The sequence below is a fragment of the Mesorhizobium sp. WSM4841 genome (genome assembly GCF_055811515.1).
In genome coordinates, this window is sequence record NZ_JBVVQC010000002.1 from 288515 (window position 1) to 400146 (window position 111632).

Sequence of the window (111632 nt, forward strand, 5' to 3'; positions counted from 1 at the left end):
ACCCGACGCTGGCGAACCGGCGGAAGTTCGGGCCGAGCGGCTGGATATCGGATGCGCATTACGGACTGGACCAGGGCATTGTCGTGCTGATGATCGAAAATCACCGCTCGCGCCTAATCTGGGACCTGATGCGGTCGAGCCCGCATATCCGTCGCGGCCTGTGCAAGGCTGGATTCAGCGGCGGCTGGCTGTCGCAGCCGGCGAGCCTCCTCCCAAGGACCCGTGCTGAATGACGGCTACTGCCCAGCTGTCGCTGTCGTGTCGGGCACGAAGATGTTCGCCCTTCCCAGCAACTCGCGCTTGCTAGGAGGGGCGTCATCGGCCGGCTCGCATGTTCGTCTGGCTGGCAAGTCACCGATTTGATTAGCCGGCGAACGTATAAGCGGTCTTCACCGTGGTGTAGAATTCCGCCGCGTAGCGGCCTTGCTCGCGCGGGCCGTAGCTCGATCCCTTGCGTCCGCCGAAAGGCACATGGAAGTCGACGCCCGCCGTCGGCAGATTGACCATCACCATGCCGGCCTCCGAGTTGCGCTTGAAATGCGTGGCGTACTTGAGGCTCGACGTGCAGATGCCCGACGTCAGCCCGAACGGCGTGTCGTTGGCCACCGCCAGCGCCTCGTCATAGTCCTTGACGCGGATCACGTTGGCGACCGGGCCGAAGATCTCCTCGCGTGAGATGTGCATGGCGTTGGTGGCTTGCGTAAACAGCGCCGGCTGCAGGTAGAAGCCGCGGGTTTCGCGATCGAGCCGCTCGCCGCCGAAAGCGAGATCGGCGCCCTCCTGGCGGCCGATGGCGATATAGTCTTCGTCCTGCTTCAGCTGGCTCTGGTCGACCACGGGTCCGATCTGGGTTTTGGTATCGAGCGCGTCGCCGACGACCAGCTTGCCCAGGCGATCTTTCATCGCATCGACGAAGCGGTCATGGATGCCGTCCGTCACCACCAGGCGGGACGATGCCGTGCAGCGCTGGCCGGTCGAGAAGTATGCGCCGTTGATCGCGCAGTCGACGGCGACGGCAAGATCTGCATCGTCGAGCACAACTAGCGGGTTCTTGCCACCCATTTCGAGCTGGAACTTGCGCATGTGCTCGACGCTGGCAGCAGCGACGCGCTTGCCGGTGCCGACCGAGCCGGTGAAGGTGATGGCATTGAGGTCAGGGCTGTCGAGCATGGCCTGGCCGACCACCGAACCCTTGCCCATCACGAGATTGAGCACACCCTTCGGCAGGCCAGCGCGGTGCAATATGTCGACAATGGTCCAGGCGCTCTCCGGAACCAGCTCGGCCGGCTTGAAGACAATGGTGTTGCCATAGGCCAGGGCAGGAGCGATTTTCCACGCCGGGATGGCGATCGGGAAATTCCACGGCGTTATGATGCCGACGACGCCGACCGCCTCCCGCGTGATCTCGACACCGACGCCGGGCCGCACACTCGGAACCAGCTCGCCAGACAGGCGCAGCGTCTCACCAGCGAAGAAATCGAAGATCTGGGCGGCCCGCACGGTCTCGCCGATGCCCTCGACCAGCGTCTTGCCTTCCTCGCGCGCCAACGCCCGGCCGATTTCATCTTTCCGCGCTGTGATCTCGTCCGACGCCTTCCTCAGCACCGCATGGCGTGCCAGCAGGCCCGATCGGGACCATGACGGAAATGCCGCTTTCGCCGCCGCGATGGCCTGCCGGGCCTGCTCGGCGCCCCCCGACGCATATTCGCCGACCACGTCGTCGAGATTGGACGGGTTGATGTTGCGGGAGCCGGCATCGCCCACCCACTCGCCATCGATGAGGTTCTTTCGAAACGGGATCATGTCGCTGTCTTCCTTGTCGTCCTTCGATTGGCGTCTATCTGGACCACCGGCCGCCATACCGCAAGGCCGCCGGCGGCAAAGTTCTCCTCCTCGACAGGCATGTGCTAAGCAGGTTTCGAAAAAGTGTCCTACGGTTTTCCGATAGAAACCTGCGACAAAACAAAAAAACCTATGCAGGCGAAGCCCGGCAAGCCTGCTTAGGTGTCGAGGTGGTAAACCATGATTCTAGTATGGTGCGACGCGGATCGCACCAGGAGGAAACTGCCATGTCCGACAGCGCGTTGCCGCTGGTGATCAGCGCGCCCGAGCCACGCACGCTCGACCTGATTTTCACGCCCGAGGCACTGGCGAGATTCCGCGCCAGATACCGTATCGTCGAGACGTCGCCCGAAGGCGTCGCGGCTCTGCCGGCCGATTTGCTCGCCGAGGCGCGCTACATTGTCGGCCAGCCGCCGATCGCGCCGGAGACGCTCGACAAGATGCAAACGCTGCGCTGCGTCTTCAACGTCGAGAGCAACCTCATCAACAACATGCCGTATGAGACGCTGTTTACGCGCGGCATCCATGTCGTCACCACAGGCCTGGTCTTCGCCGAGCCGGTGGCCGAACTCGGCCTTGCCATGGCGCTCAACCTCGCCCGCGACATCGTCGACGCCGATCTCGCGTTTCGTCAAGGCAAGGAGCTGTGGGGCCGCGACGGCAACCAGACGGCACGGCTTCTCTCCGGTGCGGACGTCGGCATCATCGGCTTCGGCGATCTCGGCCGCGCGCTCAACCGGCTGCTGTCAGGCTTTCGCACGCGGACAAAGGTTTTCGATCCGTGGCTGCCGCCGTCGATCCTTATCGAGAACGGCGTCGAGCCCGCTTCGCTCGACACGGTTTTGTCGGCCAGCGATTTCGTCTTCGTCGTCGCTTCGGTGACCAGCGAAAACCAGGGTTTTCTCGGCACTGAGGCCTTTGCCAGGATGCGCAAAGGAGCCGCGTTCATCCTGCTCAGCCGCGCAGGAGTCGTCGATTTTCCGGCGCTGATGGACGCCGTTCGCAGCGGTCACATCGTCGCCGCCAGCGACGTGTTTCCGGAAGAGCCGCTGGCGCAGGATCATCCCGTGCGCTCGCTGACTGGCTTCCTGCGCTCCGCCCACCGGGCCGGCGCGCTCGACATCGCCTTCAGGCGCATGGGCGACATGGTGCTGGAGGACATGGACCTCATCGATCGCGGCCTGCCGCCTATGCGTTCGAAGCGGGCCGAACGCGAAACCGTTTCGCGCATGCGTTCGAAGCCTGTCGACAAGAATTAAGCCGTCAAAGCCAGCGCCTGCGCGGGTTCTCAGATGGTGAACGACCACAACAGGCAGGCCAGAGTCGCAGCGGCGAAGACGACAAAGAACAGGCTTCTCAGCAGGATATTGCGGCGCAACTCGTTCATGAAGAGATGGCATCCGACTACGGCGGCGACAAACAGGAAGCGCCAATTCAGCAGTGCCGGCAAGATATTGCTTCGATCGAAAGCCCATCTGGCGGCGAGGCCGCCAATGATAGCCGCGAACAACACGATGACTGTCCAGAAGATCGCATCTGCGGCATGTGTCAGGACGACGCCGGCGACCCTTATCGGTAGGATCATCATCAGCAGCGCGCTGAAGAAATACACTGAAGCAAGCGGGATGAACGTCCCGGCATCGGCGACGTCGTCCAGGCGTTTTGCGCCGATCGCACCATAGGGATAGCCATGCCTGGCCACTGCCAGGCTGAGAGCCATCAGCAGAGCCGTCAAAATGGCGACCAATGCGAATGAAGTGAGGGCCTTGCTCATGCTGTTCCTTGTCCCACCGTTCAACGTGCTTGGCGAATCGAACAAGGACGTTGGTAGACCACGGTTGTAAATGGCTGGTAAGCGGCAAAGCAGCGCGGTGACAGCTTTGTGGGATGGCCTTTACGGCAGAACCGTTCCGGCCACAGGAAATTCAACAGCAGTCGAGCACATTCACTCTGCCGCTTGAAGATTTCGCGCGTCGATGATGGTCCTGATCTCGGCGCGGCAGGAGCCGCAATTGGTGCCGGCATGCAAGGTGGCGCCGATCGCTTCGACGCTGGTGCAGCCGCCGCGCACCGCTTCCGCGATCTGATTGGCGCCAACCCCGAAACAGGAGCATACGATGGCACCACGGTCGACGCGATTGCCGCCGGGCCGCCCGGCCACGATCGCCAGCCGCCCGCGCCGATCGGCGTGGTCCGCGCTCAACTGCTCCACCGCCCAGCTGCGCGACACCGCGACCGGTTTGGGCGCAAGATAGAGCGCGCCAGCCAGCCGGCTGCCGGCGAAGCGGGCGAAGCGATAGTGCCCGCCGGCGACATCATGATAGGCGAGCGTCTCACCTTGCACGTCCGCCCCGAGAAGCGAAGTCGCGAAAACCGGCCAGTCCCGGCCTGCCTTCAACGCAAACTCGAGGCGCCAGCCGGCGGCGCAGCGGGCGAGACTCCAATAGTCGGCGTCGATCGCGGCCGGCCGTTCGGCAAGCACCGCGAAGCCAAAGGCGACAGCAGCGAAGCGTTCTACGCGGGCGGCAACGTTCTTCGAGGCCGGCTGGCCTGAAATCGCATCGGTTATGGGCGCCACCAGCGCGTCGACGCGGGCGCGCGCGGAGAACTGGTCCGTCCAGTGCATCGGCACGAAGACCGAGCCCGGGCGCTGCCGCGCTGTCACCAGCGCGCGAAGCAGCACCTCGCCATGCGCGGTCGAGACGCGCACGATGTCGGCGTCGCCGATGTCGAAGTGCTGCGCATCCGCCGGGTGGATTTCGGCGAACGGCTCGGCCAGGTGCTGCGACAGCCGCGGGCTCTTGCCGGTCCGCGTCATCGTGTGCCAGTGGTCGCGAACCCGCCCGGTGTTGAGGATCAGCGGGAATTTTTCGTTCGTGCGGGTTTGCGGAACTGGACGGATCGGGATGAAGCGCGCTTTGCCATCGGGTGTGTAGAAGCTGCCGTTGGCGAAAAAGCGGGTGCTGGGTGAGGCACGTCTTGCCTGAACGCCCAAGTCTTTCTCACTTTCAGCCTGAGCACCCCCCTCTGGCCTGCCGGCCATCTCCCCCGCAAGGGGGGAGATTAGCAGCTTGGGCGCCGGCTCTCCCCTTGCAGTATTGGAGATTGGCGAAGGCCGTGGTGATAGCCGATCTCCCCCCTTGCGGGGGAGATGGCCGGCAGGCCAGAGGGGGGTGCCTGGGCTCGGCGCTGGCCATTGGAAAGGCGCCAAATCCTCATAGTCCTCAGCATCAATGTCGCCAAACGCGCCTATATCAAAATCCCGCGCGCCGTCATTCTCGAATTCCGACAGCGCGGCATGTTCAGCAAAAATCTCCGACGGCGACGGATGCGAAAACGATTCGCCAAAACCCATCCGCTTGGCCACTTCGGCGATGATCCACCAGTCGGCTCTTGCCTCACCGGGCGTGGCCAAAAAGGCGCGCTGGCGCGAGATGAGGCGTTCCGAATTGGTGACGGTGCCGTCCTTCTCGCCCCATGCGGCAGCCGGCAGCCGGACATGGGCGTGGCGGATCGTGTCGGTCTTGGCCAGCACGTCCGATACCACGACAAACGGGCAGGCCTTGATCGCCGCCTCGACGGCATCTGCATCCGGCATCGAATCGACTGGATTGGTCGCCATGATCCACAGCGCCTTGATTCGCCCGTCGGCCACGGCTTGAAACATTTCGACCGCCTTCAGGCCGGGTTTTTCGGCGACAGCCGGTGCGTTCCAGAACCGCTGCACGCGGTCGCGGTGCTCGGGGTTTTCGATCTCCATATGGGCGGCCAGCATGTTGGCAAGGCCGCCGACCTCGCGGCCGCCCATGGCGTTGGGCTGGCCGGTCACCGAAAACGGCCCGGCGCCGGGCTTGCCGATGCGGCCGGTCGCAAGATGACAGTTGATGATGGCGTTGACCTTGTCGGTGCCCGAGGATGACTGGTTCACCCCCTGGCTGTAGACGGTCACCGTCTTCGCCGTCGCGGCGAACAGGCTATAGAAGCTGAGAAGCTCGTCCTCGCCGAGGCCCGTGGCTGCGGCAACGCCGGCAAGGTCGAGCGCGGAGGCGGCGAAAAGCGCTTGCCCGAAGCCGGTCGTGTGCGCCGTGATATAAGTGCGGTCCAGCGCGTTATGCTGGCCGAGATAGGCGAGCAGTCCTGTGAACAAAGCAACGTCGCCATCCGGCGCGATCGCCAGATGCATGTCGGCGATATCTGCAGTCATGGTGCGGCGTGGGTCGACCAGCACCACCTTCATCTCGGGCCGTTTTTCCCGGGCGGCGGCAATGCGCTGGTAGAGCACCGGGTGGCACCAGGCGAGATTGGAGCCGACCAGCACGATCAGGTCGGCGAGTTCCAGATCATCGTAGCAGCCCGGCACCGTGTCGGAGCCGAAGGCGCGGCGGTGGCCGGCAACCGACGAGGCCATGCACAGGCGCGAATTGGTGTCGATATTGGCCGAGCCGATGAAGCCTTTCATCAGCTTGTTGGCGACGTAGTAATCCTCGGTCAGCAACTGGCCGGAGACGTAGAAGGCGACCGCGTCGGGACCGTGCTCGGCGATGGTCCGCGAGAAGGTCGAGGCGACGAGGTCGAGCGCTTCGTCCCAGTCGGTGCGGCGACCGTGGATCTCCGGATGGAGCAGCCGTCCGTCGAGGTCGATCGTCTCGGCCAGCGCTGAGCCCTTGGAACAGAGCCGGCCGAAATTCGCCGGATGGTCAGGGTCGCCGCGAACGGTTACCTCACCGTTCGCGGCGACCTTCGCCAGCACGCCGCAACCGACCCCGCAATAAGGGCAGGTGGTCCTCACCTCGCGCGCTTCGTCGATCTTCATGCTCACGCCGCGCGACTGGCCAGCGCTTCCAGCGCAATGAATAGACGCTCGCCCTCGATCCGCACCGGAATAGTGCGCACCGCACCTTCGTCGGCGCCAAGCGCCTTGCCGGTCTCCAGCGAGATCACCCAATTGTGCAGGGGACAGGTCACCGCCGCGCCATGGACGATCCCCTGCGAGAGCGGTCCGCCCTTGTGCGGGCAATGGTCCTCGATGGCAAAGACCTGATCGTCAGCGGTGCGGAAGACAGCAATCTTGCCTTGAGGCGTGGCTACGCAGCGCGCGCCGCGGCGCGGAATGTCTGAGAGCGTGCCGACAGCAATCCAATTCATCATCATCACTCCGCCGCCTGCGCGAAGCCGACCGAAGCCATCGGCCGGAATTCGTGTTTGTCCTTGCCGGAAACGCGCTCCGACCACGGGTCGACCTGCGCGAATTTCTGCGAAAAGACGAAGCGGTCGAAATAGGCCTTGCGCTTCTCGCCATCGTCCATGATCTGGCGGTTGATCTCGGCGATGCCGATGCGCTTGGCCCATTTGTAGATGCGCTCGAGATAGCGGCCCTGCTCGCGATACATCTGCGTCAGCGCCACGATGTGCTCCAACGCCTCGTCCTCGGTCTTGACCAGGCCGAGCACCTCGGTGCCCTTGATGTCGAGGCCGGCTGCCCCGGCGAAATGGATCTCGTAGCCTGAATCGACGCAGATCACGCCGACATCCTTGCAGGTCGCCTCGGCGCAGTTCCTCGGGCAGCCCGACACCGCCATCTTGACCTTGGCCGGCGTCCACGAGCCCCACATAAATTTCTCGATACGGACACCGAATCCCGTCGAATCCTGCGTGCCGAAGCGGCACCAGTCCGAACCGACGCAGGTCTTTACCGTGCGCAGTCCCTTGGCATAGGCGTGACCGGAGACGAAGCCGGCCTGGCCGAGATCGGCCCACACCGCCGGCAGGTCCTCCTTGCGAATGCCGAGCATGTCGATGCGCTGGCCGCCGGTGACCTTGACCATCGGGATCTCGAACTTGTCGACGACATCGGCGATGGCGCGCAGTTCGGCGGCATTGGTGACGCCGCCCCACATGCGCGGCACCACCGAATAGGTACCGTCCTTCTGAATGTTGGCGTGGACGCGCTCGTTGATGAAACGCGACTGGTAGTCGTCGGCATACTCGTCCGGCCAGTCGCAGACGAGATAGTAGTTGAGCGCCGGCCGGCATTTGGCACAGCCGCAGGAGGTGGTCCATTCCAGTTCCTGCATGACGGCGGGAATGGTTTTCAGGCCCTTGGCCTTGATCAGCCGGCGAACCTCGTCATGGCCGAGCGTGGTGCAGCCGCACATCGGTTGCACTGCCGCCGGATTGTATTTGTCGCCGATGGTCAGCACCATCAGCTTTTCGACCAGGCCGGTGCAGGAGCCGCAGGAAGCGGACGCCTTGGTGTGGGCACGCACGTCGTCGAGCGAGGTCAGGCCCTTGGCTGTGATTGCGCCTGATATCTTTCCCTTGCAAACGCCGTTGCAGCCGCAGATTTCCGCATCATCCGGCAAGGCTGCAACGGCCGCCATAGGGTCCAGGGAGGCGCCTCCCTGGTAGGACTGGCCGAAGATAAGCGTGTCGCGCATTTCCGATATGTCGGTCTGCTTCTTCTTGAGGTCGTTGAACCAGGCGCCGTCCGCCGTCTCGCCGTAGAGCACGGTGCCGATGATGCGGTCATCCCTGAGCACCAGCCGTTTGTAGACGCCGGCGGCGGCATCGCGCAGCACGATCTCCTGGCGGTCCTCGCCCTCGGCGAAGTCGCCGAGCGAGAACAGCTCGATACCGGTGACCTTGAGCTTGGTCGGCGTGTCCATATGGACGAAAGCCGCCGCCTCATTGCCGGCAAGCTGGCTGGCGGCGACGCGCGCCATCTCGTAGAGCGGCGCGACCAGCCCGTAGACCTGGCCATTGACCTCGGCGCATTCGCCGAGCGCGTAGATGTCGGGATCATTGCTGCGCATGCCGGCGTCGACGACGATGCCACGATTGACGGCGATGCCGGCCTCTTTCGCCAGTGTCGCGTTCGGCCTGATGCCCACCGCCATGACGACGAGCGTCGCCGGGATGATGGTTCCGTCGGCGAGTTCCACCTGCTCGACCTTGCCCTTGCCGGTGATCGCCTGGGTGTTGGCCTTGGTGATGACCTTGATGCCGCGCTGCTCGACGGCGCGCTGCAAGAGATAGCCGGCGGCCGGATCGAGCTGACGCTCCATCAGCGTCGGCATGACATGCAGCACGGTGACGTCCATGCCTTGCGAGTTCAAGCCCGCTGCCGCTTCCAGCCCGAGCAGACCGCCGCCGATGACCACGGCCCTGGCCCGCGACTGGGCGGCAAGCAGCATAGCCTGAACGTCGTCAAGATCGCGATAGGTGAGCACGCCCGGCAGATCGTGGCCGGGCACCGGAATGATGAACGGCACCGAGCCGGTGGCGATGACGAGCTTGTCATAGGGCTCAATGACGCCGTGGTCGGAAGTAACGGTCTTTGCCGTCCGGTCGATGGCGACGATCTTGTGGCCCTTGTAGAGCGTGATGCCGTTGGCGATGTACCAGCCGTCGCCATGGATGATGATTTCCTCAAAGGCCTTCTCGCCGGACAGAACCGGCGACAGCATGATGCGGTCGTAATTGACCCGCGGCTCGGCGTTGAAGATGGTGACCTGGTAGCGACCGGGCGCCTGTTCGAATAGGTGCTCCAGCATCCGCCCGGGCGCCATGCCGTTGCCGATGATGACGAGTTTTTCGGTCATTGAGCTACTCCGCGGCTTCGACGAAGCGGTGGCGTTCGTAGAGGAACTTCAGCACCGCCTCGCGGCAGCGCAGGAAGGTCCGGTCGGAGGAAAGCTCGATGCGCCGGCGTGGTCGGGCCAGCGGCACGGGAAGCACCTCGCCGATGGTCGCCGCTGGACCGTTGGTCATCATGACGATGCGATCGGACAACAGCACCGCCTCGTCGACATCGTGGGTAATCATGATCGTCGTCGAGCCAAGCCTCGAATGGATATCCATCACCGCATCCTGCAGATGGGCGCGCGTCAGAGCGTCGAGCGCACCGAACGGTTCGTCGAGCAGCAGGATCTTCGGCTCCATTGCCAGCGCGCGGGCGATGCCGACGCGCTGCTTCATGCCGCCTGATATCTCAGCGGGCCGCTTGTCCCTGGCATGTGCCATCTGCACGAGGTCGAGATTGCGCATGATCCAGTCGTGCCGTTCGGCCCGGCTCCTGGTGCGGCCGAAGACCTTAGACACCGCGAGGTTGATGTTTTCGTAGACGGTGAGCCATGGCAGCAGGCTGTGGTTCTGGAACACCACGGCGCGTTCAGGACCAGGGCTGTCGACCTCCTTGTCTTCGAGCAGGACCGCGCCGGCGGTCACTTTCGTCAGCCCGGCGATCAGGTTGAGCAAGGTCGACTTGCCGCAGCCGGAATGGCCGATGATCGAGACGAATTCGCCCTTGTCGATCGTCAGCCGGATGTCCTTCAGCACCTCGCTGACCTGGCCGCCGCGGGCGAACGACTTGTCGATATGGTCGAGCTTCAGATAGGCCGTCATTGCCCTCTCCTCACTTTGCCGTTGTGCCGCGGGTAACGAAGGCGCCGACCGCCGCGACCAGGCGATCGAGGCAAAAGCCGGTGACGCCGATATAGGCGAGCGCAACGATGATGTCGGGCAGCCGCGACGAGTTCCAGGCATCCCAGATGAAGAAGCCGATGCCGACGCCGCCTGTCAGCATTTCGGCGGCGACGATGGCAAGCCAGGACAGGCCGATGCCGATGCGCAGGCCGGTGAAGATGTAAGGTGCCGCGGCCGGCACCATGATCTTTACGAAGAACTCGAGCTGGTTGAGCCTGAGGATGCGGGAGACGTTGCGATAGTCCTCTGGAATGTTGCGGACACCGACGGCGGTGTTGATGATCACCGGCCAGATCGAGGTGATGAAGATGACGAAGATCGCCGATGGGCTGGAATCGCGGAACGCGGCCAGCGACAGCGGCAGCCAGGCGAGCGGCGGCACGGTGCGCAGAATCTGGAACACAGGGTCGAGGCCGCGCATCGCCCAGATCGACTGGCCGACCAGAGCGCCGAGCGCGACGCCGACGATGGCAGCCAGGCCGAAGCCGATGGCGACGCGCTGCAGCGAGATCAGCACCCGCCACGCCAGTCCGATGTCCTGCGGACCATAATCGAAGAACGGATGGGCGATCAGATCGTAGGCCTCGTTCCATACCTGGCTGGGTGGCGGCAAGCTGGCGTTGGGCGACGAGCAGGCGATCTGCCAGATGACGAGCATGACGACGATGACGACTGCCGGCGGCACCAAAGTGCTCGCCAGCTTGCCGGCGATCGCGGCGGGATCGAAGCGGCGCCTCACTTTGGCGGTGAAAGCTATGACCTCTGCAGGCTTGGCAGGCGTGGGGAACGCCTTCACCTTGGTGTCCTCGATGGCTTGGATAGACATTTCGCAAAAAGCTCCTTGAGCATTGGCGTGACAGGCGGCGCCAGTGGCGCCGCTTGCCGGCGACGTCAGGCCGATGCCTTGATCTGCAGGCTGTCGAGATAGGCGGTCGGATTGGCCGGATCGAAGATCTTGCCGTCGAAGAAGGTCTCGACGCCGCGCGATGAAGACGCCGGGATGTCGGCCCCCGCGACGCCGAGATCCTTCGCCGCCTCGCGCCACAGATCCTCGCGGTTGACCTGATCGACCAGCGCCTTGATGTCAGTCGTCGCCGCGAATTTGCCCCAGCGGATGTTTTCGGCGAGGAACCAGCTGTCGTGGCTCTTGAACGGATAGGACACGCCGCCCTTCCAGAACTTCATGTAGAGGTCGGTGCCGGTGGCGACGCGGTCATTGCCGTAATTGATGTCGCCCTTAAGGCGACCGATGATGTCGGCGGTCGGCACGTTCATCCATTGCCGCTTGCCGATGATGGCCGCCATCTCGTCCTTGTTTTCCATGGCTTCGCACCATTGCTGGGCTTCCATGACGGCCATCAGGATCGCCTTGGTGGCGTTCGGGTTCTTGTCGATGAAGGCGGCGCGCAGGCCGAGCGCCTTTTCCGGATGGCCCTTCCACAACTCGCCCGTCGTGGCGGCGGTGAAGCCGACGCCCTGATGGACGAGCTGCTCGTTCCATGGCTCGCCGACGCAGAACACGTCCATGTTGCCGACCTTCATGTTGGCGACCATCTGCGGCGGCGGCACAACGATGGTCGAGACATCCTTGTCGGGATCGATGCCGCCGGCAGCCAGCCAGTAGCGCAACCAGAGATCATGGGTGCCGCCCGGGAAGGTCATGGCGGCTTTCACCTCCTTGCCTTCGGCCTTCTTGGCCGCAAAGGCGTCCTTCAGCTTGGAGGCATCGAGGCCGACGCCGGTGCCGGCATATTCCTGCGCGACGGAAATCGCCTGGCAGTCGTAGTTGAGCCGCGCCACGATCGCCATCGGCATCGGCTGATTGTTCTGCGTCACCTTGCCGGTGTGCATCAGGTAAGGCATCGGCGTCAGGATATGGGCGCCGTCGATGCCGTTGGCTTCGCCGCCGAGCATCAGATTGTCGCGTGTCGCGCCCCAGGAGGCCTGCTTGAGCACCTCGACATCGGGCATGCCGAATTTTTCGAACAGGCCCTTCTCCTTGGCGATCATCAGCGGCGCCGCATCGGTCAGCGCGATGAAGCCGAGCTTGGCGCCAGTGACTTCCGGCGCCGCCGTTGCCGCATAGGCGCCGGACGGCAACAGCGCGCGTGCCGCCGCCAGCGTTGCCGCGGTGGCCGCGCTCATCATCAGGAAATCGCGGCGCGTTACGCCCGTGAGGGCGGATTGGGTTTTGATGCGTTTCGTCATCGTCATCTCCATTGGGCGCGGCTTGGGATCTGCGCCGTCGATTGCGTGTTCGACCAAAACAAAAAAGCCGCCGGCCAGGCCGCCGCATCCGTTGATCCGGATCGCGTGTTGACCTGAGCGGCAGCTTTGCCTGTGGCGCCCGCCATTGGACGCCGTATTCAATGGCCCTGAAGGCCCATGGATTATGATGCAGGAACCGTGCCAGTTTGAAGAAACGGTAGATTCAGCAATGAAAACAACCGAGAGAGCGGGCGTAAAGGCTGGAGCGCCGGATTGTCGATGCTCATGCGACAGTCACGTTCATTGTGCAGCGGCACAAAAATTGTGCAGTGCATGATAGTGCGCAAGGAATGCTCAACCCGTCGGCATTGCCCAGTCGCGGATGGCGAGATAGTCGTCGATCCTGTCCGGATCGAAGATGCGGCCGTCGAAGAAACCATCCGGACCAAGGACGAGGCTGGCGCCCGCCGAGCCGACCGGCGTGGCAGCGGTCAGGGCCCCCTCGACCTTGGCATTGGCTCCCGGCAGAGCGACGCCGAGCGGCTTCAGCGCTGCGCGATAGAGGTCGGGCCGGTAGGTGTCGCGCGCGAGCGCCATGTGGGCAGCGCTGTGCTTGACCTGCCCCCAACGGACCATCTGCGTGTAGAACCACAGCGCATGGCTCTTCCACGGAAAATTCGCCGCCTTGCCGAAAGGAAGAAAGAAGTCCTCGACGCTCAATTCCGCGACCCCGCCCAGCGCAAGATGTCCGGTCAGGATCGGCATCAGCAGCGCCGGCGAAACGCCGAGGAAGGAAGGCTGCGCCATCAGGGCGGCCAGTTCACCGCGGTTTGCCGGATCCTGGCACCAGCGCGCAGCATGATGCAGCGCGCGCAGCAGGGCCGAAAGGGCCTCCGGGTGTTTTTCGGCCCAGGCCTTGCGCACGCCGACGACTTTCTCGGGGCTGGTCTTCCAGATAGCGGCCTTGACCGTGGCGATATGGCCGGTGCCGGCGACTACCGAGGCGCTGTTCCAGGGTTCGCCGACGCAGTAGCCGTCGATCCTGCCGGCGGCGAGTGCGTCGGCCATGAAGGGCGGCGGCACGATGACGATTTCTATTTCGCGCGACGGATCGATGCCGCAGGCCGCGAGCCAGTAGCGCAGTTCGTAATTATGCCCCGAGTGCGGATGCACAACCGCAAAGCGCATCGGCTCGCGACCGGCATTTGCCCGTTCACGGATCAGCGCTCCCAGGGCCTTGCCAGCTCGCGCCGGATCGAGGTCGGGCAACGCGCCGTGCGCGGCCATGCCCGTCCAGAGCGTGTTCGAAACCGTTACGCAGTTGCCGCCCAGCCCAAGCGAGAACGGCACGATCGTATCGGAGGCGAGTGGGGTGAGCCCCAGATTGCAGGCGATCGGCATCGGTCCCAGCATATGCGCCAGGTCGAAATGTCCGATCGCAATACGATCGCGGATGTTGGCCCAGGACGTTTCGCGACTGAGCGTCAGGTCGACGCCTTCGCGCGCGGCAAAGCCGATCTCCCTCGCTGCGACAAGAACCGCGCTGTCGAAGAGCGGTATGAAACCGGCATTGATCTGGTGTTCGGCCGCCATGCTCAACTCTCTCCGGGATCCAGAAGGCCTGCCGCCGTCACCAGGCTCTGCGCGATTTCGCTGATCTTGCGGTTCTGGTTCATGGCGGTCTTGCGCAGAAGGGTATAAGCGGCGTCCTCCGACAGGCCACGCGACCTCATAAGGATGCCCTTGGCGCGGTCGATGACCTTGCGGTCCTCCAATTCACTGCGGGCCTCTTCCAGTTCGCGCGCCATCCGCGAAAAGGCGTTGAAGCGGCTGATCGCCATGTCGAGGATCGGCTTGACGCGCTCCTGGCGCAGCCCGTCGACGACGTAGGCGGAGACCCCCGCTTCCACCGCAGCCTCGATCGAAGCCTGGTCGGACCGGTCCACGAACATGGCGATCGGCCGCTTCACCACGCGCGAAAGCTGGAACATGTTTTCAAGCATGTCGCGGTTGGGATTTTCGAGGTCGATGACGATCACGTCCGGTTCGATCTCGGCGATCCGCCGCGCTATTCCGGCAACATCGTGAACGACCGTGACCTGCTCATGCCCGGCCTCCCGCAATCCCGCCTCAATGATGGAGGCGCGGATGTGGTTTTCGTCGATCACCAGGACGGTGAGGGATTTCCGGATCATGCCGCATTTTGCGCACGCCGCGCGATTGTGCAATGCGGCATGGTGAGAATTGACGCAGTTATCGCTTCGGGGGCTGCCACATGTTTGCGGAGCCGACCCGTCAAGCTTCTTTAAATACCATTCATAGGGTCTACTTTGCTTTTGTATCGACCGCGCTATCTTTTGAGTTTGCGAACCTTGTCTCGCTGGCTAGAAGATTGGAGGTTTCCAAGGATCGGCGATCATTTTGACAGGAATGTTTGGCATTGCTGGGGCAGCAGCCCTTGCGAGCGCAGTTCGGCCAATTAACGCCGTCGCCGGCGTACCGGGCGCCAGAAGCGGCATTCTCGATGAACTCGACGCGCCGGATACGGAAGCCTTCGAGGATGAAGATACTCAAGCGGAGCCGGTCCGCCATCGGCGCTGGCACCGCAGGCGGCGGCACCGGCGGCGCGCTTGAAGAAGGATCTGTCGTCGTGTCTGGCGAAATGGCCGTCTGCGCAGACGGTGCTTTCGCAGGCGTGTTTTGGTCTGGGCTTGGTACTATTAGCAGCTAGTGTGCTGAAAATCCCGGTGGTTGCCGGGGTTTTCAGCTTCAGACTAGCCGAAATACAGCGAAATTATTTCAGGGGGCCCGCCCGCTTTTGTCGGGCCTGCCAGTGATAGGCAGGTCTAAAGAGACTGATTTTCCCGAGAGAAAACTGGTGGAGCCAATCGGAATCGAACCGACGACCTCTTGAATGCCATTCAAGCGCTCTCCCAACTGAGCTATGGCCCCACTCCGGCAGTCTACCGGCGCCGTTGCCGGCGAAGAGATCCGGCGCGGGTTGAGACCGCGCCGTTAGTGCAGCGGCTTCTAACCCCGCCTTACGTCAATATCAAGCCTTCAAGAGCCGCTTTTTATTAAGACGCCGCGAAAGTCGGCAGGCGCTTGCGCCAGAGGCCGGATCAGACTTCGTCGTCGTCGTCCCCGACGCCGATCATGTCGGCGACATCGTCGTCTTCTTCCTCTTCGTCGGCGAGGAAAGTATCGTCGTCGTCATCGCCGAGGTCCACATCGTCCTCGTCATCGCCGAGATCGGGAAGATCGTCGGGTTTCGCATCCTCATCCGCCTCTTCGAGCGAGACGACTTCGACGCCCTCTTCCTCCTCGGCGTCCACTTCCTTCTCGGCAACTTCCTCTTCCTCCTCGAGGGCGGTGATCTTGCCTTCCTCGAAATAGGAACGTGGATAGCTCTTGCCGGTATAGGGCGAGACGATCGGATCCTTGTTCAGGTCGTAGAATTTTTGACCCGTTTCGGGGTCGATGCGTTTGGTGCCAAGTTCGGGTTTTGCCACTGCAAGCCTCGTCGATGAAAGTTTGGTCCCCATAACCACAGTTTGCGGCGCTGTCAAAGCCTAAAGCCAGCCTCATGAATCCCCGTGTTGAGCGACCTCTTGCGAGGGGATGACCATTTCCGTCCGCCGTGATACGAGACCGCCCAAACCAGAAGAAAAAGGCCGGCCACCGGCGTTTTCAGCCAGGGAAAAGCCATGTCGCATACTGCCGCCCCGAAACCGGCCACCGCCCGCAAATCGTCAGCGCTTTCAGGCGCGGCGCGGGTGCCCGGCGACAAGTCGATCTCGCACCGCTCGTTCATGTTCGGCGGCCTCGCCTCCGGCGAGACCCGCATCACCGGCCTGCTGGAAGGCGAGGACGTGATGCGCACCGGCGCCGCGATGAAGGCAATGGGCGCGCATATCGAGAAGCGCGGCGCCGAGTGGGTGATCCGCGGCACCGGCAACGGCGCGCTGCTGCAGCCGGAAGGCCCGCTCGATTTCGGCAATGCCGGCACCGGCTCGCGCCTCACCATGGGCCTGGTCGGCACCTACGACATGGAGACGACCTTCATCGGCGACGCTTCGCTATCCGGCCGGCCGATGGGCCGCGTGCTCGAACCTTTGCGCCAGATGGGCGTGCAGGTGCTGAAGGCGACGCCCGGCGACCGCATGCCGATCACGCTGCACGGGCCCAAGCACGCAGCACCCATCACCTACCGCGTGCCGATGGCCTCGGCGCAGGTGAAGTCGGCGGTGTTGCTCGCCGGGCTGAACACGCCCGGCGTCACCACCGTCATCGAGCCGGTGATGACGCGCGACCACACCGAAAAGATGCTGAAGGGATTCGGCGCCAATCTGTCGGTCGAGACCGACGAGCGCGGCGTGCGCCACATCTTCATCGAGGGCCAGGGCAAGCTCACCGGCCAGACCATCGCTGTGCCGGGCGACCCATCCTCGGCCGGCTTCCCGCTGGTGGCCGCACTCATCGTGCCGGGCTCGGACATTACAATCGAAAACGTGCTGATGAACCCGACCCGCACCGGGCTTTTGTTGACGCTGCAGGAAATGGGCGCCCGGATCGATGTTCTCGACCCGCGCAATGAAGGCGGCGAGGATGTCGCCGATCTGCGCGTACGCTATTCCGAGCTGAAGGGCGTCGCCGTGCCGCCCGAGCGGGCGCCGACGATGATCGACGAATATCCGGTCCTTGCCGTCGCCGCCAGCTTTGCCGACGGCGAAACGCTGATGCAGGGATTGGAAGAGCTGCGGGTGAAGGAATCCGACCGGCTGTCGGCAGTCGCGAACGGGCTGACGGTCAACGGCGTCGACTGCACCGAAGGCGAGGCCTCGCTGGCGGTGCGCGGAAGACCCGGCGGCAAGGGGCTCGGCCAACACCCCAATGGACAGAGCACCATCGTCCAGACTCATCTCGACCACCGCATTGCCATGAGCTTTCTGGTCATGGGACTGGCAACGGAAAAGCCTGTCACCATCGACGACCAGGCGATGATCGCGACCAGCTTCCCGGAGTTCATGGGGCTGATGAAGGGGCTGGGGGCGGAGATCGAGTAGCGGTACTGCGAGCAGGACTAGCGCGCCAGCGGTCTTGTGAGCGACTTTCGATTTCTTTGTAAGCAACCGCGCAGGGGGGTGAGTGGATGGCAAGTCCTGATTTTCAGAGGCCGGGGGCCAGGGGCTCTCATTGGCAAAGGCAAGCAGACGGTACTTTTCTGTTCCGCTTGGACAGGTCCGCCAAAACCCGGATCGTCAATGCCAATGAACTTACCAGCCTCATCGAGATCCAGAATCGCGAATGGGCGTTTGTTTTGTTCACTCTCATTCCCATGCTCGTGTTCATCGTGCTTTGGCTTTCCGACCGGATGGATAGTATCTGGGTTCTCCTTGCTGCAGCGATATGGATTGCCTTGAACCATCACATGCATCGCAAGTTGAGAGCACAGACTGGAGCTATTCTTTCTACTACCCAACTGTCTTCCGATGAGTTCGTTTTTCCAAAAGCCTCGATCGATGGGATAGCTATTGAGATCGCAAAGAAGGTTTCTGCTCGCTCCGGTAATTTTTGTCTTGTGATGTCGATATTGTTTACCGGAGCTGGCGCGGTAGCCTTGGTAGACGGCATATTTCATCTGGGTCTTGGCGGGCAGGAGATAAGTCCGCTGGCCAGCGGCTATGCATTCGCCCTCTTTGGCCTCCTATCCTACCTATTTTATCGTGTCCGAAAGCTACGCCCTTGACCTTCACCATCGCAATCGACGGACCCGCCGGCGCCGGCAAAGGCACGCTGGCGCGGCGGCTGGCTGACCATTACCGCCTGAACCTGCTCGACACCGGCCTCACCTATCGCGCGGTCGCCCATGCGCTGCTTCGGCTCGGCCTGCCGCTCGACAATGTCTCGGCGGCGGAAACCGCGGCGCGGCAGGTCGACCTGGCGAAGCTCGACCGGTCGGTGCTGTCGGCGCATGCGGTCGGCGAAGCGGCTTCGAAAGTGGCTGTCATCCCGTCGGTGCGGCGCATACTGGTCGATAAGCAGCGCGAATTCGCCAAGGCGCCGCCGGGCGCGGTGCTCGACGGCCGCGACATCGGCACCGTCGTCTGTCCCGACGCCGACATTAAGCTCTATGTGACGGCGAGCGCCGAGGTGCGGGCAGAGCGGCGGTTGGCCGAGATCGAGAGCATCGGCGGCACCGCCGATTTCGACGAAATCCTGGCCGATATCCTGCGCCGCGATGAGCGCGACATGGGTCGCGCCGACTCGCCGCTGAAGCCTGCCGCCGACGCGCACTTGCTCGACACGTCGGAAATGGCTATAGAAGCCGCGTTCCTGGCGGCCAAGGCGATCATCGACGACGTTCTGGCCAAGAGAAACAAAGCCTGAGCCGGGTTTTCCTCCGTTGCCGATTGCCGGCGGCGAAAAGATACCCATATCGGGCACGAACCAGCCTGCCAGCATTTTTCATGCGCCGGAATTGCCGCTTAGGCGGCCAAGGGCTTTTTTGAAGCCCGGAACGCCGGCAGGCCAACGCAACGCTAACCCACGGCGCCCGCCCCGCTTGAGATGCGGGGCATTCCAGGAGAAACTATGTCAGTTGCAAATCCCACTCGCGATGATTTCGCGAGCCTGCTCGAAGAATCTTTTTCCGCCGGCCATTCCGGCGAAGGCCAAGTCGTCAAGGGCACGATCACCGCGATCGAAAAGGACATGGCAATCATCGACGTCGGCCTCAAGGTCGAAGGCCGCGTGCCGCTGAAGGAATTCGGCGTCAAGGGTAAGGAGTCGACGCTCAAGGTCGGCGACACGGTCGAAGTCTATGTCGAGCGCATCGAGAACGCGCTTGGCGAAGCGATGCTTTCCCGTGAGAAGGCCCGCCGCGAAGAGAGCTGGGTCCGTCTCGAAGAGAAGTTCACCAAGGGCGAGCGCGTCGAAGGCGTCATCTTCAACCAGGTCAAGGGCGGCTTCACCGTCGATCTCGACGGCGCCGTGGCCTTCCTGCCGCGCAGCCAGGTCGACATTCGCCCGATTCGCGACGTCTCCCCGCTGATGCACAATCCGCAGCCTTTCGAGATCCTCAAGATGGATCGCCGCCGCGGCAACATCGTGGTGTCGCGCCGCACCGTTCTCGAGGAAAGCCGTGCCGAACAGCGTTCGGAAATCGTGCAGAACCTCGAAGAAGGCCAAGTGGTCGAAGGCGTCGTCAAGAACATCACCGACTATGGTGCGTTCGTCGACCTCGGCGGCATCGACGGCCTGCTGCATGTCACCGACATGGCATGGCGCCGCGTCAACCATCCGACCGAGATCCTCAACATCGGCCAGACGGTCAAGGTGCAGATCATCCGCATCAACCAGGAAACCCACCGCATCTCGCTCGGCATGAAGCAGCTCGAGAGCGATCCGTGGTCCGAGATCGGAACGAAATTCCCGATCGGCAAGAAGATCAAGGGCACCGTCACCAACATCACCGACTACGGCGCGTTCGTCGAGTTGGAGCCGGGCATCGAGGGCCTCATCCACGTTTCGGAAATGTCGTGGACGAAGAAGAACGTGCATCCCGGCAAGATCCTGTCGACGACGCAGGAAGTCGACGTGGTGGTGCTCGAGGTCGATCCGGCCAAGCGCCGCATTTCGCTCGGCCTCAAGCAGACGCTCGAGAACCCGTGGCAGGCTTTCGCCAGCAGCCATCCGGTCGGCAGCCAGGTCGAGGGCGAGGTCAAGAACAAGACCGAGTTCGGCCTGTTCATCGGCCTCGAAGGCGATGTCGACGGCATGGTCCATCTTTCCGACCTCGACTGGACCCGTCCGGGCGAGCAGGTGATCGAGGAGTACAATCGCGGCGACATGGTCAAGGCGCAGGTGCTCGACGTCGACATCGACAAGGAGCGCATCTCGCTCGGCATCAAGCAGCTGGCCAAGGATACGGCCGGCGAGGCAGCGACTTCAGGCGAACTGCGCAAGAACGCGGTCGTCACCTGCGAGGTTACCGGCGTCAAGGATGGCGGTCTGGAAGTGCGGCTGGTCGACAGCGGCATCGAGACCTTCATCAAGCGCTCCGACCTCAGCCGTGACCGCGACGAGCAGCGCCCCGAGCGCTTCACGGTCGGCCAGAAGGTCGACGCCCGCGTCATCGCCTTCGACAAAAAGACCCGCAAGCTGCAGGTCTCGATCAAGGCGCTGGAAATCGCCGAAGAGAAGGAAGCGGTCGCCCAGTACGGCTCGACCGACTCCGGCGCTTCGCTGGGCGACATCCTGGGTGCCGCGCTGAAGAAGCAGGGCAGCTAAGTCCACTAACGCCGCACCTCGCGCCGCCTGTTAAAAAACCCCGCCGGAGCGATCCGGCGGGGTTTTTGTTTGACTATGGTCAGAGCATCGTAACCCAAACGTGGCAAACCGATTTTGGGAAATCGCGCTCAAACAAAGAGAGAGATCAGGCCCTGCCGTAAAGCGGCACCAGCGTGCCGCTCATCGCCAGGTTGGCCGGCGAAGCGAGATAGGCAATGGCCTCAGCGGCCGCTTCGAGGCTGACCCATTTGCCGAAATCGGCGGCCGGCATGTCAGCCCGGTTGGCCGGCGTGTCGAGGGTCGAAGGCGCGACCGCGTTGACCAGAATGCCCTTGCCCTTGAGTTCTTCCGCCATCGCCACCGTCATTGCCGCGACTGCCGCCTTGCTGGCGGCATAGGCGACCATGCCGGAACCGCGCCGCAGGTCGAGCCCGGCGCGCGCCGTGACATTGACGATGCGGCCCGACACGGAAGATTCCAGCATCGAGCGTATCGCCGCGCGGCAGCACAGGAAGGTGGTGCGGGCGTTGGTGTCCATCATTTCGGCAAAGGACGCGGGCTCGATCTTCTCGACCGGCGCGGCGGTGAAGCCGCCGGCCAGGTGGATGGATGCCCACAAATCCGTAACACTGGCGTAGAACGCATCGACCTTGGCGGGGTCGGCGAGATCGACATTGTGCGCCAGCCTGACGCGCTCATGTGCCGGGAAGGGAAAATGCGCGGGCGCGACGGCATGGGCATTGGGCACATGGCAGATCGCGCCCTGCTCCAGCAGTTTGCCGACAACCGCACCACCGAGCGCCCCGGTGCCGCCGGTCACCACAACCTGCCTGCCGTCCAGTGTATCCGTCATCTTCGACCGCTCCAGTCACTCTCTTATGCCGCGCCGCCGCCGAAGGGTCGCGCCTTTCGCGCGATCACTCAACCGAAATCTCGATAACGCAGCGTCGTTTGCGCGCCTCAAGCCGGCGGCCATCCGACGAGGATCGCATCCCCAGGCAGACGCTGCCACAGCACTCAATCGACAGTGATTTCGATGACATACGGCAGTCCGGTCGCACGCGCACGCTTGAGTGCGTCCGCCAGATCGTCGATACCAACAATCCGCTCCGCGGCAATGCCATAGGCCTCGGCCAGCTTGCAGAAATCAGGCGGCGCCGGCGAGACGCCGACCGGCTCGACGCCAACATCGAGCATCGAGGTTTCGATTTCGCGATAGCCGCGATTGTTCCAAACGACGAAGATCACCGGCGCCGCAGCGTCGAGCGCGGCGCCCAGTTCGGGCAGCGTAAATTGGAAGCCACCGTCGCCGGTGAGACAAACGACCGACGCATCAGGCACGGCAAGGGCCGCACCGATCGCCGCCGGCGGACCATAGCCCAGCGCGCCGAAGCCGGTGGCGGCGTTGAACCAGCCGCCCGGTCGATCGTGATCGTAATAGAGGTTGGCGGCATAGACCGGCTGGGTCGAATCGCCGACGATAATCGAGCCCGGCAACGCATCGCGGATCGCATCGACGGCTTGTGTTTGCGCCTGGAGGGCCGGGCTGATTTCGGCGAAGGCCGCTTGCCTTGTTGCAGCGGCGCGAGCCGGGCCGTCGCCCGATGGCGGTTGGCCTTGGCCGATTTCGGCAAGCAGCGCCTCGAGTGCTGCGCCGCAATCGGCGTGGATCGAAATCCGGGCCGGCCAGCGGGCAAGCTGGTCGGCGCCGATGTCGATGCGGATCAGATTGGGCGGCAGGACAAAGCCACCGTCGCTATACCCATCATAGTCGGTTGGGCCGAATTCGGTGCCGGCGGCAATGACCAGATCGGCGTCGGCCATCAATGCACGCACCGCCTTCAGACTGGGGCTCGCCGGCACGGCAAGCGGATGGCGATGCAGCAGGCCGCGGGCATTGGCCGTCTGGACAACCGGCGCTCCCAGCCTTTCGGCAAGGCGCTGTAACGGTGCTTCGGCTCTCTTGGCGCCGCCGCCGGCAAGGATCAGCGGGCGGCGGGCAGCCGCGCAAAGTTTTGCCGCCTCTGCTATCGCCGCCGCATCCGGCTCGGGCGGCGCGACATTGGCCAGCAAAGCCGCGATGCCGTCGGCCGGCTTGACCATGATATCGGTCGGGATCTCGATATGGACCGGGCCGGGGCGCGATGACGAAAACAGGGCGAAGGCGCGGGCAAGAACGCCCGGTAGTTCGTTGGCGTCGGCGACGCGGTGCGAGAACAGCGCGACCTTTTCCATCATGCCGTGCTGGTCGGGCAGTTCGTGCAGGTGGCCAAGACCCTTGCCCAGCGTCGGCGTGGCGTTGACGCCCGAGATCACCAGCATCGGGACCGAATCGGCACGGGCCTGGCCCATGGCGGTGATGGTGTTGGTCAGTCCCGGTCCGGTGATGACGAAGGCGACGCCAGGCTTGCCGCTGGCGCGCGCATAACCGTCGGCCATGAAGCCGGCGCCCTGCTCGTGACGCGGGGTGACGTGGCGGATCTTCGAGCGCGCCAGCCCGCGATAGAGTTCGACCGTATGCACACCCGGAATGCCGAAGACCGTGTTGACATCATGGGCTTCGAGCAAAGTGATGAGCGCTTCGCCGACTGTCGTCATTGTCTGAGCACCGGACGTGTGAGGCAAGTCGGTCCGCCCTCGCAGGCGATGCACAGCGCGTCCGCCTCGAAGGTCGAAACCCTGCAGCCGGCGGCCGCCATGGCCGCCGCCGTCTTCGGGAAACCGGCAACGGCGATCACCTCGCGCGGCGCGGTCGGCAGCACATTGAGGCTGAGGCCGTTGGAGGCGAAGAACTCCTCAGCGTCGCCTTCGACCAGGCGAATGCCTCGCGCCCGCAGCATCTGGTAGAAGGCAGCCGGTAAAAGCGGTGCATAGACCAGCGCCAGATCGTCGGCGAGCGGACTGATCACCGACATCAGATGCAGGCAGGCCTCCTCGCCATGCCAGAGCGGCAGGTCGTAGCCATAGACCTGGATACCCTTGGGGGTGAGCAGGTTGGCGAGTTGCTGAATGCCGTCCTGGTTGGTGCGCACGCCGCGGCCGACGGCCAGCGTCCGTGAATCCACCCAGACGCAATCGCCGCCCTCGACCTGTCCGGGATGCTCGATGCGGCCGAGGATAGGGACGCCCATGCGCCTGTAGGCCGCCTCGTGCAGGCCGGGCTCGGCCCGGCGCAGCGCCTTGCCCATGGCAAGGATGATGGCGCCGTGGTCGGTCATCAACGAAGGATCGTGAGTGAAGACGGAATCGGCAAGCCCGTCATCGGCGTCGGTCAGCCATTCGATCTCAGCGCCGGATGCCAAAACCAGCATCGTCAGCGCCTCATACTGGGCAGCGGCCTTTTGCGGTTCGAAGCCGGGGCCATAGCGCCATTCCGATGCTCTGGCGCGGGGCATGGCGCTTGCGGCGGACCGCATCAGCACGCGCTGCAGGGGCCCTGCCATGGACTGCGACCCGTATGCTTTACCCACCAAGTGCTCCTGAAATATCCCATCCAGCCAATAGCCACTCAGCATGCCGTGATCAATGGTCCAAAAAGCATGGTTGACGGAGGCAAGCGGAACGGTCCATCTTGAGAATGAGAAGTCTGTCCAGTGATGGTAATGGGTAATAAATTCCAGCAGCGACGGGTCCAGCCGCTTCGTGAGGCACCCCAAAGGTGATAGCCCAAGGCACGGCTCCCGCCCTGAAGTATACGGCGCAGAACGACGCCGCCGAAGCCATCCATGTCGAGAACCTGCATAAAAGATTCGGCGAACTGCATGTGCTGAAAGGCGTTTCGCTGTCGGCGCGCGACGGTGAGGTCATCGCCATCATCGGCGGCAGCGGCTCGGGCAAGTCGACACTGCTGCGCTGCATCAATTGCCTGGAGAACCCGACCAGCGGAATCGTCCGCGTCAATGGCGAGGAGATCCGGATGAAGGCCGACAGTCACGGCCACACCGTTCCCGCCGACCGCAAGCAGATCGAGCGCATCCGTTCCAAGCTCGGCATGGTGTTCCAGAATTTCAATTTGTGGAGCCACATGACGCTGATCGAGAACGTCATCGAGGTTCCGGTGCACGTTCTGGGCGTCAAGCGCGACGTGGCCATCGTGGAGGCCGAAAAGCTGCTCGTCCGCGTCGGCCTGGCCGAAAAGCGCGATGTCTATCCGGCCTATCTGTCGGGCGGCCAGCAGCAGCGCGCGGCTATCGCCCGGGCGCTGGCCATCAATCCGCGCGTCATGCTGTTCGACGAGCCGACCTCGGCGCTCGACCCGGAACTGATCGGCGAGGTGCTGAAGGTGATCGGCGATCTGGCGCGCGAGGGCCGCACCATGGTGCTGGTGACCCACGAGATGAAGTTCGCCCGCGAAGTCGCGACGCATGTGGTCTACCTCTACAACGGGCTGGTCGAGGAAGAAGGGCCGCCGGAGCAGATCTTCGGCGCGCCCAAATCCGAAAGGCTCAAGCAATTCATCCGCAACATCGGTTAAGCCGAGGCGGATGGAAAACGGGAACAACAACAAACTGGGAGTTATTGAAATGAACACCGTCCTTAAGACATTGGCCGCAGCGCTATTGCTCGGTGTCGCTGCGATGGGCATCGCCAAGGCCGAGCCGGTCAAGATCGGTGTCGCTGCCGAACCCTATCCGCCGTTCACCTCGCCGGATGCTTCCGGCAAATGGGTCGGCTGGGAAATCGAATTCATCGACGCGGTCTGCGCCGAGCAGAAGCTCGATTGCGTTATCACCCCGGTTGCCTGGGACGGCATCATCCCAGCGCTGACGACCAAGAAGATCGATGTGATCGCCAGCTCCATGTCGATCACCGACGAGCGCAAGAAGACGATCGACTTCTCCGACAAATATTACAACACCCCGACCGCCATTATCGGGCCGAAGGACCAGAAGTTCGGCGCCACCCCGGAAGATCTCAAGGGCAAGATCATCGGCGTGCAAGTCTCGACCGTGCATGCCGACTACGTCAAGAAGCACTTCACCGAAGCGGCGGAGATCAAGGAATACCAGACCCAGGACGAAGCCAATCAGGATCTTGCCGCCGGCCGTCTCGATGCGGTGCAGGCCGATTCCATCGCGCTCGATGCCTTCCTGAAATCGGATCAGGGCAAGCAATGCTGCGATATGAAGGGCACGGTCGCGCCGGATCTGGCAATCCTCGGGCCCGGCGTCGGCGCCGGTGTCCGCAAGGAAGACACCGAGCTGAAGGAGAAGATCAACGCCGGCATCAAGGCGATCCGTGCCAACGGCAAATATGACGAGATTTCGAAGAAATACTTCGATTTCGACATCTATGGCGACGACACACAGTCGAACTGACGGCGTGCATCCCTGAGCGAATAACCACGCGGCGCAGACAGCGCGCCGTGTGGCTTCGTCGAACTCTACCCATGCGAGCTTTCCGCTGACGGCATCGCCGGCGGTATTGGCGCCAGCAATTCGGGGGCGACGCTGATCGACGCATTTCTTCCGGCCTCTGTGGCCCGCATCATCGAACTGCTTTCGCCGACGCCGCCTGGCTGGGGCGGAACGCTTCTGGTCGGACTGCTCCACTCGGTCGAGATCGCTGCCGGTGCTTTCGGTCTCGGCCTCGTGATCGGCATTTGCGGTGCGTATGGCAAGCTCTATGGCGGGCCCGTGGTGCGCGATCTGCTGGCGGTCTATACGACGATCGTCCGCGCCGTGCCGGAGCTGGTGCTGATCCTGCTGCTCTATTATGCCGGCACCGATTTGATCAACCAGTTGCTGACGGCAATGGGATATCGGCGCATCGATATCAGCGGGCTGGTGGCCGGCATTGCCGTGCTCGGATTCGTCCAGGGCGCCTATTCGACCGAGGTGATGCGTGGCGCGATCCTTGCCATTCCGCAGGGCCAGATCGAAGCCGCGCGCGCCTATGGCATGTCTCCCGGCCTCCTTCTGCGACGCATCACGCTGCCGGCGATGCTGCCCTTCGCCATACCTGGCCTTGCCAATCTCTGGCTGATCGCCACCAAGGACACCGCCCTGCTGGCGGTCGTCGGCTTCTTCGAGCTGACATTGGCCACGCGGCAAGCGGCGGGCGTAACCAAAGCCTATCTTACGTTCTTCCTCGCCGCAGGCGTGATCTATCTTCTGTTGACGCTGGTCTCCAATTTGATCATCGGCCGCATCGAACTCCGGGCTCGGCGCGGCATGCCCTCCCTCAAGGAGGCGCGTTGATGGCTGGCGAAGCGATCATCATCAACGTTGCCCGCGCGTCGCTGTGGCTGCAGCCGCATCGCATCGTGCTGATCCTGACCGCGCTGGCGCTGGTTCTCGCGGCCGCCTTCTTCATGCGCTGGGACTGGCTGCCGCAATATTACGAGATGGCGCTTGTCGGCATCTGGCGCACGCTCTGGATCCTCGCCGTCACCTGCACACTCGGCTTCCTGCTCGCCGTGCCGCTCGGATTGGCGCAGGCTGCCGGCCCCTTCTGGCTCGCGGCGCCTGCAAAGGCCTTCTGCACCGTCATCAGGGGAACGCCACTGCTGCTGCAGCTCTGGCTGCTCTACTATGGGCTCGGCTCGCTGTTTCCGCAGTACCCATGGGTACGCGAGTCCTGGATGTGGCCGTATCTGAGGCAAGCGTGGCCCTATGGCGTCCTGGCGCTGACCTTGTCCTTCGCCGGCTACGAGGGGGAAGTCATGCGGGGTGCCTTCGCCGGGGTGCCGAAAGGACAGTTGGAAGCGGCGCGTGCCTTCGGCATGAGCCGCTGGAAGATCCTGCGGCGGATCTGGCTGCCGCAAGCCTTCTACCGGGCGCTGCCGACGCTGACCGGCGAAACCGTGCTGCAGCTGAAATCGACGCCGCTGGTGGCGACCATCAGCGTGATCGACATATTCGCCGTCTCTTCCAAGGTGAGGCAGGGCACTTTCCTCACCTATGAACCCTTGCTGCTCCTGGCGTTGATCTATATGGCGATCACCGGCATCCTGGTCTTCGCCCTCGGCAAGATCGAGGCGCGGATCCCGAACAAGATTGGTTGATAGGGGAGCAGGGGAGCAGGGCCAGCCACTATTCACATACACATTTCCATCCTATTCGCATTCACTGCTCACTATTCCCCTATTCCCTTACTCCCTTACTCCCCTAGGATCGCTACAATGCAACTCAGTCTCGACCAGGCGACAGGGCTGTGCCGGATGGCGGCGCTCGGCGCCGGCGCCAATGAAGAAGCGGCGCAGTCGCTCGCAGCCTCCATCGTAGCGGCCGAGGCGGAAGGTCTGTCGACGGTCGGACTGTCGCATTTCATCGACTATCTCGAAGCGCTGGAGGCCGGCCGCATCGACGGCAAGGCCGAGCCGGTCATCACCAGGCCGGCTTTGGCAATCTATCTCTCCGATGCGCGCGGCGGTCTGGCGCATACCGGTTTCGACCGCACGATCGACGATCTCGCCAAGGCGGCGCGCCTGTTCGGCGTTGCCATCTTTTCGCAGAGGAACGCCTATACATGCGGCGCGCTCGGCTATTTCACCGGGCGGCTGGCCGCGCAGGGACTGGTGTCCTTTGCCGCGACCAATGGACCGGCCGTGCTTGCCGGCTCGGGCTCGGTCAAGCCGGTCTACTGTACCAACCCGATGTCCTTCGCCGCGCCCGCCGCCGACGGAGCGCCGCTGGTGATCGACCAGTCGTCGAGCGCCACTGCCTTCGTCAACATCCGCAAGGCGGCCGAGGACGGCAAGAAAATTCCCGAAGGCTGGGCACTGGACGTCAGCGGCAACCCGACCACCGATCCCGCCGCTGCCATGAAAGGCGCGATGCTTGCCTTCGGCGGCCAGCGCGGTGCCAACATCGCACTGATGGTCGAAGTGCTGGCGGCGGGCCTGTCGGGCGCCAACTGGTCGCTCGATGCGCCATGGTTTAGCGGCGGACCGGACAGTCCCGGAACCGGCCTCTTCGTTCTGGCCGTCGAGCCCAAGCTGCTCGATCCTGATTTCGAGAAACGCATGAAAGACCAGCTCGACCGGTTGCGCCGCCGCTACGGCGTGCATGTGCCCGGCCGTGCCCGAGCCGAAGCGGCGGAGAAAGCGGCGGCACGGGGCATAACGGCGCCCAAGGCCGTGGTCCAACGCATCTCAGAATTCGCGGCCCGGTATTCTTCCTAAAAAGTTTGTCTGCGATTTTTTTCGCCGCCGTTGAACCTTTTTGCGCGGTGCCGCGACCAATGCCTGTCCGGGGTGGTGGGGTTGCCCGGGCGGTGACATCCGGTCGAATGTCCAGGACTGGGGCGGGCGTCTCCTGCCGTCCTGATACCGTCTCAGGTCAGGCCGCCTCGTCGGACCCCTGACTCCGACCATGGAAGTCACCCGGAAAACCCCGCTTCGGCGGGGTTTTCTGCGTTCTCTCGCATCTGGTCAGTTAACATGCCTGTTTTGGTCAACTTTTGTTCATTTGACTCTGACCGAGGTGGTCGGGTGTTTGCGCGGAGCAGCAGAGGAGCCCCAATGTCCGCAAGCACCGACAATTCCAGCAGAAGCCTTTTCGTCCCGGCCCTTGGCGGCCTCTATGCGGCGTTGAACACCGCCTCCGAAACCATCCTGCGTGCCGTGGCCGGCATCTTCCTCACCGTCCATGGCTCGCATAAGATCACCGATCCGTTTGGTGCCGCCGAGATGGTCGAAGGCCTCGGCTTCTATCCGGGCGCATTTTGGTCCCTGCTCTTGGCATGCACCGAGTTCTTCGGCGGCATTTTCATCGTCATCGGCCTCTTGACCCGCCCGGCCGCCTTCGCCGGAATGTTCGTGCTTCTGGTCACGGTCTGGTTCCACTGGGTCACCATGGGCGAGGGCTTTTCGGGCGCCGAAAAATCGCTGCTGTGGGCGGCGGTCCTGTTCTTCTTCGTCATTCGCGGCGGCAACCGCCAATCGGTCGACGCACGCATCGGCAGGGCCTTCTGACGCGGTCAAACAAGGGCGTTGGCGACTTATCGTCGCCCTTTGCCTTTGGTGCGAAACCGACTATGAAACTGCTTCAGCCAAGCACCAGTAAATCTGGAAACTGCGCCGGAGCCAGCAATGACCGAAATCCTGCAGACCCCAAAGCTCGTCGTCGTGTTCGGCGGCTCCGGCTTTGTCGGCCGCCACGTTGTGCGGGCGCTGGCCAGGCGCGGCTATCGCATCAGGGTCGCCTGCCGCCGGCCCGATCTCGCCGGCCATCTGCAGCCGCTGGGCAATGTCGGCCAGATTCAGCCGGTGCAGGCCAATGTTCGCGTGCGTTGGTCGGTCGACCGCGCCGTGCAGGGCGCCGACCATGTCGTCAACCTGGTGGCCATCCTGCATGAGAGCGGTCGGCAGAAATTCACCTCCGTCCACGAGTTCGGCGCACGCGCGGTCGCCGAAGCGGCGCGCGCCGTCGGCGCCGGCCTCACCCATATCTCGGCGCTGGGCGCCGATCTGAACGCGCAATCGGACTATGCACGCACCAAGGCGCTCGGTGAAAAAGCGGTCCTGGAAACGATTAGCGATACCGTCATCTTGCGGCCATCGATCAATTTCGGGCCGGAGGACAGCTTCTTCAACCGCTTCGCCAGCATGGCGCGCTATTCGCCGGTCCTGCCGCTGATCGGCGGCGGGCAGACCAAATTCCAGCCGGTCTACGTCGGCGACGTCGCCGAGGCGGTGGCGCGCTCGGTCGACGGCAAAGTCCAGGGCGGTCGGATCTACGAGCTTGGCGGACCGCAGGTGCTGACCTTCAAGGAATGCATGCAGGAAATGCTTGCCATGATCGACCGCGAGCGGCTTCTGGTGTCGGTACCGTGGTGGGTGGCCAACATGCAGGCATCGATTCTCGGGCTTTTGCCCAATCCGCTGCTGACCAAGGATCAGGTCCTGCAGCTGCGCGAGCACAACATCGTATCGGAAGCGGCCATCAGGGAAAATAGGACGCTCGCCGGCCTCGGCATCCAACCGCAGTCGATCGGCAGCATCCTGCCGAGCTATCTCTGGCGCTACCGCGCCGCGGGCCAGTTCCAGCGAAAGACGGCGGCCTAGCCAATCAGACGCTCACTGAAGGCGTCGCGTAACCTGCATCGGCAGGCCGCCCCGCGGTTGCGTCGTCAGTTTCTGCACCGGCCACGGTTTGGTCTCGGCGGTGGTGTCGAAGCGGAAACGTGACAGCATGATGGCCAGCGCGATGATCGCCTCCTGCATGGCAAAGCTGGCGCCGATGCAGACGCGAGGGCCGGCGCCGAACGGCAAATACTGGAAGCGGTCGATTTTTTCGCGATTTCCCGGATGAAAGCGTTCCGGCATGAAGGCGTCAGGCCGGTCCCACAGCTTGCGGTGGCGATGGACAACCCAGGGCATGACCAGCACCGCGGCGCGCCTCGGTATATAGAGGCCGTTCCAGGTTTCGGGCTCGATCGGCTCGCGGTTGATCGACGGCGCCGGCGGGTAGAGCCTAAGCGCCTCGTCGAAGGCGGCGCGGGTGAACGGCATGGCGTCGAGCCACTTTGTCGGGTCGGGTTCTCGCGCCAGCACGGCGTCGATCTCGCGCTCGATCTTTTCGCGCTCCCAAGGCGCTTCGGCCAGGCAGTAGAGCGTCCAGCCAAGTGCCCGCGCCGTGGTCTCGTGACCGGCGCCGATGAAGGTGATGATGTTGTCCTCGACCTCGGCGCGTGTCAGCCCGTCCGGTCCCTCCGCCTTGAGCAAAAGCGTGAGAAAATCCTGCGGCACCTTGTCCGGATCGCGCTTGAGCCGCTCTTCGCGCATCTTGACTGTGTCGGTTACGATCTTGCGGAAATAAGCCATGGTCTTGCGGCCGCGGATGCGGGTCAGGCGCGGCAGCCAGTCGGGCGCCCGCAACAGGTCGAGCGGATCAACCCGGCCCATGGTCTCGAACAGTCGGTCGATCTCCTTGGCGAAGCTGCCCGGCTCGCCTGATATCTCGCCGGAAAACAGCGTCTCGGCCAAGATATCAAAAGTAAGCAGCGTCATGTCGTGGGCGATGTCCGACGTGCCGCCGCCCTCATAGCGCGTGACGAACTCCCGCGTGCGCCTCAGCATCGGCTCGGCAAAACCGAATATGTGGCGCGGCGTGAACACCGGCGCCATCGCCTTGCGCGAGCGCCTCCAGACCTCACCCTCGGCGGTCAGCAGGCCGTCGCGCAGGATCGGCCGCAGGATCATCTGGCGCACCGTCGCCATCTTGTAATTTTTGGCATTGTCGACCAGCACGTGGCGAATGAGGCCGGGGTCGTTGGCGATGACCAGCGGCCCGCCGATGCCGGTCACCGATATCCAGGGCTGGTTGTAGGTCGGCTCGCCCCACAGTTCGAGCGGGTTGCGATAGACGATGCGGATCATCTCGAGCGTCGACGGCGGCGACGTACGCGGCTTCGGCGCCGGCGGGACGAAGGGGGCGGGCTGACTGTCCATGGCGTGCTCCGCTGGTCACCTCAATGTAGTGGCTGGCAAGGGCAAGCGTCCATGTCGCCGGCTCTCCGGAATGTGACCGGGCACTGGAAAGTGCCTGATCGTCGGAACAGGTCGGCCCTCTGTTGTTGCCGCCGCTCTGTTCCAAGTCCGGCTCCACTTTTTGGGTCCGATGCCCTGGCCGGTCAGGCGCGCTCTTCTTCCATTCGGAAATGCTTGCAAATCTTGGAAAAACCGCCTTTTGCACCTATATCTTGGACATCAAGGACGCGCGATTCGGAGCCGGTTTTTTGCGCTGGATGTGCGGCATCAATCAGACAGGTTTTCATGAGCGATCAGATCGACAACGCCAACGGCGCTGAGGCCGAGTACGGCGCCGATTCCATCAAAGTTTTGAAGGGGTTGGACGCCGTCCGCAAGCGGCCTGGCATGTATATCGGCGATACCGACGACGGCTCGGGCCTGCATCACATGGTCTACGAGGTCGTCGACAACGCCATCGACGAGGCGCTGGCCGGCCATGCCGACCTCGTCACCGTGACGCTCAACCCCGACGGTTCGGTGACGGTCATCGACAATGGCCGCGGCATTCCGACCGATATCCACACCGGCGAAGGCATCTCGGCGGCCGAAGTGATCATGACGCAGCTGCATGCCGGCGGCAAGTTCGACCAGAATTCCTACAAGGTGTCTGGCGGCCTGCACGGCGTCGGCGTCTCGGTGGTCAATGCGCTTTCGGCCTGGCTGAAGCTGAAGATCCGCCGTAACGGCCAGATCTACGAGATGAGCTTCACGCACGGCAATTCCGACGCGCCGCTAAGGGTCACCGGCACCTACGAACAGCGCAAGGTTGCCGGCACCTATGACGGACGCAGCGGCAGCGAGATCACGTTCTTTCCGTCGGCCGAAACGTTCACAATGGTCGAATTCGACTTCGGCACGCTGGAGCACCGGCTGCGCGAACTCGCCTTCCTGAATTCCGGAGTGCGCATCATTCTGACCGATGCCCGCCATGCCGACGTCGTGCGTCATGAGTTGCACTATGATGGCGGACTGGAGGAGTTCGTCAAATATCTCGATCGCGTCAAGAAACCGCTGATCGACAAGCCGATTGCGATCAAAGCCGAGCGCGACGGCATCACCGTCGAAGTCGCCATGTGGTGGAACGACAGCTACCACGAGAACGTGCTGGCCTTCACCAACAACATTCCGCAGCGCGACGGCGGCACGCATCTTGCCGGTTTCCGCGGCGCGCTGACGCGCCAGATAACCGGCTATGGCGAATCCTCGGGCCTCACCAAGAAGGAGAAGGTGGCGCTGATCGGCGACGATTGCCGCGAGGGGCTGACGGCGGTGTTGTCGGTCAAGGTTCCCGATCCGAAATTCTCGTCGCAGACCAAGGACAAGCTGGTCTCGTCCGAAGTTCGCCCGGTGGTGGAAGGGCTCGTCAACGAAGCGCTCGGCACCTGGCTCGAAGAGCACCCGACCGAGGGCAAGGTGGTCATCGACAAGGTCATCCAGGCGGCAGCGGCGCGCGAAGCCGCGCGCAAGGCGCGCGACATCACCCGCAAGAGCTCGCTCGGCGTCACCTCGCTGCCCGGCAAGCTGGCCGACTGTCAGGAACGCGATCCGGCGAAGTCCGAAATCTTCATCGTCGAGGGCGACAGCGCCGGCGGCTCGGCCAAGGGCGGCCGTTCGCGCCAGAACCAGGCCATACTTCCGCTGCGCGGCAAGATCCTCAATGTCGAGCGGGCCCGCTTCGATCGCATGCTCGGCTCCGACATGATAGGTACGCTGATCACCGCGCTCGGCACCTCGATCGGCAAGGACGAGTTCAACGCCGACAAATTGCGCTATCACAAGATCATCCTGATGACCGACGCCGACGTCGATGGCGCCCACATCCGCACCTTGCTGCTCACCTTCTTCTTCCGGCAGATGCCGGAACTGATCGAGCGCGGCCATCTCTATATCGCCCAGCCGCCGCTCTACAAGGTGACGCGCGGCAAGAGTTCGCAATACCTCAAGGACGAAAGCGCCTTCGAGGAATTCCTGATCGGCTCGGGGCTGGAGGAGGCGTCGCTTGCGCTCAGCACCGGCGAGGTGCGGGCCGGACAGGACCTGCGCAGCGCCATCGACGATGCGCTGGCGGTGCGCCAGCTCATCAACGGGCTGCACACGCGCTATAACCGGGGCGTGGTCGAGCAGGCGGCGATCGCCGGCGCACTCAACCCTGAGTTGTTCTCCGATCTCGGCCGGGCCAACGCCATGGCTGAGCGTGTCGCCCGGCGCCTCGACATCATTGCCGAGGACACCGAACGCGGCTGGACCGGCCGCATGTCGACCTCGAACGAAGGCATCGGCGGCTATGTGTTCGAGCGCACAGTGCGCAGCGTCAAGGAGTTCGCGCATCTCGATCTCGCGCTGATCAATTCGGCCGACGCCCGCCAGCTCGACCGCTATGCGCCGCGCCTCGCGGAAGTCTATGGCGAGCCGCCGCTGCTGCGCCGCAAGGATGTGTCGGAAACCATCTCGGGACCGCTGGCGCTGCTCAACGCCGTGTTTGCCACCGGTCGCAAGGGCCTGACCATGCAGCGCTACAAGGGCCTCGGCGAGATGAACGCCGAACAGCTCTGGGAAACCACGCTCGACCCGAATGTGCGCTCGCTGCTGCAGGTCAAGGTCACCGATGCCACCGATGCGGACAGTCTATTCTCACGGCTGATGGGCGACGAAGTTGAGCCTAGACGCGAGTTCATCCAGGACAATGCGCTGTCGGTCGCCAATCTGGATATCTGAGGCCCAATCAATCAGGGTATTTGAGGTGTTGGCGTGCTCCCGGCGCGCGTTTTTTATGCTTCAGGTCGTTTCTGTGCGGCCTATCGTCGGCACCGCCTGACTTGGCTCCAGTTTGCGACCGAGGTCGACGGCGTCGCGCAGCACGCCAATATGCGAGCGCGGCGGCGTGCCGGCGGCTGCGGCGACCTCGACGCCGGTCGTCTTCAGCGACCAGTAGAGCGTGTGCGTGAAGATGCGGCCAAGCGAACCGCACAGCTCGACCTGGATGTTGTCCACGCCGGGGCCGAAATTTTCCGCCATCGGCCCGGAGATCGGGTCGCCCGTCAGCCAGCCATTGCCCCTGTCGAAGATGTTGGTCCAACGCGTCGCAGCAAACACTGCACCATGATGCACCGCCCGCTGTGGTTTGCCCGAACGGCTGCGCCCTTCCTGATAGAGGACGGTTCCACCGGCCGCCGTCTCGGCAATCGGCGGACATGCCGAGAACAGCCGCTCAGCGATGCCGCGCCTGAATTCGGCGAGGTTGTAGGTCACCAGAAATTCGCTGTGGGTCAGCGGACTGCCGAGCGTGACGAAATCGCTGATCTTCCATGGCAATGGATGATCGGCGTCCCTGGTGCGAAGCTGCCGATAGAGCTCCCATTGGGCGCGGCGGAATCCGGAAAAATCATCCAAGCCGTCGGGCCACGCAGAACCATCGGCGTGGAGCGTGGCCTCGTCGACGGCGCGGATCGCTTTCAGTCTCGCCTTGTCGCGGACGGCTTCCAGCTTTCGGGGCCTGAAATCGGCCCACAATATCTGCAGCAGATCATAGGCGATGATCGATCCCAGGCTGTGTGAGACCAGCACGATCCGATCGTAGCCATCGTCCATCATGAGACGCCTCAGCAGCGTCAGGCCACGGTCGCGGACAAGCGCGCGCTTCTCGACCGTTGCCGCTTCAGCACGTACATAGGCGGCCACGTCGCCGAAATAAGGAAGGCCAAACCGGTCCACCAACCAGATGACGAACGAAGCCAGGATCGTGACGAGCGTACCCGTGGTCCAGGAAATATACCCTTGCGATGCCGACGTCGCGAGCAGGAGCGCCGCGCACAAGACTATTGTGACGGCCAGAAGCGTGACGACATACAGCCCGCGGGCATCGCGCGGAATGTCGGCGGGCTTGCGCCAAAGCAGATTCGTTACCCAGGCCGCAAGCCGGCCCCGCGTTGTGCCCTGCGTAATGTCGGCCCAGTAAAGCTCGTAGAAGTCGGTGCGGCGGCCATCGATATCGTAAGGGGTGGTGATCCGGCGAAGCTCGTGCGAGTTCGTCCGGCTGTCAGGCGTGATCCAGCTCTGGTTGATCTTCTCGCCGTCGGGGTCGGCCGGATCAGTGACACGGGCATAAAACGGCGCGCGGGCGGGATCATGACTCCAGACCGCCTGAACAAATTCCCTCAGCGTGCCCATGGGCCGCTGTTCGCCCATGCCATGCACGATCACCACGGCCTGGCTGAGCTTGCGCGGCGCCTTTCCGGAGGCCGGCGGACTGGTCTTGGCCGGCGACGCAACAGGATGAGGGTCGGACACCAGTGCCTCCGTTGGTGACAAATCCCGGAACAGAATTTGCCTATCGTAGCTCTGAAACCGGGGTGAGAGCAAAGGCGCTCCAGGCCGGATGCTCAGGGCCAAGAAAAAGCCCGGCGCGGAGCCAGACTTTTGGTTTCGAGCAACTGGCGGTGTACCGGCGCCGCTAACCCGGATCAGTGGTCCAAGGCCTTGACGATCTCTTCGGTCATCTTCTTGGCGTCGCCGAGCAGCATCATGGTACCGTCCTTGTAGAACAGCGTGTTGTCGATGCCGGCATAGCCGGAGCCGAGCGAGCGCTTGACGAACAGGCAGGTGCGGGCCTTGTCGACATCGAGGATCGGCATGCCGAAAATAGGGGAGCTCTTGTCGTCCCGCGCGGACGGGTTGGTGACGTCGTTGGCACCGATGACATAGGCGACGTCGGCCTGCGCGAATTCGGAGTTGATGTCCTCGAGCTCGAACACTTCGTCGTAAGGCACGTTGGCTTCGGCCAAGAGCACGTTCATGTGGCCGGGCATGCGGCCGGCGACCGGATGAATGGCGTATTTGACGTCGACGCCGGCGGCCTTGAGCTTGTCGGCCATCTCGCGCAGCGCGTGCTGTGCCTGGGCGACCGCCATGCCGTAGCCTGGCACGATGATGACTTTCTGCGCGTTCATCATCAGATAGGCGGCATCGTCGGCCGAACCCTGCTTGACCGTGCGCTCGATGCCGTCGTCGGCGGTGGCGAAAGTCTCGCCGCCGAAGCCGCCGAGGATGACCGAGATGAATGACCGGTTCATGCCCTTGCACATGATGTAGGACAGGATCGCGCCGGACGAGCCGACCAGCGCGCCGGTGATGATCAACGCCAGATTGCCGAGCGTGAAGCCGAGTGCCGCAGCCGCCCAACCCGAATAGGAATTCAGCATCGAGACGACCACCGGCATGTCGGCCCCGCCGATCGGGATGATGAGCAGGACGCCAAGGACAAGCGATGCCGCAACGATCAGCCAGAACACCAGCTTGGACTCGGTGGTGACCAGCAGCACGATCAGCACGATCAGCGCGATGCCGAGGGCCGCGTTGATGAAGTGACGGCCGCCGATCATGATCGGCTTGCCCGACATGCGGCCATCGAGCTTGAGGAAGGCGATGACCGAGCCGGTGAAGGTGATGGCGCCGATGGCGACGCCGAGGCTCATCTCGATCAGCGCCTGGGCGTGGATGTCGGCTGCCGTGCCGATGCCGAAACTTTCCGGCGCATAGACGGCGGCAGCCGCCACCATGACGGCGGCAAGGCCGACGAGCGAGTGGAAGGCGGCGACCAGCTGCGGCATCGAGGTCATGGCGATGCGCCGTGCGGTGACCGCGCCCACCGAGCCGCCGATCAGCAGACCGAGCACGATGAGGCCAAAGCCTCCCGCCGAAGGGGTCGCCAGCGCCAGCGTGGTGACAATGGCGATGCCCATGCCGATCATGCCGTACATGTTGCCCTGGCGGCTGGTGGTCGGGTGCGACAGGCCGCGCAACGCCAGGATGAACAGGATGCCGGAGACCAGATAGAGGAAGGAGGCGAAGTTGGCGTTCATGTCGCTCTACCTGTCCTTCTTCTTGTACATGGCCAGCATGCGCTGGGTGACGAGAAAGCCGCCGAAGATATTGACCGAGACCAGCATCAGCGCGACGAAACCGAAGCCGGTGGCGATGCCGGACGCCGAGATGCCGACGGCAAGCAGCGCGCCGACGACGATGACCGAGGAAATGGCGTTGGTGACGGCCATCAGCGGCGTATGCAGCGCCGGCGTCACCGACCAGACGACGTAATAGCCAACGAAGATCGCCAAGACGAAAATAGCGAAGCGGAAGACGAACGGATCGATCGCCCCGCCGGACAGCGCGTGCGCGGCGTCGGCTGCCGCATCGGTGCCGCCTGGAGCGGTGGCCAGATCCTGCACCGCGAGCCGGACGGCGGCGGTCGCCTGGTCGAGCTGGTCGAGGGCTTTCTGCAAGGTCTGGTCCATCACGCGATCCCTTTCGGCTTGGCAGCGGCAGATCTCTTGAGTGCGGCAGCTTTCTTTGGCGCAGTCGGTTTCTTCGCGGCAACGGGCTTCGCAGGTTCAGCCGAGGCGATCATCACCGCCGGCTTGCCGGCGAAGGCCGGATGCACGACCTGGCCGCCATCGGTCAGCATCGTCGCCTTGACCAGATCATCGTCGCGGTTGATGGCCAGCGTCTTCGTGGTCTTGTCGACCAGCGTCTCGAGGAACGCAAAGAGGTTCCTGGCATAGAGCAGCGAGGCGGAGGCCGCGACGCGGCCCGGCACGTTGAGATGGCCGACGATTTTTACCCCGTTGGCCGTGGTCACCACCTGCCCGGGCACAGCGCCTTCGACATTGCCGCCGCGTTCGACCGCGAGATCGACGATCACCGAGCCCGGCTTCATCGAGGCGACCATCGCTGCCGAAACCAGCTTCGGCGCCGGACGGCCAGGAATCAGCGCCGTGGTGATGACAATGTCCTGCTTGGCGATGTGCTCGGCGGTCAGCGCAGCTTGCTTGGCCTGGTATTCCCTAGACATTTCCTTGGCGTAGCCGCCAGCCGTCTCGGCCGCCTTGAACTCCTCATCCTCGACCGCCAGGAACTTTGCGCCCAGCGAGGCAACCTGTTCCTTGGCAGCGGGGCGCACATCGGTGGCAGTGACCACAGCGCCAAGACGTCTTGCCGTCGCAATTGCCTGCAGGCCGGCGACGCCGACGCCCATGATGAAGGCTTTCGCCGCCGGCACCGTGCCCGCGGCCGTCATCATCATCGGCAGCGCTCGGTCATATTCGGCAGCCGCGTCGATCACTGCCTGATAGCCGGCGAGGTTCGCCTGGCTGGACAGGACATCCATGGATTGGGCGCGCGTGATGCGCGGCATGAACTCCATCGAGAAGGCGGTGACGCCGGCAGTTGCCAGAGCATCGACGGCAGCATCGTTGCCATAGGGATCCATGATGGCGATGACGGCAGTGCCCGGGCGATAGGCCTTCAGCTCCGCCTCATCAGGCCGGCGAACCTTCAGCACCACATCGGCCTTGGCGACATCGCCGACCTTACCGATCACAGCGCCGGTCTTGGCGAACTCCTCGTCGGGAATGCGCGATGCCGTGCCAGCGCCGCTTTCGACGATCACGGCGAATCCCAGCCCCGCCAGCCGCTTCACCGTGTCGGGCGAGGCAGCAACGCGCGGCTCGTTCGCATCGAGCTCACGAGGGATGAAAACCGTCTGTCCCACCGCATGATCCTTTCGGCTGGAACCTGTCTGCGCAGGACGCCGGCCGGATTTCCGGCGATGTCACGGGCAAGGGGTTTTGAAGAATTTACCGGAGAATGAAAGCGCCGACGGCGAGGATCAGTGCGAACAGGACAAATCCCGAGAAGAAGCCGCCCGCAAAGAAGCCGAAAGCCATTGCCAGAAGCACGGCGAGGCAAAAGAGCGATCCGTATTTCGCCAGCCTGAGGAATCCGGCATAGGTGCGGTCGTGCTCGGCATAGTCCATCTTCGCGCCCAGTTCGACAGGACCGGTCGGCGAGTGATCAGCCATAGGAATACCCCTTCGAAGACATCTTTCAGGCACATAGCGAAAAGCCAGGCCGAGGGCAATGGCGCTATTGCCGCATCGCCGGAGACAACAGCCTTACAGGAAAGTTGAAGCCGCCGGATGCAGGAGGATGTTCCTGAGGTGACCGTGGCTGCCGCCTTGCGCTTCCTTGCGGCTGAGGCTTGTCACATCAGCCGGCCAGCTGCGGAAACAGCCCAAGCAGGCCGACGACGATCAGATAGAGCGCGACGATGTAGTTGAGGAGCCGCGGCATCACCAAGATCAGCACGCCGGCAATCAGCGAGATCAGCGGAGTGAGTGCGAGCGTGGAAATGGTCATGTCAGGTTCCTCTCGATAGAAATTGCCGCCGAACCGATGCAGATTGACGTCGTCCGCGCGCCACCGGCGCGTCTTCCAGAACGCCGAAGCGACCTGAAAGCTCCAAGGCCGCGATGCACAATTGCCAATGTCAGGCGGCTTCGCGAAAATATTTGGCGGTCGGCAGGATGGTCAGCGGCGCGAGTTCACCAGCACTAGGTGTCTCAAACAGCATGCGTTGCTCCATCGGCGTCGACCGAAAGAAGGGGAAACGCTGGAGTACCCGCTCCAAATTGATCTCGTAGTTCGCGTCATAGAGTACCACGGGAACGGTGAATGGAGGATAGTCTCTCGGTTGCCCCACTTGCACGGCACCGAAAATCCGCTGGTAGAAAGCCGTGTGTTCCTTGCGGATCACGCCGAGACAGGCAGTCACGTGGAAGCGGATGCTGGCAATAAGTGCTAGCCGCAACGTAACGTAAGGCAGGGCACGATGCATCGATATGAAGTCCGGGTCGGCTGCCAGAAGCGTCGGATTGATGAAGGTTTCGCCGCGAAGCAGGCGCGGATGAAGCAGATCGCCGAATCTGGTCATTGCGGGCGCGTAAGGTTCGCTCGGTGTCAGATGATGAATACGGAGCGTACACACAAGGGAATTGTCGACGAAGACACCAAAGCGATAACAGTTCGGCGTGTAGTCGAGCGCATCCGTCATCATCTGGTCGCTGGATTCAGGCAGAAAGCCGTTCAGCCGGTAAGCCTTGTAGCGAAGCCGGTAAATCGCCTCCATGTCTTCACCGCTTTCGCAACGTCTGTATTCCACGCGCTCAAGAAGGGTCGAAACATTGCGCGAGAAGGAAGACATCCCGCTGAGGTCGGTCGGTCGGTCATCCACATGAACAACGCCTTCGGATACCGCCACAATACAATTCCCTTCTGCCATCTTCACTGCAAACCTATCGTGTGCGGTCGCGGCATAAAAGGTGAAAATCCAATCGACGTCGTTTACCTAATATTAACCTTAACTTGCCGCCGCGCGGCAGGTCTGGTCGAGTTGGTCGAAAATGAAGCGCGGAATCAGCTAAGCGCACGTTTGCCCGCAGGCTTTTTATCGATGGCGAATGGCCAGACCGTGGTAGCCATCGTTCCGATGCCGGACGCTGTCAGCGCTGAACCAAACAAAAAGCCCTGGACCATATCCGGTTTGATAGAATGCGTCAGAATCTTGAGCTGCTCGTAAGTCTCAACGCCCTCGATAGTTACGTTGAGACCGAGAACCCTGATCAGTTCGACCACGCCCTTCAACAGCGCGAGCGAACTCGGGTTCTGGGTGACGTCCATCAGGAACGAGCGGTCAATCTTGACCTTGTCGAGCGGCAGCTTGTGGAGATAGCTCAAGCTCGAATAGCCTGTGCCGAAGTCGTCTAGCGCAATGCGCACGCCAAGCCGTTTCAACTCCTCGATATACTCACGCGTCAGCGATTTGTCGTCGAGAAGCGCGGTCTCGGTGACTTCGATTTCCAGGCGGCCGGCGGCGAGGCCGGAACCGGCGAGCGCCTCACGGACTTTCTGGACGATGCCACTGCTGCGGAAATCCTTGGCCGAAAGGTTGACCGAGACGCTGGTCGGGTCGGGCCATTTGACGCATTCGGCGCATGCCGCCTGCAGGACAAAGGTGCTGATCTCGGAAATGATGCCCATTTCTTCGGCCAGCGGAATGAAGATGCTGGGCGAGATCGGTCCGAGATCGGGGTGATCCCAACGACACAGCGCCTCGCAACTGGCGATCCGCATCGTGCTCATCGCGACGATCGGCTGATAGACCACCCGCAACCCCTTGCTTTCCACCGCAGTGCGCAGATCCGCCTTCATCAGCTGACGGTCGCGAAATGCCGCATCCATCGATGCCTGGAATAACCGCCAAGTGTTCTTGCCGAGTTCCTTGGCCTTGTATAGCGCGAGGTCCGCCTTGACGATCATGGCGGCGACATCGGTGTCCCTGACCCGCGACAGCACCGCGCCACCGCTGGCCTGGATGCGCAGTCCATGACCGGCGACGTCGACCTCGCCCTGCAGGTCAATGAAAATCTCGTCGATTTGGCTGATCAGATGGGTCTCGTCCTCGACGCGGTCGAAGAAGATCATGAACTCGTCGCCACCGAAACGGCTGACGGTGATGCCTGGTACGGCGACCGCCGCCAGCCGTTCAGCGACGGCGTAGATCAATCCATCGCCGACCGGGTGGCCAAGCGTGTCGTTGACGCTCTTGAAATCGTCGAGGTCGAGCACGGCGAGCCCGCAGAGACGCTCGAGGTCGCCGGATGCCATCGCCTCTCCGATCAGCTCTTGGAAATAGGCGCGGTTGGGCAGGCCGGTGAGGCTGTCATAACGCGCCATGAAGCGGATCTTGTCTTCCGCCTCGACGCGGGCCGTCACATCCTCGAAGGTGATGACACCCAGTTCCTGGCTGCCTTCGCGCGCCGAGAACTCATAGTGCTGACCGTTCGCAAGCGAGACGAGAACCTTGCGATCGCGGCCCTCGCGCAGGGCGCGCGTAAGCTGGGCTTCGATGTAGCGGCAGTCCTTCGGCGCCAGCATGCCGCCGGCAACGCCGCGCATCAGCAGACCGTGGATCGATCGCCCGAGCAGCGCGTCGGGCGACTTGAGCGACATCAGATGCGCGGCTTCGGCATTGGCCACCGCTACCCGGCCGTCGGGGCCGAGCATGACAAGGCCATGCGACATGGTGTTCAGGGCGCGATTGAAGCGCTGGGCGATGCGGTTCGCCTTCTTTTCTTCGCTGATTGCTGTAAACAGCACCTTTCGCACAAGATGCGCCATCTTGTTGATGGTGAACATGAACGGGATGACAAAGAGGCCCAGAATGACGTTGTAGACGTCGCCCTTCAGCATCAGGCCGACCGCAATCGGCGCGACCACGGACACGGACAGGATGGCGACCATCCTGCGGGAGCCGAAATTGCGGCCGGCGATGGTGATGGTGCTTGCCAACACCAGCGACACCGCTGCAATCTCGCCAAACAGGTCCGGAACCACGTAGAGGCATACGAACGCGAAAAGTCCGACCGCCGACCCATGAATCGTCCCGGCAACAATGTAGTAGCGTTCCCAGGAAAGCGCGGATTCGTAGGTGACGATGGTGTCGGGACTGACCCTCCGGATCGCAAGATAACGGCCGATACTAGCGGCAACCATCAGGATGGCGAGCGCGAGATAGATTGCCGCAGACGTTTTCCAATACACGAGCAGGCCCATAGCGCCTTGCGTGAAGGCGCCAACGAGCAAGATGCCTGCGTCGCGAAACAGCGAGCGAACGAAGCCAACGTATACGTCCTCGGATATGTCGTCGGGTCGATCTATGTTCATGACCTTGCGGGTGTCGCGCGAACCGCAGTCATGTCATAACCGCCTTAAGAAAGGTTTAGAGGGGCCATCTCGGGGCCTGCGTCAAGCCTGTTGAGCTTCTTCAGACAAGGCGCATCGATCATTCGGCGGCATGGAGTTCCGGCCGCACCGGCGCCTTCGCCAGGCGATCGAGCAACCTCTGGCGCTCGCCAGCCGCCCTCTCGGCACTGGCCTGCCTGACGTGACCATAGCCGCGAATGAGCGCCGGCACCGAGGCAAGGGCGGCCGCGGCCTCGACCTTGCCCGGCGCCAGCGCGCCGGCGACAAGCTCCAGGTCGGCCTCGTATTGCGCAAGAAGCTGCCGTTCCATACGCCTTTCGGTGCTGTAGCAGAACACGTCGAAGACCGTGCCGCGCAAGCCTTTCATCGCTGCCAGCAGGCGGAATCCCTTCATCATCCAGGGACCGAAACTCGACTTCCTCGGTTTGCCGTCCTTGCCGCGCCCCATGATCGGCGGCGCGAGATGGAATTCGAGTTTGTCGTAGCTCTGGAACTGCTTCCCCAGCTCGGCGGCGAAGGAGCCATCGGTGTAGAGCCTTGCCACCTCGTATTCGTCCTTGATCGCCATCAGCTTGAACAGGTTCCTCGCGGCGGCCTCGGTCACAGCAGTCGAACCGGGCACCGCACGGGCTTCGGCCCTGCGCAGCGCGGCCAGTCTGTCGGCGTAGCGCTTGGCATAGGCGGCGTTCTGATAGCCGGTGAGGAAGGCGACGCGGCGGGCGATGATGTCGTCCAGCGTCTCGGCGACAGCGGCGTTCTGTGCAGTCATTCCCGGCTGGTCAACGAGGCCGCGCACGAACTCCGGCTGGTGGGCGGCGCGGCGGCCCCAGCGGAAGGCTGAGACGTTCATCGCCACGGCCTGGCCGTTGAGCTCGATCGCCTTTTCGACTGCCTCGGCTGACAGCGGCAAGCCGTCATGCTGGAAGGCGAAGCCGAGCATGAACATGTTGGCGCCGAGCGAACTGCCGAACAGCGCGGTGGCGGTGCGGGTGGCATCGAAGAAATGCGCCTTGTTATCGCCTGCGGCAGTGCGGATCGCCTTTTTCAGCCGCTCGACAGGCAGCGAGAAATCCGCCGACCGGGTAAACTCGCCGGGCATGATCTCGGCGGTGTTGGCGAGGAAGATCGTGTGGCCTTCGCGCACCGCGGCGAGCACCTTTTGGGCGCCCGATACGACGAGATCGCAGCCGAGCACAAGGTCTGCCTTGCCCGCCGAAACGCGGATGGCATGGATATCGTCCGGGCTGCGCGCGATGCGGACATGGGTGAACACCGAGCCGCCCTTCTGGGCAAGGCCGGCCATGTCGATCATGCCGCAGCCCTTGTCTTCGAGATGGGCCGCCATGCCGAGCACCGCGCCGATGGTGACGACGCCGGTGCCGCCGACGCCGTCGATGATCGCCGCCCAGCCTTGTTCGCCGAGCGGGAATTCAGCGGGCGCGGGCACGCCGTCGAGCGGATCGGTCGTGCCGGCAATACCCTCGGCCTTCCTGATCTTGGCGCCATGCACGGTAACGAAGGACGGGCAGAAGCCGTTGATGCAGGAGAAATCCTTGTTGCAGCTCGACTGGTCGATCCTGCGCTTGCGGCCGAACTCGGTCTCGACCGGCTGGATCGACACGCAATTCGACTGCACCCCGCAATCGCCGCAGCCTTCGCAGACCAGTTCGTTAATGAAGACGCGCTTGTCGGGATCCGGGAAGGTGCCGCGCTTGCGGCGGCGGCGCTTTTCGGCGGCGCAGGTCTGGTCGTAGATCAGCACGGATATGCCGCTGACCTCGCGCAATTCGCGCTGGACGAGGTCGAGATCGTCGCGGTGATGGATGGTGGCGCCGGCGGGGAATTCGACCTTGCCGGTATATTTGTCCGGCTCGTCGGTGACGATGGCGATCCGCTCGACGCCCTCGGCCCGCACCTGCCTGGCGATCATGTCCACGGTCAGGCCACCCTCGTGCGGCTGGCCGCCGGTCATGGCGACGGCGTCGTTGTAGAGGATCTTGTAGGTGATGTTGGCGTCGGTCGACAGCGCGAAGCGGATCGCCAGCGCACCAGAGTGGTTATAGGTGCCGTCGCCGAGATTCTGGAAGATGTGATCGCGCTTGGAGAACGGTGCCTGGCCGACCCATTGCGCGCCCTCACCGCCCATCGCGGTGAAACCAACGGTGTTGCGATCCATCCACAGCGCCATGAAATGGCAGCCGATGCCGGCGGCGGCGAGCGAGCCGTCGGGCACCTTGGTCGAGGAATTGTGCGGGCAGCCGGAGCAGAAGAAGGGGGTGCGCGAGGCGATGTCTGACGTGTCGGCGAGCATCGCCTGGAACTGGCGAAGACTCGCCACCCGCGCGGCGATTTCGTCCGACGGACCGATTGTCCGCAAGATTCTCTCGCCGAGCGCTATGGCGATATCGTTGGGATCGAGCGCGCCCTTGGCCGGGAACAGCCCGTCGCCGCGCTCGTCCTTCTTGCCGACGATGACCGGCTGCATGGCGGTGCCGTAAAGGTTCTCGCGCAGTTGCACCTCGATCAGCGAGCGTTTCTCCTCGACGACGACGATGGTGTCGAGACCGCGAGCGAAATCCGCTATGTGCTGCAGGTCGAGCGGCCACGGGCAGCCGACCTTGAACAGCCTGATCCCGATGCGGTTGGCGGCGGCTTCGTCGACGCCGATGTCTTCCAGCGCCTGGCGGACGTCGAGATAGCTCTTGCCGATGGTGACGATGCCAAGCTTCGGGGCACGTCCACCGGAATAAACGATCCGGTTCAGCCCGTTGGCATGGATGAAGGCCGAAGCGGCGGCGCGCTTGTATTCATGCAGCCGCTCCTCCTGGCCGAGCATGTCGATCTCGTTGCGGATGTTGAGGCCGCCGGGCGGCATCTCGAAGTCCGGGGTGACGATATCAAGCCGTTCGAGCGCGGCATCGACCGAAGCCGTCGATTCGATGTTGTCCTTGACGCATTTGATCGCCGCCCACGTGCCGGCGAAACGCGACATGGCAAAGCCGTAAAGCCCATAGTCGATGATCTCCTGGACCCCGGCCGGATTGAGGATCGGCACCATGGTGTCGACGAACAGGAACTCGGTCGCGTGCGCGTTGGTCGAGGATTCGGCCATGTGGTCGTCGCCCATCAGGGCAAGCACGCCGCCATATCTGGACGAGCCGGCGAGGTTGGCATGGCGGAACACGTCGCCGGAGCGATCGACGCCCGGTCCCTTGCCGTACCAGACAGAAAAGACGCCATCATGCGTGCCCTCGCCCAGCAATTCGGCCTGCTGCGACCCCCAGCATGCCGTGGCCGCGAGTTCTTCGTTGAGGCCGGGCTGAAAGACGATGTCCGACCGGGCGAGCTGCTTCCTGGCCTTCCAAAGCTGCATGTCGAGGCCGCCGAGCGGCGAGCCGCGATAGCCGGAGACGAAGCCGGCAGTGTTCAGGCCAGCCCGGCGGTCGCGCTCGCGCTGCATCAGCAGCATGCGGATGACCGCCTGCGCGCCGGAAAGGAAGATGCGCTCCTTTCCCAGGTCGAACTTGTCGTCGAGCGCGACATCATGCAGCGTCATCAGGCATTTCCTGTGCGGAGGCCGCAGTTCGAGCGCAGCCAACGTCGGAGTCGAGTGCCTACAGTCTTTCTTCCCTTGCCGGGGAGGTCAAACAAAATCGAAGGTGCCAGACGGCGCGCAACAAATGATCCGTGCGCGGCCGTGTGGCGCCACGAACCGCCTGTCGGTGAGGATGGTCGAGCACGAAAATTCCGGCGGCGGTCAGTGCCGCTGGTGACGCATCATGCAGCCTTTGGGCAACTGGGCTTCGGTTCGCCGGGCAGCTTGCCGTCGACATGGCCGGCCAGGTCCTTGTTGAGCTCGTAGACTGGCCCGACCACGAGAGGCCGGTCGGGCAGGACCGATTGGTCGAGCGAGGACGTCAGTGTCGTCTCGAAACTCTGCAGCAAATTGCCGCTGGAATCCTCGATGCGGATCGACACCGCATAGGGCTTGTCCTTGACGACGCAGGTGAGCGGCGGGCTGGTCAGGGTCACATGCGGCAGCTTCGGCCATATTTTCTGGGTGACGATGATCGGATCACCACCGGCCGGGTTCTGGAAGGAGACCACGGCGACCTGTCCCTCACCCACCGGCCGCAGCGGATTGAGGGTGATGACATAGGTGGCGATGCCCAGCCGGTAGTTGAACTCGAACAGCTTCCCGGAAATGGCGAACAGCTGGTCCTTGCCGGAGTCACGGCAGGCGCCGAGCGCGGCCGCCGCGAACAACGCCGCGACGACAATCATCGCGCGCGAGAATCTCTTAGACATTGGTGACCTCCCTCGCCGCGGTCCGGCGGCGATAGTATCGGTTTGCCTTCTGTCGGTTGCCGCACACCGCCATGTCGCACCAGAGGCGGCTGGAATTGCGGCTTTTGTCGACAAACAGCCAGCTGCAGTTCGGACATATCCTCAGCCTGGCGATTGTGTCGCCGCGCAGCAGCGATAGCGCCGAGACCGCAAGCGCCGCCTCGAAGGCAATCGGCGTCGCCGGATTGCCGAACGGTTTTCCGGGCCTCCCGATTTCGGTGCGGCTTTGGGCGAGTCCGTCGGCGCAGGCTGCAAGGAATTCAGGCATGTCTCCGGTGGAGATCGCACCTTCCGAAACCGCACGGCGAAACAGCCGATCGGTGGTCTCCCTGATCGACAGCACCACCGGCGCGATCTTTCCAGGCGCCGGCGCTGCGAGCGGCCTGCCGCCGAGCTCGGCGGCGCGAAAGCCGCTCGCCGCTTCGGCAAAGCGGGCGATCTCGGCCGGATCTTTGAGCCGGTCGAAGGTTTTCTCCGGATCGTTCCGCAAAACGACGGTGTTCGCCGTGTCGAGCGCAAGCATGCCACCGGTGAAGCGGTGCGGAGTCCAGGATACTGCCATATGGCGAATCTAACCGATAAAACGCATTTGACAAGTTAGATTCCGGGTGCAACGCTCGTCACGGAGGCGATCGCCATTGCCTTGTCTTGAGAATGTCGTTCGTCCCAAACCGCTGCGCCCCGATTGCGGGGCATGCATCGAGGACATTGCATGCTCTATTTCTTCCAGCAGGTTCTGAACGGGCTGCATTCGGGCGCGCTCTACGCATTGCTTGCGTTCGGCTACGTGCTGACCAACGGCATCCTGCACCGCACCAATCTTGCCTATGGGGCGCTGTTCGCCTTTTGCGGGCATACGATGATCCTCACCGCGGCGTTCGGCTATCAGGCGCTGTGGCTGACGCTGTTTGCATCCATCGCGCTCGGCGTAGCTGCGGCGTTCCTTTATGCGGCGCTGCTCAGCCGTGTCTTGTCGCGAAGCATCTTCGAACCGTTGGCCGACCGCTCGCCCAACGCCATCGTGGTGACGACGCTCGGCATATTGCTGGCCCTGTCGGAAGCCAGCCGTATCGCCGCCGAAACCCATGATCTGTGGCTGCCGCCAATGCTGGCCCAGCCCATCATTTTTGCGCGGGGGGCCAATTTCAATGCCACGCTGACGCTCATCCAGTTGCTCGACTGCGCTGTCGTCGCGGCAACTATCGGGCTCGCCGCCTGGGCGCTCGCCCAATCAAGCTTCGGCCGGCGCTGGCGCGCCGTGTCCGACGATCCCAAGGCGGCGGCGATGTGCGGCGTCGATGTTCGCGCGGTGCTTCGGCGTGCGGTGCTTTTCGGCGGCCTTTGCGCGGCACTGGCCGGCGTGCTCGCCGCCTTCTACTACGGCAACATCAGCTTCGGCACAGGGTTGGTCTACGGGCTGAAAATCCTGTTTGTGACGGCGGTGGGCGGCTATCTCTCGCCGTTGCGGGCAGCACTTGGCGCTGCCGCTTTCGGCATGACCGAATCGCTGTGGGCCGGCTATTTTCCGCTCGAATGGCGCGATGGCTGGATGTATCTGTTCCTCGTCGCCATGCTGGTGCTGATCGGCACCGGCCGCGATCAGGGCAAGATCGCCTGACTGTACCAAGCCTGGGTAGACTTTGGTTGCATGACGTCTACAGCGCGCGCGTCCTCTCGGACGCGCAAAGGACGCTGTAGCACTTTGATTTTGCGCATGATCCCCAGCGAAAATCGATTCCGATTTTCGGGGTCATGCGCCGGGTCAGCCGGCTGTTTCGCCCCCTTCCTCATCTCAAAAGCCCCTTCCTCACTTCGCAAGATTGTTTTAGTCGGTCTGCCCTGTGTTGACCCGCCGGGCCACGCACGGCATACCGTTGGGCCACATCGAGGCGGCGGAAAAACAAGCGGGAATCGGCGCGCCGCTGATACTTTGAGTCATGCATCGTGCTTTCCGAAAATCGACACCGATTTTCGGGCCGATGCGTAAAGGGAGGAATGCATGGCAGGGCTGCTCGCTCTATCCAGAACCATTGACCGGGTGAACGAATTCATCGGCAAATGGGTGTCGTGGCTGATCCTGCTGGCAATCCTGGTCAGCGCCGCCAATGCCGTCATCCGCAAGACGTTCGACATGTCGTCGAACGCCTGGCTGGAACTGCAGTGGTATCTGTTCGGCGCCGCATTCATGCTGGCCGCCGCCTACACGCTGAAGCAGAACGACCATATCCGTATCGACATTGTCTACGGCATGTTCTCGCGCCGCGTGCAGCACTGGATAGACCTTCTCGGTCACCTTTTTTTCCTGATGCCGTTCGTGACGCTGATGGTGATCTATTTCGTTCCCTATGTGTCGCTGTCGTTTCGCAGTGGCGAAATGTCGAACAATTCCGGCGGGCTGATCATCTGGCCGGCAAAGGCGATCCTGCTGGCGGGCTTTTTCCTGCTAGCGCTCCAGGGCATCTCCGAGATCATCAAGAAGATAGCCATCATGCGCGGCGACATGGACGATCCGACGCCGTTCATATCGGTGCATGAGCAGGCCGAGCTCGAAGCGAAGGCGCTCGCCGAAGAGGTGCGCTCGTGATCGAGTTCATCGCCCAGAACATGGCGCCGATCATGTTCGCCTCGCTGGTCATCTTCCTGCTGATCGGCTACCCGGTCGCCTTCTCACTCGCCGCCAACGGCCTGGTCTTCTTCTTCATCGGGGTTGTGCTGTCACCCTATTCGGGCGGATCGATCAACCTCGCCTGGCCACTTCTCTATGCGCTTCCGGAAAATTTCTATGGAAGCAGGGTGATGTCGAACGACACGCTGCTGGCCATCCCGTTCTTCACCTTCATGGGCATCGTGCTCGAACGATCGGGCATGGCCGAAGACCTGCTCGACACGATCGGCCAATTGTTCGGACCGATCCGCGGCGGCCTCGCCTATGCAGTGATCTTCGTCGGCGCGCTGCTTGCCGCAACCACGGGTGTCGTGGCTGCCTCTGTCATCGCCATGGGCCTGATCTCGCTGCCGATCATGCTGCGCTACGGCTATGACCGCCGTGTAGCGTCCGGCGTCATCGCGGCGTCGGGCACGCTCGCCCAGATCATTCCGCCCTCGCTGGTGCTGATCGTTCTGGCCGATCAGCTCGGCCGCTCGGTCGGCGACATGTATGCGGGCGCGCTGATCCCGGGGCTGGTTCTGACCGGCCTTTACACGACGTACATCGTAATCATGTCGATCGTCCGGCCGAAGTCGATGCCGGCGCTGCCGCTGGAGGCCCGCACGCTCGGCCACGGTGTCCTGTCGCTGCTGTTCGCGGTGTTGGCGGCAGTCGTGGTTTCCTACGCGGCGTATCGCTATCTTGCGCCCTCGCAGGGCCAAAACGCCGATATTCTCGGTGCCACCATCGGCGTGATCCTCATCTACGTCGTGGCAATCGCCGACCAGCGCCTGAAGATCAACATGATGTCGCGGCTGGCGCAGCAGGTGATCATCGTGCTGATCCCGCCGCTGGCGCTGATCTTCCTGGTGTTGGGCACCATCTTCCTGGGCATCGCCACACCGACCGAGGGCGGCGCCATGGGCGCTGTCGGCGCGCTGATCATGGCGGCGATGAAGGGACGGCTGTCGCTGGACGTGGTCAAGCAGGCGCTGGCGGCGACGACGCGGCTGTCGTCCTTCGTGCTGTTCATCCTGATCGGGGCGCGGGTGTTCTCGCTCACCTTCTACGGCGTCAATGGCCAGATCTGGGTCGAACACCTCCTGACATCGCTGCCGGGCGGCGAAGTCGGGTTCCTGATCGGCGTCAACATCCTCGTCTTCTTGCTCGCCTTCTTCCTCGATTTTTTCGAGCTCGCCTTCATCATCGTGCCGCTTTTGGCGCCGGCCGCCGACAAGCTCGGCATCGACCTGATCTGGTTCGGCGTGCTGCTCGGCGTCAACATGCAGACCAGCTTCATGCATCCACCCTTCGGCTTCGCGCTGTTCTACCTGCGCTCGGTCGCCGCCCGGGTACCCTATCTCGATCGCCTCACCGGCAAGAAGATCGCGCCGGTGACCACCGGCCAGATCTATTGGGGCGCGGTTCCCTTCGTTTGCATCCAGGTTATCATGATCGGCCTGACCATCGCCTTCCCGCAGATGGTGATGCACTACAAGGGCACGGCAGTGGACCCGGGCACGATCGATTACCAGGTACCGGAAACGCCGAGCTTGTCGCCGCTCGGCGCACCGCCGGCGGATGGCGGCACGGCGCCGACCGCGCCTGCACCGGATCTGTCGCAACCGCCGAATTTCGGTGAAACGCCGCCTGCCAAGCCAGCAGCGCCAGCACCCGATCTGTCCCAACCACCGAGTTTCAATTGATGCCGGAGGCGTAACAGAGATGAAAGCGGTGCGGCTGGAGGGCGTGGGCAGCATTGCCCTGCGCGAGGTCGGCAAACCGTCCGCCGGACCGGACGATCTTCTGGTGCGGATCGAGGCATGCGGCGTCTGCGGCACCGACCGGCATCTTTTCCATGGCGAATTTCCCTATACGCCGCCGGTGACGCTCGGACATGAATTCTCCGGGATCGTCGAGGCGATTGGAACCGCTGTGTCCGGCTTTTCGGTCGGCGATCGCGTTACCGGCGATCCCAACATCGCCTGCGGGCACTGCCCGCACTGCCACGCGGGTCGCATCAATCTCTGCCATAATCTGGTTGCCATCGGCATCCGCCGCGACGGCGGCTTCGCCGAATATGTCGTGCTGCCTCAGAAGCAGGCCATTCTCCTTCCGAAAGACCTGAGGCCGACGCATGGCGCGTTCTGCGAGCCGCTTGGCTGCTGCCTGCATGGCGTGGACCTGGCGCAGATCAGACCCGGCTCCTCGGTCGCCGTGCTTGGCGGCGGGGTGATCGGCCTGCTCACCGTGCAACTGGCGAGGCTTGCCGGCGCGACGACAATCATCCTGTCGACGCGCCAGGCCTCGCGGCGCGCCCTTGCAGGAGAATTGGGCGCAACGGTGACGGTCGACCCCAGCGCTTGCGATATCATCGACACGGTCTTCGGTGCGTCGGGCCTCATGCCGGGCGGCGTCGATGTGGTGTTCGAATGTGCCGGCGTAAGAGAGACGGTCGAACAATCGATGCGGCTGGCCAAAGCCGGCGGTACGGTGGTCGTCGTCGGCGTGACGCCTCAAGGCATGAAGGCCGAGTTCGAGCCTTTCAACCTGTTGTTCCGGGAATTGAAGGTGCTCGGCTCGTTCCTCAATCCGTTTACGCATCGCCGGGCCGCCGATCTCATCGCCTCGGGTGCGATCGAGATCGACAAGCTCATCTCACGGCAGGTGACGCTGGAGGAGGCGGCTGCGGTGATCGCCAATCCGCCTGCGCCAGGCGAAGTCAAGGTGCTGGTGGTGCCGCGCTGATCAGGCAAATCGAAATGTGACGGCGCCACGCGTCCGAAGAGCGCGTGGGGCCGGTACTGTTGGGAGAGCGTGCCGGGGCGCGGCGGGGCCATCATGAAGGTGTGGTTATTGTACTCGGCCCCCAGCGCCCACAGATAGTGCTCCGTGCGGAAGGCCTTGATCGAGTCCCATATCTTCTTGAACGGCGCGTTCGAAGCTTCCATCTCGGCATAGACCTCGTTCGCCTTTTCGGAGCAGGCTGCCAAGATTTCCGGGCTGAACGGGCGCAATTTGGCGCCCGCGGACACCAGCCGCCTCACGGCCGCCGGATTCAGAAAGTCGTATTTCTGCAGCATGTTGGCGTCGGCGGCCTGCGCCGCGGTGCGCACCAGCGCCTTGTAGGCCGGCGAAAGCTCCTCGTATTTTGCCTTGTTGAACATCAGATGGACGGTCGGCCCGCCTTCCCACCAGCCAGGATAATAATAATTGGGCGCGACCTTGTAGAAGCCGAGCTTCTCATCGTCATAAGGGCCGACCCATTCGGCGGCGTCGATGGTGCCTTTTTCCAGCGCTGGATAGATATCGCCGCCGGCGATCTGCTGCGGCACGACGCCGAGCCTTTGCACCACTTTGCCGGCAAAGCCACCGATGCGCATCTTGAGGCCCGAAAGGTCGGCGACGGTGTTGATTTCCTTGCGGAACCAGCCGCCCATCTGCACGCCGGTATTGCCACCGGGCAGGCCAAAAAGGCCCTGCGTGGCCAGAAACTCGTTGAACAGGTCGATGCCGCCGCCGTGGTAATGCCAGGCATTGATGCCGCGCGCGTTGAGCGAGAACGGAACCGCGGCACCCAAAGCCCATGTCGGGTCCTTGCCCCAATAATAATATGCCACCGTATGGCAGGCCTCGACGGTGCCGGCGGTGGTGGCATCCGCGACCTGCAGGCCGGGCACCAGTTCACCGGCAGCGAAGACCTGGACCTGGAAGTTGCCGTCGGTCGCCTCCGAAAGCATCTTGGAAAAGACCTCGGCGCCACCATAGATCGTATCGAGGGATTTCGGGAAGGACGACGCCAGGCGCCATGTCACTTTCGGATTGGTTTGGGCGATAGCCGGCGCGGCAAGCGCCGCCGTAGCCGCCGCAGCGCCGACACCGGTCACACCGGCCTTGCGGATGAATGATCGACGATCCATGAAGTCCTCCCTATTGGATCAACAGACCGACGTTCGGGAGATGCTCTGTGCCCCGGATCGGCTTCGCGGCAAACAATACACGGGCAAGAAGTCGAGTCTAGCCATGGGAGCCGGTTTTGCCGGCGGCGTTTTCGCGAAAAACGCGGCGCGAACGCACCTCCCTGCAACTTAAGTCTAACGCCCCTTCCGTGGCCCATGCGACATGCCGAACTTGTCATGGCAAAGCGCCGTCGGATCGCCTATTTTAAAGGCAGAACATATCCTTGCACTGAATGGACCCGGATCAAAAATGCAGCAGCCGCTAGTCGCCATATCGACCGATGTCCGCCAGTTCGACAACTACACCTGGCATGCCGCTCCGCAGCAATATCTGGAGGCGGTGCTTTCGGCCGCCGGCGTGTTCCCGGTGCTGGTGCCGTCCTTCGGCGACCGGCTCGATTTCGATGAACTCCTGTCATCGGTCGACGGCGTCATGATCACCGGCTCGAAGTCCAACGTGCATCCCACGCTCTATGGCGGCGATGCCAGCGAGGCCAACGGCCCCTACGATCCGGCCCGCGACGCCACGACGCTGCCGCTGATCCGCAAGGCAGTGGAGCGCGGCGTGCCGCTGCTCGCCATCTGCCGCGGCATCCAGGAGATGAATGTGGCGCTGGGCGGCACGCTGGCCACAGAAATCCAGGAGCGCGAGGGATCGCTGGACCATCGCGCACCGGCGAGCGACAATCAGGACGAACGCTTCGCCATCCGCCAGACCATTTCGATCAAGCCCGCAAGCTGCCTCGCCGGCGTGTTCGGGGCGGGCGACATCATGGTCAACTCGGTGCATCGCCAGGCGATCGACCGGCTCGGCCCGAAGTTGCAGATAGAGGCCGTCGCCACCGACGGCACGGTCGAGGCGGTTTCGGTGCGGGACGCCCGTGCCTTCGCCGTGGGCGTCCAATGGCATCCCGAATACTGGGTCAATTCGGACAGCGTCTCGGCAAAGATCTTCCGCGCCTTCGGCGACGCGGTGCGCCTGCACGCCACGGCGAAATCCGGCGCGCGCACCGCCGCGGAATAATTCAGCCGTCGGGCGTCAACGTCGATGGCTGCTGGCCGCCAGCGACAGCAGCGGCAGGGTTGGTGCGTAGGATTCATAACCGTCGCCGTCGGCGACGCCGAACGTGACGATCGGGTCGATGCCGTTCACGCTGAAGATGACCGTGCCGTCATCCTGCTCACGCCAGAATTTCGCGCGCTCGATGCCAGGCAAAACCCGGCGGCAATTCGCAGTGACCGTCAACAGCGACAGGCCTTGCGCAACCTCAGTGCCGCGCTTGACCGCGCAGGACGCTTCGTCGCCATTGGCCACCAGCCTGTAATCGCCGGGCGACTGCGTTAAGTGATCGGCTGTGCGGCCTTCGCCGCTGCCGCCGTGAAACAGGTGAACGCTGCCGAACAGCGCCGCCACCGATATCAATGCAGCAAGTGCTTTCATCTGCGTTCTCCGCGTGTTTGGCGATAGATAAAAAATGATTTCAAAGCGTTAAGCCGACGTTAACAAATAGGAAAGCTTGCCGCTCAGCTGCGCGCCTTGACCTTTTCCGTTTCCGGCACCGGCGTCAGCGCCCTCCCTTCCGAAAACCAGGAAACCAGATTGTCGACGCACAGATCGGCCATGGCGCGGCGGGTATGTTCCGAAGCCGAGCCGACATGCGGCAAAAGCGATGTGTTGGGAGCGGCGAGCAGCGCTGGCGGCACGTTCGGCTCGTCGGCGAAGACGTCGAGCCCGGCAGCGGCGATGGTGCCATTGGCCAGGGCTGCCGCAAGTGCTGCCTCGTCCACCGTGCTGCCGCGGCCGATATTGACGAAGACGCCATTCGGGCCGAGCACCGACAGTATCTCGGCATTGACCGCCTTTTCCGTCGAGGCGCCGCCGGGCGCCACCGAGATCAGCGTATCCACCGCCTCGGCGAGGCCTTTCAGCGTGCCGTGGTATTCATAGGACAGGCCTTCGACCTGGCGCCGGTTGTGATAGGCGATCGGCAGCCCGAAGGCCTCCAGCCGACGCGCAATGGCAATGCCGATGCGGCCCATGCCGAAAATACCGACACGACGGTCGCGCAAGGTCAGCCGGCTCAAGCGATAGTTGCCGTCGCGCGCCCAACTGCCGTCGCGCAGCCAGGTCTCGGCGCGCGGCAACTCGCGGATGGTGTTGATCAGCAGGCCGAGAGCCGTGTCCGCGACGTCCTCGGTCAGCACGTCAGGCGTGTTGGTGACCATGACACCGCGCTGCGCTGCGTGACGGGCATCGACCGAATCATAGCCGACGCCGAAATTGGCGATGATCTCGAGATTCGGCAGCGCGTCGATGAGGGCTGCATTGATCCCGCCAAAGGCGGCAATGCCGCGCACCGACCGGCGCAGCTCGTCGGTGACCAGCGACGCTTCCGGCCGTTCGATCCAGACGCGGCTGAACATTCGATCGATGCGGCCGACCGCATGGTCGTTGAATTGGCCCGGCACCAGAATGGCGACTGCTTGCTGCTGTTCGGCTTTTGTCATGCACGCTCCACCGGTTTGCCGGTCGACTGACGCACATGCAGTTCCGGCTTGATCAGTTCCTGCGACGGCCGCACCATCTGCCCATTGAGCTTGTCGAGCAGCGCGCTGGCGGCGCGGCGGCCGACTTCACGCTGGCCGTTCCAGACGGTGGTCAGCGCCGGCGTTGCGATCGCCGCCTCCTCGAGATCGTCATAGCCGGTCACGGATATGTCAATGCCCGGCACCAGCCCGGCGCGTGCAATACCGTTCATCAGGCCGATGGCGACAAGGTCGTTCCAGCAGCAGGCCGCGGTCGGCTTGTCCTTCAGCGACAAGAACTGCCCGGCCGCTTCGAACCCGGCCTGTTTGGTGCGCGGACCGGCGATGCGCCAGGACGGCCTGACCTCCAGCCCGGCCGCCTCCATGGCGTTGACATAGCCCTGGTAGCGGTCACGGCCGGTCGAGGTCTGGTCGGTGCCGCCGACCATGGCGATGCGCTTGTGGCCGAGCGAGATCAGATGGTTGGTGGCAAGCCCGGTGCCGTAGGCATCGTCGCCGCGAAACACCGGCACGTCGGCGCCTTCGACGGTGCGTGCGATCAGCACCGCCGGCAGGCCGTTTTCCTCGGCCATCAAGATGTCTTCGGGCGGCGTGCCGATGGCCGGCGACATGATGACGCCGTCGGCGCCGAGCTGCAAAAGCGTGTCGATGAAGGTGCGCTGCTTTTCGAGCTGGTCGTAGTGGTTCGACAGGATGAAGGTCTGCCGGCTGCGATCGAGCTCGCTTTCGATCGAGCGCAGTATCTCGGCGAAGAACGGGTTCATGATGTCGTGAACGACGACGCCGACGATGCCCGAACGCGAGGTGCGCAGGCTGGCGGCACGGCGATTGTAGATATAGCCGATGGCGCGGGCATGTTCCTTGATGCGGTCGCGGGTGCCGCCGGCAACCAGCGGACTGTCACGCAGGGCCAGCGAGACCGTGGCCGTGGACACGCCGAGCGCATCCGCGATCGTCGAAAGCTTAATCTTCTGTGCCAGCGCCTTGCGCTCCCCCGACGATCTAGAGCCGATCCATGATCTCCAGCGAAAACCGGATTCCCACTTTTCGGGATCATGATCTAAACAGTTTAAACGCGGCCTTATGCCACCCTTCCGGAACAAATCAAAGTTTTTTTGCCAGCGCTTCCACCTCGACGTCGAGGGCGGCGCGGTTGCGCACACGAAGCCGGTGCTCGCGATGAACGATATAAAGGCCGCCGGCGACGATGACGGCAGCGCCGATGAGCGTCCAGCGGTCGGGAAACTGGTTGAAGACAATCCAGCCGGCAATGATCATCCCGATGATTTGCGAATACCGAGACGATAGCCTGCACTAGGAGCCAATGGCAGACGGCGCCGAACACGCTAAGCATCAGAAGGATGAACCAGCCGCCACAGGCTTGGTCTTTCTGCATGTCGTCATCCCAAAACCGCTACGCACTTTTGGGCGACATGCACTAGGGATGCATGCGGGCGCCCTTGGTGATCTTGTCGACAAGCTTCTTTTCGGCGCGCAGCGCGATACCGACGACCTTGACGTCGTCGGGTGCGAATTCGGCAAAGACGGCGCGGTTCGCCGCGTCGTGGCCGGTCGAAAACATCTCGTCGACGTAGAGCGAGGTCGTCACACCGCGCTCCAGCGCCCGCCGGTGGATCGCACTGAGCGTCGGGCGATCGGCCGAAAGCACGATGACCGGCTGGATCGAGAGCGGATTGTAGATATTGCCGGCGCGGTCGCGATAGGGTTCGCCGATGATGTCGCTATACTGCGCGACAATGCCGCTGGTCAGGAAGGCGGTGACATTGAGCTTTTGCCAGACGGGAAGGTCGTCCTGCAGCACGATTGCAAATTTCGTGTCGAACATGAGACATTTACCATTCAAGTTTGTGAAATGAAGCGATGTCACACGGTCTAGATGGCGAGGCCTTTCAGGGTCTTGGACGTTTGTGCGTTGACGCGGCTGAGAACTGTGTCATCTCGGCCCCCGATTGCGTCGGAATGGAGCGTATCGAGGCCCGGTTCCACGGCAGCGCGTTCGATCTCCATCGTCATGATACCTACGCCATCGGCGTGACGCTGCATGGCGTCCAGACCTTCCGTTATCGCGGCGCGACGCATCACAGCCTGCCCGGCCAGATTATCGTGCTCCATCCCGACGAATTGCACGACGGCGGCGCCGGCACCGAAGACGGTTTGCGTTACAGGATGCTTTATCTGGAGCCGTCCATCGTGCTGGACTGCCTCGATACGATAGGCGCATCGCTGCCCTTCGTCAGGAATGCCGTGGTGACGGATCCTGTTTTCCGCACGAGGCTGCTTTCGGCGCTGGGGCCGTTGGACCAGAAGCTGGACGACCTCTTTGTCGCCGACTTCATTGCGCAATTGATGCAAAGCTTGGCACGGCATGCAGGGCTGCAGGCGAAACCGATCCCAAGGACAGCATGGCGGGCTGCCAGCCTGGCACGCGACTATCTGGAAGAAAATGTTTTCCGTATCGTCCGTTCCGAAGAGCTGGAGGCGATTACCGGGCTGGATCGCTATGCACTATCGCGGCATTTCCGTGCCGCCTTCTCCACCAGCCCGCATCGCTTTCACTTGATGCGCCGGCTTCAACGAGCACGCCGCATGATCGAGGCGAGCGAGCCATTGGCGCAGATCGCGATAGCGGCCGGTTTCAGCGACCAAAGTCATTTTAACAGGCACTTCAAGAAGGCGTTCGGTGTCACGCCGGGCCGCTGGTCGGCATTGGTCCATGGATCGTCGGCAGCCGCAGCCTGATGGCGTCAGCCGCGGATCATTCGTCGGCGTCGATCTCATCATCGACGAGAACCATCTCGCCGTTCGAGAGGTTCGCCTCGACGCGGGCGAGCAGCTTGAACAACGCCTTCTGGTCCCTTTTATCGAGACCCTTCAGCGCCTGCTTCTCGGTCTTTTTCACCGATTTCTCGATGGCGTGGATGATTTCGCGGCCGGTGTCGGTCAGGAAGATGTGGGCCTGTCGGGCATCGGCGGAAGAAGCGCGCTTTTCCAGAAAGCCCTGGGCCTGCAGCCGGTTGATCGTCTTGGTGATGGTCGGCGGGCGCACACCGAGGCGGCCGGCGAGATTGCCGGGCGTCTGCCCGTCCTCACGGTCGAGCGCCAGCATGATCTGGTCCTGGCCGGCGTAGAAGCCGTGGGTCAGAAGCCGCGCGGCGAGTGCCGTACGCGCCAGCCGCGCCGCCGAATGCAGCCGGCTCATTGTCGCAGTCTTGTCCGCCTTGGCCATGGTCATCCCTCTTCGGGCCGAACCGGTGCGGACAGCATAGCGGCAGCCGCCCGGTTGGCAATCGACGATCAAACAGATCCGGCTTTGCAAAATAGCTTTGCCGGCAAGCAATGCGATGCCCGCCGTGGCTAATGCCAGAAGTTTATTTCAGTTAGATGACAAACGACTTTTCAGTGCAGGTGGAAGCTTTCCGCAGGAGCGACGCACACGCGAAACGGGACTCATGCAGCCTTTACTGCGACGATAATCAGGGCCTGATAGGCGTCCGCCACCTCGCGCAGCGCCGCCTGCGACAGCGGCCCGGCGCGCCGCGCGATACCGTCCCTGGCATTCGGCGTATCCCGCCTGCCGGACCGATCGGTGTAGGGCGCGACAGTGGTGAATATCTGCTCGCTCAGGCTGTCGGGGAAAAACAGCTGGCCGGTCATCACCGAATTGTCATCGGGAAAGACCTTGAAGTGGATGTGGGTGGTGCGGCCGCGATACCAGCCGGGATAGATGGTGGTGAAGGAGACGATGCCGGTGTCATCCGCCTTCTGCCAGCCGCGCAGAAAACTCTGGCCTGACGTATCGACATCCTGGCCGTCGCCTTGTCCCGGATAGCCCGAATAATGGCCTTGCGCGTCGCAATGCCAGATGTCGACGCGCGCGCCGGCAAGCGGCCGGCAGGCCGCGTCGACGACCTGCAGCCGCACATTGAGGCCAATGCCCGCTTTGCCTTCGGTGATATCGGCGCGTTCGAGCTTCGGGTCGAAATAGAACGGCCCCTCGGTCGCTTCCGGCGTGATCGCGCAGACGCCGGCACCGCTATCGAACAGGGCAAGCCCGGCATAGGGCGAGGCCTGCTGAGCCATCGCGATGCCCGGCAGAAAGACGCCGCCGCCCGCGCTGACGGCAATGAGGCCGAGCGCCTGACGCCGGCTCAAAGGCAAGGAGGACGGTTTGTCGGAAATCCGGCACCTCTTCTGGTTCTTCTGAGCAAGCGACCTTGTTCTTAATCTAGGCAGTGAGACCCGCCAGCGCCAATGAAGTCCAGCGATGTTGGGAAAGTCCGGCAATGTTGGCGACCTGTTTGGCCCATCGGTTTGCCGCGTGCAAAAGCACGGCGCACATCCTATATGGATCCAACAATCCCTTTTCGAGGCCCAACATGAGCGATGCACAGACGACGCAGATCCCCGTAACCGTTCTCACCGGCTATCTCGGCGCCGGCAAGACGACACTGCTCAACCGCATCCTTTCGGAAAACCACGGCAAGCGCTACGCCGTCATCGTCAATGAATTCGGCGAGATCGGCATCGACAACGAACTGATCGTGGAATCCGACGAGGAAATCTATGAGATGAACAATGGCTGCGTCTGCTGCACGGTGCGCGGCGACCTGATCCGCGTCGTCGAGGGCCTGATGCGCCGGCCAGGCCGCTTCGACGCCATCGTGGTCGAGACGACCGGCCTCGCCGATCCGGTGCCGGTGGCGCAGACCTTCTTCATGGACGAAGACGTGCGCTCCAAGACCAGGCTCGACGCGGTGGTGGTGCTGGTCGACGCCAAGCACCTGCCATTGCGGCTGAAGGATTCCCGCGAAGCCGAGGACCAGATCGCCTTTGCCGATGTCGTCGTGCTCAACAAGACCGACCTCGTCACGCCGGAGGAACTGAGCAAGGTCGAGGCGACGATCCGCGCGATCAACCCGGCGGCCAGGATCCATCGCACCACTCGCGCCGGCTTGGCGCTGTCGGAGGTGCTCGACCGCGGCGCCTTCGATCTTTCGCGGGCGCTGGAGAACGATCCGCATTTCCTCGAGGCGCATGACGACCACGATCATCATCATCACGACCATCACGATCATGACGGGCATCATCACCATGACGGGCACGACCATCACGCACACCCTTCCGATATCCATGACGTGACGGTGCAGTCGGTGTCGCTGCGCGGCGGCGAGATGGACCCGAAGAAATTCTTCCCGTGGATCGAGAAGGTCACCCAGATGGAAGGCCCGAACATCCTGCGGCTGAAGGGCATCATCGCCCTCAAGGGGGATGATGAGCGCTATGTCATCCAGGGCGTCCACATGATCATCGAGGGCGACCACCAGCGCGCCTGGAAGGACGGGGAGAAGCACGAGAGCCGGCTGGTCTTCATCGGCCGCGAGCTCGACGCCGAGCGGCTGAAGATGAGTTTTGAGGCCTGCCAGGCCGCTTGATTTCCAGGCCTTATAACGCTAGCGCTGCACCTTCTTTCCTTCTCCCCTTGTGGGAGAAGGTGGCCGAGCGAAGCTCGGTCGGATGAGGGGTGTTCCAGCTTGGCGCCAACCGCGCTTCGTCCAACATCCCTCAACCGTCTTGGCGCTGCGCGCCAATCCACCTTCTCCCACAAGGGGAGAAGGTCGCGTCGCAACTGGCCGCGCTAACGATTCCTCCGCAGCGGCAGGGCGACCACACCAATCTCGAATGGAATAATCTCACATGCCCACAGTCGCCCCGCTTGATCTCGATGGCCATTGCGTTGCCGCCGTCTTCCTTGGCGACGCGCCGCATTTCGCACTGGCCGACGGCACAATCCATCGGCTGGACCATGGCCACAAGACGGCGCAGGCTAATGACGGGCTGCTCGCCGCCTTCCACGATGCGGCCAACGACCGGCTGATCACCGGCGGCGAGGACGGCAAGATTTTTTCCGTCACCGCTGGCGGCAATGCGGCAGAATTGGCAAGCGCCGGGAAAAAATGGATCACCAGCGTCGCGGCTGGACCACAAGGCGCCGTCGCCTATGCCTCCGGCAAGTTCGCTTTTGTGCGCTTTGCCGACGGCAAGACTAAGGAATTCATGCATCCGCGTTCGGTCGAGGGGCTGGCGTTCTCGCCCAAGGGCATGCGCTTTGGTGTCGCCCGCTACAATGGCGCGACGCTGCATTTCCCGGCGGCGAACGGCAAACCGGTCGAGCTGGAGTGGGCCGGCGCCCATACCGGCATCACCTTCTCGCCCGATGGCGCCTTCCTCGTCACCACCATGCAGGAGAACGCGCTGCATGGCTGGAAGCTGGCCGACGGCAAGCACATGCGCATGAGCGGCTATCCCGGCAAAGTCAAAAGCCTGTCGTGGAGCGCCAAGGGAAAATGGCTGGCCAGTTCCGGCGCGCCGGCGGCGATCGTCTGGCCTTTTTCGGGCAAGGACGGGCCGATGGGCAAGGCGCCGCTGGAGCTCGGTACGCGCGGCAACGCCATGGTGACCTCGGTCGCCTGCCATCCCAGCCAGGATGTCGTCGCCGTCGGCTATGACGACGGCATGGTGATGGCGGTGCGTTTCGCTGACGCCAAAGAGGTGCTTCTGCGCCGACCGGGCAAGGGCGCGATCACCTCGATGATGTGGGATAGGGAGGAACGCCGCGTCGCCTTCGGCAGTGCCGCCGGCGACTGCGGCGTCATCGATATTTCCGCATAACCGGGAGTTCTCTACTCGGCCCCGCAGGAGACTTTGCCGGTCAACGCGGCAGGCATGCCATCGCCACCCGTGTCAGCCGTGCCCTCATAGATGGCGAGCGAATAGCGCCCGTCATAGGTGCCTTCTTCACTGGACTTGGTCACGATCGTCAGTTCGACAGAGCTGTAGGTGTTTGCGACCTCGTGCTCGCGATAGACGAGCAGCCGCAATTCCTTGCCGTCGAGCCAGTATTGTGTGAGGTTGGAATTCTCGAACACTGTCTTGCGCAAATCGTCGCCGACGGGTCTGCCGAGAATTTCGAGATCGCCCCGGAAATTGAACGTTGGACCGCCCATGCCTCTGGTGACGCCGGCTTCCACCTGGAATCTCACCGCTGCATCCTCGGCCGAGCACCAGATGCCGCCGGTGGCGAAGGCCGAGCCGGCCGATAACAGCAGCGTTGTTGCACAGAAGATCGTCCGCATCTTTCTTCCCCCAGCCACAAACCTTATCCGCATAGATGCTGGAGGATGCCCTCAGGTCAAGCGCCCGTCCTCTTCACCTTGGCCACTGAACCAATGCAGCGCAGCTGTCCGGCCAATTGCGGTTCCGGACGCCGATTGGCAAAGTGACGTATGAGAGGGACCTTCATGCATACAATCGACCATTTAAAGACTTCCATCGGCGGCATCAGCGCCGCCTGCATCGCCGATCTGCGCGAGACCGAGGCCGAAGCCTTCCGCGAGGCAAGGCCGAAATCGGCAGCCAAGGTCGGCAACGGCCTGCCGGGCTTCTTCGGCGGCGTGCCGATGCACTGGATGAACGACTGGCCGACGCCGTTCCCGATCCTGGTCGACAGCGCCAGAGGCGCCACCATCACCGATATCGACGGCAACCGGCTCGACGATTTCTGCCTCGGCGACACCGGCTCGATGTTCGGCCATTCGCCGCCGCCGGTCGCGCGCGCCATCCGCCGGCAGGCCGGGCGCGGCCTGACTTACATGCTGCCTTCCGAGGATGCGCGCGCCATCGGCCCGCTACTGCAACAGCGCTTCGGCCTGCCGTTCTGGCAGATCGCGACGACGGCGACCGATGCCAATCGCTTTGCGCTGCGCGTCGCCCGCACCATCACCGGCCGGGAAAAGATCCTGATCTTCAACGGCTGCTATCACGGCTCGGTCGACGAGACGATGGTGCGGCTGGTCGACGGCAGACCGGCCAACCGGCCGGGACTGGCCGGCGAATTCCGCGACCTGACCCGGACGACCGATATCATCGAGTTCAACGATGTGCCGGCACTCGAGGCCGTGCTCCGGGACAAGGATATCGCCTGCGTCATCACCGAGCCAGTGCTGACCAATTCCTGCATGGTGCTACCCGACCCTGGCTTCCACGAGGCGCTGCGGCGTCTCACCCGCGCGGCCGGCACCCTGCTGCTGATCGACGAGACGCACACGATTTCGACCGGTCCGGGCGGCTATACGAGGAAACACGGCTTGGAGCCGGACCTGTTCGTGCTCGGCAAGCCGATCGCCGGCGGTGTGCCGGCCAGTGTATGGGGGATGAGCGAAGACGTCGCCACCCGCTACGCCGCCTATAACAGCACCAAGGAACCAGGCTATTCCGGCATGGGCACGACGCTGTCGGCCAATCCGCTGCAGTTCGCGGTGATGCGCGCCACGCTCGAAGAAGTGATGACCGACGGGAATTATGCCCATATGGACCATCTGGCGCGGCGGCTCGACGCAGGGCTGACCGCCGTCATCGACCGTTACTGCCTGCCTTGGCATGTTGCCCGAGTCGGCGCCCGCGTTGAGTTCATCTGCGCACCCGGCCCGCTTAGGAATGGCGGCGAGGCGGAAACTGCGCACGCGCCCGACCTCGAAGCGGCGATCCATGTTGCGCTGGTCAATCGCGGCGTGCTGATCGCGCCGTTCCACAACATGATGCTGATCTCGCCGGCGACCAGCGCCACCCAGGTCAACCGCCTGATCACCGCCTTCGGCGCGGTTGCGGCAAGGCTCGCGGCATGAGACAAGCTTGCACATGAGAGAAGCGCACAAGCAAACTTTGAACGCCATCATCGCCTCCCCTTCGGGTTCGACGCCGGCCGAGGCGCAAACCTTTCTCGACGCCTATCCCGAGATCGAAGCGTTCGACATCGTGCTGACCGACGCCAATGGCGTCGGGCGTGGCAAGATCGTGCGCCGGCACGAACTGATGAGCATCTTCGAGGGCGGCCGGCACATGCCGATCTCGATCCTCGGCCTCGACATTACCGGCGAGGACGTGCACGAGACCGGGCTGATCTGGACGACCGGCGACGGTGATCTCACAGCATGGCCGATTCCCGGTACGCTGGTACCGCTGTTCGGCACACAGCCGCCGCGCGGCCAGGTGCTGATGGCGATGTACCATCTCGACGGTCAGCCCATGTCCTCCGACCCGCGGCTGGCGTTAGCCCGTCAGGTGGAGATACTGGCGGCCAAGGGCCTGCGTCCGGCCGGCGCCTTCGAACTCGAATTCTTCCTGCTCGCCAACGAGCGCGACGCCGATGGCAAGGTGCAACCGGCGCACGCGGTGCTCGACGGCCGACGCTCGGCCAAGACCGAGGTCTATTCCGTCGACCATCTGCACGGTATGGAGCCACTGTTTTCCGACATCTATGCCGCGGCCAAGGTGCAAGGCATCCCAGCCGAGACGGTCATTTCCGAATATGCGCCCGGCCAGTACGAGCTGACGCTGAACTACCGCCAGGACGTGATCCGCGCCGCCGACGACCTCGTGATGCTGAAGCGGCTGGTGCGGGCACAGGCGCGCCGCCACGGCGTCACCGCTTGCTTCATGGCCAAGCCGATCGAGAAATATGCCGGCTCCGGCATGCATTTCCATGTCTCGCTGCAGGACAAGGCCGGCAAGAACGTCTTCACTGAGGCCAGCGGCGAGTCTTGGTCCTTGCCGCTACTGCGCGGATTGGGTGGCCTCATCCAGACCATGGCCGAATCGATGCTGGTGTTTGCACCGCATGCCAATTCGTGGCGGCGTTTTGTTTCGCAATCCTATGCGCCGGTGGCGCCGACCTGGGGTGTCAACAACCGCTCGGTGGCATTGCGTGTGCCGGCAGGCGATGCCAAAAACCGGCGCATCGAGCACCGGCCGTCGGGCGTCGACGCCAACCCTTATCTGGTGGCGGCAACTGTGCTGGCCGGCATCACTAAGGGCCTCGACGAAGGCCTCGATCCCGGCCCCGAAACCACCGGCAATGGCTACGAATCAGCCGTGACACGGACGACAATGCCGGTGGACTGGCGCGCGGCGATCGAGGCGGCAAGGGCCTCGACATTCCTCAAAGGGGCACTGGGAGAAGACCTGCACCGGACATTCGTGGCAATCAAGCAATCCGAATATCTGCGGGTGGCGCGCACGGTCAGCGAGTTGGATTATCACCTCTATCTGCACGAGGTGTGAGGCGATCGCATCGCCGGTCATTCTCCCAGCGAAAGTCTGGGGTCCGGGCCATTTGAAGGAACCTTTCCGGGGTTTCGCTCATTCAGCATCTAATCGCAGCTGCGGACAAGGCCGCATCAGCCATGATTGCCAGGATGCAGACAACTCCCGCGCCGCACCACGCCAAGGTGCAGGCAAGACGCTGGCGCAAGCATGAATTGCCTGAAACGGCGGAAGGTGACGGCGCAAGCACCATTCCCGAACTCAGTGAAGTGGCGAAAGCCTGCCGTCGCTGCCCGCTGTGGCGCAATGCGACGCAGACCGTGTTCGGCGAAGGGCCTGATAGAGCCAAGGTGATCTTCGTCGGTGAACAGCCCGGCGACCAGGAGGATCTGGCCGGCAAACCTTTCGTCGGGCCGGCCGGCAAGGTCTTCGACGCCATCCTGGACGACGCCGGCGTCGATCGGCTGAAAGTCTATGTCACCAATGCGGTCAAGCATTTCAAATTCGAGCCGCGCGGCAAGCGGCGCATCCACTCCAAGCCGAATGCCGGCGAGGTGCAGGCCTGCCGCTGGTGGCTCGACAAGGAGTTCGATCTGATAAAGCCCAATCTGGCGGTGGCGCTCGGCGCAACGGCGGCGCAGTCGCTGCTCGGCAAGGTGGTGCCGATCATGAAGATGCGCGGTGCGGTCGTGGAGCGCGAGGATGGCTTGCGTGTCTTCGTCACAATCCACCCGTCCTTTATCCTGCGCATCCGCGAGCCGGCGGACAAACAGGCCGAACGCGAGCGGTTCCTGAAGGATATGAAGGCGGTGAAGACGCTGATGGCTGCCTGAGCCTATCTGATCAATATGGCCCGGAGATCATTGACGTTCGTCCCGGTCGGGCCGGGCACGAAAAGATCGCCAATGGCATTGAATGCCGTCCAGGCATTGTTGCCGGCAAGCATCGCCTTGGCATCGACGCCTGCCGCCCGCATCCGCGAAACCGTCGAACCGTCGGCAAAGGCGCCGGCATTGTCCTCCGAACCGTCGATGCCATCGGTGTCAGCGGCCAGTGCATGGACGCCCTCCATGCCGCTGATGCCGATGGCGAAGGCGAGCAGGAATTCCGAGTTACGGCCGCCCCGGCCTTTTGACCGCAAGGTCACGGTCGTCTCGCCGCCCGACAGGATCAGCACAGGCTTCGGGAAAGGCCGGTTGCGCGTCGCCACCTCGCGCGCGATCGCGGCGTGGACACCGCCGACCTCGCGCGCCTCGCCCTCAATAGAATCGGAGAGGATGACCGCCTCGATACCTTGGCGCCTGGCTTCGGCCGCAGCCGCTTCCAGCGACACGCCGGCCGAGGCGATCAGATGCACCTCGTTGCGCGAAAAACGCGGGTCGGCGGCGCGCGGCGCATCTGCGGCCGGCGAATTGATATGCGCCATCACCGCAGCCGGCAGTTTCATGCCATAGGCGGCGATCGATGCCAGCGCCTCTTGGCGGTCGCCGGAATTGGGAACGGTCGGACCGGAAGCAACCAGCGCCGGATTGTCGCCGGGAATGTCGGAGACCACTAGCGACACCACCTTTGCCGGATAGGCAGCTGCCGCCAGCCTGCCGCCCTTGATCGTGGAAACATGCTTGCGGATGGTGTTCATGGCGGCGATCGGTGCGCCGGAGGCAAGCAGCGCCTCGTTGACGGCGATCTCGTCGGCCAGCGTCAGACTTTCGGCAGGCGACGGCAGCAGCGACGAGCCGCCGCCTGAGATGAGCGCCACGACCAGATCGTCCGCGGTCAGGCCCTGCACCTTTTCGAGCAGCCGGCGCGAGGCTTCGAGACCGGCGGCATCCGGCACCGGATGCGCCGCCTCGATGATCTCGATGCGCTGGCAGGTCGCGCCATAGCCGTAACGGGTGACGACCAGCCCTTCTATCGGCCCGTCCCACACCCTTTCGAAGGCCGCCGCCATTTGCGCCGAGCCCTTGCCTGCGCCAATGACGATGGTGCGCCCTTTCGGCGTTGCCGGCAGATGATCCCTGATGGTCCTCTGGGGATCGGCGGCGGCGACGGCGGCATTGAAGATGGCGGTGAGGAAGGGCCTGGGATCGAGCGCGGTCATTCCGGCGGCAGTGCCAGCTCACGCCCGTCGACGCCGAGATGGCTGCACAGCGCGTCGACGACGATGCCGTGATCCTCACGCTCCGGCAGGCCCGAGACCGCGATCACACCGATCACGCCGGCACCTTTGACCGTTATGGGAAAGCCACCACCGGCCAGCACATAGTCTGATATGTCGAGCCCCTCACCGGGTTTGAAGCTGCGGTCGGGGCGCTGTTGCTCCAGCACCAGGCGGTAGGTGCTTCTCAAAAACCGCCGCACGACGTTGGTCTTGCGCCGCGCCCAGTCCGGATTGGAGGCATTCGAGCCTGGCATCGCTGCATAGAACAGCGGCCGGTCGAAGGTCCTGATGTCGACGATGATCGGCAGGTCTTCGGCTAGCGCCCGGTCGCGGATCGCCGAGCCGATCTTGAAGGCGACAGCCTCGTCGAAGACGGGGAAGACAAGCGCGGCTTCCTGTTTCTTGATCAGAGCGATGTCGTCCGCAACGGCCATGTCGTTCCCCTGTCAACTTCGCTGCAGGCTTTGACCGATGGCTGCCGCCGGGTCAAGCCGGGACGTGTCGGATAGCTAAACCGCCATATCGGTCTTCGCAGCCCGCCCGGCGACGTAGACCTCGCGCACGGCGCGGTCGTCGCCCAGCGTCTGCAGCAGAAACAGCTCCTCCGCCAGCGTGTCCGCCGTCTCCATCCGCAGCCGCATGGCCGGCGTGGCGCGGGCATCGAGGACGACGATGTCGGCATCGCTGCCTTGGTCGAGCGTGCCGATCCTTTCCACGATTGACAGCGCCTCGGCATTGCCGCGGGTGAGCTGCCAGAACGACTGGAACGGGTTGAGTTTTTCTCCGTTCAGGGCGATCGCCTTGTAGCCCTCGTCCATGGTGCGCAGCATCGAATAGTTAGTGCCGCCGCCGACATCGGTGGCGGCCGCGATCCGAAGAGCTTTGTCACGCGTGCGGTAGCGCTGATAATCGAACAGGCCCGAACCGAGGAACAGGTTCGAGGTCGGGCAGAACACGGCCACCGAGCCCGCGTCCGAAATCGCATCCGCCTCGCGTTCCGACAGATGGATGCAGTGGCCGAACAGGCTTTTGCGCCCGAGCAGCCCGTATTGCTCGTAGACATCGGTATAGTCGTGTGCCTGCGGGTAGAGTTGCAGCGTAAAGGCAATCTCGGCGTGGTTTTCCGACAGATGCGTCTGCATGTGCAGATCAGGATGTTCGCGGCAGAGCGCACCCGCCATCTCTAATTGCTCGGGTGAGGAGGTGATGGCGAAGCGCGGTGTGATGGCATAGTGCTGGCGCCCCTTGCCGTGCCACTCGGCGATCAGCGCCTTGCTGTCGTCATAGGCCGATTGCGGCGTGTCGAGCACGCCCTCCGGCGCGTTGCGATCCATCATCACCTTGCCGGCGATGTTGAGCATGTTGCGGTCATGCGACTCGGCGAAGAACGCTTCGGCCGATTCCCTGTGGACCGAGCAATAGGCGGCGACTGTCGTCGTGCCGTGGCGCACCATCTCGTCGAGGAACAGCCTGGCGATGCGGCGGCCATGCTGGGCGTTCTGGAATTTGGTTTCCTCGGGAAAGGTGTAAGTGTTCAGCCAGTCGAGCAGCTCGGCGCCGTAGGAAGCGATAACCTGCATCTGCGGAAAATGCGCATGCGCGTCAATGAAGCCCGGCAGCAGCAGGTGTGGGCGGTGGTCGAACTTTTTTACGCCTTCATCAGCTTTTTTCTCGACGTCGGCATAGGCGCCCGCGGCAACGATCCTGCCGTCGCGGAGCAGCAGGCCGCCGTCATCCTCGTAACGCCAGGCGGAATGGTCGTCGACGGTCTCTGGCCAGCGCAGGAAGGACAGCGTGCGGCCGCGCAGGAGCGTGCTGGTCATGCTTATTTCCCCGCCTCCTCGAACCACGCCACCAGCAGCGCCCGCTCATTGTCGGTGATATGGGTGACGTTGGCGGGCGGCATCGCGTGGCTGCGGCCGGCCTGCAGGTAGATCTCGCGGGCTTGCTCGGCGATACCGGCGTCCGTGTCGAGCATCACACCTTTCGGTGCGTGATAGATGCCCTCGTAGGATGGCTCCTGCGCATGACACATCGAGCAGCGGCCAAGCACCGTGTCGCGCACTGCGGGAAAGTGCGCCGAGGCGGAATAGACCTGTGCCGCCGAGGACGCCTTGACTTCGCCGGTCAGCACTTTCGGCACCGTTGACAGCCACATGATGACGACGAACAGGACGGCCGCCGCCAACCAGGTCCAGGTCGGGTTGCCTTTGCGCGCATGCATGGTGTTGAAATAGTGCCGGATCAGCACGCCGATGATGAAAACCAGCGAGGCGATCACCCAGTTGAACTCGGTGCCGAACGCCAGCGGGTAGTGGTTCGACAGCATGAGGAACAGAACGGGCAGCGTCAGGTAATTGTTGTGCAGCGAGCGCTGCTTGGCGATCTTGCCGTATTTCGGGTCGGGCTTGCGGCCGGCAATCAGGTCGGCGACAACGATCTTCTGGTTCGGAATGATGACCATGAAGACATTGGCCGACATGATCGTCGCGGTGATGGCGCCAAGGTGCAGGAAGGCGGCGCGGCCGGTGAACAGATGGGTAAGACCCCAGGCGATGAACACCAGCACGCCATAGAGCACCAGCATCAGGCCGGTGTCGCTGTTGCCAAGCGGCGAACGGCATAGGAGATCGTAGACCACCCAGCCGACGCCGATCGTCGCCAGCGACAGCAAGATGCCTGTAGGCACCGACATGGCGAGCACATTGGGATCGATCAGGAAGAGGTCCGCCCCGGCATAGTAGAAGACGCACAGCATGGCAAAGCCCGACAGCCAGGTGGCGTAGGATTCCCATTTGAACCAGGTCAGGTGCTCGGGCATTTCGGCCGGCGCCACCAGATATTTCTGGATGTGGTAGAAGCCGCCGCCATGCACCTGCCATTCCTCGCCGAAGGCGCCGACAGGCATGCCCGGACGCTGGCGCAAGCCAAGATCGAGCGCGACGAAATAGAAGGACGAGCCGATCCAGGCTATGCTGGTGACGACATGCAGCCAGCGCACGGCGAAACTCAGCCAGTCCCAGAAAATCGCGAAATCCATCATTGAAAAGTCGTCCCTGCCGATCGGGTGACTTTACGGACTGGAGCGCAAACGGAAAGGGCCGAGCTGCACGATGACTTTCAAAAAAAATTGGAAAATACTAGGGTTATCCCTACGCAGCCGCATGAGAGCCCTAAAGCCGCATGGCCTATCTCGACAACATCGCCGTCTTCGTCCGCGTCGTCGAGCTTGGCAACCTGTCGGCGGCGGGCCGCGACATGCGCATCTCGCCGGCGGTCGCCTCCAACCGCATCAAGGAGCTCGAAAAGCACCTTGGTGTCAGGCTGTTCAATCGCACGACGCGGCAATTGATGCCCACCGAGCACGGCACCGTGTTCTATTCCGGCGCCAAGCAGGTACTGGAGGCGATCACCGAGGCCGAAGCCGCCGTCTCGGCGCTTTCCGGCCAGCCGCGCGGCACCATCAAGGTGACAGCGCCGCTCGGCCTCGGCCGCCGGCTGGTGGCATCCGGCATCCCGGATTTCCACGACAAATATCCTGACATCGAGGTTCGGTTGAGGCTTTCCGACCACAATGTCGACATCATGAAGGAAGGCATCGACGTTGCCTTCCGGCTCGGCATCATCGAGGATTCCAGCCTCAGGATGCGCGGCATCATGGAGTGCGAACGGGTGCTGGTGGCGGCACCGAAATATCTGGAGGCGCGCGGCGAACCGAACGAACCGCAGGAACTGATCGGCAAGAAGCACGACTGCCTGATGCTGCGCTACGCCGGCGCGCGCGAATATGTGTGGACGCTGCAGATGGCCGACGGCCCGCGGAAATTCGAAGTGCACGGGCCCTATGACACCGACGATGGCGACGTGCTGACCGGCTGGGCGCTGTCCGGCCGCGGCATCATCAACAAGCCGCGCTTCGAGGTCGAGCCGTTCATCCGCGATCGGCGGCTGAAGGTGATCCTGCCAGACACCCCGCCGACACCGGTGCAGTTCGCCGCCATCTACCCGCACAAGAAGCTGCAGGACCCGAAGGTGCGGCTGCTGCTCGACTTCATGGCCGAGCGCTGCCAACGGCTGATCAAGGATATTCTGGCAGGCAAGTGACGGCTTGCTGGACCAGCGCAACCGGTTGCCATCCCTGGAGGTGGCGAACATAGTTCTGGTAGAACTTTCGCCTTGCAAGGACTATCGATGGGCAACGGCCCCACAATGCATCTCGCCGTTTCCTTGTTGCCGGGAAATGCTCCTTCCAGCGAGCCGCCAGCCGGCGGCGCGGATTTCAGCCTTCTGGCGCAGTTCTTGCAAAAAGCCGAAGCAGCCGGGCTGGACATGGTGCTTCTTGCCGATTCCGCGCCAGCTGCAGGCGGCGACGCACCGAACCGGCAACTGCCCTTCGAAGCGACGACCCTGCTGGCGGCGCTGGCGACGGTGACCAGCAGGATCGGCCTCGTCGCCGCGGCATCGACGGTCGCCCACCAGCCCTACAATCTGGCGCGCCGTTTCGCATCGCTCGACATCATCAGCCATGGTCGTGGCGGCTGGAACGCGACGATGATGCAGGATCCGACCGAGGCGGCCAATTTCAGCCAGCCAGAAGGGTTTTCCGGCGACGATTTTCGCCGACGCGCCGAGGAATTCATCGGTATCGTGCAAGGCTTGTGGCGAGGCTGGGATGCGGATGCCCTGCTGTTCGACAAAAGCGAAGGCCGCTTCTTCGATCCCGAAAAGATGCACCTGCTCGACCACAAGGGCGAGTTTTTCTCTGTGCGCGGGCCGCTGAACGTTGCACGCTCGCCGCAGGATATGCCGGTGCTCGTCATGTCAGGCCTGTCGGAGCCCGACATGGACATCGGTGCCCGCGTCGCCGATGTCATCCTGCTGGACGAGCCATCGATCGCGGGCGCCAAGGCTGACGATCTGAAGCGCCGCGCGCTTGCGTTCGGGCGTAGCCCCGGCGCGATAAAGGTGCTGATGAACGTCGCGCCGGGTGCTGAAATGGCCGCCAGGCCGGACGTTATCGCGGACAGGCTCGAAGAGTCCTTCCGGTCGAAAAGCTGCGACGGTTTCAATATACTCATGCCGCCGCTCGAGTCTGTGCTCGACAATTTCGTCGACCTCGTACTGCCGGAGCTTCGTCGCCGCGGCCTTCTCCGGTCGGATTATCCCGGCGCGACGCTGCGCTCCCATCTCGGACTGGCCGGGGAGGAGGGACAATGACCGCCCGTCAGATGAAGCTCGGCGCCTTCCTGTGGGCAACAGGCCACCACATTGCCGCCTGGCGCCATCCGCAGGCGCATGCGACGGCGGGGGTCGACATCGACCATTACGTCCAGCTGGCGCGGACGGCGGAGGCGGCGAAATTCGACCTGTTGTTCTGCGAGGACGCCGCCGGCGTGCGCGAGGCCAATGTTAATATTGCCAGCCAGACGTCACGCTCGATCGGCTTCGAACCCATCAGCCTGCTTGCAACTCTCGCGGTCCAGACCAGCCACATCGGTCTCGTCTCCACGGCGTCAACAAGCTACAACGAGCCTTACGGGCTGGCGCGGACTTTTTTGTCGCTCGACCATCTGAGCAGCGGCCGTGCCGGCTGGAATCTCGTCACGTCCGCCAGCCACATCGAAGCCGCCAATTTCGGCTCGACCGGCCTGCGCCCGCATGCCGACCGTTATGAGCGCGCGCGTGAATTCGCTGGCGTGGTGACCGCACTCTGGCGAGGCAAGCTCGACGGGGTTTCCGGACCTGGTCACGACGGCAGAAGCTTTTCGGTGCGCGACCCACTCGACCTGCCGCGCTCGCCCCAAGGCGCGCCGGTCATGGTTCAGGCCGGAGCATCGGACGAGGGCAGGGATCTCGCCGCCCGGACCGCTGACGTAGTGTTCACGGCGGCGCAAACGTTCGAGGAGGCAAAGGCCTTTTATGATGATCTCAAGGGACGGCTGGCGGCTTATGGGCGCGAGCCGGACGACATCAAGATCATGCCGGGCGTCGCGCCGATCGTGGCGGCAACTGAAGCGGAAGCCCGGGCAAAACACGAGGAGTTGCAGGAGCTGATCCCTGACGATGTCGGCGTCGCGCTGCTGTCCAGCTATCTCAGTATCTCCGATCTCGCGCGCTATCCCATCGATGGGCCCTTGCCGGAGCTGCCGCCCAGCGAAGGCATGCAGAGCCGGCAGGCGCTGGTCATCGAGCAGTCACGCCGCGATAACCTGTCCATTCGGCAGCTTGCGCGCCATTTCGCCGGCGCGCGCGGCCATTGGCGCGTCGTCGGCACGCCGGCTCAGATCGCCGACGAGCTCGAAGCACGGTTCGAGGGCGGCGCAGCTGACGGCTTCAACGTCATGCCATCTTATTTCCCTGGTGAGTTCGATGCCTTTGCCACGCTTGTCGTGCCGGAACTGCAGCGGCGCGGCCTGTTCCGCAAGGACTGTAAAGGCACCACGCTGCGCGACCATCTGGGTTTGAAGCGGCCGATGTGAGCAGCACGCTACGGAAGCGCGCCTGCGCGAAAATGCAACTCGGCGGGATATTAGCCGTCAGCCGGCCATCGCCTTGCTGTGAGAGGCTGGGCGCGGCGCGGCTGATGCCGTGGCATGGGCGGCCAACGCCGTCATGATCTCGGCTGCGGCGAGTGCCGCGATCACCTGCGGGCGCTTGTCCTTGACCGCATCGCCGCCGATCGGCGAGACGAGGCGGGCAAATTCCGCCTCGCTGCCATCCGCCGACTTCAGGAACCAGCTCCTGAAGGTCGCCCTTTTGGTTTTCGAGCCGATCATCCCGACATAGGCGGCATCCCGGCGTTTCAGCGCCTCGGCGACGATCAGGAAATCCAACGCGTGGTCGTGGGTGAGGACGACGAAGGCAGCCCCGGCCGGGGCCTTGCGCACCATCGCCTCGGGCATTGGCGTCAGCCCTGTTTCGACCGCGCCCGGCATGCCCTCCAGTGCCTCGGCCCGCGTCTCGACAACGACGACACGTACCGGCAGCAAGGCCACTGCCGAAGCCAGCGCATGGCCGACATGGCCACCGCCGAAGATGTAGACGTGCGGCAGATGCGCTTCCTCGGCTTCCGCCGCAGCAACCAGCTCTCGCGCCAGCGCCGCGTCGACCAGCCGGATCAGCACCTCGACCCTGCCGCCGCAGCACTGCCCGATCTCCGGCCCGAGCGGGATGTCGAGCGTGGCGCGGATATCCCTCCCCCTCGAGGGGAGGGTGGCGGCGAAGCCGTCGGGTGGGGTCGCCGCGGCAGTGCTCGACGCTCTGGCGGTGCCTTCTGAGACGACCCCCTCTGGCCGCTCCGCGGCCATCTCCCCCTCAAGGGGGGAGAAAAGCATCTGCCGTGCCTTGTCGATTGCCATGTATTCGAGTTGGCCGCCGCCGATCGTGCCAAAAATCGCCGAGCCCGAGACGAGCATAAAGGCGCCCTTCTCGCGTGGGGTCGAGCCCTTTGTCCCGGCCACTTCGACCAGGGCGACCCGGCCGGCGCCGGCAAGAAAGGCTTTTAGGCTTTGCACTTTCGCGTTCATCATTCGCTTTCCCTGTCGGGAAATATAGAGTTTTTCGGCCTGAATTGCACGCTTTCTGGGATTCCAAGGCTGGTTCACGTGCTGGTCTTGGCTTCCCTCTTCAGCCGTTCGATCGCCATCAGCACCCGCTCCGGCGTCGCCGGTGGGTCGAGGCGCGGGCAGATCCGGTGGTCGGCAACGCTTGCCACAGCATCCGACAGCGCATGCAGCACCGACATGCCGAGCGGGAGCGGCGGCTCGCCGACCGCCTTGGAGCGGTGGACCGTCGGCTCGCTCGCTTCCGGCCAATCGGCCAGCGTCACGTTGAAGATCTTCGGTCGGTCCGAGGCCAAGGGGATTTTGTAGGTCGACGGCGCATGGGTGCGCAGCCGGCCCTTGTCGTCCCACCAAAGTTCCTCCGTCGTCAGCCATCCCATGCCCTGGATGAAGCCGCCTTCGACCTGGCCGAGATCGATGGCGTGGTTCAGCGAGCGGCCGGTTTCGTGCAGGATGTCGGTGCGTTCGACCATGTATTCGCCGGTCAGCGTGTCGACCGAGACTTCCGAGCACGCGGCGCCATAGGCGAAATAATAGAAGGGGCGGCCCTCGCCTTTGTCGCGGTCCCAGTGAATTTTCGGCGTCTTGTAGAAGCCCGCCGCCGAAAGCTGGATGCGGGCCATATAAGCCTGCCTGACGAGATCGGCGAAGGCGATTTCCTGGTTGCCAATGCGCACCCGGTTGGGCAGGAACAGCACCTGGTCGCGCGGCACCTGGTATTTTTCGGCGGCGAAATTGGTCAGCCGCTCCTTGATTTGCCGGGCTGCGTTCTGCGCCGCCATACCGTTGAGGTCGGAACCGGACGATGCGGCGGTCGCCGAGGTGTTCGGGACCTTGCCGGTCGTCGTCGCGGTGATCTTTACCTGGTCGAGGTCGATCTGGAATTCTTCCGCCACCACCTGCGCCACCTTGACGTAGAGGCCCTGCCCCATCTCGGTGCCGCCATGGTTCAGATGCACCGAACCGTCGGTGTAGACATGCACCAGCGCGCCGGCCTGGTTGTAGTGGGTGGCGGTGAACGAGATGCCGAACTTGACCGGTGTCAGCGCCAATCCGCGCTTGATGAAGCGGCTGTTGGCATTGAACGCTTCAATGGTGCGGCGGCGCCTTGCATAGTCGCAACTCGCCTCCAGTTCGGCGACGATGCGGTGGATGATGTTGTCCTCGACCGTCTGGTGATAGGGCGTGACGTTGCGGTCGCTGGTGCCATAAAAGTTTTTCTTGCGGATCTCGAGCGGGTCCTTGCCGACGGCAAAAGCGACCTCCTCGATGACGCGCTCGGCCCCGACCATGCCTTGCGGACCGCCGAAGCCACGGAAGGCGGTGTTCGACACGGTGTTGGTGTAGAGCGGAGCCGATTGAGCATGAACTGCTGGCCAGAAATAGGTGTTGTCGCAATGGAACAGCGCGCGGTCGGTCACTGGTCCTGAGAGGTCCGCCGAGAAGCCGCAGCGCGCGGCGAACATGAAATCGACACCGAGAATATTGCCCTCGTCATCAAAGCCGACTTCGTAATCGACCAGAAAGTCGTGGCGCTTGCCGGTGGCGATCATGTCGTCGTCACGGTCGGGCCGGATTTTGACGGCGCGATGATGTTTCTTCGCGGCGATAGCGGCCAATACTGCAAACTGGTTGCCCTGCGTTTCCTTGCCGCCGAAAGCGCCGCCCATCCGGCGGATCTCCACCGTCACTGCATGGCTCGGCACGCCGAGCGCATGGCTGACCATGTGCTGGATTTCGCTCGGATGCTGGGTCGAGGAATAGATGGTGACGTCCTGGTCCTCGCCCGGGATGGCCAGGGCGATATGGCCCTCGAGATAGAAATGCTCCTGGCCGCCAATGCGCATTTTTCCCTTCAGCCGGCGCGACGCCGCTTTGATTGCGGCGGCGGCATCGCCGCGCCTCAGGGTCAGCGGCGGGGTGACCAGCTTGTCTTTACGGGGATCGAGCGCGCCGATGTCGGCGATGAAGGGCAATTCCCGGTATTCGACCTTGGCCAGCCTTGTGGCGCGGCGCGCCTGCTCGCGAGTTTCGGCGATGACGCAGAAGATCGGCTGGCCGAAGAACTGCACCTTGCCGTCGGCCAGCACCGGTTCGTCGTGACGGCCGGTCGGCGAAATGTCGTTTTCGCCCGGCACGTCACTGGCCGTCAGCACGTCGACGACACCGGGCGCTGCGCGCACCGCCGATAGGTCCATGCTGGCGATGGTGGCGTGCGTGGCCGTCGAAAGCCCGAGGCAGCCATGCAGCGTCCCTGATGATTCCGGCATGTCGTCGATATAGACGGCCGTGCCGCGGACATGCTTGTGCGCGGAATCATGGCGCTGGCCGGCGGCAACGCCACCAGCGATTTTCTGTGCCCTGAGGTTGGGAGCGTGGCGGGTCATGGCGCGCCTCTCCTCCCTTCTCCCCGTCCACGGGGAGAAGGTGGCCCGAAGGGCCGGATGAGGGGCAGCGTTGACGTTGACGAGCTTGCGAATATCGATCGAGGACGGCGACGCCCCTCATCTGCCTGCCGGCATCTTCTCCCCGGAAACGGGGAGAAGGACGCTACTCGCGATCGTTCGGCTGTTTGTTTGCCTGAGGTAATATACAAGCTCATCACGCCGCCTCGTGCCGCGATATCTGGATCGGCGCCTTGGTGCCGCTGGTCTCGGCGAAGAAGCGCAGCAGCAGGTTCTTCGCCGCCAGCGCCCGGTATTCGGCCGAAGCGCGCATATCGGTCAGCGGGGTAAAGTCTTTGGCGTACTCGGCCATCGCCGTCTCGACCGTCGCCTCCGTCCAGGGCTTGCCAAGCAGCGCCTCTTCAACTGCGGCCGCCCGCTTCGGCGTTGCCGCCATGCCGCCATAGGCGATGCGGATATCCGCCACCGTGCCGTCGCCAGCCAGGGTCAGCAGGAATGCGCCAAGCGCTGCGGTGATGTCCTCGTCACGGCGCTTGGTGATCTTGTAGACGGCGAATTTCGTGTCGCTGCCCGGCACCGGGACATGCACGGCCTCGACGAACTCGCCCGGCTGCCGATCCTGCTTGCCATAGGCGATGAAGAAATCTTCGAGCGGGATCGCCCGCCGCTTGTTGCCGCGGCGCAGCGTCAACCGCGCACCCAAAGCGATCAGCGGCGGCGGCGTGTCGCCGATCGGCGAACCATTGGCGATGTTGCCGCCGATCGTGCCCATATTGCGCACCTGGTCGCCGCCAATGCGGTCGAACAGCGGCCCCAGCGGCGGGATGTGTTTTGCCAGCACCGAGAAGGCTTCGGTATAGGTGACACCAGCGCCAATCGAAATAATGCCCTTGTCCTCGGAAATCCCGCACAACCCGTCGAGATTGCCGATAAAAAACGCTGGTGCAATATCGCGCATGTGCTTGGTCACCCACAGGCCGACATCGGTCGAACCGGCAACGATGGTAGCGCCCGGCTCCTTGTCGAGCACGACGGCGAGATCGTCGGCATTGGCGGGCACGATCAGCCGCTGCTTGCCGGCGCCGATCTCGATACGCGAACCGTCCTTCATCCCTTCGAGCTTGGCCGTGATGGCCTTGCGCTCGGCCGCCAACGGGTCCTTTGCCGCCTTGCCGTAGCTGGAGATGGCGCGAGCGGCGCGGACGATCGCCTCGTAGCCGGTGCACCGGCAGAGATTGCCCTGCAGCGCCTTTTCGATGGCTGCATCCGAAGGCTCAGGCGCCCGCATCCACAGGGCGTACAGCGACATGACGAAGCCCGGCGTGCAGAAGCCGCATTGCGAGCCGTGGAAATCGACCATCGCCTGCTGCACGGGGTGCAGTTTATCGCCGTCGCCACGCAGATGCTCGACGGTCACGACATGTGTGCCATCGAGCGAACCGAGGAAGCGGATGCAGGCGTTGACGCTTTCGTAAACCAGCCGGCCGGCCGAGAGCCTTCCGACCAGCACGGTGCAGGCGCCGCAATCACCTTCGGCGCAACCTTCCTTGGTGCCGCGCAGCGAACGCTTGAGCCGCAGCCAGTCGAGCAAGGTCTCGTCGGGTGCAACCTTGGTCAACGCAACGTGCTCGCCATTGAGGATGAAGCGTATCTCATTGCGCATCTTGAGCCCGGCCATGTCTCAACTCCCGCGATAGGTCGAATAGCCGTAGGGCGATATAAGCAGCGGCACATGATAGTGCACCGGCTCGGCCATGCCGAAGCGGATCGGCACGCTGTCGAGGAAGGCCGGTTCCGGCAGCCTCAATCCCCGCCGCCGCAGATAGTCGCCGGCGGCGAAGACCAGCTCGTATTCACCGGTGCGGAATTCCGCGTCGGCAAGCAGCGGCGCGTCACAGCGACCGTCGGCATTGGTGACCGCTGTCTTCAGATGCGTCCGCATGTCGTCGTTGATGCGGTAAAGCTCGATCGACACGCCGGTTGCCGGCCTGCCGGTCGCGGTGTCGAGGACATGGGTCGTCAGACGTCCGCCTTCGGCTTTCGACGTTTCCGCCACTGGCTGCTCCCATTCCGGTACGGTCGAACATGCCCGGTACAGTCGAACATGTTTGACGAATTGTGCGCCAATTAAAGGCGATGCATAAGTCCCGGTCGAGCGGAGTGCTGCAAAAACACTTTCAAAATTTTCTGGGGAATGCGCAGGCGGCCCTTTCGACTATCCTCATCACACCATCCGGCAGGAGCGACGATGCGTTACGAACGAGACATGCGCGGCTACGGCGCCAATCCGCCGGATCCGAAATGGCCTGGCGGCGCGTATGTCGCGGTGCAGTTCGTCGTCAATTACGAGGAAGGCGGCGAAAACTGCGTCCTGCATGGCGACAAGGCTTCGGAGGCCTTCCTGTCCGAGATCGTCGGCGCCGCACCCTGGCCCGGTCAACGACACTGGAACATGGAATCGATCTACGAGTATGGCGCGCGCGCCGGCTTCTGGCGATTGCTGCGCCTGTTCACCGAGGCTGAGGTGCCGGTCACCTGCTACGGCGTCGCCACCGCGCTGGCGCGCTCGCCCGACCAGGTCGCGGCGATGCAGGAGGCCGGTTGGGAGATCGCCTCGCACGGGCTGAAATGGATCGACTATCGCGACCATGCGCCGGAGGACGAGCGCCGCGACATGGAAGCGGCGATCGAACTGCACTACGAGGTGACCGGGGCACGGCCGACCGGCTGGTACACCGGCCGCACCTCGATCAACACCGTGCGGCTGGCGGCGGAAGAAGGTGGCTTCGACTATGTGTCGGACACTTATGACGACGAGTTGCCCTACTGGTTCGAGCATGACGGGCCAGACGGATCGGCGAAGCCGCAGCTCATCATCCCCTATACGCTCGACGCCAACGACATGCGCTTCGCCACGCCGCAGGGCTTCAACTCGGGCGACCAGTTCTTCGCCTATCTCAGAGATAGTTTCGAGACGCTCTATGCCGAGGGCAAGGCAGGACGGCCGCGCATGATGAACATCGGCCTGCACTGCCGTCTCGTTGGGCGGCCGGGCCGGGTCGCGGCGCTCAAGCGCTTTGTCGACTACGTCAAATCGCACGACAACGTATGGCTGGCGCGGCGCATCGACATAGCCAGGCACTGGCAGGAAATCCATCCGTTTCGGCCGCCGGCGCTGCGCCCGTCGAAAATGGAATTCGCGGCTTTCGTCCAGGCTTTCGGCGGCGTGTTCGAGCATTCGCCGTGGATCGCCGAGCGCGCCTACGAACTGGAACTCGGCCCAGCGCATGACAGCGCCGGCGGCTTGCACAACGCGCTGTGCCGTGTCTTTCGCGCCGCCAGCGAGGCCGAGCGACTCTCCGTGCTCAACGCCCATCCCGACCTCGCCGGAAAACTGGCGCAGGCCAAGCGGCTGACGGCGGAATCGACGAGGGAACAGGCCTCCGCCGGGCTCGACGCGCTGACCGACAAGGAGCGCGAGCTGTTTTCAAAACTCAATGCCGCCTACGTCACTTCCTTTGGCTTTCCGTTCATTATCGCGGTGAAAGGCAAGACCAAGGCGGAAATCCTGGCTGCGTTCGAGGCGCGCATCGGCAACAGCCACGACGTCGAATTCGACACCGCCTGCAAACAGGTCGAGCGCATCGCGCTGCTCCGCCTCAAGGACATGCTTCCGCAATAGGCTTGGCTTCCACAATAGGCTTTGAAATGATGGATATGAAAATGGCCGACCGACCCTACTACGCGCCGCAAGGCGGCCACCCCGGCCAGAGTGAGCTGCTGACCGGCCGGGCCGTCTTCACCGAGGCCTATGCCGTCATTCCAAGGGGGGTGATGCAGGACATCGTCACCAGCGCCTTGCCATTCTGGGACAAGACCCGCGTCTGGGTGCTGTCGCGCCCGCTGTCGGGTTTTGCCGAGACGTTCTCGCAATACATAGTCGAGGTCGCACCCGGCGGTGGCAGCGATCGGCCGGAACCGGATGCCGACGCCGAGGGCGCTTTGTTCGTGGTCGAGGGCGAGCTGACCGTTTTGCTGACTGGCGAGAAAAATGTCCTGCAGCCGGGTGGCTTTGCTTTCCTGCCGCCGGCCAGCGGATGGACCGTTCGCAACGAGAGCGATGAAGCTGTCCGCTTCCACTGGATCCGAAAAGCCTACGAGGCCGTTGAGGGCATAGATACGCCGCAAGGCTTCTTCGCCAACGAACAGGACATCGCGCCCACGCCGATGCCCGGCACCGACGGTCGGTGGGCGACGACGCGCTTCGTCGATCCTGAAGACATGCGCCACGACATGCATGTCACCGTCGTCACGCTCGAGCCGGGCGCGGTCATCCCCTTCGCCGAGACCCATGTCATGGAGCACGGCCTCTATGTGCTGGAAGGCAAGGCGGTCTATCGCCTCAACCAGGACTGGGTCGAGGTCGAGGCCGGCGACTATATGTGGCTGCGCGCCTTCTGCCCGCAGGCCTGCTATGCCGGCGGTCCGGGAAAATTCCGTTACCTGCTCTACAAGGACGTTAACCGCCACGCCAAGCTTGGCGGCGCCGGCGTCGCGAGACACGCGTCATGACCCGCATCATCGCGCGGCCGCTGACCCGCGAGAACTTCGCCGAATTCGGCGACGTCATCGATATGGGCGGCGAAAACCACTACCCGATCAATGGCGGCAGAGCGGAGCGCTACCATGACCTCGCCGCCGTCGAAGCGCAGGGGCCGAATGCGCGCGTGCTGATATCCATGGTGCGCGGCACGCCTTACGAATTTCCGCTGAAGCTGACCATGGTTGAGCGTCACCCGTTCGGCAGCCAAGCTTTCATCCCGCTGTCGCCACGGCCGTTCCTGGTCATCGTTTGCGATGATGGCGACGAAGGTCCGGGCGAGCCGCACGCCTTCATCACCGCGCCTGGGCAAGGCGTCAATTACCCCCGCAATCGGTGGCACGGCGTGCTGACGCCGATCGGCGAGGTTCAGGATTTTCTCGTCGTCGACCGCGGTGGCGACGGCTCCAATCTCGAAGAGTGCCATTTCTCGCACGCCTACGAGATCGACCTCCCCGACGGGAGCCAGTGATGGTCGACGTCTCGCTGATCGACCGCCTGCTCGACGTCATCGAGCATGACATCCTGCCGAAGACGGCCGAAGGCGTTGCCCATGGCAACAAGCTGTTCGGCGCGGCGATCCTGCGGAAGGACGACCGCTCTCTGGTGCTCTCCGAAACCAACAACGAGACGGAAAATCCGCTCTGGCATGGCGAGGTGCACTGCCTGAAGCGGTTCTATGAAATACCGAAGGCCGAGCGCATCGATACCAAGGACGCGATTTTTCTCGCCACGCATGAACCCTGCTCGCTCTGCCTGTCGGCGATCACCTGGACCGGCTTCGACAATTTCTACTATTTGTTCAGCCACGAGGATTCGCGCGACAGCTTCGCCATCCCGCATGATCTGAAGATCTTGAAAGAGGTCTTCACCCTCGATCCCGGCGGCTACAATGCCGAGAACGCCTATTGGAAGAGTTTTTCGATCCGCAAATTGGTGCGGTCGTTGCCCGAAGCCGAGCGCCAGCGACTGGAAGCACGGATCGGCGAGATCGCCGCGCGCTACGACGAACTGTCCGACGCCTACCAGGCGAGCAAGGCCGAAAACGACATTCCGCTGAATTGAATGCTGCGAAGCTCAAGCTTGAAATGCCACCTTTATGGTGGCATATTGCGCTATGGAGAAACGCAGGCCCAATTACGATCTTGATGCCATCAAGGCGGAGTTGGGCTCTGTAGATACGCTGGCAATCACGACGTCCGGGATGCGGTTGGCGTGGGCTTCGATCGCGTCGGTATAGTCGAGGTGATCGGCAGCATCACGCGAAAGATGTTTGTAAAGTCAATGACGACATTCGCCGACCATCGTGTCTGGCAAGATGTCTATCACGTGCCAGCGCGCGACATGGTTCTCTACGTGAAGTTTTAGGCGGACGTCGTGACCGAATTCACGGTCATGTCGTTCAAGGAAAGATGACTAATGGCAACAAGAGAAAGCAATGAAACGAATACCATGATCTTCCCCGAAACAGGAGAAACGCTGATGCGTGGAGTGCGTCCGTTCACCGTGAGCTATAAGGGCGAGAGCATGATCGTCGACCTGCCGGGTTACTATCCGGCGTCGGGGAGCGAAGGCGTGCACGTCGGAGCGGACATGGTTGTTGTCGATGCGGCTCTACGCATGCTCAAGGAAAAGATCGACGGCGTTCCGGCCCCGGCAACCATTCGGCGTGTGCGTACTAAGCTCAAACTTTCGCAGCGCGAGGCGGGATCCCTATTTAAAGTCGGCGAAAACGCCTTCGACAAATACGAACGGGGCTTGATTGAGCCGAGTGGCCCAACCATTCAGTTGATGACGCTGTTGGAAAAGCATCCCGAACTGCTGGACGAGTTGCGATAGCGCTCCCTGACAGGTCGCATATTTTTAGTGCTCCAGTCGCGAATAGCGATTGAAAGTCGCCTCGCTGCGGAGCGTTATGCCCCGCATGAAAACCGTCACTGAATTTCCCCGTAAGGTCGTCGAGTTTCCGGATATGGGGATCGTCATGCCGGATGGCTGCAGGCTGTCGGCGCGGGTGTGGATGCCAGTCGACGCTGGCGACGATCCGGTGCCGGCGATCCTCGAGCACCTGCCCTACCGCAAGCGCGACGGCACGATCATTCGCGATCAGCTGACGCATCCCTATTTCGCCGGCCACGGCTACGCCTCGATCCGCGTCGACATGCGCGGCAATGGCGATTCCGAAGGGCTTATGGACGACGAATATTCCGAGCAGGAATTGCAAGATGCTTGCAATGTGATCGCCTGGGCGGCGGCCCAGCCCTGGTGCAACGGCAATGTCGGCATGATGGGCATCTCCTGGGGCGGCTTCAACTGCCTGCAGGTGGCAGCCAAGCAGCCCCCGGCGCTGAAGGCGGTGATCAGTCTCTGTTCGACCGTCGACCGCTATGCCGACGACATCCACTACAAGGGCGGCTGCCTGCTGATCGAGAATTTCGGCTGGGCCTCGACCATGCTGTCCTATTCCTCGCGGCCGCCGGATCCGCTGCTGGCCGGCGACAACCGCTGGCGCGACCAGTGGCTGACCCGGCTGGAGAACCAGCCCTTCCTGGCGCCGCTGTGGCTGCAGCACCAGCACCGCGATGCCTACTGGAAGCGCGGCTCGATCTGCGAGGACTATTCCGCAATCCAAGCCGCCGTGCTGTCGATCGGCGGCTGGCATGACGGCTATCGCAACACCATTTCTCATCTCGCCGCCAATATCGAGGCGCCGGTCAAAGGCATCGTCGGCCCGTGGATCCACAAATACCCGCATTATGCCGCGCCCGAACCGCGCATCGGTTTCCTGCAGGAGGCGTTGCGCTGGTGGGACCGCTGGCTAAAGGGCACCGACACCGGCGTCGAGGCCGATCCTGCCTACCGCGCCTATGTCATGGATAGCGTCAGCCCCGCGCGCTGGCATCCCGAGCGGCCGGGGCGCTGGGTCGCGGAACCGGTGTGGCCGTCGCCTGAGATCAAAACGCAGGACATCGAGTTGATCCCAGAAGGCCGCAAGCCGATCATCGTCGCTTCGCCGCAAAGCTGCGGCCTTGCCGGTGGCGAATATTTTCCCTTCACTTTCGGCCCGGAACTGCCCGGAGATCAGCGCCCCGACGATGCGCTGTCGGTGTGTTTCGACCAGCCGGTGCTCACCGAAGCGATCGACATTGTCGGCGCGCCGGAGGTGCTGGTCAGGGTCTCGTCGGACCGGCGCCAGGCGAACATCGCCATCCGGCTCTGCGACGTGCATCCCGACGGCGCGTCGGAGCTGATCTCCTACGGCGTGCTCAACCTGACGCACCGCAACTCGCACGAATTCCCGCAAGCGCTGGTGCCGGGCGAAACTGTCGGCGCCCGGGTGGTGCTCGACCAATGTGCCTATCGCGTACCATCAGGCCACCGCCTGCGTATTGCCGTGTCGAACGCCTACTGGCCGATGATCTGGCCATCGCCGGAGCCGGTCCGGCTTGGCCTGTCGGCGGCAACGCTGATGCTGCCGTTGCGCCCGCTGGCGCAAGGCGACGAAGTCGGTTTCCCCTCACCCGAGGCAGCCGCGCCCTGGGCAACCGAAACGATCCGCGCCACCAATTCCGAACGTCATGTTGATCGCGACGAAAAGACCGGAATCGTCACGCTTTCCATCGTCGACGATTTCGGCGAGGTGCGCGATCTGGAGCATGGCCTCGCCAATGGCAGCATCGCGCGAGAGACATGGGCGATCCATCCCGACAATCCGCTGTCGGCGTCGGGCAAGACGCATTGGACGCAAACGCTGTCGCGAAATGGATGGTCGGTGCGCACCGAAACATCCGCCGAAATGCGGTCCGACGCGCAAAGCTTCATGGTTAGCGCCAGAATCGAAGCCTATGAAGGCGAAAATCTGGTTTTCGAGCGCAATTTCGAAGAGAAAATCCCGCGCGCACTGCTTTGAGCGCTTATGCGGATTGGTCCAATTGCGACGTACGATTTACGCCACGGCATGTCGCATTCGGTCTTGCTTACGGCGTTCCCTTGCGGTCATTATTCTCCTCACAAGAAATGATAAAAAACGACCACAAGGTCGAACCAACAGAGTGAGGAACTCAACATGTCGAACGAACTGGAATTCTTTAGCCGGCGCGTCGCATCCGGCAAACTGAGCCGTCGTGATTTTCTCGGCCGGGCGGCAGCGCTCGGCGTCACCGCGACCTTCGCCAACTCGCTGCTTTCAAGTGCGGCGCGCGCCGCGGGTCCGGTCAAGGGCGGCACGCTGAAGGCCGGCCTGGTCGGCGGCGAGTCCACCAACAGCCTCGATCCGGCCCTGTTCATGACCCAGGTGCCGTTCGCCTTCGGCAAGATGTGGGGCGAACTGATCGTCGAGTTGTCTCCGGAAGGCACTCTCGAGAACCGCATCGCCGAGGAGATCGGCGCGTCGGACGACGCCAAGACCTGGACCCTGAAGATTCGCGACGGCGTCGAATTCCACAATGGCAAGACGGTGACCGCCGAGGACGTGGCTGCCACGCTCGAACGCCATTCGGACGAGAAGGCGAAGTCGGGCGCGCTCGGCTACATGAAGGGCATCGAGAGCATCAAGGCCAGCGGTAAGGAAGTCGTGCTGACGCTGAAGGAGGCCAATGCCGACCTTCCCTATCTGCTCAGCGACTATCACCTCATCGTCCAGCCCAATGGCGGCAAGGACAAGCCCGACGCCGGCATCTCGGCCGGCCCCTACAAGATCACCACCAACGAGCCCGGCGTTCGCCATGGCGGCGAGCGCTTCGCCAACTACTGGCAGGGCGACAAGATGGGCCATGCCGACCAGATCGAGGTCATCGTCATCAACGACGCCACGGCGCGCACGGCGGCCTTGCAGGGCGGCCAGGTCAACATGATCAACCGCGTCGAGCCGAAGATCGTCGACCTGATCAAGCGTCTGCCGGGCGTCACCATCCGCAACCATTCGGGACCCGGCCACTACGTCTTCATCATGCATTGCAACACGGCGCCGTTCGACAACAACGATCTGCGCATGGCGCTGAAGCTGGCGATCGACCGCGAGGAGATGCTCGACAAGATCCTCAGGGGCTATGGCTCGCTCGGCAACGACTTTCCGATCAATGCGTCCTACCCATTGTTCTCCGACGACATCGAGCAGCGCAAATTCGATCCCGACAAGGCCAAATTCCACTACAAGAAGTCAGGCCATGACGGCGCCGTCCTGCTCAGGACGTCGGATGTCGCCTTCCCCGGCGCGGTCGATGCCGCGCAGCTCTATCAGCAGAGCGCGGCCAAGGCCGGCATCACGCTGGAAATCAAGCGTGAACCGGGCGACGGCTACTGGTCGGAAGTCTGGAACAAGCAGCCCTTCTCCGCTTCCTACTGGGGCGGCCGCTCGACGCAGGACCAGATGTATTCGACCGCTTATCTGTCGACCGCCGACTGGAACGACACGCGTTTCCTGCGTCCGGATTTCGACAAGATGGTGTTGGCGGCCCGCGCCGAGCTCGACGAGGCCAAGCGCAAGGCGATGTATCGCGACATGGCGATGCTCGTTCGCGACGAGGGCGGTCTCATCCTGCCGATGTTCAACCAGTTTATCGACGCGACGGGCGCCAAGGTCGCCGGCTGGGTCGACGATCCGCATCAGGAGCTGATGAACGGGTACGCTCTGGCAAAGTGCTGGCTCGAAGCCTGAGCCCGGCTTTGCGGATATGTCCTCACCCCTCGTGAAACTGGTGGCCCAGCGCATTGCGCTGGGTATCCTCCTGCTGTTGGCCGTATCGGTCCTGATCTTCGCCGGCACCCAAATCCTGCCCGGCGATGTCGCGCAAGCCATCCTCGGACAGTCGGCGACACCGGAATCGCTCGCCAATCTGCGCGAGCAGCTCGGCCTCAACGATCCGGCCTTTATCCGCTATTTCCGCTGGCTCGGCGGCGTCGTGACCGGCGATCTCGGCACCGCCATGTCGAGCGGGCAGGATATTGCGACGTCGATCAAGGGGCGGTTGTGGAATACGCTGTTCCTCGCCTTCTGGGCGGCAGTCGTGGCCGTGCCGCTGGCGATCATCCTCGGCCTGATTGCGGTGCGCTACCGCAATGGCTGGGTCGACAAACTGATCTCCGGACTGGCGCTCGCCTCGACGTCGTTTCCCGAATTTTTTATCGGCTACGTGCTCGTCTATTTCTTTGCCGTGAAATACCAGATCTTCCCCGGCATCTCGACGGTCTATGACGGAATGCCTTTTGGCGAACGCATGCAGGCGATCATGCTGCCGGCGGCGGCGCTGACGCTGGTGGTGCTCGCCCACATGATGCGCATGACGCGCGCCGCGATCCTCAACGTCATGCAATCCGCTTATGTGGAAACCGCCGAGCTCAAGGGGCTTTCGGCATTCGCCGTCATCCGCCGGCATGCCTTTCCCAATGCGATTGCGCCGATCATCAACGTCGTCATCCTCAACCTCGCCTATCTCATCGTCGGCGTCGTCGTGGTCGAGGTGATCTTCGTCTATCCGGGGATGGGGCAATATCTCGTCGACCACGTCACCAAGCGCGACGTGCCGGTGGTGCAGGCGGTCGGCCTGATCTTCGCCGCCGTTTATATCAGCCTCAACATCATTGCGGACATAGCGGCGATCGTCGCCAATCCGCGTCTTAGACACCCGAAATAAGGGGAGCGAGCATGCTCGACATAAAACGCATCCCCGTCCCTGCGCTGATCGGCCTGGTGCTGACTGCGCTGTTCGTGCTGGCGGCGATCTTCGCACCCTGGATCGCGCCGTATGGCAATGGCGAGATCGTCGGCGATGTCTGGGGACCGATGTCGGCGACACATTGGCTGGGCACCGACAATCTCGGCCGCGACCTCCTTTCGCGCATGATCTACGGCGCCCGCGTCACGCTGTTCATCGCGGTGCTGGCCACCGCGCTGTCCTTCTCGCTCGGCGCCATCCTTGGCTTCTCGGCGGCGGTTTTCGGCGGATGGTTCGATACGCTTATGTCGCGCCTCGTCGATCTCCTGATGTCGATCCCGACGCTGATCATGGGCCTGGTCGTGCTCTCGGTGCTGCCAACCAATCTGGTGACGCTGATCCTGGTCATGGGCGTTCTCGACTCGACCCGCGTCTACCGCCTGTCGCGGGCGGTCGCCGTCGACATCAACGTCATGGATTTCGTCGAGGCGGCCAAGCTGCGCGGCGAAGGCAGCGTGTGGATCATCTTCCGCGAGATCCTGCCCAACGCGTTGTCGCCGCTGGTTTCGGAACTCGGCCTGCGCTTCATCTATGCGGTGCTGTTCCTGTCGACGCTGTCCTTCCTCGGCCTCGGCGTGCAGCCGCCTAGCGCCGACTGGGGCGGCATGGTCAAGGAAAACAAGGACGGTATCGTCTTCGGCATCGCGGCAGCGCTCATCCCTGCTGCGGCGATCGCCATGCTGGCGATTTCCGTCAACCTTGTCGCCGACTGGGTGCTCAACCGCACGACAAGCCTGAAGGGAGGGCGCGGATAATGGCTGACCAGCGACCAAAATCCCTGCTGCTCGACATCCGCAATCTGCGCATCGAGGCCACCGTGTTCCCGCCGGGCGAGGCGCCGAAGAACATCGTGCTGGTCCACGACGTCTCGCTGACACTCGAGAAGGGCAAGGTGCTCGGCCTGATCGGCGAGTCCGGCGCCGGCAAGTCGACCATCGGCCTGGCGTCGATGGGCTATGGCCGCGGCGGCGTGCGCATCACCGGCGGTGAGGTCATCCTGAACGGCCGCGACATCCTCAAGGGCGGCAAGGAAGGCTTTCGCAAGCTGCGCGGCCGCGAGGTCTGCTATGTCGCGCAATCGGCTGCCGCCGCCTTCAACCCGGCGCACAGACTGATGGACCAGGTGGTCGAGGCGACGCTGCTGCATGGCACGGCGACACGGGCCGCCGCCGAAAAACGTGCCATCGCGCTGTTCAAGAAGCTCAGCCTGCCGAACCCCGAAAGCATCGGCGAGCGCTTTCCGCACCAGGTGTCCGGCGGCCAGCTGCAGCGTGTGATGACGGCGATGGCGCTGTGCTCCGAGCCCGACCTGATCGTCTTCGACGAGCCAACCACTGCACTCGACGTGACGACGCAGATCGACGTGCTGGCGGCGATCAAGGACGCCATCCGCGACACCCATGTCGCAGCGCTGTACATCACTCATGACCTTGCCGTCGTCGCCCAGGTCTCGGACGAGATCATGGTGCTGCGCCATGGCCGGCTGGTCGAATGGGGCGGCACCCGCCAGATCATCAAGGAACCGCGCCAGGAATACACCAATGCGCTGGTCTCGGTGCATGAGATCGAGCACCAGGAGCAGAAGCCCGGCACGACGCCGTTCCTGTCGGTCAAGAACATCACCGCCGCCTATGGCCGCAGCCACATCAAGGTGCTGAAGAACGTCTCGGTCGACATCTATCCGGGCCAGACGCTGGCCGTGGTCGGCGAGTCCGGGTCGGGCAAGTCGACACTGGCGCGCGCCATCACCGGCCTCTTGCCACCAGAACAAGGCACCGTCACCTTCGACGGGCGTCCGCTCGCCAACCGACTTGCCGACCGGCCCAAGGAAGATCTGCGCCAGTTGCAGATGATCTACCAGATGGCCGACGTGGCGATGAATCCGCGCCAGACCGTCGGCACCATCATCGGCCGGCCGCTCGAATTCTATTTCGGTCTGCGTGGAAGGCAACGTGACGCCCGCGTCGCCGAACTGCTCGACAAGATCGAGATGGGCAAGGGCTTCGTCGACCGCTACCCGGCCGAGCTTTCCGGCGGCCAGAAGCAGCGCGTCTGCATCGCCCGCTCGCTGGCGGCCAAGCCGAAGCTGATCATCTGCGACGAGGTGACCTCGGCGCTCGACCCGCTGGTGGCCAACGGCATCCTGAAGCTGCTGCTCGAGCTGCAGAAGGAGGAAAACGTCGCCTATCTGTTCATCACCCACGACCTCGCGACGGTGAAGTCGATCGCCGATTCGATCGCGGTGATGTATCGCGGCGAGGTGGTGCGCTACGGCGCCAAGAGCCAGGTGCTGGCGCCGCCCTTCGATGCCTATACCGACCTTCTCTTGTCCTCAGTCCCTGAAATGGAGATTGGCTGGCTGGAAAAGGCGATCAAGGGACGGCGCATGGCCAGCGCGGGGAATTAAACATCCCGGTGGCGCTGACGACAAAACTTCTGCTGATCATCCTCGACGGCGTGCCTTACCGCAACTGGCGCCGGCTGATGGGCAATCTCGAAGGCTGGGTGCAATCGGGCGAAGCGCGGATCTGGAAGATGCGCTCCGTGCTGCCATCGACTTCGGCCTGCTGCTATGCCTCGATCCACACCGGCGTGGCGCCGCAGGTGCATGGCATCTTGACCAACGAGAACCGGTTCCGCGTCGAGCAACCTGATATCTTCTCCGAAGTCAGCAAGGCCGGCGGCAAGACCGGCGCGGTCACCCATTCCTACTGGTCAGAATTCTTCCGGGCCTCTCCGTTCGATCTGGTCGAGGACATGGAGTTCGACGAGCCGGGCGGGCCGATCACCCATGGCCGGTTCCACACCATGACCGGCTACAATTCCAGGAACCAGATGACGCCGAGCGACGTCGACCTGTTCGCGACGCTGACCATGCTGACCAGACGCCACGGCATCGACTACGGCATCCTGCACACCTGCACGCTGGATTCGATGGGCCACCGCTTCGGCCACGACTGCCACGAGATGGACCATGCCGTCTATGCGATGGACGGCATGCTCGCCACCTTCCTGCCGAGGTGGCGGGAAGCCGGCTACGAGGTCATCGTCACCGCCGATCACGGCCAGACCGATCGCGGCCATCATGGCGGCCATGACGACGAGATGCAGGATTTTGCTCTGTATTATTTCGGACTGGGCAAGGGTCCGGAGGCCGATACACTGCTCAACCAGCTGCAGCTTGCGCCGACTGTGCTAGCGCGCCTCGGCGTGCCGGTGCCCGCCACCATGAAGGCCAAGTCGTTTCTCGACTGAATGGGGTGGGGTGCCTAGCCTGCTTGCTTACGGAGAACATGAAGCTGGGGCCGAAATGCGCAACGCCAAATGGAGGCCAGATACAGCAGTCAAAATTCGAGACACACCTTGCCAAAATGCTTTTGGGACTCGTAGTGCTTGAAGGCATTGGCGATCTCCTGCAGCGGAAAACCGCGGTCGATAGCAGGCTTCAAACGGTTGGCCTCTATGGCACGAATCATGTCTTCTTGGTCTGCCCTGCTGCCAATCGAGATTCCGCTTACCCTAATCTGATTGGAAAACAGGGCCGGGATCGAAACTTGTCCGGCAAAACCAGTCAAGACACCGATTAGTGCGATGTGGCCGCCCATCCTGCAAGCTGTTATCGACTGCTCCAACGTGCCGGGCCCGCCAACCTCGATCACATGATCGACGCCGCGTCCGTCCGTCAAAATCCTTACCTTCTGGCCCCAATCCGGCACTGCCTTGTAATTGACGACAATGTCGGCTCCAAACCGCTTCAGCTTTTCCAGCTTCTCCTCCGATGAGGAGGTTGCAATAACGCGAGCGCCCGCAATTTTTGCGAATTGCAGCGCGAACAGCGATACACTTCCCGTGCCAAGGACCAGCACCGTATCACCGGGCTTTACCTGCCCGCACACCATCAGGGCTTTCCAGGCGGTAACGCCGGCACAGGTAAGCGTTGCCGCCTCCATATGCGTGAAGTCTGCCGGTGCCCTTGTGAAGGCGTGCCACGGCATGCACACATATTCGCGGGCATAGCCGTCAACATCATCTCCCAATTCGCCCGTCTTATTGGCTGGCGTCGGTTCGCCGGCCAGCCAATGGGGCCAATAGGTGCTGACGACGGCATCTCCGGCCTTGAATTCTTGGACATCATCTGAGACCGCAACCACTTCTCCAGCGCCATCGGACAGCGGGATACGGCCATCGGCGCACGGTTTCTTTCCCAGCGCCACCATGCTGTCGTGGAAATTCAACGAACACGCCCGTATCCTGACAAGCAACTCACCCGGCCCTGGTTCCGGGCAATCCGTCTCGACCAGCTTGAGATTTTCCAAGCCTCCCGGCGCTTTCAGCCTAATCTGTCTCATGGATAGCTCCTTCCGACCGCGCAAGGCTTCATGCGCCCCACCAGTCGCATGGACGATTGAGCGCATCCAACACCGGCATCGGCGATCGATCCGCGAGTCGCGGCCGCAAAGCTGTAGTTGGTCATGACATTCGCTTCTTCAGCTGGGTTAGTGGTTGCGATCGGGACCTTAGTCGCCCGGCAGCGGACCGGTGAGTTACAAAACTGTCGGGAATCCTGCGCGGCGGTGTCGTCCAATGGCGCTCCGTCCGAGGCTGAAGGACTGCACCTTGCCCGACGCGCATGAGCCGCCTTGTGGCCGTCGTCATTGCGAGCCTGACGGCCGCCTTTTGCTTGGCGCCCCTGACTGAGACTGGACCCCTAAGAACGGGGGAACGGTATACTCTGGCAACCTCTCCGCTCTTCGGTTAGCTTTCGAAAATCCGGGCGGAAAGCGGTGAACCTTTTTGGGCCGATCAGCGACAGAGCAGACAGGAGCCAGGCGGCTCGATCGGCCATGACGGCAGCGACGGAAACCGATCGCGCGCTTGTCGGCCGGGTCGCGAAGGGCGACCGCGCCGCCGTGCGGCTCCTGTTCATGCGCCACCACGCGCGGGTCTACCGTTTCGTGGTGCGCCAGACCGGATCGGAAATGATGGCCGACGATATCGCCAACGAGGTGTTTCTCGAACTCTGGCGCCAGGCGCCCGGCTTCGAGGGCCGCTCGGAAGTCTCGACATGGCTGCTCGGCATCGCCCGCTTCAAGGCGCTGTCGTCGCTGCGCAAGAAAAAGGAAGACTGGATCGACGACGATGACGCGGCCCAGATCGCCGACGGCGCCGATACGCCGGAAGTCGTCACCATGAAGGAAGACAAGGGCGCCGCGTTGCGGCGCTTCGTCGATGCCTTGCCGGAAGAACACCGAACGGTGATCGACCTTGCCTATTACCACGGACAGTCGGTGACCGAGATCGGCGAGGTGCTCGGCATTCCGGTTGCCACCGTCAAGACCAGGATGTTCTACGCCCGCAGGAAACTCGGCGAGGCCCTCAAGGCCGCCGGTTACGACAGGGGGTGGCCATGAGCGCCGCTGAAAAGATGTCGCGTCGCGATGAAATGGAAACGCTGCTGCCGTTCTATCTGAACGGCTCGCTTGAAGGTGCGGAGCTCGAAGCCGTCGAGGAATGGCTGGCGACTGACCCGGCAGCGCTTGCCGCACTCGGCGAGGCCGAAGCAGAATTCTCCAGCACCGCTGCATCCAATGAGGCGATCCGTCCGCCGGCCGATGCGCTCAGCCGCTTCGCCCGGGCGCTCGACGCCGAGGCCGGCCCGGTGCGCGCGCCGGCGTCGTCGTCCTGGCTGGCACAAGCGTGGGGCCGCTTCACGGCGGTTCCCGCCGCCGTCGCCTGGGCTGCGGCCGCGGCTCTGCTGGCGCTTGTTGTCGTGCAGTCGTTTGAGCAGCCCGGCGGCTTGGACAGCGATTTCGAAATTGCCGGCCAGCAAGGCGATCTGGCGAAAATGCCGTTCGCGCTGGTGAAGTTCAAGCCGGACGCGAAGATGGCCGACATTGTCGCTTTTCTTGGCGAACACCAGCTGAAGATTGCCGGCGGGCCGACCGCCGAGGGCGTGTTCCGCCTTGGCATCCCGGCCACGACTGCCGCCGACTATGAAAAAGTGCTTGGGCTTATTGCCGCCCAGCCTTTCGCGGAGGCTGTGGTCGAGGGAAGGAAGCCGGTCGATGGCGGCTAGGGCGGTCATTCGATTTGCGGCGCTCGTTGTGGCGGCGATGACGATCGCCGCCGCGCCGGCCTTGGCGCAGACCAATGATCCGAACCTCACCCAGGCAGAAATCGACTGCCTGAACCGAGGGACGGCGGCGGCCGACTGCGTCAAGGGCGACACAGAGGATGGTAGCGGCGAAAGGCCCGGCACAGGTTCCGCCGCGACAGGTGCTGTCTTTCTCCCCGCGCTGATCGTCGACCTGTTCCCCAATCCGGTCGGCGACGGCCAGGCGCCGCTGCCGACGCCCGATCCACGCCGCGATCCGGCCAGCGGTGCGTTGCCGCCGCCGGTCCCGCCCGCCGGTGCGGCAGCGATACAGGCCGCCGCGGCGGGCGGTCCAATCGTTTCGCCCACCGATCTCGTCGCGGCCGAACCGCGGCGCGCCGTCGTCGGTGATTTCGTGCCCGACGAGGTGCTGGTGACGGTGGATGGCGACGCCGTCCAGCAGATCGCCGCTTCCTTTGGCCTCGAGGTGCGCTCGCAGCGCCAGTCTCAGCTGCTCGGCACCACGCTGGTGCGCTTCGGCATTCCCGACGGCCGCCCGGTCGGTGTCGTGCTGGCGCAGCTTGCCGCCGACGGCCGCACCCTGCGGCGCGAGCCCAACCATATCTACTCGCTGCAGCAGGCAGCCACCATCGTCAACTATGCCTTCGAGCGCATCGCGCTCGATTCGAGAGCGGCGAGCGGCGAGAATGTACGCGTCGCCGTCATCGACACCGCCATCGACGATACCAATCCGGCGCTCTCCGGCGTCATCGCCGATCAGTTCGACGCCATGCCCGACGTGCCGATCGAGGCGCGCGATCACGGCACCTCGATCGACGGCCTGATCGCCGGCGTCGGCGCGCTTAAGGGCATGGCGCCGGGCGCCAAGATCTATCACACCCGCGCCTTCGAGGGCGGCAAGTCGACCATGGATGTCATCCTGGCGGCGCTCGACTGGGCGGCGGAGCAGGATGTCCGCATCATCAATATGAGCTTCGTCGGCCCGAAGAACGACCTGCTCGGCATCGCCTGCCGCAATGCTCGCGCCTTGGGCATCGTGCTGGTCGCCGCCGCCGGCAACAACGGACCCAAGGCGCCCTACGGCTACCCGGCCGCCTTCGACGGCGTCATCGCGGTGACTGCTACCGATGCCAAGGACGGGCTGATGCAGCAAGCCAATCGCGGCGCCTACGTCTTCCTCTCCGCTCCCGGCGTCGAGATGGTGGCGCCGAGCGGGGCCGGTTCGGATGTGGTCACCGGCACCTCGTTTGCCGCAGCCATCGTGACCGGCGCGATCGCCAATCTCTTTCATGCCGCGCCCGACCGTTCCGCCGACTGGGTCGAGAAAGCGCTGGCCGCCACGGCAAGGGATCTCGGGCCCAAGGGCAGGGACAATGATTTCGGCTATGGGCTGCTGGATATCAAAGCGGCTGAGGCAGCCAAGGAGTAGGTTTTGCGCTTCAAGCTTCTGTTTGTGCATTATCCCAAACGGCAGCACTTTTTAAGCGACATGCAATAGGCTCAAAACTCGTTGCCGAAGATGCCCGAGATGAGTGGTTTTCTGCCCTCCGCCTCGCCAATCGGAACGAGCAGGCAGCGCCAACAGCAGACGTCCCCGATTGTCGCGGGTAAGCCCTGCCGGCGTTCCCTATGCTGCTCGACTTGGCACTATTCCTTTGACGGCCCAAGCTACGCTCGCAAAACTGCGTGGGCCGTCTGGTTGATCACATAGGTAGGCTTGTCTAACACTGGCTTGAACTTTCTCCGGAACGCCATCAGGCAGCGTGGCCAAGAATGCTGCCAACGTGCCTTGGCCGTTGATAAGTGGAAGCCAATAGTCGTCAAACTTCGCAAATTCCATTCGAATGGTTAGCGTCGCTTCTGTGATTTGTTGAAGGCCAGCACCAACGAATGCGCGCGTCATCTCGCCGGGGAACGTCATGGGTCTCACTAAAGCGAGGCGACGCCGGGCGAATGTACTAGGCTCGATTGCGGCGATGGTATCCCAGAAAATGCGCTGGCTGGGCATTCCCCCAAAGGTGTCCCAAACGGTCGCAGCAACGATGCCACCGGGTCGCACCACGCGAAGCATCTCACTTACCGCCAGATGCGGGTCCGACACAAAATGTAGAACGAGCATAGACAGAGCGCGATCGAATTGATTTTCGCCGAATGGTAACGCACAAGCATCGCCTTGGCTTGCAGTTATCCGAGAGTCGCTGTTCCGCCGCTTCAACGCCTCAATGAATTGTTCCTCGTAATCTATAGCCTCGATGGTTGAGATATTTGCTCGGGCTGGGATCAAGAACGTCAAGCTGCCCGTTCCACATCCAACGTCTATGATCCGCTCTCCATCCGCAGCGCCGGCGAAATCCAAAAACAATGGGGCTAGACGCCTGCTCCATCTGCCCATGTATTGATCGTAGCCATCAGCGCCTTTTGAAATGAAGGTTGAAGACATATTCTGCCTCGAATAAAGGATGCGCAATCGTCGTAGCTTAGCACCCGGCGCACAGGTGGCTAGTAAACATTGACTCAAGGCCGCATGTCCGCTTTGGGGTCAGGGCTTGCCGTAGAAGTTCTCCGAACGAAAGGCCGAGAAGGATCGAACTCGGTCGCTCAGAGTGGTTGAGTTTGACCATTAGGCCTGCGCACCGGCGACCGATCCCCTGATCACCAGATCGACCGGCCAGACTTCGCCGCGGGCGCCCTCTTCCAATCCGGAAATCCGCGCCGCCAGCCGCTCGGCAATGCGCGCGCCGGCCAAGCGGATCGACGAACGCGTCGTCGACAACGGCACCGAAAAATTCTCCGGCTTGAGCCAGGGGAAAACGTCGTCATGGGCGATCAGCGACAGGTCGCCGGGGATGGTCAGGCCGAGATCGCGCACCGCGCGCACGACGCCGAGCGCCATGATCAGGCTGGAGCAGGCGATCGCGGTCGGCGCATCGCTTTGCTCAAGTAGGCGCCTGGCGGCGCGGTAGCCGTTCTCCTCGGTCATGGCGAGGGAACAGACATGGCCTTCGCCAAGCGCCAGACCGCTCGCCGCCAGCGCCCGGCGCACGCCACGCTCGCGGTGAATGGCGAAGGTCTCGCGGTCGTCGCCGTTGATCAGCGCCAGCCGCCGGTGACCGAGCTGGACGAGCAGCCGTGCCGCCTCATGGAAGGCGCCCTCATTGTCGATATCGGTGAAAGGATAGTCGAAATCGAGGCCTTCGCTGCGGCCGTGGACGATGAAGGGGATGCCGAGCGTGTTGACCAGCGCCACCCGCCGGTCGGCCGGCCTCGGCGACGAGATGTAGACGGCGTCGACCTGCCGGTTGGCGACGATGCGCCGATAGGTGGTCTCCTGGTCGTCGGCATCGGCCGGGGACAGCACCAGGTCGAGTTCGTGAGAACGGGCGTAGTCGCCGAGACCGGACAGGAATTCGACGAAATGCGGGTCGATGTCGACGGCCGCCCCGGTCGGCAAGACATAACCGATCATCCCGGTCTTGCCGGTAGCCAGCCGGCGCGCGCTCGGGTTGGGGCGGTAGCCGTGGCGCTTGGCGGCGTCGATCACCCGCCGGCGCGTTTCCTCGTTGACTTCCGGGTAGCCGTTCAGCGCACGGCTTACCGTTGTCTGCGAAAGCGCCAGCATGTGGGAAAGCTGTTTGAGGTTCACCGGAGGCCTCCAAGCCTCAAAGCGCTTTAACTATGGATCGCCTGCCCCCGCCGCGGGCAGCGCTGCCGAATGCAAAGACCATAAGCACCCTTTTTAACCGGTTTGAAGCAAAATTTGCTGTTGCAGCGCCGAAAAGCGTGCTGCAGTGCCCTTTGTTCGCTATCTATGTCGAGAGATTAAATCGATCACGCTACCGTCCTCTTGACTTCTGGTCGATTCGGTGGCGTGATCGAAACGACCAAAGCGCTTTGGAAGACTCTTCGAAAGGTTGCGGTTCCTTTCCGACTGAGTCACAGTCCTGCAGCGTCGGCGGACGGAATGGAGGTTTCGTCCGAGTGCTTGTGACCACTGGGAGGAATACCGATGAAGAAAATGCTTCTGCTGGGTGCCGCGTTTGTCACGCTCGCCCTAGGCGCGCCGGCGCAAGCCGAACTGAAGTTCAAGCCGGGTGAAGACCCCCGCTTCAACTGGGCGAACTACGAAGAGCTCAAGAAGGTCGACCTCAAGGGCGAGACGCTGTCGATCTTCGGACCATGGCGCGGCGAGGACGAAGCCCTCATCCGCACCGTTCTCGACTATTTCTCGGAGGCCACCGGCGCCGAGATCAAATACTCCTCGTCGGAAAATTACGAACAGCAGATCGTCATCGACACGCAGGCCGGCAGCCCGCCCAACATCGCCGTGCTGCCGCAGCCGGGCCTGATCCAGGATCTGGCGTCCAAGGGCCTGCTGACGCCGCTCGGCGACGACACCGCCAACTGGATCAAGGACAATTACGGCGCCGGCCAGTCATGGGTCGATCTCGGCACCTTCAACGACAAGGACGGCAAGCCGGGCTTCTTCGCCTTCCCGTACAAGGCCGACGTGAAATCGCTGGTCTGGTACTCGCCGGACAATTTCGAGGAAGCCGACTACGAGGTGCCGAAGACGCAGGAAGAGCTCGCCGAGCTTGAAAAGAAGATCATCGCCGACGGCGGCACACCATGGTGCATCGGGCTCGGTTCGGGCGGCGCCACCGGCTGGCCGGCGACCGACTGGGTCGAGGACATCATGCTGCGCACCCAGACGCCCGAGACTTACGACAAATGGGTGAAGAACGAGATTCCGTTCAACGACCCCGCGGTGGTCAACGCCATCGACATGTTCGGCAAGATCGCGACCGACGACAAGATGGTCGACGGCGGCGCCAAGGCAGTTGCGGCGACCGACTTCCGCGACAGCCCGAAAGGCCTCTTCTCGGTGCCGCCTAAATGCTACTTGCATCATCAGGCTTCGTTCATCCCGACCTTCTTCCCGGAAGGCACTGAGGTCGGCCAGGACGTCGACTTCTTCTACTTCCCACCTTACGCCTCCAAGCCCGACCTCGGCACCCCGGTGCTCGGCGCCGGCACGCTGGCCATGATCACCAAGGATAGCAAGAGTGCCCGCGCGTTCATCGAATTCCTGAAGATGCCGCTCGCCCATGAGATCTGGATGGCGCAGGGCGGCTTCGTGACGCCGTTCAAGTCGGCCAACAAGGACGCCTATGCCAGCGACGCGCTGAAGAAGCAGGGCGAAATCCTTGCCGAAGCCTCGACGTTCCGCTTCGACGGGTCCGATCTGATGCCGGGCAAGATCGGCGCCGGCGCCTTCTGGACCGGCATGATCGATCTCGTCGGCGGCAAGTCCGCCCAGGATGTCGCCACCGACATCCAGAAGAGCTGGGACGCGATCAAGTAGGCGGCCCGGCTGAACGTTCGGACTGCCGATCCTGAATGGATCCGGGCCTCAGTGGCCCGGATCCGACCGGCGGCCCGCGGCGCAGTAATCTTTGTTTGTGAGCACATTCCGGCATGACGCGCGACCCGCAAGAGCAGAACCCGCCTCGCATCCGGTCGCATTCCAAACAACTGAATCGGCCATGATTCCGTCGCCAAGGCCATTCTCGACTGGCGGATCATGCGCAGAGGGAGGGACCCGTGGCGGCACAGATTTTCTCGGCCATAACAGTCATCATCGTCGGCGTCGGCGGCTGCGTCGCCTATTTCTGGGGCGCCAACAAACTGGTGGACATCATCTTCCCGTCGCGCGGCGTTGCAGGTGCTGCGGCCATCGACAATCTGCGCCGGCAGGGGATGATCCGGCCGTGGCTGTTCGTCGGCCCGGCCATGATCATCCTCACCATCTACCTGATCTACCCGGTCGTGGAGACTCTGAGGCTGTCGTTGCTCGATCGCGGTGGCGCCAATTTCGTCGGCTTCGCCAATTATGAATGGGCGTTCGGCGACCGCGAGTTCCGCAACGCCATCTTCAACAACATCATCTGGCTGGCGGTCGTGCCTGCCGCCTGCACCTTCCTCGGGCTGATCATCGCCGTCCTTACCGACAAGATCTGGTGGGGCACCATCGCCAAGAGCCTGATTTTCCTGCCGCTGGCCATCTCCTTCGTCGGCGCCAGCGTCATCTGGAAATTCATCTACGAGTATCGCGGCGCGGGCCAGACGCAGATCGGTCTGCTCAACGCCATCATCCAGTATTTCGGCGGCCAGCCTCAGGTCTGGATCTCGCTGCCGTTCTGGAACAATTTCTTCCTGATGATCATCCTGATCTGGATCCAAACCGGCTTTGCCATGGTCATCCTGTCCTCTGCCTTGCGGGGTATTCCCGAAGAGACGCTGGAGGCGGCCGTCATCGACGGCGCCAATCCGTTCCAGATCTTCTGGAAGATCATGGTGCCGCAGATCTGGGGCACGATCGCCGTCGTCTGGACCACGATCACCATCCTGGTGCTGAAGGTTTTCGACATCGTGCTGACCATGACCAACGGCCAATGGAACAGCCAGGTTCTGGCCAATCTGATGTTCGACTGGATGTTCCGCGGCGGCGGCGATTTCGGCCGCGGCGCCACCATCGCCATCATCATCATGATCGCGGTCATTCCGATCATGGTCTGGAACATCCGCCAGGCCAACAAAGAGACGGGAGGGCATTGAGATGGCCGCGGCGACCGGAAAGTCCTTTGCCAGCCGTTTCGGCGTCCATATCGCGGTCTTCATCTTCGTCGCGATCTGGACTATCCCGACGCTCGGCATTCTCGTCTCGTCGCTGCGCGACAAGGATCAGATCATCGCCTCGGGCTGGTGGAACTCGTTCGCCAGTTCCACCCAGACGGAAGCGGGCCGGCTGCCACCCGCCTCGGCGCAAGTCGAGAAGGACGGCAAGTTCGTCCTCGAGGGCAACATCTTCGGCGACGATCCGGCCCGCGACATCAGCGCCTTCGGCGTCAAGTCGTCGGCGCCGACGCAATATCCCGCCGGCACCACAGCCGATCTCGGCGACGGCGAGACCTTGCAGCTCAACGCCGACGGCAGTTTCGTCATGACCTCAACGAAGGCCTTCGAGGGCGAGCGCGGCCAGCGCGTCTACTACGCCTCGTCGGCGCCGCCGAAATTCACCACCGACAATTACGACACGGTGCTGTTTTCGGAAGGCATCGGCCGCTCCTTCATGAATTCGCTGACCGTCACCATTCCGGCGACGGTCATCCCGATCCTGATCGCGGCATTCGCGGCCTATGCGCTGGCCTGGATGCGCTTTCCCGGCCGCGCATTGCTCATAGCGGTCATCATCGGGCTCTTGGTCGTGCCGCTGCAAATGTCGCTGATCCCGCTGCTGAAGCTCTACAACGGCGTCGGCAGCTTCTTCGGCGTGCCGTCGAAAACCTATCTCGGCATCTGGCTGGCGCATACCGGCTTCGGCCTGCCCTTCGCCATCTATCTCCTCAGAAGCTACATTGCCGGCCTGCCGCGCGAAATCATGGAATCGGCGCGCATCGACGGCGCCAGCGATTTCGAGATCTTCGTCAAGATCGTGCTGCCGCTGTCATTCCCGGTGCTGGCCTCCTTCGCCATCTTCCAGTTCCTCTGGGTGTGGAACGACCTGCTGGTCGCGATGGTTTTCCTCGGTACCGAGGGCGACCAGATCGTGCTGACTGCCAAGCTCAACGCGTTGCTCGGCTCGCGCGGCGGCGACTGGGAGATTCTGACGACATCGGCTTTCATCACCATTGTCGTGCCGCTGATCGTGTTCTTCTCGCTGCAGCGCTATTTCGTCCGCGGGCTGCTCGCCGGCTCGGTGAAAGGAGGTTGAGCTTATGCAATCCGCTGTGAAAGCGACATTGAGCCCCGACGTCGCCGTCAACCGCGACTGGTGGCGAGGTGCCGTGATCTACCAGATCTATCCGCGCAGCTACCAGGACTCCAACGGCGACGGCATCGGCGACCTCAGGGGCATCATCCGCAGGCTGCCCTATATCGCGGCGCTCGGCGTCGATGCCATCTGGATCTCGCCGTTCTTCAGGTCGCCGATGAAGGATTTCGGCTACGACGTATCAGACTATTGCGACGTCGATCCGATGTTCGGCACGCTGGCCGATTTCGATGCCTTGACTGCCGAGGCGCACAGGCTCGGGCTCAAGGTGATGATCGACGAGGTGCTGTCGCATACTGCCGACATCCATCCGTGGTTTAGGGAAAGCCGCTCGAGCCGCACCAACCCGAAGGCGGACTGGTATGTCTGGGCCGACGCCAAGCCCGACGGCACGCCACCCAACAACTGGCTGTCGATCTTCGGCGGTTCGGCCTGGCAGTGGGACACCAGCCGCCAGCAATATTACCTGCATAATTTCCTGGCCGAGCAGCCCGATCTCAACTTCCACAGCCGCGCGGTCCAGGATGCGCTGCTCGATGTCACCCGCTTCTGGCTGGAGCGCGGCGTCGACGGCTTCCGCCTCGACACCATCAATTTCTACTTCCACAGCCAGGGCCTGGAGGACAATCCGCCGCTGCCGCCCGAACAGCGCAACGACCAGACTGCTCCTTCCGTAAACCCCTACAACTACCAGGACCACCTCTACGACAAGAGCCGTCCCGAAAATCTCGGTTTCCTCGAACGCTTCCGCGCCCTGCTTGATGAATATCCGGCGACGGCGGCGGTCGGCGAAGTCGGCGATTCGCAGCGCGGGCTGGAGGTGGTGGCGGCCTACACCGCCGGCAGCAAGCGCGTGCACATGTGCTATTCGTTCGACTTCCTGGCGCCCGAAAAGATCAGCGCGGCAAAGGTGCGTTCAGTGCTGGAGGCCTTCGGCAAGGTCGCCAGCGACGGCTGGTCGTGCTGGGCCTTCTCCAACCATGACGTGATGCGCACTGCCTCGCGCTGGGCGGCCGACGAGGCCGACCGGACCGCTTATCTCAAGGTGATCTCGGCGCTGCTGATGTCGCTGCGCGGCTCGGTCTGTATCTATCAGGGCGAGGAACTTGGTCTTGGCGAAGCGGAATTGCAATTCGAGGATCTGCGGGACCCCTACGGCATCCGCTTCTGGCCGGAGTTCAAGGGCCGCGACGGCTGTCGCACGCCGATGGTCTGGAATGGCGCCGACAGCAATGGCGGCTTCTCCAAGGCAAAGCCCTGGCTGCCCGTGCCCACCAAGCACCTTTCGCAAGCGGTCGATGTGCAGCAGGGCGACAACAGCTCGCTGCTCGAACATTACCGGCGCTTTCTTGCCTTCCGCCGTTTACATCCGGCGCTGGCCAAGGGCGAAATCGACTTCATCGAAAGCCAGGGCGATACGGTCGCCTTCACGCGCCGCGAGGGCAATGAGCAGATCGTCTGCGCCTTCAATCTTGGCAGCCGACCGGCCGAAATCGATCTCGGCGGACGCTCGCTGCAGCCCTTGCCGGGGCACGGGTTTTCGGGACAGACTGTCGCCGGCTCTATCCGCCTCGGCGGCTACGGCGCCTGGTTCGGGCGCATCGACTGAGTTGGCAATTCACTGGAGGGAATCATGGCCGATGTCACGCTAAGGCAAGTGAAGAAATCATACGGCAATCTCAATATTCTCCACGGCATCGACCTCGACATCAAGTCGGGCGAGTTCATCGTCTTCGTCGGCCCTTCGGGCTGTGGCAAGTCGACCTTGCTGCGGTCCATCGCCGGGCTTGAGGAAATCACCTCCGGCGAGCTCAAGATCGACGGCGAGGTGGTGAACGACGTGCCACCGTCGAAGCGCGGCATCGCCATGGTGTTCCAGTCCTATGCGCTCTATCCGCACATGACCGTCTACGACAACATGGCGTTCTCGATGAAGATCGGCAAGGAGAGCAAGGCCGAGATCGACAAGCGGGTGCGCCAGGCGGCGGAAATCCTGCAGCTGACCAAATATCTCGACCGCTTGCCCAAGGCGATGTCGGGCGGCCAGCGCCAGCGCGTCGCCATCGGCCGCGCCATCGTGCGTAACCCGAAGGTCTTCCTGTTCGACGAGCCGCTGTCGAACCTCGACGCGGCACTGCGGGTTGCCACCCGCATCGAGATCGCCAAGCTCAAGGAGTCGATGCCTGCTACAACGATGATCTACGTCACCCACGACCAGGTCGAGGCGATGACGCTGGCCGACCGCATCGTCGTGCTCAAGGAGGGCCATATCGAGCAGGTCGGCACGCCGATGGAGCTCTACAAGAGACCCGGCAATTTGTTCGTCGCCCAGTTCATCGGCTCGCCGGCCATGAACATCCTGCCGGCGACGATCGACAAATCAGGCGACCCGACCATCGTCAGTCATGTCGGCGGGCGCAAGGCGACGGTGCCGATCGCCACGCCGGCGTCAGTGAAGGGTGCTTCGGTCAGCTTCGGCGTGCGGCCGGAGGATCTGATGATCGCCACCGGCGCCGATTATCTTTTCGAGGGAACGGTGGATTATGTCGAGCAGCTCGGCGAGGTCCAGCTCGTCTATGTCGACATCGGCCGCGCCGACCTGCCGCTGGTGACCAAGCTGCCAGGCAATGTCGAAGTCAAGCGCGGCGCTGCGTTGCGGTTGAATGCCGATCCCGGCGACCTGCATATTTTCGACGTCGACGGACATTCCTTCACACTCCACATGGCGGAAGCAAAGGCAGCCTAACTACTGGATCAGGCAGTTTGGCGAAGGCAAAAACAAGAGCGGCGGGCAAGGCCCGCCGCTCTTGTGCATTGCATTCAGGTCGCTGTTAGCGGCCGAACAGGTTCCGGTCGCTGCCCTGCGGGGCGGACTTCTGTACGTCGCCCGAGGAATTGAGCAGCTTGTAAACCGGCGAGCCGGTATTGCTTACCGAAAACGTCTGCGTGTTGTCGACGTTGACGGTCGCCTGCTTGTTGATGTCGGTTCCGCCAACGTTGTCGTTGCGGGCATAGGCGCTGCCGGCAGCAATCAAAAGTGCCGCAGCGGTGAGAACGATCTTCTTCATTTCAGTAATCCTGGATTTTCGTATCCCATCAGCGCGGCGGCCGCGGTCTTTGTGAAAGACAATGCCGCCGCTGCTGTTGGGATCGACATTAGTTGTTGCCGAAGAGGTTACGGTCGCTGCCATTGACGGGCTTCTCGTCAGCCGGAACCGGATTCTGCGCCGAAGCCGAATTCTGAATCGAAGCTGTGTACGAGCCGTTGTCGACCGCAGCGGCCGGCTGGTTGGCGCCGTTCGATCCAAAGTTGTCGCTGCCGGCAAAAGCGCTGCCGGAGACAGCCAGGATGGCGACGGTGGCAAGAATGATCTTCTTCATTTCTAGTACTCCTGAATTTTTCAGATCCCGAGCGGCGGACTGGCCGCTTTGTCTTGTTGTTTGACCATGATCTTTTCCAAAAACCGGTTTCCACTTCGGGATCATGGTCTGGGATCAGCTGTTAATTGTTGCCGAAAAGGTTGCGGTCGGCGCCCTGGTCGACGGGCTTTTCAGCGTGAGCCGACTTCTGAATGGAAGCCGTATACGAACTGTCGACCGAGGCGGTCGGCTGATTGGCGCCGTTGGACCCATAATGGTCGCTGCCAGCAAAGGCGCTGCCGGTGATGGCCAGAACGGCGACGGCAGTAAGAGCAATCTTTTTCATTTTTGGAACTCCAGTATCTTTAGTTTTCCGTCCGTCTAGCGGCGTGTCTTGGGAGGAATTCGCGTCGTTCGGACAGCCCCGATGTGGGAAGGCCATCCGGCGGATTCCAATCACGAAGTTGTTCCGTGTGGACCAAGAATCTACACCTTGAAATTGTACCAGAGGCTTCTATCGTCATTGCTTTCTGGCTTGTTTTCAAAGGTTTAGGACAAAGAGGCTAATCGACCATTGACGGATTGCCGGACCTGCGTTCACAGTGTCATGCACGCATTGTCAACAGAAACGAACCGTTCGGTTCGATTTTAGAAGCGGCTTAAAAAGCCGGCGCTGAGTTGTTGTCGAATCGTTAACCATTTCGGCGCCCTGCAATGGTCAATCCGGCACGCTTTCAGAACCGGCAGCGCTCGCAGCAGGCGCAAAGTTCACCTTCCTCAAATCCCGGCCCACAGGTTTCGCCGGCGGTGTCGCGCCGCATGGATACGATGTCGCTTTCATGCGGACAGTCAGCCGGCCGTCATGATTAGATCACGCCATCTCAGGTGCCGCTTGGTGACGACGAAGCGGAGAATTGGGAAGCCGGTCAGAACCCGGCGCTGCCCCCGCAACGGTGGTGGAGTTCAAGTCGCAACGGGAGACCACTGGGCCCAAGCCTGGGAAGGTGTCGCGATGGTCCGCAAGGACACTCCAGAGCCCGGAAACCAGCCCGAGATTTCTAGACTCGACTGATCGCGGTGGGCGGTCAAGAGGTGGATAGTGCATGTCCGGCCCTGTCGCCGGCTTGCGGCCGATCCTCCCTCCATCACCACCAGTTCAGTCTTTGGAGCGACGTGCGTCCATTTGGACGCACAAAGTACGCTCCAAGACTTTGAATTGCGCATCGTGCTTTCCGAAATCGATTCCGATTTCGGGCCGATGCGACGGCTATGAGGACAGGACATGGATGCGCGCAACGACATGCTGAGGCTCTTGCACGGCCGCAGGGAAGGCTACTCGCTCGAGCAGCCCTTCTACACCGATCCCGATTTCTTCAAGCTCGACATGGAGCTGATCTGGTATCGCGACTGGGTGTTCATCGGCCACGATTGCGAGTTGCCGAAGCCGGGCAGCTACATCACCGCCCAGATCGGCGACTATCCGGTCGTGCTGGTCCGCGACCAGCAAGGCAAGATCAACGCCTTCCACAATTCCTGCCGGCATCGCGGCAGCCGCGTCTGCAACGCCGACAAGGGTACGGCGGCGAAGCTCGTCTGCCCCTATCACCAGTGGACCTACGAGCTGGACGGCCGGCTCTTGTTCGCAAGGCAGATGGCGGACAGCTTCGACAAGAGCCAGTTCAGCCTGAAGCCGGTGGCTTGCGAAAGCATCGGTGGCTACATCTTCGTCTGCCTGGCCAAGGAGCCCGCCGATTTCGCGCCGATGCGCGCCATGATCGAGCCTTACCTCCTGCCGCACCGGCTGCGCGAGGCAAAGGTCGCCTTCGAATCGACCATCGTCGAGAAGGGCAACTGGAAGCTCGTCTGGGAGAACAACCGCGAGTGCTATCATTGCGCCGGCAACCATCCGGAACTGTGCAAGACATTCCCGGAAGCGCCGACCGTGACCGGCGTGCAGGGCGCCGACAGCGATCCGGAGATGCTCGCGCACTGGGCGAAATGCGAGGCGGCGGGCCTGCCGAGCAAGTTCCGCATCGATCCGGCCGGGCAGTATCGCGCCACCCGCGCGCCGCTGCTGCGCGACGCCGTCAGCTATACGATGACGGGAAGACGCGCGGTGAAGAAGAACCTTTCCGACAGCGTTTCGACCGACCGTATCGGCTCGCTGCTGCTCTATCACTATCCGACGACCTGGAACCATATCCTCGGCGATCACGCGGTCACCTTCCGCGTGCTGCCGATCAGTGCCACGGAAACGGCCGTCACCACCAAATGGCTTGTCCATAAGGACGCGGTCGAAGGCGTCGATTACGACCTCGCCGATCTCACCCATGTCTGGACCGAGACCAACGACCAGGACCGCCGCATCGTTGAGGAAAACTCCTTCGGCATCCTGTCGCCGGCCTATGAGCCCGGCCCCTATTCGGAACTGCATGAGGGCGGCGTCATCCAGTTCGTCGAATGGTACGCCTCCTTCATCGGGCCGCGCCTTGCCGAGGCCGGCCGGCCGGCGCTGCGCAGCGTCGCCTGAGCGAGGTCAAGGGGATGAATGCGATGACGGACCTTGGCCTCTACCGCCATCTCGACGAGATGGCGCCCTGGAACGACAGGCTCCAGGTGCTGGAAGTGATCGGCGTCAGCGACGAGGCGCCTGACGTGAAGACCTTCACCTTCCGCTCCGATAACCAGACCTGGTTCCGCTACAGACCGGGGCAGTTCGTGACGCTTGAACTGCCGACCACCGACGGCCCGCTGATGCGGACCTATACGCTGTCGTCCTCGCCGTCGCGGCCGTTCTCGATCGCGGTGACGGTGAAAGCGCAGGCCGGCAGCCTCGGCACGCGCTGGATGTTCGACAGTCTGAAGCCCGGTGTTCACGTGAAGGCCTATGGGCCGACGGGCGACTTTTCGCTGCACAGCCATCCCGCGGCCAAGTATCTGTTCATTTCGGCCGGCTCCGGCGTGACGCCGATGATGTCGATGCTGCGCTGGCTGAACGACTGCGCGCCATGGACAGATGTCGGCTTCGTCAACTGCGCGCGAAAGCCCGAGGAGATCATCTTCCGCAAGGAGCTCGAGCTGCTCGGCAGCCGCATGCCGGGCCTGACGCTCGGCTTCATGATCGAGGAGCGGTCCAGCCGCGAGGGCTGGTTCGGCCATATGGGCCGGATCGACGCGATACGGCTGCCGCTGCTGGCGCCCGATTTTCGCGAGCGCGAAATTTTCTGCTGCGGCCCCGACCCGTTCATGCGCGCGGTGCGGCAGATGCTGGAGGCAGCCGGCTTCGACATGGCCAACTATCATCAGGAAAGCTTTGCCGCCCCAGGGGTGGAGGAAATGCCGGCGCCGTTCGCATCGCCGGCAAAG

Annotated in this window: 98 protein-coding genes, 1 tRNA gene, 2 pseudogenes and 1 riboswitch (1 of these 102 cut by a window edge); of the genes and pseudogenes, 50 read left to right on the forward strand and 51 right to left on the reverse strand. The window is 63.0% G+C overall.

Going from position 1 to position 111632, the window contains the following annotated elements:
* Window positions 1-233: the 3' end of a glucoamylase family protein gene (locus tag AC0L14_RS03360; protein WP_473748646.1), read on the forward strand. Its footprint begins 1111 nt before the window's first position; only the last 233 of its 1344 coding nucleotides appear in the window; its start codon lies beyond the left edge, outside the window; it ends in the stop codon at window positions 231-233.
* Window positions 234-363: 130 nt separating this feature from the next.
* Here AC0L14_RS03360 and AC0L14_RS03365 read toward each other — a convergent pair whose 3' ends face one another.
* Window positions 364-1800: an aldehyde dehydrogenase family protein gene (locus AC0L14_RS03365; RefSeq protein ID WP_473748704.1), complete on the reverse strand. Its 1437-nt coding sequence runs from the start codon at window positions 1798-1800 to the stop codon at window positions 364-366.
* Window positions 1801-2069: 269 nt separating this feature from the next.
* Here AC0L14_RS03365 and AC0L14_RS03370 point away from each other — a divergent pair, with 269 nt between their 5' ends.
* Window positions 2070-3101, forward strand: coding sequence for a hydroxyacid dehydrogenase (locus tag AC0L14_RS03370; protein WP_473748647.1), 1032 nt, complete (start codon window positions 2070-2072; stop codon window positions 3099-3101).
* Window positions 3102-3130: 29 nt separating this feature from the next.
* On the opposite strand, the gene AC0L14_RS03375 is transcribed toward AC0L14_RS03370, so the two are convergent.
* The 11 genes from AC0L14_RS03375 to AC0L14_RS03425 form a co-directional block, all read right to left on the reverse strand.
* Window positions 3131-3616 carry a hypothetical protein gene (locus AC0L14_RS03375; protein ID WP_473748649.1) on the reverse strand — a complete coding sequence of 162 codons (486 nt, stop codon included), beginning with the start codon at window positions 3614-3616 and terminating at the stop codon, window positions 3131-3133.
* Window positions 3617-3787: 171 nt separating this feature from the next.
* The gene (locus AC0L14_RS03380; RefSeq protein WP_473748650.1) at window positions 3788-6655 is read right to left on the reverse strand and encodes a nitrate reductase; all 2868 of its coding nucleotides are present in this window, start codon (window positions 6653-6655) and stop codon (window positions 3788-3790) included.
* Between the two features lie 2 nt (window positions 6656-6657).
* Window positions 6658-6993, reverse strand: a complete 336-nt coding sequence (nirD, locus tag AC0L14_RS03385; protein ID WP_208602492.1) for a nitrite reductase small subunit NirD — start codon at window positions 6991-6993, stop codon at window positions 6658-6660.
* Window positions 6993-9443 (reverse strand): nitrite reductase large subunit NirB, encoded by a 2451-nt coding sequence (nirB, locus tag AC0L14_RS03390; RefSeq protein ID WP_473748652.1) that lies wholly within the window; start codon window positions 9441-9443, stop codon window positions 6993-6995. The genes nirD and nirB overlap by 1 nt, the downstream gene beginning before the upstream one ends.
* A 4-nt stretch (window positions 9444-9447) precedes the next feature.
* The gene (locus tag AC0L14_RS03395; RefSeq protein ID WP_292206307.1) at window positions 9448-10245 is read right to left on the reverse strand and encodes an ABC transporter ATP-binding protein; all 798 of its coding nucleotides are present in this window, start codon (window positions 10243-10245) and stop codon (window positions 9448-9450) included.
* 10 nt (window positions 10246-10255) lie between these two features.
* Window positions 10256-11152, reverse strand: a complete 897-nt coding sequence (gene ntrB, locus AC0L14_RS03400; protein WP_123146367.1) for a nitrate ABC transporter permease — start codon at window positions 11150-11152, stop codon at window positions 10256-10258.
* A gap of 65 nt (window positions 11153-11217) precedes the next feature.
* Complete coding sequence (locus AC0L14_RS03405; protein ID WP_473748654.1) at window positions 11218-12534, reverse strand: CmpA/NrtA family ABC transporter substrate-binding protein; 1317 nt, start codon at window positions 12532-12534, stop codon at window positions 11218-11220.
* 354 nt (window positions 12535-12888) lie between these two features.
* The gene (locus AC0L14_RS03410) at window positions 12889-14127 is read right to left on the reverse strand and encodes a CmpA/NrtA family ABC transporter substrate-binding protein (RefSeq protein WP_473748655.1); all 1239 of its coding nucleotides are present in this window, start codon (window positions 14125-14127) and stop codon (window positions 12889-12891) included.
* A 2-nt stretch (window positions 14128-14129) separates the two neighbouring features.
* Entirely contained in the window at window positions 14130-14729 is a 600-nt protein-coding gene (locus AC0L14_RS03415) for an ANTAR domain-containing response regulator (RefSeq protein ID WP_023796771.1), read from the reverse strand.
* 681 nt (window positions 14730-15410) lie between these two features.
* Window positions 15411-15486: transfer RNA gene (locus tag AC0L14_RS03420), tRNA-Ala, on the reverse strand.
* Window positions 15487-15656: 170 nt separating this feature from the next.
* Window positions 15657-16046 (reverse strand): TIGR02300 family protein, encoded by a 390-nt coding sequence (locus tag AC0L14_RS03425; protein WP_473484239.1) that lies wholly within the window; start codon window positions 16044-16046, stop codon window positions 15657-15659.
* 195 nt (window positions 16047-16241) lie between these two features.
* On the opposite strand from AC0L14_RS03425, the gene aroA reads away from it, so the two are divergent.
* From aroA to rpsA, 4 genes are all read left to right on the forward strand, one after another.
* Entirely contained in the window at window positions 16242-17600 is a 1359-nt protein-coding gene (gene aroA, locus AC0L14_RS03430) for a 3-phosphoshikimate 1-carboxyvinyltransferase (protein WP_473748656.1), read from the forward strand.
* 86 nt (window positions 17601-17686) lie between these two features.
* The gene (locus tag AC0L14_RS03435; RefSeq protein ID WP_473748657.1) at window positions 17687-18283 is read left to right on the forward strand and encodes a hypothetical protein; all 597 of its coding nucleotides are present in this window, start codon (window positions 17687-17689) and stop codon (window positions 18281-18283) included.
* A complete protein-coding gene (cmk, locus tag AC0L14_RS03440; protein ID WP_473748658.1) occupies window positions 18280-18924 on the forward strand; it encodes a (d)CMP kinase in 645 nt (214 codons plus the stop codon). The genes AC0L14_RS03435 and cmk overlap by 4 nt, the downstream gene beginning before the upstream one ends.
* A 204-nt stretch (window positions 18925-19128) precedes the next feature.
* Entirely contained in the window at window positions 19129-20826 is a 1698-nt protein-coding gene (gene rpsA / locus AC0L14_RS03445) for a 30S ribosomal protein S1 (protein WP_123146359.1), read from the forward strand.
* Window positions 20827-20971: 145 nt separating this feature from the next.
* Here rpsA and AC0L14_RS03450 read toward each other — a convergent pair whose 3' ends face one another.
* From AC0L14_RS03450 to AC0L14_RS03460, 3 genes are all read right to left on the reverse strand, one after another.
* On the reverse strand, window positions 20972-21679 hold the full coding sequence (locus AC0L14_RS03450) for an SDR family NAD(P)-dependent oxidoreductase (protein ID WP_473484246.1): 708 nt from the start codon (window positions 21677-21679) through the stop codon (window positions 20972-20974).
* Between the two features lie 164 nt (window positions 21680-21843).
* Window positions 21844-23424, reverse strand: coding sequence for a 5-guanidino-2-oxopentanoate decarboxylase (locus tag AC0L14_RS03455; RefSeq protein ID WP_473748659.1), 1581 nt, complete (start codon window positions 23422-23424; stop codon window positions 21844-21846).
* Window positions 23421-24269, reverse strand: coding sequence for a dimethylarginine dimethylaminohydrolase family protein (locus tag AC0L14_RS03460; protein WP_473748660.1), 849 nt, complete (start codon window positions 24267-24269; stop codon window positions 23421-23423). The genes AC0L14_RS03455 and AC0L14_RS03460 overlap by 4 nt, the downstream gene beginning before the upstream one ends.
* A gap of 218 nt (window positions 24270-24487) precedes the next feature.
* Between AC0L14_RS03460 and AC0L14_RS03465 the strand changes: the two genes are divergently transcribed.
* From AC0L14_RS03465 to AC0L14_RS03495, 7 genes are all read left to right on the forward strand, one after another.
* Entirely contained in the window at window positions 24488-25300 is an 813-nt protein-coding gene (locus AC0L14_RS03465) for an ABC transporter ATP-binding protein (protein WP_473748705.1), read from the forward strand.
* 49 nt (window positions 25301-25349) lie between these two features.
* Window positions 25350-26144 (forward strand): transporter substrate-binding domain-containing protein, encoded by a 795-nt coding sequence (locus AC0L14_RS03470; protein WP_095493885.1) that lies wholly within the window; start codon window positions 25350-25352, stop codon window positions 26142-26144.
* Window positions 26145-26360: 216 nt separating this feature from the next.
* A complete protein-coding gene (locus AC0L14_RS03475) occupies window positions 26361-27026 on the forward strand; it encodes an ABC transporter permease (RefSeq protein ID WP_473748706.1) in 666 nt (221 codons plus the stop codon).
* Complete coding sequence (locus AC0L14_RS03480; protein WP_473748661.1) at window positions 27026-27832, forward strand: ABC transporter permease; 807 nt, start codon at window positions 27026-27028, stop codon at window positions 27830-27832. The genes AC0L14_RS03475 and AC0L14_RS03480 overlap by 1 nt, the downstream gene beginning before the upstream one ends.
* A gap of 117 nt (window positions 27833-27949) precedes the next feature.
* Window positions 27950-28951: an Ldh family oxidoreductase gene (locus AC0L14_RS03485; protein WP_473544923.1), complete on the forward strand. Its 1002-nt coding sequence runs from the start codon at window positions 27950-27952 to the stop codon at window positions 28949-28951.
* Window positions 28952-29290: 339 nt separating this feature from the next.
* Complete coding sequence (locus AC0L14_RS03490; RefSeq protein WP_473748662.1) at window positions 29291-29743, forward strand: DoxX family protein; 453 nt, start codon at window positions 29291-29293, stop codon at window positions 29741-29743.
* Between the two features lie 117 nt (window positions 29744-29860).
* A complete protein-coding gene (locus tag AC0L14_RS03495) occupies window positions 29861-30835 on the forward strand; it encodes a complex I NDUFA9 subunit family protein (protein WP_473748663.1) in 975 nt (324 codons plus the stop codon).
* 12 nt (window positions 30836-30847) lie between these two features.
* On the opposite strand, the gene AC0L14_RS03500 is transcribed toward AC0L14_RS03495, so the two are convergent.
* Entirely contained in the window at window positions 30848-32221 is a 1374-nt protein-coding gene (locus AC0L14_RS03500; RefSeq protein WP_473484258.1) for a cytochrome P450, read from the reverse strand.
* 182 nt (window positions 32222-32403) lie between these two features.
* A complete protein-coding gene (locus AC0L14_RS03505; protein WP_473484260.1) occupies window positions 32404-32547 on the reverse strand; it encodes a hypothetical protein in 144 nt (47 codons plus the stop codon).
* Between AC0L14_RS03505 and gyrB the strand changes: the two genes are divergently transcribed.
* Entirely contained in the window at window positions 32546-35017 is a 2472-nt protein-coding gene (gene gyrB, locus AC0L14_RS03510; protein WP_473748664.1) for a DNA topoisomerase (ATP-hydrolyzing) subunit B, read from the forward strand. The two genes, AC0L14_RS03505 and gyrB, sit on opposite strands and share 2 nt — an antisense overlap.
* A gap of 60 nt (window positions 35018-35077) precedes the next feature.
* On the opposite strand, the gene AC0L14_RS03515 is transcribed toward gyrB, so the two are convergent.
* The 11 genes from AC0L14_RS03515 to AC0L14_RS03565 form a co-directional block, all read right to left on the reverse strand.
* Window positions 35078-36589 carry a hypothetical protein gene (locus tag AC0L14_RS03515; protein ID WP_473484264.1) on the reverse strand — a complete coding sequence of 504 codons (1512 nt, stop codon included), beginning with the start codon at window positions 36587-36589 and terminating at the stop codon, window positions 35078-35080.
* A gap of 173 nt (window positions 36590-36762) precedes the next feature.
* Window positions 36763-38160, reverse strand: coding sequence for an NAD(P)(+) transhydrogenase (Re/Si-specific) subunit beta (locus AC0L14_RS03520; RefSeq protein ID WP_123146348.1), 1398 nt, complete (start codon window positions 38158-38160; stop codon window positions 36763-36765).
* Between the two features lie 6 nt (window positions 38161-38166).
* The gene (locus AC0L14_RS03525) at window positions 38167-38592 is read right to left on the reverse strand and encodes a proton-translocating transhydrogenase family protein (protein ID WP_123146347.1); all 426 of its coding nucleotides are present in this window, start codon (window positions 38590-38592) and stop codon (window positions 38167-38169) included.
* Window positions 38592-39848 carry a Re/Si-specific NAD(P)(+) transhydrogenase subunit alpha gene (locus tag AC0L14_RS03530; RefSeq protein WP_473748665.1) on the reverse strand — a complete coding sequence of 419 codons (1257 nt, stop codon included), beginning with the start codon at window positions 39846-39848 and terminating at the stop codon, window positions 38592-38594. Before AC0L14_RS03530 ends, AC0L14_RS03525 begins: the two co-directional genes overlap by 1 nt.
* Before the next feature lie 85 nt (window positions 39849-39933).
* On the reverse strand, window positions 39934-40158 hold the full coding sequence (locus AC0L14_RS03535; RefSeq protein ID WP_123146345.1) for an aa3-type cytochrome c oxidase subunit IV: 225 nt from the start codon (window positions 40156-40158) through the stop codon (window positions 39934-39936).
* Window positions 40159-40345: 187 nt separating this feature from the next.
* Window positions 40346-40495 carry a DUF3096 domain-containing protein gene (locus AC0L14_RS03540; protein ID WP_065006071.1) on the reverse strand — a complete coding sequence of 50 codons (150 nt, stop codon included), beginning with the start codon at window positions 40493-40495 and terminating at the stop codon, window positions 40346-40348.
* A gap of 130 nt (window positions 40496-40625) precedes the next feature.
* Window positions 40626-41417, reverse strand: coding sequence for an N-acyl amino acid synthase FeeM domain-containing protein (locus AC0L14_RS03545; protein ID WP_473748707.1), 792 nt, complete (start codon window positions 41415-41417; stop codon window positions 40626-40628).
* Window positions 41418-41551: 134 nt separating this feature from the next.
* Window positions 41552-43861, reverse strand: a complete 2310-nt coding sequence (locus AC0L14_RS03550; RefSeq protein WP_473526194.1) for a putative bifunctional diguanylate cyclase/phosphodiesterase — start codon at window positions 43859-43861, stop codon at window positions 41552-41554.
* A gap of 118 nt (window positions 43862-43979) precedes the next feature.
* Window positions 43980-47456: an indolepyruvate ferredoxin oxidoreductase family protein gene (locus tag AC0L14_RS03555; RefSeq protein WP_473526195.1), complete on the reverse strand. Its 3477-nt coding sequence runs from the start codon at window positions 47454-47456 to the stop codon at window positions 43980-43982.
* A 221-nt stretch (window positions 47457-47677) separates the two neighbouring features.
* Window positions 47678-48208 carry a hypothetical protein gene (locus AC0L14_RS03560; protein ID WP_473484277.1) on the reverse strand — a complete coding sequence of 177 codons (531 nt, stop codon included), beginning with the start codon at window positions 48206-48208 and terminating at the stop codon, window positions 47678-47680.
* Window positions 48201-48809 (reverse strand): CGNR zinc finger domain-containing protein, encoded by a 609-nt coding sequence (locus AC0L14_RS03565; RefSeq protein ID WP_473526197.1) that lies wholly within the window; start codon window positions 48807-48809, stop codon window positions 48201-48203. The genes AC0L14_RS03560 and AC0L14_RS03565 overlap by 8 nt, the downstream gene beginning before the upstream one ends.
* Before the next feature lie 150 nt (window positions 48810-48959).
* On the opposite strand from AC0L14_RS03565, the gene AC0L14_RS03570 reads away from it, so the two are divergent.
* The 4 genes from AC0L14_RS03570 to AC0L14_RS03585 all read left to right on the forward strand — a co-directional run bounded on the left by AC0L14_RS03570 (window position 48960) and on the right by AC0L14_RS03585 (window position 53642).
* Window positions 48960-49865, forward strand: a complete 906-nt coding sequence (locus AC0L14_RS03570) for a branched-chain amino acid ABC transporter permease (protein ID WP_473748666.1) — start codon at window positions 48960-48962, stop codon at window positions 49863-49865.
* 381 nt (window positions 49866-50246) lie between these two features.
* Complete coding sequence (locus tag AC0L14_RS03575; protein ID WP_095493902.1) at window positions 50247-50831, forward strand: TRAP transporter small permease subunit; 585 nt, start codon at window positions 50247-50249, stop codon at window positions 50829-50831.
* The gene (locus AC0L14_RS03580) at window positions 50828-52600 is read left to right on the forward strand and encodes a TRAP transporter large permease (protein ID WP_473484284.1); all 1773 of its coding nucleotides are present in this window, start codon (window positions 50828-50830) and stop codon (window positions 52598-52600) included. Before AC0L14_RS03575 ends, AC0L14_RS03580 begins: the two co-directional genes overlap by 4 nt.
* Before the next feature lie 19 nt (window positions 52601-52619).
* On the forward strand, window positions 52620-53642 hold the full coding sequence (locus tag AC0L14_RS03585; RefSeq protein ID WP_473484548.1) for a zinc-dependent alcohol dehydrogenase family protein: 1023 nt from the start codon (window positions 52620-52622) through the stop codon (window positions 53640-53642).
* A 65-nt stretch (window positions 53643-53707) separates the two neighbouring features.
* Here the strand turns inward: AC0L14_RS03585 and AC0L14_RS03590 are convergent.
* A pseudogene (locus AC0L14_RS03590) lies at window positions 53708-54814 on the reverse strand (TRAP transporter substrate-binding protein); the annotation flags it as partial.
* Between the two features lie 289 nt (window positions 54815-55103).
* Here AC0L14_RS03590 and AC0L14_RS03595 point away from each other — a divergent pair.
* The gene (locus tag AC0L14_RS03595) at window positions 55104-55877 is read left to right on the forward strand and encodes a gamma-glutamyl-gamma-aminobutyrate hydrolase family protein (protein ID WP_473484285.1); all 774 of its coding nucleotides are present in this window, start codon (window positions 55104-55106) and stop codon (window positions 55875-55877) included.
* A gap of 15 nt (window positions 55878-55892) precedes the next feature.
* Here AC0L14_RS03595 and AC0L14_RS03600 read toward each other — a convergent pair whose 3' ends face one another.
* The 5 genes and pseudogenes from AC0L14_RS03600 to AC0L14_RS03620 form a co-directional block, all read right to left on the reverse strand.
* Window positions 55893-56294 (reverse strand): hypothetical protein, encoded by a 402-nt coding sequence (locus AC0L14_RS03600; RefSeq protein ID WP_473484287.1) that lies wholly within the window; start codon window positions 56292-56294, stop codon window positions 55893-55895.
* Between the two features lie 83 nt (window positions 56295-56377).
* The gene (locus AC0L14_RS03605; protein ID WP_473748667.1) at window positions 56378-57361 is read right to left on the reverse strand and encodes a 2-hydroxyacid dehydrogenase; all 984 of its coding nucleotides are present in this window, start codon (window positions 57359-57361) and stop codon (window positions 56378-56380) included.
* Window positions 57358-58380, reverse strand: coding sequence for a LacI family DNA-binding transcriptional regulator (locus tag AC0L14_RS03610; protein WP_473545260.1), 1023 nt, complete (start codon window positions 58378-58380; stop codon window positions 57358-57360). Before AC0L14_RS03610 ends, AC0L14_RS03605 begins: the two co-directional genes overlap by 4 nt.
* Before the next feature lie 124 nt (window positions 58381-58504).
* A pseudogene (locus AC0L14_RS03615) lies at window positions 58505-58769 on the reverse strand (EamA/RhaT family transporter); the annotation flags it as partial.
* A gap of 69 nt (window positions 58770-58838) precedes the next feature.
* Complete coding sequence (locus AC0L14_RS03620) at window positions 58839-59246, reverse strand: DUF2000 family protein (protein WP_473484292.1); 408 nt, start codon at window positions 59244-59246, stop codon at window positions 58839-58841.
* A gap of 35 nt (window positions 59247-59281) precedes the next feature.
* Between AC0L14_RS03620 and AC0L14_RS03625 the strand changes: the two genes are divergently transcribed.
* Entirely contained in the window at window positions 59282-60160 is an 879-nt protein-coding gene (locus AC0L14_RS03625; RefSeq protein ID WP_473484295.1) for an AraC family transcriptional regulator, read from the forward strand.
* Between the two features lie 16 nt (window positions 60161-60176).
* Here the strand turns inward: AC0L14_RS03625 and AC0L14_RS03630 are convergent, their stop codons facing one another.
* A complete protein-coding gene (locus tag AC0L14_RS03630; protein WP_473484298.1) occupies window positions 60177-60647 on the reverse strand; it encodes a MarR family winged helix-turn-helix transcriptional regulator in 471 nt (156 codons plus the stop codon).
* A gap of 221 nt (window positions 60648-60868) precedes the next feature.
* Window positions 60869-61600 carry an intradiol ring-cleavage dioxygenase gene (locus AC0L14_RS03635; RefSeq protein ID WP_473526203.1) on the reverse strand — a complete coding sequence of 244 codons (732 nt, stop codon included), beginning with the start codon at window positions 61598-61600 and terminating at the stop codon, window positions 60869-60871.
* 197 nt (window positions 61601-61797) lie between these two features.
* On the opposite strand from AC0L14_RS03635, the gene AC0L14_RS03640 reads away from it, so the two are divergent.
* On the forward strand, window positions 61798-62853 hold the full coding sequence (locus AC0L14_RS03640; RefSeq protein ID WP_123146329.1) for a CobW family GTP-binding protein: 1056 nt from the start codon (window positions 61798-61800) through the stop codon (window positions 62851-62853).
* A 262-nt stretch (window positions 62854-63115) separates the two neighbouring features.
* Complete coding sequence (locus tag AC0L14_RS03645; RefSeq protein ID WP_473484300.1) at window positions 63116-64090, forward strand: WD40 repeat domain-containing protein; 975 nt, start codon at window positions 63116-63118, stop codon at window positions 64088-64090.
* A gap of 11 nt (window positions 64091-64101) precedes the next feature.
* Here the strand turns inward: AC0L14_RS03645 and AC0L14_RS03650 are convergent, their stop codons facing one another.
* Entirely contained in the window at window positions 64102-64554 is a 453-nt protein-coding gene (locus AC0L14_RS03650; protein ID WP_473484302.1) for a hypothetical protein, read from the reverse strand.
* Window positions 64555-64719: 165 nt separating this feature from the next.
* Between AC0L14_RS03650 and AC0L14_RS03655 the strand changes: the two genes are divergently transcribed.
* From AC0L14_RS03655 to AC0L14_RS03665, 3 genes are all read left to right on the forward strand, one after another.
* A complete protein-coding gene (locus AC0L14_RS03655) occupies window positions 64720-66102 on the forward strand; it encodes an aspartate aminotransferase family protein (RefSeq protein WP_473526204.1) in 1383 nt (460 codons plus the stop codon).
* Between the two features lie 13 nt (window positions 66103-66115).
* Window positions 66116-67537, forward strand: coding sequence for a glutamine synthetase family protein (locus AC0L14_RS03660; protein WP_473637312.1), 1422 nt, complete (start codon window positions 66116-66118; stop codon window positions 67535-67537).
* Between the two features lie 80 nt (window positions 67538-67617).
* The gene (locus AC0L14_RS03665; protein WP_473748708.1) at window positions 67618-68352 is read left to right on the forward strand and encodes a UdgX family uracil-DNA binding protein; all 735 of its coding nucleotides are present in this window, start codon (window positions 67618-67620) and stop codon (window positions 68350-68352) included.
* 2 nt (window positions 68353-68354) lie between these two features.
* On the opposite strand, the gene AC0L14_RS03670 is transcribed toward AC0L14_RS03665, so the two are convergent.
* From AC0L14_RS03670 to AC0L14_RS03685, 4 genes are all read right to left on the reverse strand, one after another.
* Window positions 68355-69620 (reverse strand): glycerate kinase type-2 family protein, encoded by a 1266-nt coding sequence (locus tag AC0L14_RS03670; protein ID WP_473526207.1) that lies wholly within the window; start codon window positions 69618-69620, stop codon window positions 68355-68357.
* A complete protein-coding gene (locus tag AC0L14_RS03675; protein WP_473526208.1) occupies window positions 69617-70114 on the reverse strand; it encodes a heme-degrading domain-containing protein in 498 nt (165 codons plus the stop codon). Before AC0L14_RS03675 ends, AC0L14_RS03670 begins: the two co-directional genes overlap by 4 nt.
* Before the next feature lie 75 nt (window positions 70115-70189).
* Window positions 70190-71503 (reverse strand): guanine deaminase, encoded by a 1314-nt coding sequence (gene guaD, locus AC0L14_RS03680; RefSeq protein ID WP_473526209.1) that lies wholly within the window; start codon window positions 71501-71503, stop codon window positions 70190-70192.
* A 2-nt stretch (window positions 71504-71505) separates the two neighbouring features.
* Window positions 71506-72723, reverse strand: coding sequence for a urate hydroxylase PuuD (locus AC0L14_RS03685; protein WP_473748668.1), 1218 nt, complete (start codon window positions 72721-72723; stop codon window positions 71506-71508).
* Window positions 72724-72863: 140 nt separating this feature from the next.
* On the opposite strand from AC0L14_RS03685, the gene AC0L14_RS03690 reads away from it, so the two are divergent.
* From AC0L14_RS03690 to AC0L14_RS03700, 3 genes are all read left to right on the forward strand, one after another.
* A complete protein-coding gene (locus tag AC0L14_RS03690) occupies window positions 72864-73784 on the forward strand; it encodes a LysR family transcriptional regulator (RefSeq protein WP_473748669.1) in 921 nt (306 codons plus the stop codon).
* An 87-nt stretch (window positions 73785-73871) separates the two neighbouring features.
* Entirely contained in the window at window positions 73872-74897 is a 1026-nt protein-coding gene (locus tag AC0L14_RS03695; protein ID WP_473748670.1) for an LLM class flavin-dependent oxidoreductase, read from the forward strand.
* On the forward strand, window positions 74894-76159 hold the full coding sequence (locus AC0L14_RS03700; protein ID WP_473748671.1) for an LLM class flavin-dependent oxidoreductase: 1266 nt from the start codon (window positions 74894-74896) through the stop codon (window positions 76157-76159). The genes AC0L14_RS03695 and AC0L14_RS03700 overlap by 4 nt, the downstream gene beginning before the upstream one ends.
* A 57-nt stretch (window positions 76160-76216) precedes the next feature.
* Here AC0L14_RS03700 and xdhC read toward each other — a convergent pair whose 3' ends face one another.
* From xdhC to uraH, 4 genes are all read right to left on the reverse strand, one after another.
* Complete coding sequence (xdhC, locus tag AC0L14_RS03705; RefSeq protein WP_473484552.1) at window positions 76217-77206, reverse strand: xanthine dehydrogenase accessory protein XdhC; 990 nt, start codon at window positions 77204-77206, stop codon at window positions 76217-76219.
* A gap of 74 nt (window positions 77207-77280) precedes the next feature.
* Window positions 77281-79629, reverse strand: coding sequence for a xanthine dehydrogenase molybdopterin binding subunit (gene xdhB / locus AC0L14_RS03710; RefSeq protein ID WP_473748672.1), 2349 nt, complete (start codon window positions 79627-79629; stop codon window positions 77281-77283).
* Between the two features lie 214 nt (window positions 79630-79843).
* A complete protein-coding gene (gene xdhA, locus AC0L14_RS03715; RefSeq protein ID WP_473748673.1) occupies window positions 79844-81325 on the reverse strand; it encodes a xanthine dehydrogenase small subunit in 1482 nt (493 codons plus the stop codon).
* A 3-nt stretch (window positions 81326-81328) separates the two neighbouring features.
* Entirely contained in the window at window positions 81329-81703 is a 375-nt protein-coding gene (gene uraH, locus AC0L14_RS03720; protein WP_473748674.1) for a hydroxyisourate hydrolase, read from the reverse strand.
* Between the two features lie 192 nt (window positions 81704-81895).
* Between uraH and puuE the strand changes: the two genes are divergently transcribed.
* From puuE to AC0L14_RS03780, 12 genes are all read left to right on the forward strand, one after another.
* Window positions 81896-83329: an allantoinase PuuE gene (gene puuE, locus AC0L14_RS03725; RefSeq protein WP_473748675.1), complete on the forward strand. Its 1434-nt coding sequence runs from the start codon at window positions 81896-81898 to the stop codon at window positions 83327-83329.
* A gap of 41 nt (window positions 83330-83370) precedes the next feature.
* A complete protein-coding gene (locus tag AC0L14_RS03730; protein WP_473748676.1) occupies window positions 83371-84219 on the forward strand; it encodes a bifunctional allantoicase/(S)-ureidoglycine aminohydrolase in 849 nt (282 codons plus the stop codon).
* Window positions 84216-84719: an ureidoglycolate lyase gene (locus tag AC0L14_RS03735; protein WP_473748677.1), complete on the forward strand. Its 504-nt coding sequence runs from the start codon at window positions 84216-84218 to the stop codon at window positions 84717-84719. Before AC0L14_RS03730 ends, AC0L14_RS03735 begins: the two co-directional genes overlap by 4 nt.
* Window positions 84719-85312 (forward strand): nucleoside deaminase, encoded by a 594-nt coding sequence (locus tag AC0L14_RS03740; RefSeq protein ID WP_473748678.1) that lies wholly within the window; start codon window positions 84719-84721, stop codon window positions 85310-85312. The genes AC0L14_RS03735 and AC0L14_RS03740 overlap by 1 nt, the downstream gene beginning before the upstream one ends.
* Window positions 85313-85492: 180 nt before the next feature.
* A complete protein-coding gene (locus AC0L14_RS03745; RefSeq protein ID WP_473748709.1) occupies window positions 85493-85615 on the forward strand; it encodes a type II toxin-antitoxin system MqsR family toxin in 123 nt (40 codons plus the stop codon).
* A 51-nt stretch (window positions 85616-85666) separates the two neighbouring features.
* Entirely contained in the window at window positions 85667-86086 is a 420-nt protein-coding gene (locus tag AC0L14_RS03750; protein ID WP_473748679.1) for a type II toxin-antitoxin system MqsA family antitoxin, read from the forward strand.
* Window positions 86087-86171: 85 nt separating this feature from the next.
* On the forward strand, window positions 86172-88157 hold the full coding sequence (locus tag AC0L14_RS03755) for a CocE/NonD family hydrolase (RefSeq protein WP_473637224.1): 1986 nt from the start codon (window positions 86172-86174) through the stop codon (window positions 88155-88157).
* Window positions 88158-88313: 156 nt separating this feature from the next.
* Window positions 88314-89903 carry an ABC transporter substrate-binding protein gene (locus AC0L14_RS03760; RefSeq protein ID WP_473748680.1) on the forward strand — a complete coding sequence of 530 codons (1590 nt, stop codon included), beginning with the start codon at window positions 88314-88316 and terminating at the stop codon, window positions 89901-89903.
* Window positions 89904-89919: 16 nt separating this feature from the next.
* Window positions 89920-90879, forward strand: coding sequence for an ABC transporter permease (locus AC0L14_RS03765; RefSeq protein ID WP_473748681.1), 960 nt, complete (start codon window positions 89920-89922; stop codon window positions 90877-90879).
* 11 nt (window positions 90880-90890) lie between these two features.
* A complete protein-coding gene (locus AC0L14_RS03770) occupies window positions 90891-91715 on the forward strand; it encodes an ABC transporter permease (RefSeq protein ID WP_473526219.1) in 825 nt (274 codons plus the stop codon).
* Window positions 91715-93367, forward strand: a complete 1653-nt coding sequence (locus tag AC0L14_RS03775) for an ABC transporter ATP-binding protein (RefSeq protein WP_473526220.1) — start codon at window positions 91715-91717, stop codon at window positions 93365-93367. The genes AC0L14_RS03770 and AC0L14_RS03775 overlap by 1 nt, the downstream gene beginning before the upstream one ends.
* 8 nt (window positions 93368-93375) lie before the next feature.
* On the forward strand, window positions 93376-94215 hold the full coding sequence (locus tag AC0L14_RS03780; protein ID WP_473748682.1) for an alkaline phosphatase family protein: 840 nt from the start codon (window positions 93376-93378) through the stop codon (window positions 94213-94215).
* Window positions 94216-94304: 89 nt separating this feature from the next.
* Here the strand turns inward: AC0L14_RS03780 and AC0L14_RS03785 are convergent, their stop codons facing one another.
* The gene (locus tag AC0L14_RS03785; protein WP_473748683.1) at window positions 94305-95309 is read right to left on the reverse strand and encodes a zinc-dependent alcohol dehydrogenase family protein; all 1005 of its coding nucleotides are present in this window, start codon (window positions 95307-95309) and stop codon (window positions 94305-94307) included.
* 495 nt (window positions 95310-95804) lie between these two features.
* On the opposite strand from AC0L14_RS03785, the gene AC0L14_RS03790 reads away from it, so the two are divergent.
* From AC0L14_RS03790 to AC0L14_RS03800, 3 genes are read left to right on the forward strand one after another with little or no spacing between them, the layout of a single operon-like run.
* Window positions 95805-96371, forward strand: coding sequence for a sigma-70 family RNA polymerase sigma factor (locus tag AC0L14_RS03790; RefSeq protein ID WP_473748684.1), 567 nt, complete (start codon window positions 95805-95807; stop codon window positions 96369-96371).
* A complete protein-coding gene (locus AC0L14_RS03795; RefSeq protein ID WP_473748685.1) occupies window positions 96368-97036 on the forward strand; it encodes an anti-sigma factor in 669 nt (222 codons plus the stop codon). The genes AC0L14_RS03790 and AC0L14_RS03795 overlap by 4 nt, the downstream gene beginning before the upstream one ends.
* On the forward strand, window positions 97026-98504 hold the full coding sequence (locus AC0L14_RS03800; protein ID WP_473748686.1) for a S8 family serine peptidase: 1479 nt from the start codon (window positions 97026-97028) through the stop codon (window positions 98502-98504). The genes AC0L14_RS03795 and AC0L14_RS03800 overlap by 11 nt, the downstream gene beginning before the upstream one ends.
* 198 nt (window positions 98505-98702) lie before the next feature.
* Here the strand turns inward: AC0L14_RS03800 and AC0L14_RS03805 are convergent, their stop codons facing one another.
* Together AC0L14_RS03805 and AC0L14_RS03810 are read right to left on the reverse strand one after the other, a co-directional pair.
* Complete coding sequence (locus tag AC0L14_RS03805) at window positions 98703-99515, reverse strand: class I SAM-dependent methyltransferase (RefSeq protein ID WP_473748687.1); 813 nt, start codon at window positions 99513-99515, stop codon at window positions 98703-98705.
* Between the two features lie 180 nt (window positions 99516-99695).
* A complete protein-coding gene (locus AC0L14_RS03810) occupies window positions 99696-100718 on the reverse strand; it encodes a substrate-binding domain-containing protein (protein WP_473526225.1) in 1023 nt (340 codons plus the stop codon).
* A gap of 363 nt (window positions 100719-101081) precedes the next feature.
* Here AC0L14_RS03810 and AC0L14_RS03815 point away from each other — a divergent pair, with 363 nt between their 5' ends.
* The 5 genes from AC0L14_RS03815 to AC0L14_RS03835 all read left to right on the forward strand — a co-directional run bounded on the left by AC0L14_RS03815 (window position 101082) and on the right by AC0L14_RS03835 (window position 107652).
* Window positions 101082-102437 carry an ABC transporter substrate-binding protein gene (locus AC0L14_RS03815; RefSeq protein WP_473484359.1) on the forward strand — a complete coding sequence of 452 codons (1356 nt, stop codon included), beginning with the start codon at window positions 101082-101084 and terminating at the stop codon, window positions 102435-102437.
* A gap of 239 nt (window positions 102438-102676) precedes the next feature.
* The gene (locus AC0L14_RS03820) at window positions 102677-103690 is read left to right on the forward strand and encodes a carbohydrate ABC transporter permease (protein ID WP_473526226.1); all 1014 of its coding nucleotides are present in this window, start codon (window positions 102677-102679) and stop codon (window positions 103688-103690) included.
* 1 nt (window position 103691) lies between these two features.
* Window positions 103692-104846, forward strand: coding sequence for a carbohydrate ABC transporter permease (locus AC0L14_RS03825; RefSeq protein WP_473526227.1), 1155 nt, complete (start codon window positions 103692-103694; stop codon window positions 104844-104846).
* Between the two features lie 4 nt (window positions 104847-104850).
* Complete coding sequence (gene bglA / locus AC0L14_RS03830) at window positions 104851-106515, forward strand: beta-galactosidase BglA (RefSeq protein ID WP_473748688.1); 1665 nt, start codon at window positions 104851-104853, stop codon at window positions 106513-106515.
* Between the two features lie 24 nt (window positions 106516-106539).
* On the forward strand, window positions 106540-107652 hold the full coding sequence (locus AC0L14_RS03835) for an ABC transporter ATP-binding protein (RefSeq protein WP_473748689.1): 1113 nt from the start codon (window positions 106540-106542) through the stop codon (window positions 107650-107652).
* A gap of 85 nt (window positions 107653-107737) precedes the next feature.
* On the opposite strand, the gene AC0L14_RS03840 is transcribed toward AC0L14_RS03835, so the two are convergent.
* The 3 genes from AC0L14_RS03840 to AC0L14_RS03850 form a co-directional block, all read right to left on the reverse strand.
* Window positions 107738-107974 (reverse strand): DUF680 domain-containing protein, encoded by a 237-nt coding sequence (locus AC0L14_RS03840; protein WP_473637235.1) that lies wholly within the window; start codon window positions 107972-107974, stop codon window positions 107738-107740.
* An 88-nt stretch (window positions 107975-108062) separates the two neighbouring features.
* Window positions 108063-108287 (reverse strand): DUF680 domain-containing protein, encoded by a 225-nt coding sequence (locus tag AC0L14_RS03845; protein WP_473637315.1) that lies wholly within the window; start codon window positions 108285-108287, stop codon window positions 108063-108065.
* Window positions 108288-108408: 121 nt separating this feature from the next.
* Window positions 108409-108612 (reverse strand): DUF680 domain-containing protein, encoded by a 204-nt coding sequence (locus tag AC0L14_RS03850; RefSeq protein ID WP_123146291.1) that lies wholly within the window; start codon window positions 108610-108612, stop codon window positions 108409-108411.
* Window positions 108613-109132: 520 nt separating this feature from the next.
* Window positions 109133-109333: riboswitch (cobalamin riboswitch) on the forward strand.
* A 215-nt stretch (window positions 109334-109548) separates the two neighbouring features.
* Between AC0L14_RS03850 and AC0L14_RS03855 the strand changes: the two genes are divergently transcribed.
* Together AC0L14_RS03855 and AC0L14_RS03860 are read left to right on the forward strand one after the other, a co-directional pair.
* Complete coding sequence (locus AC0L14_RS03855) at window positions 109549-110796, forward strand: aromatic ring-hydroxylating oxygenase subunit alpha (RefSeq protein ID WP_473748690.1); 1248 nt, start codon at window positions 109549-109551, stop codon at window positions 110794-110796.
* Window positions 110797-110819: 23 nt separating this feature from the next.
* The coding region (locus tag AC0L14_RS03860) for an FAD-binding oxidoreductase (RefSeq protein WP_473748691.1) at window positions 110820-111632 on the forward strand (813 nt) is incomplete at its 3' end.

Excerpts from the sequence above, each read along its gene's own strand:
- guaD (WP_473526209.1), bottom strand. The coding sequence starts at position 71,503 with ATGACCAGCACGCTCCTGCGCGGCCGCACGCTGTCCTTCCTGCGCTGG.
- AC0L14_RS03565 (WP_473526197.1), bottom strand. The coding sequence starts at position 48,809 with ATGGCAGTATCCTGGACTCCGCACCGCTTCACCGGTGGCATGCTTGCG.
- aroA (WP_473748656.1), top strand. The coding sequence starts at position 16,242 with ATGTCGCATACTGCCGCCCCGAAACCGGCCACCGCCCGCAAATCGTCA.
- AC0L14_RS03740 (WP_473748678.1), top strand. The coding sequence starts at position 84,719 with ATGGTCGACGTCTCGCTGATCGACCGCCTGCTCGACGTCATCGAGCAT.
- AC0L14_RS03380 (WP_473748650.1), bottom strand. The coding sequence starts at position 6,655 with ATGAAGATCGACGAAGCGCGCGAGGTGAGGACCACCTGCCCTTATTGC.
- AC0L14_RS03595 (WP_473484285.1), top strand. The coding sequence starts at position 55,104 with ATGCAGCAGCCGCTAGTCGCCATATCGACCGATGTCCGCCAGTTCGAC.
- AC0L14_RS03670 (WP_473526207.1), bottom strand. The coding sequence starts at position 69,620 with ATGACCGCGCTCGATCCCAGGCCCTTCCTCACCGCCATCTTCAATGCC.
- AC0L14_RS03835 (WP_473748689.1), top strand. The coding sequence starts at position 106,540 with ATGGCCGATGTCACGCTAAGGCAAGTGAAGAAATCATACGGCAATCTC.
- AC0L14_RS03805 (WP_473748687.1), bottom strand. The coding sequence starts at position 99,515 with ATGTCTTCAACCTTCATTTCAAAAGGCGCTGATGGCTACGATCAATAC.
- AC0L14_RS03630 (WP_473484298.1), bottom strand. The coding sequence starts at position 60,647 with ATGGCCAAGGCGGACAAGACTGCGACAATGAGCCGGCTGCATTCGGCG.
- AC0L14_RS03625 (WP_473484295.1), top strand. The coding sequence starts at position 59,282 with ATGTCACACGGTCTAGATGGCGAGGCCTTTCAGGGTCTTGGACGTTTG.
- AC0L14_RS03760 (WP_473748680.1), top strand. The coding sequence starts at position 88,314 with ATGTCGAACGAACTGGAATTCTTTAGCCGGCGCGTCGCATCCGGCAAA.
- AC0L14_RS03700 (WP_473748671.1), top strand. The coding sequence starts at position 74,894 with ATGACCGCCCGTCAGATGAAGCTCGGCGCCTTCCTGTGGGCAACAGGC.
- AC0L14_RS03735 (WP_473748677.1), top strand. The coding sequence starts at position 84,216 with ATGACCCGCATCATCGCGCGGCCGCTGACCCGCGAGAACTTCGCCGAA.
- AC0L14_RS03525 (WP_123146347.1), bottom strand. The coding sequence starts at position 38,592 with ATGGACCAGACCTTGCAGAAAGCCCTCGACCAGCTCGACCAGGCGACC.
- AC0L14_RS03815 (WP_473484359.1), top strand. The coding sequence starts at position 101,082 with ATGAAGAAAATGCTTCTGCTGGGTGCCGCGTTTGTCACGCTCGCCCTA.
- AC0L14_RS03545 (WP_473748707.1), bottom strand. The coding sequence starts at position 41,417 with ATGGCAGAAGGGAATTGTATTGTGGCGGTATCCGAAGGCGTTGTTCAT.
- AC0L14_RS03490 (WP_473748662.1), top strand. The coding sequence starts at position 29,291 with ATGTCCGCAAGCACCGACAATTCCAGCAGAAGCCTTTTCGTCCCGGCC.
- AC0L14_RS03675 (WP_473526208.1), bottom strand. The coding sequence starts at position 70,114 with ATGGCCGTTGCGGACGACATCGCTCTGATCAAGAAACAGGAAGCCGCG.
- AC0L14_RS03570 (WP_473748666.1), top strand. The coding sequence starts at position 48,960 with ATGCTCTATTTCTTCCAGCAGGTTCTGAACGGGCTGCATTCGGGCGCG.
- AC0L14_RS03520 (WP_123146348.1), bottom strand. The coding sequence starts at position 38,160 with ATGAACGCCAACTTCGCCTCCTTCCTCTATCTGGTCTCCGGCATCCTG.
- AC0L14_RS03660 (WP_473637312.1), top strand. The coding sequence starts at position 66,116 with ATGAGAGAAGCGCACAAGCAAACTTTGAACGCCATCATCGCCTCCCCT.
- AC0L14_RS03550 (WP_473526194.1), bottom strand. The coding sequence starts at position 43,861 with ATGAACATAGATCGACCCGACGACATATCCGAGGACGTATACGTTGGC.
- ntrB (WP_123146367.1), bottom strand. The coding sequence starts at position 11,152 with ATGTCTATCCAAGCCATCGAGGACACCAAGGTGAAGGCGTTCCCCACG.
- AC0L14_RS03540 (WP_065006071.1), bottom strand. The coding sequence starts at position 40,495 with ATGACCATTTCCACGCTCGCACTCACTCCGCTGATCTCGCTGATTGCC.
- xdhC (WP_473484552.1), bottom strand. The coding sequence starts at position 77,206 with ATGAACGCGAAAGTGCAAAGCCTAAAAGCCTTTCTTGCCGGCGCCGGC.
- AC0L14_RS03655 (WP_473526204.1), top strand. The coding sequence starts at position 64,720 with ATGCATACAATCGACCATTTAAAGACTTCCATCGGCGGCATCAGCGCC.
- AC0L14_RS03555 (WP_473526195.1), bottom strand. The coding sequence starts at position 47,456 with ATGACGCTGCATGATGTCGCGCTCGACGACAAGTTCGACCTGGGAAAG.
- AC0L14_RS03730 (WP_473748676.1), top strand. The coding sequence starts at position 83,371 with ATGGCCGACCGACCCTACTACGCGCCGCAAGGCGGCCACCCCGGCCAG.
- rpsA (WP_123146359.1), top strand. The coding sequence starts at position 19,129 with ATGTCAGTTGCAAATCCCACTCGCGATGATTTCGCGAGCCTGCTCGAA.
- AC0L14_RS03770 (WP_473526219.1), top strand. The coding sequence starts at position 90,891 with ATGCTCGACATAAAACGCATCCCCGTCCCTGCGCTGATCGGCCTGGTG.
- xdhA (WP_473748673.1), bottom strand. The coding sequence starts at position 81,325 with ATGGCCGGGCTCAAGATGCGCAATGAGATACGCTTCATCCTCAATGGC.
- AC0L14_RS03455 (WP_473748659.1), bottom strand. The coding sequence starts at position 23,424 with ATGACGACAGTCGGCGAAGCGCTCATCACTTTGCTCGAAGCCCATGAT.
- gyrB (WP_473748664.1), top strand. The coding sequence starts at position 32,546 with ATGAGCGATCAGATCGACAACGCCAACGGCGCTGAGGCCGAGTACGGC.
- AC0L14_RS03450 (WP_473484246.1), bottom strand. The coding sequence starts at position 21,679 with ATGACGGATACACTGGACGGCAGGCAGGTTGTGGTGACCGGCGGCACC.
- AC0L14_RS03575 (WP_095493902.1), top strand. The coding sequence starts at position 50,247 with ATGGCAGGGCTGCTCGCTCTATCCAGAACCATTGACCGGGTGAACGAA.
- AC0L14_RS03410 (WP_473748655.1), bottom strand. The coding sequence starts at position 14,127 with ATGGCGGCCGAACACCAGATCAATGCCGGTTTCATACCGCTCTTCGAC.
- AC0L14_RS03850 (WP_123146291.1), bottom strand. The coding sequence starts at position 108,612 with ATGAAAAAGATTGCTCTTACTGCCGTCGCCGTTCTGGCCATCACCGGC.
- AC0L14_RS03460 (WP_473748660.1), bottom strand. The coding sequence starts at position 24,269 with ATGGCAGGGCCCCTGCAGCGCGTGCTGATGCGGTCCGCCGCAAGCGCC.
- AC0L14_RS03785 (WP_473748683.1), bottom strand. The coding sequence starts at position 95,309 with ATGAGACAGATTAGGCTGAAAGCGCCGGGAGGCTTGGAAAATCTCAAG.
- AC0L14_RS03480 (WP_473748661.1), top strand. The coding sequence starts at position 27,026 with ATGGCTGGCGAAGCGATCATCATCAACGTTGCCCGCGCGTCGCTGTGG.
- AC0L14_RS03435 (WP_473748657.1), top strand. The coding sequence starts at position 17,687 with ATGGCAAGTCCTGATTTTCAGAGGCCGGGGGCCAGGGGCTCTCATTGG.
- AC0L14_RS03585 (WP_473484548.1), top strand. The coding sequence starts at position 52,620 with ATGAAAGCGGTGCGGCTGGAGGGCGTGGGCAGCATTGCCCTGCGCGAG.
- AC0L14_RS03605 (WP_473748667.1), bottom strand. The coding sequence starts at position 57,361 with ATGACAAAAGCCGAACAGCAGCAAGCAGTCGCCATTCTGGTGCCGGGC.
- AC0L14_RS03395 (WP_292206307.1), bottom strand. The coding sequence starts at position 10,245 with ATGACGGCCTATCTGAAGCTCGACCATATCGACAAGTCGTTCGCCCGC.
- AC0L14_RS03695 (WP_473748670.1), top strand. The coding sequence starts at position 73,872 with ATGGGCAACGGCCCCACAATGCATCTCGCCGTTTCCTTGTTGCCGGGA.
- AC0L14_RS03560 (WP_473484277.1), bottom strand. The coding sequence starts at position 48,208 with ATGTCTAAGAGATTCTCGCGCGCGATGATTGTCGTCGCGGCGTTGTTC.
- AC0L14_RS03375 (WP_473748649.1), bottom strand. The coding sequence starts at position 3,616 with ATGAGCAAGGCCCTCACTTCATTCGCATTGGTCGCCATTTTGACGGCT.
- AC0L14_RS03470 (WP_095493885.1), top strand. The coding sequence starts at position 25,350 with ATGAACACCGTCCTTAAGACATTGGCCGCAGCGCTATTGCTCGGTGTC.
- AC0L14_RS03765 (WP_473748681.1), top strand. The coding sequence starts at position 89,920 with ATGTCCTCACCCCTCGTGAAACTGGTGGCCCAGCGCATTGCGCTGGGT.
- AC0L14_RS03755 (WP_473637224.1), top strand. The coding sequence starts at position 86,172 with ATGAAAACCGTCACTGAATTTCCCCGTAAGGTCGTCGAGTTTCCGGAT.
- puuE (WP_473748675.1), top strand. The coding sequence starts at position 81,896 with ATGCGTTACGAACGAGACATGCGCGGCTACGGCGCCAATCCGCCGGAT.
- AC0L14_RS03500 (WP_473484258.1), bottom strand. The coding sequence starts at position 32,221 with ATGGACAGTCAGCCCGCCCCCTTCGTCCCGCCGGCGCCGAAGCCGCGT.
- bglA (WP_473748688.1), top strand. The coding sequence starts at position 104,851 with ATGCAATCCGCTGTGAAAGCGACATTGAGCCCCGACGTCGCCGTCAAC.
- AC0L14_RS03600 (WP_473484287.1), bottom strand. The coding sequence starts at position 56,294 with ATGAAAGCACTTGCTGCATTGATATCGGTGGCGGCGCTGTTCGGCAGC.
- AC0L14_RS03415 (WP_023796771.1), bottom strand. The coding sequence starts at position 14,729 with ATGATCCGGAAATCCCTCACCGTCCTGGTGATCGACGAAAACCACATC.
- AC0L14_RS03825 (WP_473526227.1), top strand. The coding sequence starts at position 103,692 with ATGGCCGCGGCGACCGGAAAGTCCTTTGCCAGCCGTTTCGGCGTCCAT.
- AC0L14_RS03645 (WP_473484300.1), top strand. The coding sequence starts at position 63,116 with ATGCCCACAGTCGCCCCGCTTGATCTCGATGGCCATTGCGTTGCCGCC.
- AC0L14_RS03535 (WP_123146345.1), bottom strand. The coding sequence starts at position 40,158 with ATGGCTGATCACTCGCCGACCGGTCCTGTCGAACTGGGCGCGAAGATG.
- AC0L14_RS03495 (WP_473748663.1), top strand. The coding sequence starts at position 29,861 with ATGACCGAAATCCTGCAGACCCCAAAGCTCGTCGTCGTGTTCGGCGGC.
- AC0L14_RS03840 (WP_473637235.1), bottom strand. The coding sequence starts at position 107,974 with ATGAAGAAGATCGTTCTCACCGCTGCGGCACTTTTGATTGCTGCCGGC.
- AC0L14_RS03690 (WP_473748669.1), top strand. The coding sequence starts at position 72,864 with ATGGCCTATCTCGACAACATCGCCGTCTTCGTCCGCGTCGTCGAGCTT.
- AC0L14_RS03845 (WP_473637315.1), bottom strand. The coding sequence starts at position 108,287 with ATGAAGAAGATCATTCTTGCCACCGTCGCCATCCTGGCTGTCTCCGGC.
- AC0L14_RS03620 (WP_473484292.1), bottom strand. The coding sequence starts at position 59,246 with ATGTTCGACACGAAATTTGCAATCGTGCTGCAGGACGACCTTCCCGTC.
- AC0L14_RS03370 (WP_473748647.1), top strand. The coding sequence starts at position 2,070 with ATGTCCGACAGCGCGTTGCCGCTGGTGATCAGCGCGCCCGAGCCACGC.
- AC0L14_RS03685 (WP_473748668.1), bottom strand. The coding sequence starts at position 72,723 with ATGATGGATTTCGCGATTTTCTGGGACTGGCTGAGTTTCGCCGTGCGC.
- AC0L14_RS03485 (WP_473544923.1), top strand. The coding sequence starts at position 27,950 with ATGCAACTCAGTCTCGACCAGGCGACAGGGCTGTGCCGGATGGCGGCG.
- AC0L14_RS03640 (WP_123146329.1), top strand. The coding sequence starts at position 61,798 with ATGAGCGATGCACAGACGACGCAGATCCCCGTAACCGTTCTCACCGGC.
- nirD (WP_208602492.1), bottom strand. The coding sequence starts at position 6,993 with ATGATGATGAATTGGATTGCTGTCGGCACGCTCTCAGACATTCCGCGC.
- AC0L14_RS03405 (WP_473748654.1), bottom strand. The coding sequence starts at position 12,534 with ATGACGAAACGCATCAAAACCCAATCCGCCCTCACGGGCGTAACGCGC.
- AC0L14_RS03855 (WP_473748690.1), top strand. The coding sequence starts at position 109,549 with ATGGATGCGCGCAACGACATGCTGAGGCTCTTGCACGGCCGCAGGGAA.
- nirB (WP_473748652.1), bottom strand. The coding sequence starts at position 9,443 with ATGACCGAAAAACTCGTCATCATCGGCAACGGCATGGCGCCCGGGCGG.
- AC0L14_RS03790 (WP_473748684.1), top strand. The coding sequence starts at position 95,805 with ATGACGGCAGCGACGGAAACCGATCGCGCGCTTGTCGGCCGGGTCGCG.
- AC0L14_RS03505 (WP_473484260.1), bottom strand. The coding sequence starts at position 32,547 with ATGAAAACCTGTCTGATTGATGCCGCACATCCAGCGCAAAAAACCGGC.
- AC0L14_RS03650 (WP_473484302.1), bottom strand. The coding sequence starts at position 64,554 with ATGCGGACGATCTTCTGTGCAACAACGCTGCTGTTATCGGCCGGCTCG.
- AC0L14_RS03750 (WP_473748679.1), top strand. The coding sequence starts at position 85,667 with ATGGCAACAAGAGAAAGCAATGAAACGAATACCATGATCTTCCCCGAA.
- AC0L14_RS03795 (WP_473748685.1), top strand. The coding sequence starts at position 96,368 with ATGAGCGCCGCTGAAAAGATGTCGCGTCGCGATGAAATGGAAACGCTG.
- xdhB (WP_473748672.1), bottom strand. The coding sequence starts at position 79,629 with ATGACCCGCCACGCTCCCAACCTCAGGGCACAGAAAATCGCTGGTGGC.
- AC0L14_RS03800 (WP_473748686.1), top strand. The coding sequence starts at position 97,026 with ATGGCGGCTAGGGCGGTCATTCGATTTGCGGCGCTCGTTGTGGCGGCG.
- AC0L14_RS03775 (WP_473526220.1), top strand. The coding sequence starts at position 91,715 with ATGGCTGACCAGCGACCAAAATCCCTGCTGCTCGACATCCGCAATCTG.